Origin of the sequence: Sphingobium naphthae (assembly GCF_043589935.1) — a bacterium.
GTDB classification, from domain to species: domain Bacteria; phylum Pseudomonadota; class Alphaproteobacteria; order Sphingomonadales; family Sphingomonadaceae; genus Sphingobium; species Sphingobium naphthae_A.
This window is the reverse complement of the sequence record NZ_CP171454.1, coordinates 1,344,110-1,453,334: the sequence shown is the minus strand read 5'-3', so window position 1 is coordinate 1,453,334 and position 109,225 is coordinate 1,344,110. Positions and strand designations below refer to the sequence as shown.

Here is a 109,225-nt window from a genome sequence, read left to right as displayed (position 1 = left end):
CGCGCGCGGATCGCGGTTCTTGAGCAGCGGGCGGCTGTCGCGGCGGCCGACGCGATCGACCAATATGTCGATGTCGGCGTCGAGCCAGACCGCGATCCCCGCGTCCAGGATCAGGCGGCGCGTCTCTTCCTGCATGAAGGCGCCGCCGCCGGTGGCGATCACCTTGGGCGCGCCGTCCATCAGGCGAGCAATGACGCGCCGTTCGCCATCGCGAAAATAGGCTTCGCCATAACGGTCGAAAATTTCGGCCACGCTCATGCCGGCGGCCTTTTCAATCTCCTCATCGGCATCGACGAAGGCCAGGCCCAGGCGCGCGGCGAGGCGGCGGCCGACGGTCGACTTGCCCACGCCCATCATGCCCACCAGGACGATGGGGCCGCGCCGGCCGTTGCTCTCCGGGATTTTGCTGTTTCGTTGCATGGCAGGCGGGGCTATACAGCCAGCCGTCACAGAGGCAAATCGCATCTTTCCATGTCATCCGGCCTTGCAGGCCCGGACAGCCAAGCCAAGGACCTATGAAGAATAATCGCAACTTCAGCAGTTTCGAGGGCAGTTCGCGTCGCCGTGGCGGCCGGTTGCCGATCATCCCCATCATCATCGTCCTGCTGGTCGTCGCCCTGCTCGCCTTCTTCTGGTCGCGCGGTGGCGAAAAGCCGCAGCAGCGCGTCGAAAAGATCATCCCCGCCGAGAAGCTGGGTCAATAAGGCCGATGCGCTGGCCGCGGGCGAACGCCAAATGGGCGCTGGGCAGCTTCGCGCTCGCCCTGACCTTGCCCGTCGTGGCGCAGCAAGCGCCCGAATCGCTGCTGCCGCCCGGCTTTGGCGATGCGCCCGAGACGCCCGCGCCGCAGCCGGCGCGGCCTGTGCGGCCGACGACGCCGGGCGCGCCTGCGCCCGGGGCTCCCGCGGCGCCCGCACCGGTGCCGATGGTGCAGCCGCTCGATCCTGCGCTGACCGCCGCCTTGTCGCAGGAGGCCGACAATGCGGCCGAGGATGAACTGACGCCCGAGGAAATCGCGGCGGAAAAGGCGAAATATGACCTGCCCGACAGCGCGCGCCGGTCGCTGGACCGCATCGGCCCGTTGACGCCGCAGACGCGCGGGTTCGAGCCCGACGCCTTCGGCCATGAATCGGGCAAATATCTGGCGACGCTGATGCAGCGGACCCATGCGCCGATCATGTCGCGATGGGCATCCATCCTGCTGCGCCGCGCGCTGCTGAGCGCGACCGACACGCCGCGCGACATCGACGGCGCGGACTGGGCGGCCGAGCGCGCCTGGCTGCTGCTGCGCATGGGCGAGGCGGACAGCGCCCGGATGATGGTGCAGAGCGTCGATCCCGATCGCTACAGCCCGCGCCTCTATGCCGTGGCGATGGAAACCTATCTGGCGGCTGCCGACCCTGCCGGACTGTGCCCGTTGTCGGCCGGTGCGCTGCGCACCAGCAACGCGCCGGGATGGGACATGACGCGGGCGATCTGCCCGGCGCTGTCGGGCGACCAGGGCAGCGCGAGCGGTGCGCTCAACCAGGCGCAGCGCCGGGGCGTGGTGCGGGGCATCGATTATCGTCTGGCGGAAAAGGTCGTCGGCACCGGCTTCAACGCGCGGCGATCGGTCAATATCGAATGGGACGGCGTCGACCGGCTGACCGCCTGGCGCTTTGGCCTGGCGACGGCGCTCAATGTCGAGATACCCGACGACCTGTATGCGACGGTCGGGCCGCATGTGCGGGCATGGGAGGCGCGCGCGCCGGCGCTCAGCCCCTTGCGCCGGCGGCCGGGCGCGGAGATCGCCGCGCGGCTGGGTGTCTTTTCGAGCGCGGCGCTGGTCGGATTCTACAGCCAGCTGGACAGCGAAGGCGACATATCGGGCGACGTCGCCGATCGCGTCGAGGCGCTGCGCACCGCCTATGCCGGCGCGACCGTGGGCGACCGGATCGCCGCGATGCGCGACTGGTGGGGCGACGGCGCGCAGCCCGATTATGTCGGGTTGATCGCGACCGCGCGCGCGGCGGCGGCGCTGCCGGTGGCGCAGGCCGAGGGGCGCGACGCGGCCAATCTGGTCGCGTCGATGCTGACCGCAGGATATGATCGCAACGCCGCGCGCTGGGCGCGGGCGATCGGCCAGCTGGACGGCGAGGGGGCGAGCCAGGTGTGGGCGCTGCTGGCCGTGGGCGCGCCGAGCACCGTCATCGACATCGGCAGCGGGCGCGTGTCGTCCTATGTCGAGGAGGCGGGCGCGGCCAAGGGGCGGATGCTGATCGGGGCGCTGGCCGGCCTGTCGCGGCTGTCGCCGCAGGAAGCCGCGTCGCTGGCGCAGGATGCGGGCTTCACGCTGAACGCGAACAGCCGCTGGGCGCGGGCGATCGGCGCGGCGGCGCAGCGGGGCGAAAAGGCGACGGTCGCGCTGCTGGCGGCGGTCGGCATGCAGGGCAATGACTGGAGCCGCCTGCCCGCCGCGCATCTTTATCATGTGGTGGCGGCGCTGCACCGGGTGGGCCTGGACCCCGAGGCGCGGATGATCGCGGCCGAGGCGCTCAGCCGGGCCTGACCATGGGGCAGGAGGATGCCGCCCTGGTCGACCGCTTTCTGGAGATGATGGCGGCGGAGCGCGGCGCGTCGCGCAACACGCTGATCGCCTATCGCACCGACCTGAACGGCGCGGCGGACCTGCTGGGCGGGATCGCCGGCGCGACCAAGGAGGGGCTGGACGCGCTCGCGGCGCATTGGGCGACACTGGCGGCGTCTTCGGTGGCGCGCAAGGCGTCGGCCCTGCGGGCTTTCTACGCCTTTCTGGAGGAGGAGGGGCTGCGCGCCGACAATCCGTCCGCCGCGCTGCCGCGCCCGGTGACGCGTCGGCCGCTGCCCAAGATCCTGTCGACGGCGGAGGTCGACCGGCTGTTCGCGCTGATCGCCGAGCGGCTGGACGGCGCGCATCCCGCGCCGCTGGACCTGCGGCTGGCGGCGTTGATCGAGCTGCTCTACGGGTCGGGGCTGCGCGCGACCGAGCTGGTGTCGCTGCCGCGCCGGGCGCTGGCGGCCGATCGCCCGTTCCTGATCCTGAAGGGCAAGGGCGCGCGCGAGCGGCTGGTGCCGATTTCCGACCGGGCGCGCGTGGCGGTGGCCGCCTGGCTGGCGCATGTGCCGGCGGACAGCCCCTGGCTGTTCCCGTCGGGCAAGAGCCATTTGAGCCGCATCCGCCTGTATCAGCTGGTGAAGGCGCTGGCGGGCGCGGCGGGGATCGCGCCCGAGCGGGTCAGTCCCCATGTGCTGCGCCATGCCTTTGCCACCCATCTGCTCGAAGGGGGCGCGGACCTGCGCGCCTTGCAAGCGATGCTGGGCCATGCCGATATCGGCACCACGCAGATCTACACCCATGTCGACAGCCGACGACTGGTCGAGCTGGTGAACCAGCGCCATCCGCTGGCGACAATGACGATGCGGCAGCCGCAACGCCGCGTTGACGACGCGCCGCCATCGCCTTAACGCCATCCGCCATGGTAAGCTTTCTGGAATTCGAAAAGCCGATCGCGGAGCTGGAAGCGCGCATCGTGGAATTGCGCGCCACCGCGAGCGTGGGCGACATCAACATTGATGGCGAGATCGGCACGCTGGAGCAGCGCGCGGCCAAGCTGCTGGCCGACACCTATGCCAAGTTGACGCCCTGGCAGAAGACGCAGGTGGCGCGCCACCCCAACCGCCCGCATTTCAGGGATTATGTCGCGGGCATGTTCGACAATTTCATGCCGCTGGCCGGCGACCGCGCCTTTGCCGACGACCAGGCCATCCTGGGCGGCTTCGCGACGATCGGCGAGCGCAGGGTGATGGTGATCGGCCATGAAAAGGGCGACGACACCGCCAGCCGCGTGCGCCACAATTTCGGCATGGCCAAGCCCGAAGGCTATCGCAAGGCGATCCGCCTGATGGAGCTGGCCGACCGTTTCGGACTGCCGGTGGTGACTTTGGTCGACACATCGGGCGCTTTCCCGGGCGTGCAGGCCGAGGAACGCGGCCAGGCCGAGGCCATTGCGCGGTCGACCGAGGCCTGCCTGAAGCTGGGCGTGCCGATGGTCGCGGCGGTGGTGGGCGAAGGCGGGTCGGGCGGCGCGATCGCGCTGGCGGCCGCCAATCGCGTGCTGATGTTCGAACATGCCGTCTATTCGGTGATTTCGCCCGAAGGCTGCGCGTCGATCCTGTGGCGCACCGCCGACAAGGCGAGCGACGCGGCGACGGCGATGCAGGTGACGGCGCAGCATCTGAAAAGCCTGGGCGTGATCGACCGGATCGTGCCCGAGCCGGTGGGCGGCGCCCATCGCGAGCCGGTGCAGGCGATCGCCAGCCTGGGTGCAGCGATCGAGGCGGAGCTGGACTCGCTCGAGGCGATGGATGCCGATGCTCTGCGCACCGACCGGGCGGACAAGTTCCTGGCCATCGGCGCCTGATCGCCGGGCGGGCATAGCCCGTCGCGATAAGACTGGCATTTTTCGGGAACGTCCCGCCGCGGTCGCTCGTTACGTCCGGGTAACGGCGAAGGGTGAGGGTTTATGAACTGGAAGATGTCGCTGGGCTGCGCCGGCGCTGCTGTCGCGATCGCCTTGAGTGCGCCGGCGGTGATCGGGCAGCAACGGGCGATCCGCACCGTGTCTTCGATCAGCCAGCAGGATAAGGCGTCGGGCGCCAAGCAACATCCTGAATTGCTGAAGGAATTTGGCGGCGCCTATGCCGGGCCGCAGGCGCGCTATGTCGAGACGGTCGGGCGCCGGATCGCGGTGCAATCGGGGCTGTCCAACGCGCAGGGCGATTTCACCGTCACCCTGCTCAATTCCCCGGTCAACAACGCGTTCGCCATTCCGGGCGGCTATGTCTATGTGACGCGCCAGCTGATGGCGCTGATGAATGACGAGGCCGAACTGGCCGGCGTTCTGGGCCATGAAGTGGGCCATGTCGCGGCCGAGCACGGGCAAAGGCGACAGAAGGCGGCGCAGCGCAACGCGATCGGCGGCGCGCTGCTGCAGGTGCTGACCGGCGCGTTGCTGGGCGATTCGGGCTTTGCCGGGCTGATCCAGCAGGGGATCGGCACGGGCAGCCAGCTGCTGACGCTCAAATTTTCGCGCAGCCAGGAATATGAGGCGGATGACCTGGGCATCCGCTATCTGGCGTCGAGCGGCTATGATCCGCGCGCTCTGTCCGACATGCTGGCGTCGCTTGCCGCGCAGAGCAACCTGGACGCGCAGGTGGCGGGAAGCGCCCGGTCCATGCCGGAATGGGCGAGCACGCACCCCGATCCTGCATCGCGCGTGGACCGCGCGGCGCGCGAGGCGCAGGCGACCCGGTCGACCAGCAGGACGCGCAATCGCGATGCATTTCTGATGGCGCTGGACGGCGTGCTCTATGGCGACGATCCCAAGCAAGGGGTGATCGACGGCAGCCGGTTCCGCCATCCCGAGCTGCGGCTGAGCTTTTCCGCGCCGAGCGGGTTCGGGATGGAAAATGGCACGGATGCGGTGTCGATCACCGGATCGGGCGGGCAGGCGCAGTTCAGCGCCGCGGCCTATCGCGGCGACCTCAACGCCTATGTCGACAACGTGCTGTCGGCGCTGGGCGGGGGGAAGGGCGTGCCCGCGGGCGAGATCAGCCGCACCAGCGTCCATGGCATTCCGGCCGCCTGGCGCACGGTGCGCGCGACGAGCCGGTCGAGCCAGGTCGACGCCACCGTCTTTGCTTATGATTTCGGCGGCGGCAAAGCCTATCATTTCCTGCTGCTGACGCCGGCGGGGCGCGGCATTGGCCCGTTTACGTCGATGGTGCAATCGGTGCAGCGCCTGTCGGCAAAGGACGCGGCGGCGATCAAGCCGCGCCGCGTCGATGTGGTGACTGTCAAGGCCGGCGACACGGTGCAGTCGCTGAGCCGGCGCATGGCCTATAGCGACTATCCGCTGGAGCGGTTCCTGACGATCAACGGGCTGAGCGCCAATGCGACGTTGCGGCCGGGCGAGAAGGTGAAGATCGTCAGCTGGTGAGCGCTTAACGCAAAAGGGGCGGCGGACTGGATGTCCGCCGCCCCTTTCAGACGCCGTCAGGCGAGGCGATTAGTCTTCGCCGGCAGCCGTCGACATGTTGTCGCTGACGGTCTGGAATGTGCTGGTCAGGTTGCTGCCCAGGCTGGTCATGGCGCCGATGGCGGCGACGGCGATCAGAGCGGCGATCAGGCCATATTCGATCGCGGTGGCACCCTTTTCATTCTTCAGCATCTTACGGATGAACTGCATATTACGTCTCCTTGATGGACATAAGCTCGATGTAAACTACCCGGCCGCCCCGCTTGGTAATTGGTGGTCAGCTCAGGACGGAATTAGCGTCAGTCTATTGAGAAAGGCTTAATGCGAGACAGAGGATGTAAAAAACTGATGGTTAACTCTCGGTAACCTTCTGCTCGACATTGTCCCACATGTTGATGGTGCGTTCTGCGACGTTGGTCAGAGCGCCGATCAGCACGAGCACGATCAGCGCGAGGATCAGGCCATATTCGACCGCCGTCGCGCCCTTCTCGCATTGCAGAAGCCCCCGACGGGCGATGTGGCCGATAAGCCCGCGCATGCCATTCCCACTTCGATGCAGACAGTCCCCGCCGATGGTGTAAAGGCGTGACGGTTAACAAAATCCCTCTGGTCGGACCGGTATGACGTCTTTTTCTCCGTTGATGGTGGTTGCGGTTGCCCTGGTCGATGGCGATGGCAGGGTGCTGTTGCAGCAGCGCCCGCCCGGCAAGCCGATGGCGGGCTTATGGGAATTTCCCGGCGGCAAGGTGGAGCCGGGCGAGACGCCCGAGGCGGCGCTGGTGCGCGAGCTGGAAGAGGAGCTGGGCATCGAGACGCAGGAAAGCTGTCTGGCGCCGGCGAGTTTCGCCAGCGAACCGCTGGGGGACCGGCATCTGCTGCTGCTGCTCTATGTCTGTCGCAAGTGGCGCGGCGTCGCCGAGGCGCGCCACGCGACCGCGCTGACTTGGAAGCGGCCGGCGCAGATGTATGCGCTCGACATGCCGCCCGCCGACCTGCCGCTGATCGGGCTGCTCGACGCTTTGCTGTGACGAAAAAAAGGGCGTTCCTTTGCAGGAACGCCCCGTGAGCCGGTGCGTCGGCCCGGTGGCGGTCAGTTCTCCGCCGGCTTGCTTTGCAGCTGGATATAATTCTGGATGCCCATGCGTTCGATCATTTCGAACTGGGTTTCCAGCGTGTCGACATGCTCTTCCTCGCTCTTGAGGATATAGTCGAACAGGTCGCGGCTGACGAAGTCGCGGATTGATTCGCAATAGGCGATCGCATCCCGCAGCACCGGCAGCGCTTCATATTCCAGTTCGAGGTCGGCCTTGAGGATTTCCTCCACCGTCTCGCCGATCTTGAGGCGGCCGAGCAGCTGGAAATTGGGCAGGCCGTCGAGGAAGAGGATGCGCTCCGCCAGCTTGTCGGCGTGCTTCATCTCGTCGATCGACTCTTCATATTCGAACTTGGCGAGCTTCTTGATGCCCCAATGGTCGAGCATGCGATAATGGAGGAAATATTGATTGATCGCGGTCAGCTCGTTCTTGAGGACCTCGTTCAGATAATCAATGACCTTCGGGTCGCCCTTCATGGCGTTATACTCCGGGATAATGGGGAACGGGTGGAGTATAACGGCAAGGCAGCAGCCTGTTAAGCCGAAAAGCCTTGAAAATCAGCGCTTTTCCGGTGCGCTATTGCGTCGGGTTCGCGTCTGTTGCTTGCGGATGATTTGCAGTCTTGTCAGGCCGACGCGCGTTCGGCGGCGATGATGGTGCGCGCGAAGGACACGCACTGACCGCATTTGGGGCGGCGACCATATTGGGCATAGGCGCTGCACGGCGTGTCCGCGCCGTTGCGCGCGGCTTCCCGCACATCCTTTTCCCGAATCGCATTACAAACGCAGACGACCATAGAGATGCTCTCCCGATGCACAGGAGATAGCGAACATGATAATGGGTCGCAATAGTAATCAGCTGCTTCTGCGAATCTTTTGCGGTTGGACGCAGACCAAGCTGCGCCAGAGCCATTCGGCAGGGCCGACCGCGAATCGGCGGAGATAGGGCTGCGACCAGAGCAGCATGGCCGCCCAGCCGGCGATGACGAACAGGGGCAGGGCGGCGGGCCGGACATGCGCGAAATTGCCAAGACCCCAACCATAGAAGATGGCGGTCATCACCAGGCTGGTGCCCAGATAGTTGCTGAGCGCCAGGCGACCGGCGGCGGCAAGGCGCGCGACGAGGGCGTGACCGGGCGCGCGCGCGAGCAGCCAGAGGATGAGCGCCGCCCAGCCGACGCTCAAGGGGATGCGGAAGGGGAAGGACCAGGCGAGCGCCGTGCCGAGCGCAGTGAGCGGAGCAAAGCCGCTCCACCAGACCCACAGCGCCAGCGCGATCATCGGCGGCAGGCCGATGGCGAAGCAATGGCGCGCGGTGCGGCGATATTGGTCGGCGTCCCACCGGCCGGTGAGAAAGCCGCCCTTGAGCATCGCCATGCCGAGCAGCATGAAGCCCAGTGTTTCGAGCGCGGTCATGGTGAAGCTCCACAGCCAGTCGCCCGGCAGGCCGGCAAGCTTGTGTCGCAGGATCGGCAGGAAGTCGCCGCGATAGAGAGCGATTTCCTGGCGGATGGCGGGGCTGCCCGGGTCGGACAGGGCAGCCATGAAGCGCGTGAAGCCCTGCGCATCGCCAGGCGCGTGACTCCAGGCATAGAGGCTGGCGATGAAGCCGGCCACCAGCAGGAAATGCAGCAGGAAGAGCAGGAAGGCGGCCTTGACCAGCGCCAGCGGCTCGCGCTGGGCGAAGAGCAGGGCGACGAGGCCGACCAGCGCGTAGAGCATCAATATGTCGCCCCACCACAGCAGCAGATAATGAGCAACGCCGATCGCGAAGAGCCAGCCGGCGCGCACCATCTGGGTGCGGGCGCCATTGCGTCCCGCCATCTCCTCCCGGTCGATCAGCAGCAGCATCGAGGCGCCGAACAACATGGCGAACAGGCCCCGCATCTTGCCATCGACCAGGATCAGGCTGGCGGCCCAGAAGGCGATGTCCCCGCCCGACAGCGGACCGGCCGCCGCCGGATTGGAATAGGCGCTTTGCGGCAGGGCGAAGGCGGTGATGTTCATCCAGAGGATGCCCATGACCGCGCAACCGCGCAGAACGTCCATGGCGGGGATACGGGAGGAGGGCGACATGGGGCAGAGAGTCCTTAGCAATAGGCGCTGTTCGCCACTGGTCAGCGGCGCGCGCCTCTGCCAAGGGGCCTAGCCATGATCGAGGGCCGCAAGCAACGGATAAGCGACGCGTTCGGCGCGGCGGCGGCGCATTATGACGATCATGCCGGGCCGCAGCGCTTTGCCGCGCGGCTGGTGGCGGACCTGGCGCAACGGCAAAGGCCGCAGGGCGCGCGCCGGATATTGGAGATTGGCTGCGGAACCGGGCTGCTGACTCGCGACATCCAAGCGCGCTGGCCGGGTGCGGAGATCATCGTGACGGATCTGTCGCCGGGCATGCTGGACAAGGCGGCGGCGGGCGGGCTGGTCGCCGGCACCTTCCTGGCGATGGACGGGGAAGCGCCGGCCTTCGACGGGCCATGGTTCGACCTCATCCTGTCCAGCCTGGCGTTCCAGTGGTTCGACGACCTGTCGGCCGCGATCGCGCGGCTGGCGGCGCTGTTGCGACCGGGCGGAAGCCTGATCTTTTCCACCATGGGGCAAGGCAGCTTTGCCCGATGGCGCGCCGCCCATGCCGCCTGCGGGCTGGAGGCGGGCGTGCCCGACTATCCTTCGCTCGATGCCTTGCGCGCGATGCTGCGGGGCCACGCGGACAGTTTCGCCTTTGACGAGACGGTCGTACTGGACGGCGGGGCGCGCGGGCTGATTGCCCATCTCAAGGGCATCGGCGCGGTGGTGCCGAGCGCGGGGCGCAGGCCTCTGACGCCCGCGCAATTGCGCGCGGTGATGGCGGCCTATGAGGCGCAGGGCGAGTCGGATGCCTATCAGCTGCTGTTCGCGCGCGTGACGGAGCCGGCGTGACGCGCTTGCGGCGGTTGCGCGGGGTCCGCGCGCCTGCCTATGGTGGGGCATGTCCCTTGTTCCCCTGACCATCCGCCGCGCCGGACCGAGCGATGCCGCGGCGCTGTCCGCGCTCAAGCTGGCGGCGTTCCGCGAGACCTTCCTCGACGGCTTCGCCATCCCCTATCCACCCGCCGACCTCGCGCGGTTCGAGGCGGAGAGCTATGGCGTAGCCACCGTGGCGGGCGAGCTGGCCGATCCGCGCCATGCCAGCTGGGTCGCGCAAGCGGCGGACGGGCGGCTGGTCGCCTATGCTCATGCCGGTCCGTGCAAATTGCCGCACCCCGAAGCGTCGGCGCAGCAGGGCGAGCTGTACCAGCTTTATGCGCTGAACGCGGCGCAGGGGCAGGGCGTGGGCCGGGCGCTGATGGACGCGGCGCTGGAATGGCTGGCGCAGGCCTATCCGGGGCCGGTATGGCTTGGCGTCTGGTCCGGCAATGCGCGGGCGCAGGCCGTCTATGCCAGGCGCGGCTTCGCCAAGGTGGGCGAATATGGGTTCCAGGTGGGCGACTGGACGGATGCGGAGTTCATCCTGCGGCGGGAGTGATGCGGGCGCAGTCGCGCGGTTCCGCGAAGGGAGCGCCGGTCTCCCTGCCGCGAGACGGGTCCCCGCCTTCGCGGGGACGACGGGGTGGTGTTGCATAGCTGTCGATTCGGCACGATCGCAGCGCCGACGAGCGACAGGGTTGTTCGACAAGCGTCCGCGGCGCTTCCGCGGGACGCGCTCAGAGTTCGTTGTTCATGAGGGTCGGGAAGAAGCCTTCATGGGCGGTGCGCAGGGTGGTGAGCGCGACGCCGGCGACGCTGTCGCCGCCGACGGCGCCGATCTTCGTGGCGCCGGGGATGTCGACGCCAGCGGGCGCGGTGACGATGTAGCGGGCCTGGTCCTCGCCGAAGGCCGCGGCGGTGGTGAGCGGCGCATCGAGCGTCGCGCCCTTGCCGCCGGCGAGCGCCATTTCGGCGATGGTGACGAGCAGGCCGCCGTCGGAAATGTCGTGGACCGCATTGATCTTGCCCTCAGCGATAAGCGCGCGGACCATGTCGGCATGGGCACGTTCGGCGGCGAGATCGACCGGGGGCGCGTCGCCCGCTTCGCGGCCGGCGACTTCACGCAGCCAGATGGACTGGCCCAGATGCGCGCCTTCGCCGCCGATCAGCCAGATGGCGTCGCCTTCGTCCTTGAACGCGACGGTCGCCATGATGTCGATGTCGGCGAGGAGTCCGATGCCGCCGATCGCCGGGGTGGGGAGGATGGCGCTGCCGCCGCCCGTCGCCTTGGATTCATTATAGAGGCTGACATTGCCCGAGACGATCGGGAAGTCGAGCGCGCGGCAGGCGTCGCCCATGCCTTCCAGGCAGCCGGTCAGCTGCGCCATGATCTCGGGGCGCTGCGGGTTGGCGAAGTTGAGGCAGTTGGTGACGGCGAGCGGGGTCGAGCCCACCGCCGATAGGTTGCGATAGCATTCGGCGATCGCCTGCTTGCCGCCTTCATAAGGGTTGGCATAGCAATAACGCGGCGTGCAGTCGGTGCTGATCGCGATACCCTTGTTCGAGCCATGGACGCGGACCACCGCGGCGTCGCCGCCGGGGCGCTGCACCGTGTCGGCGCCGACCATATGGTCATATTGTTCCCAGATCCAGCGGCGGCTGGCGATGTCGGGCGAGCCCATCAGCGTGACGAGGTCCGCGCCGATGTCGGCGCTTTCGGGCATGTCGCCCAGCAACTCGACCCTGGCCCAGAGCTTGTATTCGTCCTTGGGCATGGACGGGCGATCATAGAGCGGCGCGTCGTCGGCGAGCGGTGCGAGCGGGATGTCGCAGACGATCTCGCCCTTATGCTCCAGCACCATGCGGCCGGTGTCGGTGACATGGCCGATGACGGCGAAATCCAGTTCCCACTTGCGGAAAATGGCTTCCGCAAAGGCTTCGCGGCCGGGCTTCAGGACCATGAGCATCCGCTCCTGGCTTTCCGACAGCATCATTTCATAGGCGGTCATGCCGGTTTCGCGCTGCGGCACGTCATCCATGTTGAGGTGGATGCCGACGCCGCCCTTGGACGCCATTTCGACCGAGGAGGAAGTGAGGCCGGCCGCGCCCATATCCTGGATCGCGACGATCGCGTCCGAGGCCATGAGTTCGAGGCAGGCTTCGATCAGCAGCTTTTCGGTGAAGGGATCGCCGACCTGGACGGTCGGACGCTTTTCCTCCGAATCCTCGCCGAAATCGGCCGAGGCCATGGTCGCGCCGTGAATGCCGTCGCGGCCGGTCTTGGAGCCCACATAGACGATCGGATTGCCGACGCCGCTGGCGGCCGAATAGAAGATCTTGTCGGTATCGGCGACGCCCACGGTCATGGCGTTGACCAGGATGTTGCCGTCATAGGCGGGGTGGAAGTTCACTTCGCCCCCCACGGTCGGCACGCCCACGCAATTGCCGTAGCCACCGATGCCATGGACCACGCCGGCGATGAGATGCTTCATCTTCGGGTGGTCGGGGCGGCCGAAGCGCAGCGCGTTCATGTTCGCGACCGGGCGCGCGCCCATGGTGAAGACGTCGCGCAGGATGCCGCCCACGCCCGTCGCCGCGCCCTGATAGGGTTCGATATAGCTGGGGTGATTGTGGCTTTCCATCTTGAAGATGGCGGCCTGGCCATCGCCGATGTCGACGACGCCGGCATTTTCGCCCGGGCCGCAAATGACCTGCGGCCCCTTGGTGGGCAGCTTCATCAGATGGATCTTGGAGGATTTATAGGAGCAATGTTCCGACCACATCACCGAGAAGATGCCGAGTTCGGTCAGGTTCGGCTCGCGGCCGATCGCCTTCAGGACGCGGTCATATTCTTCCGGGCTGAGGCCATGTTCGGCGACGACTTCCGGTGTGATCTGAGTGGCGGTGCTGGACATGCCCGCGCCTTTAGCGAGGGCGTCGGCAAATCACAATGAAAAGGGTGCAGGACGCGCGAGCGCGCCTTCAGACGATCCCGACGGCCGCCTGCGCCCACAGGATAGCGCAGACCGCCACCACGCCGCAGCCGGCGAACAGGCGGCCGAGAGGCGAGCGCGGCATGCGGGCAGCCGCTTCGATGCCGAGGCCGGTGCCGCCGAGCAACAGCGCAGCGGCCAGGAAATCCTCGCCGCCCCAGCGCACGGCCTCCGTCATCTGCATGGCAAAAGCGGGGGCGAGCAGAATCGCTGCCAGCGTCGTCCAGAGGATCACCCGCCCATGCGGGACGGACGCTTTGATGAAGGCGCGAGAAATGGTCATGCTGTCGTCGCTCCGATCAGGATCGAAGCTGCATAGCATAGACGCGGTTCGAGTGCAGCTGGCATGAAAAAGGCCGGCCTCTTGCGAGGACCGGCCCTGTGTTTTTTGCGAAGCGGTGCGCGGATCAGACGTGGCAGCTCTGCGCATTCTTGCCGGGGACGGCAATCTGCACTTCGTCGCCCTGGCCCGACACTTCGTAGCCGCCCTCGGCGGTGAAGGGCTGGCCAGCCTCGGCCGCCTTCAGCTGGGTCGGTTCGCCGCCCTTCTTCGTACGGAAGTTGGCGGTCTTGTCGTCGGTCATGAAGTCGACGAAATAGAGGCTGTTGTCCTTGCAGCGATACTGCTTGGTCGCCTTGACCGAAGGCGGCAGTTCGACGGGCGCGGCGTTGGCGAGCTGTTCGGCCATCGGGTCGGCGGGGCCGCCCACGACTTCGGGTTCGTCATTCTTGTTGCAGGCCGACAGCAGGGCGACGCCGACCATGGCGATCATGGGGAAATAAAGTTTCATAGCGATCCTTTTATGTGCATGTGCAACATGCTGCGTCAACGCAAAAGCATGGATTAACCGCCATGCCCCCTGAAATGACGTCATGACGCTTTCATGACAAAGGACGCAATTGCGCGGGCCGGGACTGGCTCAATGCCTGCGCACTTGACCGGGGGCGTGGGCGCGGCCAATGCAGGCGGATGGCTGAGGATATGTCCACCCCCGACCCGACGACCCTGTCCTTCGAGGACGCGCTGCGCGCGCTGGAACAGATTGTGCGCCGGCTGGAAAGCGGGGATGTGCCGCTCGACGAGTCGATCGCGCTCTATGCCCAGGGCGAGGAACTGCGCAAGCGGTGCGCCGACCGGCTGCAGGCGGCCGAGGCGCGCATCGCCAAGCTGACGGTCGACGCCAATGGCGCGGTGACCGGCGCCCAGCCCTTCGGCGCGGACTGACCTGCATGACCCGGAGCGGGGGCGCGGTCGCCGACATGCAGGCGCGGGCGCACGATGTTGCAGTGCAGATCGACATGGCGTTCGACCGGTTGCTCGCCATCCCCGACGATCCGCGACGGCGGCTGTACGAAGCGATGCGTCATGCCGCAATCGGCGGCGGCAAGCGGCTGCGCCCGCTGCTGGTGCAGGCGGCCTGCGACCTGTTCAACATTTCGCGCGAATCGGCGCTGCGCGTCGGGCTCGCGATCGAGTGCATCCATGTCTATTCGCTGATCCATGACGATCTGCCGGCGATGGACGATGACGACCTGCGCCGAGGCAAGCCGACGGTGCACAAGGCCTATGACGAGGCCACGGCGATCCTGGCGGGCGATTGCCTGCACGACCTCGCGTTCGAGGTGCTGGCCGACGAGGAGACGCATCCCGACCCGTTCGTGCGGGTGGAACTGGTCAAGGCGCTGGCGATGTGCAGCGGCCCGGCGGGCATGGCCGGGGGGCAGATGATGGACCTGGAGGCGGAGCAAACCCGCTTCGACCTGGCCACCGTCACGCGCCTGCAGAACCTCAAGACCGGGGCGCTGATCTGCTTCTGCGTCGAGGCGGCGGCGATCATGGCGCGGTTGCCGCAGGGCGCGCGCACCAAGCTGCACGGCTATGCCCGGGACATCGGCCTGGCCTTCCAGATTGCCGACGACCTGCTGGACGTGGAGGGCGATGCGGCGCTGGCGGGCAAGGCGCTGGGCAAGGATGCGGCCGCGGGCAAGGAGACGTTCGTGTCGCTGCTGGGCGTCGAGGCGGCGCGCGAGCGGGCGCATATGCTGGTCGCGCAGGCCAAGGAGCATCTGCGCGGCCATGGCGCGGAGGCCGACCTGCTGCGCGCGATCGCCGACTATATCGTGGAAAGGGACCGCTAGACTTATGAGCAGGCAGCGCATCGGCGTCTATCCCGGCACATTCGATCCCATTACCCTGGGCCATATGGACATCATCCGGCGCGGGGCGAAGCTGGTCGACCGGCTGGTGATCGGCGTCACCACCAACATCGCCAAGTCGCCGATGTTTTCCGACGAGGAGCGGCTGGAGATGGTACGGCGCGAATGCGCGGACATCGACAGCGACATCCTGGTCGTGGGGTTCAATTCGCTGCTGATGGACTTCGCCGAATCGCAGGGCGCCAGCGTCATCATTCGCGGGCTGCGCGCGGTCGCCGACTTCGAATATGAATATCAGATGGCGGGCATGAACCAGCAGATCAACGGCCGGGTCGAGACCGTCTTCCTGATGGCGGACGTGTCGTTGCAGCCGATCGCGTCGCGGCTGGTCAAGGAAATCGCGCTTTATGGCGGGCCGATCCGCAAGTTCGTCAGCCCCGCCATCTGCGCGCAGGTGGAGGCGCGGGTCGCCCAGATCGGGCGCAAGGGCGAGGGATGAAGACGGCCGCCCGGCGGTCGTTTCAGCCTGGGTTCAGTTGCCAATCGCGGTCAGCGCGCTATCAGGGCGGGAAATGACCGGCCCCTTTCGGCACCCAAGATCAAGGAAGTTCTGCCTCATGCGTTTGACTTGCGCGCTCAAGACCGTGGCGATCGGCTTCGCCCTGACCGCGTCCGGCATGGCCTACGCCCAGGGTGGCGGCGGCGGCGGTAATGGCGAGGATCTGAAAAAGGCGGAGACCGCCGCGCGGGCGCAGGAAAACGCCAAGTCGCTGGAAGGCTCCACCGCGCCCAAGCTGCCGCCCGCGACCGTGCCGGTCGAGCCGGAGAATGTGTGGGACCTGGACCTGTCGAGCGGCGGGCGCGTGCGCATTCAGCTGCGCCCAGACATCGCCCCCAACCATGTCGAGCGGATCAAGACGCTGACGCGCCAGGGCTTCTACAACGGGCTGAAATTCCATCGCGTCATCCCCGGCTTCATGGCGCAGGGCGGCGACCCCAAGGGCGACGGCACCGGCGGGTCGCAACTGCCCGACCTGAAGGCCGAGTTCAATCCGATGCCCCATCTGCGCGGCACGGTATCGATGGCGCGCGCGCAGAGCGAGGACAGCGCCAACAGCCAGTTCTTCATCCTGTTCCTGCCGCGCATGCAGCTGGACAAGAAATATACCGTCTTCGGCCGCGTGATCGAAGGCATGCAATATGTCGACGCGATCGCCCAGGGCGAGCCGCCGGCGAACCCGACGGTGATATTGCAGGCGTCGATCGAGAGCGATGGCCGGCCGCCGGTGACCGCGCCGATCGCGCCCTCCGCGGCCGCAGCGCCGGAGGCGCTGCCGTCCGGCCCGCTGACCCCGCCGGCGCAGTAAGCGGCGCCCGCGCCGACGCACCGCCATGCGCGTAGACCTGTTCGATTTCGACCTGCCGCCGGAGAATATCGCGCTGCGGCCGGCATCGCCGCGCGATTCGGCGCGGCTGCTGCTGGCGCGCGGCGCGGCGGCGCTGGAGGATCGCGTCGTGCGCGACCTGCCGTCGCTGCTGCGCGCGGGCGACATGCTGGTGTTCAACGACACGCGTGTGATCCCGGCGCAGCTGGAAGGCCGGCGCGGCGAGGCGCGGATCGGCGCGACGCTGCACAAGCGGCTGGGGCTGCGGCAATGGCAGGCCTTCCTGCGCAACGCCAAGCGGGTGCGCGAAGGCGATCGGATCGATTTCGGCGCGGGCGTCACGGCGATCGCCGGCGCGCGCGATGCGGATGGCGGCGTGACGCTGGATTTCGAAGGCGAGGAGCCGGTGGAGATCCTGCTGGAGCGGGCCGGGACCATGCCGTTGCCGCCCTATATCGCCAGCAAGCGCCCGACCGACGCGCGCGACCGCAGCGATTATCAGACGATGTTCGCGCGCGAGGATGGCGCGGTCGCCGCGCCGACCGCCGCGCTGCACTTCACGCCCGAACTGATGGCGGCGATCGAGGCGGCGGGCGTGCTGACGCAGACGCTGACGCTGCATGTCGGGGCGGGCACTTTCCTGCCGGTCAAGGCCGAGGATACCGACGATCATCGCATGCATGCCGAATGGGGCCGGATCGACGCCGCGGCGGCCGATCGGCTGAACGCCGCGCGCGCGGCGGGTGGGCGCCTCATCGCGGTCGGCACCACGTCGCTGCGCCTGCTGGAAAGCGCGGCCGGCGAGGATGGGGTGATCCGCCCCTTTGCCGACGAAACCCGCATCTTCATCACGCCGGGCTACCGGTTCCGCGCGGTCGACGGGCTGATGACCAATTTCCACCTGCCGCGTTCGACCCTGTTCATGCTGGTCAGCGCGCTGATGGGGCGCGAGCGGATGCAGGCGATCTATGCCCATGCGATCGCGCAGGGCTATCGCTTTTACAGCTACGGCGATTCCAGCCTGCTGCTGCCGCAGGATTGAGGCGGCAACTCACCGCAGGGCAGACTCGGCTTCCCGCATCTTAATGCGGCTTTAACCCCATAGGCTTCACAAGGGCCGCGCGGGCGCATATGCGGTTGGCGGGCGTCGCGGCGGACAGATGCCCTTGGGGGTCGCGGGTTTGTTTCAGGATAGCCAGGTCGGTTTTCAGCAGGGCGGCGCGCCCATGTCGCTATGGATGGCGGAGTCGCTGCGGGCCGGCGCGCCTGCGCGGCCGCAGGACTGGCGCACGCGGCTGCGCGACTGGGCCGAGGATGTGGAGCTGGTCCCCGACCTTGGCCAGCGGATCGGCAGCCGCACCTGGTTTCGCGGGCTTGCCACCTGTTTCGGCCTGTGCGCCAGCGCCCTCTATTTGTCCCCAGGATTTCAGCCGGTGCCCGGCGCGCCCGGACCGACGTTGAGCGATGCGCAGTATGACGAAGTGCGCAGCCAGATGCTCACCCCTCTGGCGCTGGGCGGCGACAGCGGGCATCGCATGGGGGCGACCGATGCGGTGCAGCCGCTGCGCGAGACGCCCGAGCGGCCGCAGGTCGAGCTGAGCGCCCAGGTCGGAAGCAGCGACACGCTGGCCCGCGCCCTGTCGCGCGCCGGCGTCAGCAGCGCCGACGTCGCCGCCGTGGTCGGCATGGCGGGGGCGGACATCAGCGGCGGGATAAAGCCGGGCACCCGGCTCAACATCGTGCTGGGCCGCCGCGCCAGCCGCGACCGGCCCCGGCCGCTGGACCATCTTGCGTTTCGCGCGCGGCTGGACCTCGACATGCGGTTCGAGCGGCTGGGCGGGGCGTTGTCGGTGCAGCGCGTGCCGATCCGCGTCGACGACACGCCGCTGCGCATCCAGGGCGTGGTGGGCGAGAGCATCTATCGGTCCGCGCGCGCGGCCGGCACGCCGCCCAAGGCGGTGCAGGCGTTCCTGCGCGTGATCGCCAAGCAGGTCGACCTGGGCTCCATCGGCGCGGGCGACCGCTATGACATCGTCACCGAATATCGCCAGGCGGAAACCGGCGACGTGGAGGTGGGCGAACTTCTCTATGCCGGCCTGAACCGCGCGCGGGGCAAGTCGGTCGACATGCTGAAATGGACCAGCAACGGCCGCATTGAATGGTTCGAGGCGTCGGGCGTGGGCGAGCGGCGCGGCGTGCTGGCCGCGCCTGTCGCTGGGCGCATGTCGTCGGGCTATGGTCGGCGTCGCCACCCGATCCTGGGCTATACCCGCATGCACGCCGGCATCGATTTCGCCGCGCGCTACGGATCGCCCATCTATGCCGTGACCGACGGCGTCGTGACCTATGCCGGTCGGCATGGCGGCCATGGCAATTATGTCCGCATCCAGCATGGCGGCGGGTTGGCCACCGGCTATGCGCATATGAGCCGGATCGCGGCGGATCGCGGGCAGCGCGTGCGGCGCGGCCAGGTGATCGGCTATGTCGGGTCGACCGGCCTGTCGACCGGGCCGCATCTCCATTATGAACTGTATCGCAATGGCGCGACGGTCAATCCGCTGTCGGTGAAGTTCACCACCACGTCGCAACTGGCAGGCCGCGAACTGGCGGCGTTTCGGGCGAAGCTGGCCGCCTATAAGGGGCTGGCGGTGGGGCCGCATCAGCGCTTCGCCCAGGCTGCCGCTGCGACACCGTCGCAGGCCACGCCGACCCAGCGGGGCAAGTGACCGCCCGGATCGGTGGCCGCACGCGGCGGGTGCGAAACGATCTTTCCGCGGATGCGCGCTTCCGCTAACGGGCGGACATGACAGGCACCGTCACCGCCATCCTGCTTGCAGGCGCGCGTCCCATTCCCGATCCGCTGGCGCAGGCCGCGGGCGTCGCGGCCAAGCCGCTGGCGCCGGTGGCGGGCGAGCCGATGATCAACCGGCCGGCGCGCGCCTTGCTGGACCATCCCGCGATCGGCGAGGTCATCATCCTGACGCAGCGGGCGGACGCCTTCGCCGCCGATCCTGCCACCGCCTGGCTGGCGGCGCATCCGCGCGTGCGGTTCGAGAAGGGCGGGCAGGGGATCGCTTCGTCGCTGCTGGCGATGATGGACGCGCAGGCGCTGCCCTTCCCGCTGCTGCTGACGACGGCGGACCATGTGCTGCTGGACCGGGCGATGCTGGACCAGTTCGTCAGCGAGGCCCGGGGCGCGGACATCGCCGTCGCCATGGTCGAGCGCGAGACGCTGCTGGCGCGCTATCCCCAGTCGCGGCGGACCTGGCTCAAATTCCGCGACGGCTGGTGGTCGGGCGCCAATATCTTCTGGATCGGCAGCGAGAAGGCGCGGCGGCTGATCGCGCTGTGGCAGGAGGTGGAGCAGGACCGCAAGAAGGGGTGGAAGGTGCTGGCGGCCTTCGGGCCGATGGCGCTGATCGGCGCGCTGCTGCGGATTTCCACGCTGCGCGGCGGGATGGCGCGGATCGGGCGGCGCTTTGGCCTGACGGCGCGGCTGGTGGCGATGACGAGCGCGGAGGCGTGTATCGACGCGGACAAGGCCGAGGACGTGACGCTGATCGAGGCGATCCTGGCGGCGCGCTAATCCCCGCGACCGACCGCGCGGCGGCTGGCGAGGCCCATCATCGTGAAGGCGGCGAGCGAGGAGAGGATGTTCGCCATCGCCGCGCCCTTGGTGCCGTAGATCGGCAGCAGCGCCGATTGCAGGCCCAGCAGCAACAGGGTCGAGAGGAAGCTGATCCTCAGCGAAAGGCCGGCGCGGTCCGTGGCCATCAGCAGCGGGCGGTAGCTGACGCCGGCCAGGTCGATGCAGGCCGACATGCCCAGCATCAGCAGCAGTGGATAGGCGGGCAGGAATTCCGCGCCGGCGATGAGCCCGAGCAGCGGATGGCCGATCGTCAGGATGAGCGCGATGATGACCGCGCCCGCGACCAGCGCCAGCCGGTTGGTGCGGCGGAACAGCGCGCCCAGCGCCTCGGTCCCCTGCGCCGAGGTGCGCGAGAGTTCGACGAAGATGCTGCGCGAGAGCAGGCTGGAGATTTTGGTCAGCGAATTGGCGAGCTGGTTGGCGAGGCGGTATAGGCCGGCGCCCGCCGGGCCGACGAAGCCGCCGACGATCAGCACCGCGACCTGCTGACCGATGGAGCTGAGGCTGGTCTGAAGATTGGTGGCGGTGAGAAAGCCGATGATGCCGGGATTTTCGCGGCGCGCGTCGAGCGCGCGGCCGGCGCGCCAGTTGCCGATGCGGTCGCCGCCGACGCGCAGCGCCAGGAACCAGTAGCTGAGCGCGCAGAGCAGTTCGGCAAAGGCCCAGGCGAGCAGGAAGCCGGTGACGCCAGGCATCAGCAGCCAGGCCGCGACCGCGCCGATCATGCGGCCGACCGGGATCATGGTTTCGGCAAAGGCTGCGGAATCGAAGCGGTCGAACAGGCGCAGCACGCCGGTGGGGCTGGAGCGGATGGTGATCATCATCAGCAGCGAGAAGAGCCAGACTTCAAGGCCCATGCCCGGTTCAAGACCGAGCGCGGGGCCGAAGAGCAGGATGATGGCGCCCGCGACGGCGGCGCCCGCGAGCGCGGAGGCGAGATCGATGAGGATGCAGAAGCGCAGCACGCGGTTGAGCGCATCGCCATTGCCGGCGGTCAGATGCGGCTGGCCGTAACGCACGACGATCTGCCAGCTGTCGAAGCTGACCAGCGCCTTGACGACGTTGGCGGCGCTCAGCACCAGCGCGAACCGGCCGAAATCGGCGACGCCCAGCGTGCGCGTGACGATGGCGAGATAGGCCAGGCTCAGGACCGCGCCCACGCCCTTGCCGCCCAGCAGCCAGCCGGTATTGGCCAGGATGCGGGCGAAGGCGTCCGCCGCCGCGCCTGATCCGCGCTTGAACATCACTTGGTTGCCGGCCCTTCCTGTCCCCAGCCGGTCGTCCGGCCCGGCCTATCTAGGGCGTGAAGGGACAGGTTTGAAGCCGCCTTTTTTTCGGCCCAATTGCGCGCTAAAGCCCCGCGCCATGACGATCAGCAAAGCCATCATCCTTTCCGCCGGCCAGGGATCGCGCCTGTTGCCGCTGACCCGCGACGTGCCCAAATGCATGATCGACTTCAATGGCCGCAGCCTCATCAGCTGGCAGGTCGCCGCGCTGGTCGCCAATGGCGTAACCGACATCGTGGTGGTGACCGGGTTCCGCACCGAACGAGTCGAGGACCATGCGCTGCAGCTGTATCGCGATACCGGCGCGCGCATCCGCACGGTGTTCAATCCCTTTTTCCAGGTGGCGGACAATCTGGGCACATGCTGGATCGTGCGCGAGGAGATGGACCGGGACTTCATCATCCTGAACGGCGATACCATCGTGTCGGACGAGATCGTGGCGAAGCTGGTCGCGGGAGCGAAGGACGCGATCACCGTCACCGTCGACGTCAAGCCGCAGGGCGATTATGACGATGACGACATGAAGGTCAGCCGCGACGCCGACGGGCGGCTGCGCGCGATCGGCAAGCGGTTGCTGCCGCCCGACACCAACGCCGAATCGATCGGGATGCTGGCCTTCATCGGGGAAGGGCCGGCGATATTCCGCAACCAGATCGACCAGATGATGCGCACCCCCGAAGGGGTCGAGCGCTGGTATCTGCGTGCGATCGACATCATCGCGAAGGGCAATCGCGTCGGCACCGTGTCAATCGAGGGGCTGGAGTGGCAGGAGGTCGATTTCCCCCAGGATGTCGAGGCGGCGCAGGCGCTGACGGCGAAGTGGATCGAGGAAGGACGTTACGCGCGATAAGAGGCGCGCCGCGCCGGCTTGCCTGCATCGGGACGCTGCGCTAAGGCGCGCCCATTCGCATGGACCCGGTGCAATTCCGGGTGGCTATTCCGGCCGCCGATCCGCCGGACAACATCACACATGATTTTTTTGAAAAGCGCGGGCCATCCGCGTCATGTGCCTTGGTGTGGACTTTCCGACAAAATGACAGACTCTCTCATCCGCTACCGGCAGGAGTGGTTCAGCAGCGCCGCGGGCGCGCGCCATGACGTGCTGGCCGGCATCGTCGTCGCGCTGGCGCTGATCCCCGAAGCCATCGGCTTTTCCATCATCGCGGGCGTCGATCCGCGCGTGGGCCTCTATGCGTCGGTCGCGATCGCCATGACGATTGCGCTGATCGGCGGGCGGCCGGGGATGATTTCCGCCGCGACCGCCGCGGTCGCCGTGCTGGTGACGCCGCTGGTGCGCGACCATGGTGTCGACTATCTGTTCGCCGCGACGATCCTGATGGGCGTCATCCAGGCGATCGCCGGGCTGTTGCGGCTGGACCTGCTGATGCAGTTCGTGTCCCGATCCGTCATCACCGGCTTCGTCAATGCACTGGCCATCCTCATCTTCCTGGCGCAGCTGCCGCAACTGACCCATGTGGGCTGGCAGACCTATGCCATGGTGGCAGGCGGGCTGGCGATCATCTACGGCTTTCCGCGGCTGACCCGCGCGGTGCCCTCGCCGCTGGTCGCGATCCTGGTGCTGACGGCGATCAGCATCGGCCTGGGCCTGCCGGTCAACAGCGTGGGCGACATGGGGCAACTGCCAGAGGGGTTGCCGAGCCTGGCGCTGCCGCAGGTGCCGTTCAACTGGGAGACGCTGCGGATCATCGCGCCCTATGCGGTGACGATGGCGGCCGTCGGCCTGCTGGAATCGCTGCTGACCGCGCAGATCGTCGACGACATGACCGACAGCGAAAGCGACAAGCGGCGCGAATGCATGGGGCAGGGCGGCGCGAACATCGTGTCGGCCATGCTGGGCGGCATGGGCGGGTGCGCGATGATCGGCCAGTCGGTGATCAATGTGACGTCGGGCGGGCGCGGGCGATTGTCGACCTTCGTCGCCGGCGCGTTCCTGTTGTTCCTGCTGGCGGTGCTGGGCCCGTGGGTCGGGCGCGTGCCGATGCCGGCGCTGGTCGCGGTGATGATCATGGTGTCGATCGGCACGTTCAGCTGGAACTCGATCCCCAATTTGCGGCGGCATCCGCCGACATCGTCGGTGGTGATGCTGGTGACGGTGGCGGTCGTGGTGGCGACGCGCGACCTGTCGCTGGGCGTGCTGGCCGGCGTGCTGCTGTCGGGCATCTTCTTCGCCGGGAAGGTGCAAAGGCTGTTCGCGGTGGAGCGGACGCAGGACGCGGAGGGGCGGGCGACCTATCGGGTGCGCGGGCAGATCTTCTTCGCGTCGGTCGATCGCTTCACCCGCGCCTTTCGCGACGCCGCTGGGGCGCGTGCGGTGGTGATCGACGTCACGGCCGCGCATTTCTGGGACATTTCGGGCGTCGGCGCGCTCGACAAGATCGTCGCGCGGCTGCGGGCGCAGGGCGTGGCGGTGGAGGTGATCGGCTATAACCGGGCGAGCGCCGACCTGATCGACCGCTTTGCGCGGCACGACAAGACCGGGGTCGAGATGGGCGCGACGCCGCACTAAAATCGTTGCATCCTGCTACTGATGTGACATGGTCCGACCCCATCATCGTGAGAGGAGTCGGACCTATGATCATCCATGGCGCCAGACCATCGCCCTTCGTGCGCAAGGTCATTGTTTTCGCGGCGGAAAAGGGGATCGCGGCAGAGGTGCGATCCGCCGGTTTCGGGCGCGGGGAGCCAGGCTATCTGGAAGGATCGCCCTTCGGCAAGATACCGGCATTGGAGGATGGCGACTTCCTGCTGTGCGATTCGACCGCGATCATAACCTATATGGATGCGCTGCGCCCGGAGCCCAACCTGATCCCGACAGAGCCCAGGGCGCGGGCGCGGACGATCTGGTTCGAGGAATTTGGCGACACCATCGCCCAGCAGGCGGGGCAGAAGATCTTCTTCAACCGCGTCGTCGCCAAGCGGCTGAAGCGGCCGCAGGACCTGGAAGCGGCGGACCGTGCCGAGGCGGAGGAAATGCCGAAAATCTACGATTATCTGGAAAGCGTGTTGCCCGAGAGCGGCTGGCTGGTGGAGGATCGCTTCACCCTGGCGGACCTGGCGGCGGCGTGTCCGATCATCAATGTCGGCTATTGTTCGGAGGGGCTGGACGCGGCGCGCTGGCCCCGGACGGCGGCCTGGCTGGCGGCGGTGAAGGCGCGGCCGAGCGTGGCGGCGGCGCTGAAGGAGGAAGCGCCGATGGTTCAGGAAATGATCGAGAAATAACCTATCTGGTAATTTACGCTTGACATCGTCACGCTGTTGTGGCAAAGATATGGACAGTGGAAAAATGTGAGTCGCTAACGGCGGCGCGACGACAGGCCGGTTCCGGACGGGAGCCGGCCTTTTTCGTGTCTGCGCCGCGTGGCGGGTTCGGGAGCTGGCGGGCAAGCCGGCGGGGGCGGGGAGGCAAGGATGGCGAAGGCGGGAGAGGCGGCGCTGGTGCCGCAGCGGCAGGCGCGGGCAAGCGGCGCGCGAGTGCAGCAGCGGCGGGAGCGGCGCGACGCCTGGACGAAGGCGGAGGAGCGGGCGTTCCTCGCCACGCTGGCGGAAAGCAGCAATGTCAGTGAGGCGGCGCGCGCGATCGGCAAATGCCGACAGGGCGCCTATGACCGGCGCAAGCGGCGGGCGGCCTTTGCCCGCGCCTGGGACGCGGCGCTGGAGCAGGGCTATTGCGAGATCGAGATGGCGCTGATGCGCGCGGCCCTGTTCGGCAGCGAGAGCGAGGAGATCGTGCTGGACGGCGACGGCGCGGTGAAGAGCCGCAAGGTGAAGCGCGCGCCCGATCTGAGCATCGGGCTGCGCCTGTTGCAGCATCATCGCGCGCGGGTGGCGACGATCCGCGCGGCGGCGGGCGGGCGTGGCGGCGGGGGCCGGGGCGGGGGCGGTCCCGACACGGCCGACGCGAAGGCGCGGGTGCGCAAAATGCTGGACGAAATCCGGCGGCGGCGCGCGGCGGGGCAGTGAGGCGATCGGTGCGGGCGATCCGTGCGGGCGATCCGAAGCCATGATCGTAATGGGGGCGATGGATCGGGCGTGGTTCGCGACGGCCGGTCCGTTAACCATTTTTAAAGGGGAACGGACGGGACGGCTGCGGCATTCGAACCTGCATGACATTGGAAAGCAGGATTTTACAGCAGCTTGGGGCGGGGCCAGTGCGGAAATTGACGCTGGATGGGGTCGACCCCGACGAACTGGCGCTGACGCTGAAGTTCATGGCCGCGCGGCGGCAGATCTGCATGCGTCCCGACCAGATTTCGCTCTATTGGCATCGCCACATGATCCTTTCGCCCATGGCGGCGCTGGTGCGCAAACTGGAAGCGCGGCCGGCGATGGGGGCTTGAGCGGCGGCGCGGGATGGGGCGGTTAGGGTCGGAAAGACCAGGGGCGCGCGCGGCTTCTTGGGGCTGTTGGCGCAGGTGATGTTCTGAGATGGGGCCTCGTTCGAGGCGAGAGGGGATCCCCGCCTTTGCGGGCATGACTGGGGGTGGAAACAAGACATTCTATATCCCTCCCTCTTGAGGGTCGGCCAGAGTCGCGCGCCTCTGGCCGAGGCTGCGCAGGCTTGGCGGCTTGCTGCCTAGTCTTAGCTGGGTTTGGGGGGCAGCAACCTCGCAGGAACAGGCTGATTTCGCGCCAATCCCCCTCATCCAACTCCGCCTAGCCGCTACGCGGCAAGGCTTCGTATCCTTCTCCCTAAAGGGAGAAGGAATGGCTTACTTTGGTCGACATCCGACGCTCAAATTCTGGCGCCGACCCGGTAGCGAGTTGGATTCCCGCTTTCGCGAGCATGACGAGAGTGGTGGTTTTCAGCCATCCTCCCCTGGCAGGGGAGGTGTCGCGCGCGGAGCGCGGGACGGAGGGGTGTCACCCTCACGATGGCGGGACACCCCTCCCTCTGGCCTTCGGTCAGCCACCTCCCCTGCCAGGGGAGGATGAGGGTTTTGCGGCCTCGGGCAGCAGTCGCGACCAAGAGCGGAGAGGCTGCTGACCGGAAAGCCTGGCGTGGATCGGCCCTGGGACTGCGATCGAGGGTGGGAAGCGGACTGTCGGATTTCTTCCGTCATCCCAACGGAAGCTGGGGTCTTTTGTTTCCGACGCTTCGTTAGCAGAAGTGAGATTCCAGCCTTCGCTGGGATGACGACGGTGGTTGGCAATATCTGGTCGAACGTTCTTGGATTTTGTGACGAATGCCAGGTGGAGAGTTGGATTCTCGCCTTCGTCGGAATGACGGAGATAGGGGGGGTCAGGCGTTCTGCCCTTGCAGGGGAGCTGTTGCTCGCGGGTGGGGACGGAGGGTGTCGCGTGGCGAGAGGGGGACACCCCTCCGTCAGCACTTCGTGCTGCCACCTCCCCTTACAGGGGAGGATGCGGGTTGGTCGGGGCGGCGGGTGGAAAGGCGATGGCCGCGTTGCCGGGAAAAGAACCCCCGGCGTGGCGCCGGGGGTCGAGGTTCAGGGGAGGAGTCAGCGGCGCAGAGGGGGACTGCATGGTGCCGCTGACAGGAACCGACTAGGCGGCGGATGCTTCCGGCAGATGTCCGGTTTGTAGCAATTGTGGCGCAGGGGCGGCTGCATCGGGCTGGGCGGCGGCCTGGGCGCTTTGGCGAAAGCCCCTGGCCAGCCATGTTCCCTGATGGGCGCGGTCTGTCGCGCAGCGCGTTCCGCGCGCTGGGGGGGGGGAGGCTTTGTCGTGCGGCGGCGGCTTTACAGATGGGCGGGAGCGGATAAGGTCCGGGTCCATGAAAAAGCTGATCTTCCTCGCCGCCGCGTCCGCCCTTTGCAGCCCCGCCATCGCCCAGACGCGCGCGCCCGATCCGGCGCGGCTGAAGGCGACGGTGGAGACGCTGGTGAGTTTCGGCACGCGCCATACGCTCTCGTCGCCGACCGACCCCAAGCGGGGGATCGGCGCAGCCCGCCGTTGGGGCGGGGCGGAGTTCGAGAGGATTTCGAAGGCCTGTGGCGGGTGCCTGACGGTGGAGACGATCGCGGACCGCTTCACCGGGCCGCGGGCGCCCGACGGGGTGGAGGTGGTCGACGTGCTGGCGATCCAGAAGGGGACGGGGGACCCGAACCAGGTGGTGATCGTCGCCGGGCATATAGACAGCCGGGTGAGCGACGTGATGGACGCGACCAGCGACGCGCCCGGCGCGAACGACAATGCGTCGGGCACGGCGCTGGTGATCGAGGCGGCGCGGGTGCTGGCGGGCGACAAATTCGATGGCACGATCGTCTATGCGCTGTTGTCGGGCGAGGAACAGGGATTGTGGGGCGGCAAGCTGCTGGCGGACACGGCCAAGGCGCGCGGCTGGCAGGTCCGCGCGATGCTGAACAACGATATTGTCGGCAACACGCTGGGCCAGAATGGACATATTGTGGCGGACCGGGTGCGGGTGTTTTCCGAAGGCATCCGCTTTTCCGAGGACGAGAAGGCGACGCGCACGCGCCGGGCGATCGGCGGCGAGGATGACGGGCCGTCGCGCGCGCTGGCGAAGAAGATCGACGGCATCGCGGAGGCCAACCCGCAGGTCGGGCTGGACGTGTTCGCGGTGCGGCGGCTGGACCGGTTCGGGCGCGGCGGCGATCATTCGCCCTTCCTGGAGCTGGGCTTTCCGGCGGTGCGCTTTTCCGTCGGCATCGAGAATTATGACCGGCAGCATCAGGATCTGCGGACCGAGAATGGCCGGGTCTATGGCGACACGGTCGAGGCGATGGACTTTCCCTATCTGGCCAAGGTGACGGCGCTCAACATCGCGGCGCTGCGCGAACTGGCCGATGCGCCGGCCGCGCCCGCGAGCGTGTCGCTGGACGGGGCGGTGTCGATGGACACGCGGGTCTTCTGGGACGCGGTGCCGGGCGCTGCGGCCTATAAAGTCTATTGGCGGCGGGCGGACGCGCAGGACTGGACCGACAGCCGGGTGGTCAAGGGCGCGACCGAGACGCTGCTCAAGGACATTGTGGTCGACGATCATTTCATCGGCGTGGCGGCCGTGGCGAAGGATGGGGCGGAGAGCCTGGTGACGTTCGGCGGGATGGCGCCACGCAAATAGCGCAAGAGGCGGGAGGCCGCCCGCGCGGGGCGGCCGATGCGATCAGTCCCTGGCGGGTTTTGCGCCCGCCAGCGCCATGGCGTGCGCCGTGCCGGTGGCGGGCTTGACCGTGGCCGGGCGATCGGTGAGCGCGCCGGCGGCGACCATGCCGCCGCCGACGATGGCGGCCATGCCGAGGATGGCGAGCAAGGTGCGGCGCTGGCCCGAGGGATCGCGGGACGGGAGCTGCATGGAAGTCCTTTCTGCTGGAGATACCGATGCAGGAAGCCTGGCGCGGTCGTCGCGTTCCGCCGCCGTCCTGTAAGATTTTGTTGCGGCGGAGAGGGCGATGCAATGTTCGGACAGGGAGTGGCTGGCGCGCGCCGACGCGGCCGAGCAGAACGCGATGCTGAAGCTGTTGACGCAGGGGGCGGCGGAACGGATCGCGGTGGACTGGAATTTCCTGGCGCGGCCGGGGCAGCTGGCGCCGGCGGGCGACTGGCGCATCTGGCTGATGATGGCGGGGCGCGGTTTCGGCAAGACGCGGGCCGGCGCGGAATGGGTGCGCGGCATTGCCGAGAGCGACCCGACGGCGCGGATCGCGCTGGTCGGCGCGAGCCTGGGCGAGGCGCGCGCCGTGATGGTGGAGGGCGAGAGCGGGCTGCTCAACATCGCGCCGCACTGGGCGCGGCCGGCCTATGCGCCTGCGCTGCGGCGGCTGAGCTGGCCCAATGGCGCGGTGGCGATGCTGTTCGGCGCGGCCGACCCCGAAGGATTGCGCGGGCCGCAGTTCAGCCATGGCTGGGCCGACGAAATCGCCAAATGGGCGAGCGGCGAGGCGGCCTGGCACAATCTGATGATGGGGATGCGGCTGGGCGCGGCGCCGCGCGTGTTGGCGACGACGACGCCAAGGCCAGTGCCGCTGGTGCGCAGCCTCGTGGCGCGGGATGGCGATGATGTGGTGGTGACGCGGGGACGGACGGGGGACAATGAAGCCAATCTGGCGCCCGGCTTCGTTGCGGCGATGACGGCGGGCTATGGGGGCACGCGGCTGGGGCGGCAGGAGCTGGACGGCGAGCTGATCGAGGAGGTCGAGGGCGCGCTGTGGACGCGCGCGCTGATCGAGCGGTGCCGGGTGGTGCATGTGCCGGGCGTGCTCAGCCGCGTGGTGGTGGCGGTCGACCCGCCCGCGAGCGTGGGCGGCGACGCCTGCGGCATCGTGGTGGCGGGCGTGGGCGGCGATGGACGGGCCTATGTGGTCGCCGATGCGAGCCTATCCGGCGCGCGGCCCGAAGGCTGGGCCCGCGCGGTCGCGGCGGCGGCGATGGTGCATGGCGCGGACCGGGTGGTGGCCGAGGCGAATAATGGCGGCGCGATGGTCGAAAGCGTGCTGCGCGCGGCGGAAAAGGCGCTGCCGGTCAAGCTGGTCCATGCAAGCCGGGGCAAGGCGGCGCGGGCGGAGCCGGTGGCGGCGCTGTACGAGGCGGGCCGGGTGGCGCATCGCGGCGCCTTTCCCGAGCTGGAGGACGAGATGTGCGGATTGCTGGCGGGCGGCGGCTATGTCGGGCCGGGGCGATCGCCGGACCGCGCGGACGCGCTGGTATGGGCGATGAGCGAGCTGATGCTGGGGAAGATGGGGGAGGCGCGGGTCAGGGGGATGTGATAGTGTGCCACGGCAGCGTTGGAGGCAATGAATGAGTGAACGACAGCGCTTCTGGCTTGCCTCCCTTGGCATCCCTCTTTGGCTCGGATACCCGTTTGCCTTCTGGCATGGTCCCATAGTAGCGAGAAATATACGCTGTGCAGGACGCCAGTTTACTGGCGAGTTTGATGATTGGGTCAACGATTATATTCCGGTCCTGGAAATGCTCGCCTTTCCAGTGACGCTATTGTTGCTGCTCCCTTTTCTCCGCTTTGCCTTCGCGCTGTATGGTTCCGCCGATGTGAAGGGGGTCTGGCGCTGGAAGATCGCCGGACGCATGAATGGCTATGCCTGTTTCCCCTTGCTTCAACTATTTGCTGGAATGCTTCTACTCTGGATCGCACTCCACGTCAGAATTTTGCCGGTCGCACCGGCGGCGGGGCTGCTGTGGGCTTACTGGTTGTGCTGGATCGTCTGGCTGTTGATCGGGATCGTGGTGAGTTGGCCCAGCAAATATCGTTTCGAGTGACAAAAGCGGATCGGCCTGCCGCTTTATTTCGGAAGGCTGGATGACGCAGCGGGACCCCGGCTCAAGGCCGGGGTGACGGGTGAATGATCGTTAGCAGGGTAAATGATAATCGTTTCCCTTGCGTCACCCCGGGCTTGATCTGGGGTCCCGCTTTTTCGAGGCTCATGCCATGCGCGAAGGAGCCAGGGGCGGCTGGGACTATATCATGGCCGATCGTCATCGCGGGACGATGTATGTTGGCGTCACCGCCGACATTGTTGCGCGCGTCGATCAACCTAAGCGGGGTAGCGGATCGGATTTCTGCGCGGGTCATGGATTGGGCCGGCTGGTCTGGACGGAATTTGGCGAAGATATTGGGGCGTGCATCGAGCAGGAAAACGCCTGAAGCGATGGCGGTGGGCCTGGAAATTCGACCTGATCGAGCGCGATAATCCGCTGTGGCGGGACCTGGCCGACATGATGGTCTGAAAGGATAGCGGGATCCCGGCTCAGGGCCGGGGTGACGATGTTGGGAGGAGAGTGCCGAGGGGCGTGGCGTTCCACTTTTCGGGAACCTCCGGCCGGGCGTCTCCGTTTTCCTGGCATCATCAGGAGTATGGACCATGAAGACGGTTAAGGTGCTGGCGGCGTTCGTTGGCGTTTCGGTGGCGGCGAGCCCGGTGATCGCGGCGAGCCTCAACAGCAAGGATCGCGCGCGGATCGCGCGGGCGGCGCCCAAGGATCGGGACGATGTGCGCTATTGCCTGCTCAAGGGCAAGGAAGGGCGCGACAAGGGCACGGTGATCGGCGCGGCCGGGGGCGCGGGCGTCGGCGCGCTGGCGGGCGGCAGCCTGGGCGAGAGCCTGCTGGCCGGCGCGGCCGGCGCCGTCGCGGGCCGGGTGATCGGCAAGAGCGAAGGCACCAATTCGGAATGTGACCGGGTGTTGGCGCGAAATCCGTGAAGCTGCGCGCCTGATGCGCCCACCCCGCTGCGACTAAGGCGCTGCGCGCTGAAGTCTCGCTGCCCCTCCCGTAAACGGGAGGGGTTTTTTGTTTGTGTCGGTATGTGGGAGCAATCCATGAAATGGTTCGGGACGAAGGCCGCGCAGGCGGATGCGCGGCCGGTGCTGGCGCGCGCCTGGGGTTCGGGGGCGGTGGCGCTGGGGGAATGGCCGGCAAGCTATGAGGCGCAGTTGCGCAGCGGCGTGATGGGCAATCCGGTGGCGCAACGCGCGATGCGGCTGGTGTCGGAGGGCGCGGGCGCCTGCGCGATCAAGCTGCGCGGGGTGGAGGGTGCGGAGGGGCGGCGCGTGCGGGCGCTGGTGCTGCGCGCGTCGGCGGGCCAGGGGCTGATCGAGACGCTCGCCTGCCACCTGCTGCTGCACGGCAATGGCTATGTGCAAGTGATCGCGGGCGCGGAGGGCAGGCCGGCGGAGCTGTTCGCGCTGCGGCCCGAGCGAGTCAGCGTCGAGGCGGATGCGCGCGGATGGCCGGCGGCCTATCTGTACCGCGTCGGCGAGAGCGTGACGCGGCTGAGCCCTGAGGATGCGGGCGGGCGGACCAGCGTGCTGCATGTCAAGGCGCTGCATCCGCTGGACGATCATTACGGGCTGGGCTGCGTCGGCGCGGCGGCGGGCGCGGTGGCGATCCACAATGCGGCGAGCGTCTGGAACAAGGCGCTGCTCGACAATGCGGCGCGGCCGAGCGGGGCGATGGTCTATGAACCGGGCGATGGTTCCGTGCTGAGCCCCGAACAGTTTGAGCGCGTGAAGCGCGAGATGGAGGCGGCCTTTGCCGGCGCGGCCAATGCCGGGCGGCCGATGCTGCTGGAAGGCGGGCTCAACTGGAAGGCGATGAGCCTGACGCCCGCGGAGATGGATTTCGTGGGGCTGAAGGCGGCGGCGGCGCGGGAGATTGCGCTGGCGTTCGGCGTGCCGCCGATGCTGATGGGCCTGCCGGGCGACAATGCTTACGCCAATTACCGCGAGGCCAACAAGGCGCTGTGGCGACAGGCGATCCTGCCGCTGGTGGCGAAGATCTGCGCGGGGCTGAGCCAGGGGCTGGGCGGCTGGTGGCCGGGCTTGGAGATCGAGCCGGACCTGGACGCGGTGCCGGCGCTGTCGGACGAGCGCGCGGCGCTGTGGGAGCGAGTGGCGGCGGCGGATTTCCTGTCGGCCGAGGAGAAGAAGGCGATGCTGGGGATCGCTTAGCGCTGGCAGGCGCCGAGCGAGGCGGCGGCGGAGGAGCCGTGCAGGCGGTCGTAGGGGCGACGCTGGGCTCCTGCCTTCGCAGGAGCACGGAGTGCCGGGACGGGCGAGCGATGCGGAGGGATCCGGGGCGGTAGGCAGGCGCGAGACTGGGCTTCTGCCTTCGCAGGAGCACGGAGTGTCATGACGGGCGGGCCAGGCGGTCCAGGCGGCAGAAGCCGCCGTCCCAGTTCCAGCGGCCGCCCTGGAGCAGGCAATCGCCCGCGCGATCGAGGCCGAAATGCCAGCCGACAAGGCCGAGCGCGGCGAGGATGAGGACGATCAGGATTTTTTGGGCGGGGCGCTTCATGGCGCGCAGATAGGCGCCTTGTGTGCCGATGAAAAGGAGCGGGCGATGAAGGAGGAGATGCTGGCGCGGCTGGTCGCGCAGGCGCAGGGGCAGGTGGCCGACATGGTGACGATCCGCGCGCTGATCGAGGAAGCGAGCGACCTGGGCGCGGGACGCGCGCTGGAGCGGCTGGGGCTGAGCGATCGGGGCGCGGAAAAGGACGTGCGCGAACTGCGCGAGCTGCTGTCCGCCTGGCGCGACGCGAAGAAGGCGGCGCGCGGCGCGGTGATCGGCTGGATCGTGCGGATCGGCATGGCGCTGCTGCTGCTGGGGGTGGCGATGAAGGTCGGGCTGATCGGGCTGGTGAAGGGATGAGCGCGGGCGATCTGCGCTTTGCGGGCTATGCCGCGATCTTCGACCGGGTGGACCGGGGCGGCGATGTGGTGCGGGCGGGGGCGTTTGGCCCGGATGCCGAGGGAAAGCTGGCGGCGACAGGCGTGCCATTGCTGTGGCAGCATGGGCCGGCGAGCGTGATCGGCGTGGTGGAAAGCGCGCGGGAAGATATGCGCGGGCTGCGCGTGATCGGTCGGATCTCGCGGCGGACGGCGGCCGGGCGCGAGGCGGCGGTGGCGATCGCGCAGGGCGCGGTCGACGGGTTGAGCTTTGGCTACCGGGTGAAGACGGCGCGCGGGAGCCGGCCACGCGAATTGCTGGCGCTGGAACTGGTGGAGGTGAGCCTGGTGACCCACCCGATGCAGCCGATGGCGCGGGTGGTGGCAGTGGAGGGTCCTGTTGAAGCTGTCAGATAACCCGCTTGTCGTTCATTGCCTGTTCCGATCACTTCACCTACCTTATGCAGACGTGTGCAGGGATATATGTTTCGTCTTGTCAATCGTTGACACCTAAGGATGGATATCGCATCTCTGCAAACCAACGTGGAAGGATTAAATATGTCGCTTCGTAAGCGTCGATCGTCGCTTTCACTGATGGCGTCGGGCGTTGCTAATATCACTCTCATGCCTCGGGTAAAGAAAGTGAAATATATTTCCACTGTAGCTGCATTGCGCGGTGATCAAAAAGCGATCATCGGAGATGCAAAAGCTGTATACGGGAAGCAGATACGTGACCTCGAATGCGCCTGAATCATCGGAACCGAAGGAAGCGAAATCAGGCAGCAAAAGCGTTCAGATTCAAAGCGAAAGTGTCGACGAACCTAATTTGACGCATATTCTTGAGGCCTTGCCTGAAGAGATGCGTGGTGAGTTAATAGAAGTTATTGAGCAGACTGTTAGTCATAGAGGTTGGCTTCCTCCTCCAGAAATGCTCAGCCAATATGAGAGCGTGCTTCCCGGACTGGCGGAACGTATCGTTCGCTTGCCGGAGAGGGAGCAGGAGCATCGTCACAACTATATCGAACGTGAGAGCGAGCGCGGCTTCAAGATAAAGCGCCGAGGGCAAGATTATGCTCTCGGCGCTATGGTTCTGTTGTTGGTCTTTAGCGGCTTTTTAGCTGCTATGGGGTCTATCGACGCAGCAGCCAGGGTAGCCATTTTTACTGTTGTTGGAGTTGTTGGTATTTTCGTTATGGGTAAGATCGTAGACGCGAAGAGCCAAGATTAGCGCATATTCACTAATAGATCGTTTTATTTCGAAGTTTTGCAGGCGGTCCCATCCGGGGCCGCTTTTTTCGTATGGGCGGTCCGTTGCGGGCCGCCTTTTTTGTGGAGACGAGCATGACGGATCAGGTGATGGACAGTCTGGAAGCGCGCCTGGACATGGTGGCGCAGGGGGACCGGATCGAGGGATTGGCGAGTGAGGTGGCGGCGCTGAAGGGGGCGTTGCTGGCGCAGCAGCGCGCGCCGCTCGACGGGGTGAAGGGCGGCGTCGAGGACCCGGCGCGAGCGGCGTTCGTCGAGCGTTACCTGCGCCACGGGCAGGAAGCGGGCGTCGAGCTCAAGAGCTTTTCGGGCGCGAGCGGCGCGGCCGGCGGCTATGCGGTGCCGCGCGAGATCGACCAGCTGATCGGATCGACGCTCAAGAGCATCTCGCCGATCCGCAGCATCGCCAATGTGGTGCGCACGGGGAGCGCGGGCTATCGCAAGCTGGTGAGCGCGGGCGGCATCGTGTCGGGCTGGGCCAGCGAGACGGGCGCGCGGGCCGAGACGGGCACGCCCGCCTTCAACGAGATCGTGCCGCCGGGCGGCGAGCTGTTCGCCAATCCGGCCGCGAGCCAGGCGATGCTGGACGATGCGCAGTTCGATGTCGAGGGCTGGCTGGCGAGCGAGATCGCGCGCGAGTTCGCGGCGGCGGAAGGCGCGGCCTTCGTCAGCGGCAACGGCGCCAACAAGCCCAAGGGGTTCCTGACCTATGCCGCCACGAACGAGGCGGACGGAACGCGCGCCTTCGGGTCGCTGCAATATGTGGCGTCGGGCGCAGCCGGGGCGTTCCCGGCGAGCAATCCGCAGGACAAGCTGATCGACCTGATCCAGAGCCTGCGCGCGCCCTATCGCCAGGGCGCCAGCTTCGTCATGAATTCGGCGACGCTGGCGGTGATCCGCAAGATGAAGACCAGCGACGGCGCGTTCATCTGGCAACCGGGCCTGGCCGCCGGCCAGCCCGCGACGCTGCTGGGCTATCCGGTGGTCGAGGCGGAGGACATGCCGGACATCGCGGCGAACAGCCTGTCCATTGCCTTCGGCAATTTCGAGGCGGGCTATGTCATCGCCGAGCGCAGCGAGACGAGCATCCTGCGCGATCCGTTCAGCAACAAGCCGTTCGTCCATTTCTATGCGGTCAAACGCATCGGCGGCGGCGTGGCGAACAGCGAGGCGATCAAGCTGATGAAGTTCGCGGCGTCCTGAACCGGCGGAGGGGGAGCCAGCGCGGCTTCCCCTTTTCGCAGGATGCTGGTGAGGCCCGTGGCGGGGCAGGCGGGGGGAGCAAGATCAGATGAGCCTGTTTGTGAAGGATCCGCAGGCGCGGATCGACCATGCGATCGACTGGTCGGCCTGTCTGGCCGGGCAGACGCTGGCGGCGAGCGAGTGGCGGGTGGAGCCGGACGAGGCGGATGGCGTGACGGTGGAAGCGGCGGCGTTCGAGGCGCAGCGCAGCAGCGCGCGGCTGACCGGCGGGCGGTTGGGCCGGGTCTATCGGCTGACCAATCGCGTCACGCTGACCGACGGGCAGGTGGCTGATCGGTCGGTGACGATCCGGGTGGAGGAACGCTGATGCTGGCGGAACAGGAGAGCGGGGCGCTGGCGGCGCCGCTGGCGGAGCTGAAGGCCTATCTGCGGATGGAGCAGGATGGCGAGGATGCGGTGCTTGCCGGCCTGCTGCGCGGGGCGGCGGCCCTGTGCGAGCAGTTCGTCGGCCAGTGGCTGATCGCCAGGGACGCGCGCGATACGGTGGCGGGCGGCGGGGGCTGGCAGCGGCTGGCGGCGCGGCCGGTGCTGGCGGTCACCCAGGTGAGCGCGGTGGATGCCGACGGGGCGAGCGCGCCACTGCCGATCGACGCCTATGCGATCGACATCGACGCGGCGGGTGATGGCTGGGTGCGCTCGACGCGCGCCGGGGACGATCGCGTGCTGACGGTCGCTTATCGCGCCGGCATGGCGGCGGAGATGAACGGACTGCCCGAGGCGTTGCGGCAGGGGATCATCCGGCTGGCGGCGGACCATTATCTGGCGCGCGGCAGCGAGGATGCGGCGCCGCCCGCGGTGGTGAGCGCCTTGTGGCGGCCATACCGCCGGATGCGACTGGCATGAGGGCGGCGCTGGCGCGGCGCGTGGAGGCGCGGGCCGCGGCGGTGCGGGCGCGGATCGCCGGCGCGCTGGAGGCGGAAGGCGTGACGACGCAGGTTGCGGGCGAGACGGTGCGGCTGACCGCGCCGGGACTGGGCGCGCGCTGGTGGCGCGAGCTGGCGCTGCGCGAGGCGGGGAGGAACGGGCGATGAGGAGCAGGCGATGAGCGCGGAAGTGGCGATACGGGCGGCGGTGATCGAGGCGCTGCGCGGCGACGCGGCGCTGATGGCGCTGGCGAATGCCGTGCATGACGGGGAGCCCGCGCGCGCCGCCGCGCCCCATGCGCATGTGGGGGAATGCCTGGGCGCGGACTGGGGCGGCAAGGATGTAGCGGGTCGCGAGTTGCGGCTGACGATCGGGCTGACCGTGGCGGACGAGACGCCTGCGCGGCTGGCGGCGATGATCGCGCGGGTGGACCCGGCGCTGGGCGCGGCGGGCGTGCGCGAGGGATGGCGGATCGTCAGCGCGCGGCTGCTGCGATCGCGCGTCGCGCGCGCCGGCGGAGGCGGGGGCGCGGGATGGCGCGCGGTGATGGACTATCGGTTGCGGGCGGTGCGGGAGGGGTGAGGGTGTGAAGGGATGGCCTGGTCTGGCGATGGCGGGAGAAGCGGAGGGTGTCTCGCCAGCGAGAGGAGGACACCCCTCCGTCAGCACTTCGTGCTGCCACCTCCCCTGCCAGGGGAGGATGATTGGGCTGACGGATGGGGCATGTCGGGCGGGGGTCAGCCGGGGCGGGTGGTGTCTTCATATTCGCTGGTGATCTTGTCGACATATTCGGCGATCTGATCGTCCGCGTCGGCATTGGCCTGGGTGTCGGACAGGCCGTCGGCTTTGCCCTGGGCGACGAGAGCGGCGCGGAAGGCGGCTTGCTTGTCCGCGCAGGCTTGTCTGAGGGCAGACTGGAAGTCGCCGAGCGACATTTTCCGGTCGAGCGCAGGCTGGACCTGGGCGCTGAGGCATTTGGCGAAATCCTTGCGGCCCATGCCGACGGCGTCCGCGGACGGCGTGGCGGCCAGCAACAGGATGAGCGAAGCGGCAAGCGGCATCATATCCTCTCCTTGGTCCTGACGGACTGTTTGTGACCGGCCGGGCAGAACCCGCCGGACTTTCTTGTTTTTCCGCGATTTTCGGGATCCGAGCAGCGGGCTTTGATCCCGATCGTCGCTAATGGGGAGAATGCGCCATGGGCGTCGAAAAGGGAAGTGCATTTCTGTTGAAGGTGGGCGACGGCGCGGCGCCGGCGACCTATGCCACGGTGGCGGGCATGCGGACCACGCAATTGTCGGTGAACGGCGAGGCGGTGAACATCACCAGCAAGGATTCGGGCGGCTGGCGCGAATTGCTGTCGGGCGCGGGCGTGCGGTCGGTCAGCGTGTCGGCGGCCGGGCTGTTCACCGGGTCCGAAGCCGAGGTGCGCATTCGCAACCATGCGCTGGCCGGCACGATCGAGGATTATGAGCTGAGCTTCGAGAGCGGCGAGCGAATGCGCGGACGGTTCCTGGTCACGCGGCTGGACTATGCCGGCGACTATAATGGCGAGCGCAATTACGCGCTGAGCCTGGAAAGCTCCGGCCCGGTGGTGAGCCTGTGAGCGCCGCGCAGGGTGCGAACCCGGAGCGGGGCGAGGCGGCGCTGATGATCGGGGGCGACCGGCTGGCGCTGCGGCCGAGCTTCGCCGCGCTGGTGGAGGCGGAGCAGGAACTGGGGCCGCTGTTCGACCTGGTCGAGCGGGCGGCGGACGGGAAGCTGTCGCTTGCCGATCTGGTGGTGCTGTTCTGGCATTGCCTGGTCGATCGCGAGGCGTTGAGCCGGGAGGCGCTGGGCGAGGCGGTGCTGGCGCTGGGCCTGGCCAAGGCGACGCCGGTGCTGCGCGCGGTGCTGCAGCAGATATTGGCGGGCAAATGAAGCGCTTTGCGGAAGCGGCCGGGCGGCTGGCCGGGATCGCCGGCTGGCTGCTGGGCTGGCGGCCGGACGAGTTCTGGCGCGCAACGCCGGCCGAACTGGCGAGCGTGCTGCGCGCCGCGCGTGGTCAGGAAGCGCTGGGCGGGGAGACGCTGGGCGGGGCCGGGGTGGATGGCGCGGAGCTGGCGCGGCTGATTGGGGCGATGCCGGATTAGCAAGCCGAGCGCCTGCGAGAGCAGGAACCCTGTCGAGAGGGCAGAACTGGGCTCCTGCTTTCGCAGGAGCACCTGTCCGCTGTGTGGGAGCGGGGGGATGATATGGACGAGGATGTCGAGACTTTGGTGGTGCGGGTGCGGGCCGATACGCAGGGGCTGAGCCGCGATGTCGAGGCGATGCGGGCGAGCCTGGAGGGGCCGCTGGCGAGCGGGGCGGAAAGGGCGGGACTGCGGATCGAGCAGGGGCTGCTGCGCGCGGTGCGGACGGGCAAGTTCGGCTTCGAGGATCTGAAGCGGCTGGCGCTGTCCGTGCTGGACGAGATCGCGGCGAGCGGCCTGCGATCGGCGCTGGGGAGCAGCGGCGGCGGGAGCGGCGGGCTGGCGGGGCTGGGCGCGACGTTGCTGACGTCGGTGCTGGGGCTGCCGGGGCGAGCGACCGGCGGGCCGGTAGCGCCCGGCCGCGCCTATATGGTCGGGGAGCGCGGGCCGGAGGTCTTCGTGCCGACGACGAGCGGGCAGGTGCTGGCCCATGGCGCGGGCGGCGGGCGCGATGTGCGCGTGAGCATCGCGGTGAACGGGCGCGGCGGTGAAAGCGAGCCGCGGCTGCTGGCGCGCAGCGCGCGGCAGGTGGCGCGGGCGGTGCGGGGAGCGTTGGAACGATGAGCATCGGCTATTGGCTGGCGGACGCGCGGCGCGGGCAGGAAACGCGCTGCATCAAGCGTTTCGCCGCGACGCATTGGACGGTGAATTTTCCCCGGCCGATGATGGCGAGCGTGGTGACGAGCGCGCCCGACGCGCTGCGGGTAGATACGGTCTTCTACGGGTCGGGCGACCTGGCGGGGCTGATCTGGGAGGCGGAGGACCGGTGGAGCCATCCCCTGCTGGCCTATGAGACCAACCGGGATTTTCGGGACTGCATCCTGTCCTTCCGCTGGCGCAGCGGCGGGCTGCGGCGGCTGGACGAGACGCATGGGCCGACGCTGACGATCGAGGGGCGGGACGCGGACGGGCAGGCGCGCGCCTGGTATGTGCGGCTATGGAACTATGCGCAAGGCGCGCCGGAAGATGCTGAGATCAAGCTGGATTTTTCAGCCCTGGTGGCGGGCTATGACTTGCCCGAGGATGCCGACCCGGTGTGGGCGGGCGATGTCGACCGCCTGTTCATTTCGCTGGTGCCGCCCGGCTATGACGCGGGCGAGACGCCCTTCGCCAGCGGGCAGGAAGGCTGGGCGGAGCTGAGCGCCATCCGCTGCGACGGGGCGGGATCGGTGCTGACGGTGGGCGATGTGATGCTGCCCGAACATGGGCTCGGCATGGCGACGGGCTATGACGATTGCTTCAACCAGACGCCCGAGCGCGTCGTCGCGGCGATCCATGCGCTGGGCTATCGCGGGGCGATCAACCATTATGTCGGCATGAGCCATTATTTCCGGCTCGAGCCGCTGGGAGGCGGCCTGTATGTGAGCCTGGCCGGCGGGGTGCTGAACGCGCCATGCGCTGCCTGGCACAGGGACTTCGCCGCGCGCGCCAAGGCGTTGGGCCTGGGCTTGATCTGGTCGCTGTCCTATGAATTGTTCGACGCCCATTGCTGGAACGACTGGAAGCAGCGGGCGGACAATGGCGAGCCGGCGCTGACCGGATGGGAGCCGCCATCGACATTGCTGTCGCCGGCCCATGGCGGGGCGATGGCCTATCTTCAGGCGGTGGCGGGCGCCTTTGTTTCCATGGGCCTGGAGGCGGGTCAGCCGATCCTGTTTCAGGTGGGCGAACCCTGGTGGTGGGTGATGCCGGGAGACGGGCGCATCTGCCTGTATGACGATGCGGCGCGCGCGGCATTGGGCGGCGCGCCGGTGTCGATCCCGAGCATCTGGGGCGAGCTGGACGCGGCGCAATGCGCCCTGCTGGATGCGGCGGGCGCGCTGCTGGCGGCTTCGACGGCGGCGCTGTGCGCGGCAGTGAAGGCGATGGCGCCGGGCGCGGTGACGCATCTGCTGGCCTATCTGCCCACGATCCTGGACTCGCGCGCGCCCGAAGCGAAGCGCGCGAACATGCCGATCGGGTGGGCGGCGCCGGCGTTCGACGTGCTGCAGCTGGAGGATTATGACTGGGTCACCGAGGGGCGGCCCAACCTGACTGCGCGCGGCGTCGCGCTGGCGACCGCGCGGCTGGGCTATCCGGTGGAGGAGCAGCATTATCTGGCCGGCTTCGTGCTGTTGCCGCAGCAGGCGGGGCAGTGGCGCGCCATCACCGCGGCGGCGCGGGCTTCGGTGGCGCGGGGCACAGCAGCGACCTTCGTCTGGGCGCTGCCGCAAGTGTGCCGCGACGCCTTCACCTGTTTCAGCATCAATGGGGAGGATGACATGCAAGCCTTTGACGATGTGCGCTTTCCGCTGGCGATCGGGCGTGAGGCCAGTGTGAGCCCGGCCTTTTCCACGCAGATCGTCGAAAGCCCGTCGGGCCATGAGCGGCGGTCGAGCGACTGGGCCGATGCGCGCCTGTCCTATGATGCGGGGCCGGGCATACGGTCCGAAGCGGACATCCGCGCGCTGGTCGACTTTTTCCGCGCCCGGCGCGGGGCGGCGCGCGGCTTTCGCTTCACCGATCCCTATGACGATCGCAGCGGACCGGCGGGGGCGGCGCCATCGCCGATCGACCAGCGGCTGGGCGTGGGCGATGGCGTGCGATCGCAATTCCCGCTGATGCGCCATTATGGCGCGGGCGAGGATGCGCAGGCGCGGCGGATCACCCGGCCGGTCGCCGGGAGCATCCGCGTCGCCGCCGACGGGATCGAGTTGGTCGAGGGGTGGAGCCATGCGGGGCTGGGCATGATCGCCTTCGACGTCGCGCCGGCCGCGGGCGTGGCGCTGACCGCCGGCTATCGGTTCGACGTGCCGGTGCGCTTCGCCGAGGATCGGCTGGAGATCAACCGCGCGACCTTCGCCGCCGGGGAAGCGGTGTCGGTGCCGCTGGTGGAGATACGCGAATGAGCGGGGGGCTGGACGAGACGCTGTGCACCCTGGCCTTTTGCTGGCGGATCGAGCGGCGCGATGGGGTGGCGATCGGGCTGACCAGCCATGATCGCGACCTGGAGATTGGCGGGCTGGTCTACCGGGCTGCGCCGGGCATGACGCCGTCCGCGGTGCGCAGCGGCATCACGCTGGAGGGCGAGGACAGCGACGTGGCGGGCGCGCTGTCGAGCGACGCGATCAGCGAGGCGGACCTGGCGGCGGGACGATGGGACGGCGCGGCGCTGGAGCTGCGGCTGACGCAATGGGAGGCGCCGGGCGAGACATGGCTGCTGCTGGCCCGCGGAGAGATTGGCGCGGTATCGCGCAAGGGACGGGAATTTTCGGCCGAGCTGATCGGCGCGGCGGCGGTGCTGGGCGCGCCGGTGGCGCCGAGCACGACGCCCGATTGCCGCGCGCGGCTGGGCGACAAGGCGTGCCGGGTCGATATGGCGGGGCGGCGGCGGATCGTCGCCGTGACCAGCGTCGCCGGCGTGCGCCTCGAAGTCGGAGGACTGGCGGCGGGCGCCTATGCCTTTGGCACGCTGCGTTGGATGACGGGCGCCAATGCCGGGCTGACGCAGGCGATCCTGGACAATGACGGCGCGGGGCTGACGCTGGCCGATCCGCCCGGCTTCGCCGTGGCGGCGGGCGCGCTGGCGCTGCTGACCGAGGGATGCGACCGGCAGGCGGCGACCTGTTCGGCGCGCTTTGGCAATATCGCCAATTTCCGGGGCGAGCCTTTCCTGCCGGGCATGGACCTGCTCACGCGCTATCCCGGCGCATGAGCGCGGCGGATCGAGCGGCGCAGGTCGTCGCGGCGGCGCGCGCGCTGGTGGGCGTGCCGTTCCGCCTGCATGGGCGCGACCGGGACGGGCTGGATTGCGTCGGTGTGGCGGCGCTGGCGCTGGGGCGGACGGGGCCGGGCGCCTATGGACTGCGCAGCGGCGATGTCGCGCGGGCGCAGGACTGGCTGGCGGCGGCGGGGCTGCGCCCGGTGGCGACGGGCGGGGCGGGCGACCTGGCGCTGGTGCGGCCGGGCCCGTTGCAGCTGCATCTGATGATCGGGACGGGCGCGGGCTTCGTCCACGCCCATGCCGGGCTGGGCCGCGTGGTCGAGACGCCGGGGCCTTCGCCCTGGCCGATCCTTGGCTGGTGGCGGGAATAGAAAAGGAACGAGCATGGCGACGATAGTGCTGAGCGCGGTGGGCACGGTGCTGGGCGGGCCGATCGGCGGCGCGATCGGCGGGCTGATCGGCAATGTCATCGACAATGAGGTGCTGTTCAAGCCCAAGGGCCGGGAAGGCGCGCGCCTGTCCGACCTGCAGTTGCAGACGTCCAGCTATGGCACGCAGATTCCGGCGCTGTTCGGCACGATGCGCGTGGCGGGCACGGTGATCTGGGCGACGGACCTCAAGGAAACATCGAGCCGAAGCGGCGGCGGCAAGGGGCGGCCGAGCGTCACCAGCTACAGCTATGCGGCCAGCATCGCGGTCGCGCTGTCGTCGCGGCCGATCCGGGCGATCAAGCGTATCTGGGCGGACGGCAATCTGCTGCGCGGGGCGGCGGGCGATTTCAAGACGGAGCTGGGCGCGTTCCGCGTTCATTCCGGCGACGAGGCGCAGGCCCCTGATCCGCTGATCGCGTCGGCGCAAGGGATAGGCGCGACGCCCGCGCATCGCGGCATCGCCTATGTCGTGTTCGAGGATCTGGCGCTGGCCGATTATGGCAATCGCATCCCGTCGCTGACCTTCGAAGTGGAGGCGGACGAGGGCGCGGTGGCGATCGGCGCGATCGCCGGGGCGCTGAGCGATCATCGTCTGGCGGGGCCGGCGACAGTCATGGTCCATGGCTATGCCGGCAGCGGGCAGGATGTGCGCGCGGCGATGACCCCGCTGGTCGAGGCGCATGGGCTGGCCCTGCAATCGGCGGCGGACGGGCTGGCGCTGCGGGCGGCGGGGGCGGAAAGCGCCATGGTGGCGACGGAGGGGCTGGCGCGGCGCGTCAATGGCCGGGCGATCGACCCGATCGAGCAGGCGGGCGGAGCGGCCGATGGCGTGCCGGTGGCGCTGAGCCTGCGCTACCATGATGCCGCGCGTGACTATCAGGCAGGGTTGCAGCGCGTGACGCGGCCGGGGCCGGGCCGCGTCGAGAGCGGCGTCGAACTGCCCGCGGTGCTGGACGCCGATGCGGCGCGAGCGCTGGCGAGCGCGCGGCTGGGCGCGGCCTGGGCCGGGCGGGCGCGCATGACGCTGCGTTGCGACTGGCGGGCGCTGGCGCTGGCGGCCGGGGATGTCGTGACGATCGAGGGCGCGGCGGGACTGTGGCGGATCGAGGAGCGGGAATGGGAGGCGATGGCGGTGCGGCTGGCGCTGCGGCGCGTGCCGGGCGGCGATGGCGCGCTGCCGGCGGGCGCAGGATCGGGCGCGATCGTGCGGCCGGTCGATGCGCCGCATGGGCCGACGCGCCTGATGCTGGCGGACCTGCCCTTCATCAAGGATGGCGTGGCGAGCGCGCCGATGATCGTGGCGGCGGCGAGCGGCGGGCCGGGCTGGCGCAGCGCCGCCCTGTTCGTGACGGCGGCCAGCGGGGAGGCGACGCCGATCGGCCGCAGCGCCGGACGCGCGGTGATGGGCGCGGCCGATACGGCCCTGCCGCCGGGCAGCGCACAGATGGTCGACCGGCGCCATGCGCTGTCCGTCACCCTGTTGGCGAGCGACATGGCGCTGGCGGGGGCGGACGAGGCGGCGCTGGCGCTGGGGCGCAACCTGGCGCTGATCGGCCGCGAACTGATCCAGTTCGAGACGGCGGAGCGGACCGGGCCGGTCAGCTATCGGCTGGGCGGGCTTCGCCGGGGGCTGCGCGGCACCGAATGGGCCATGGCGGACCATGTCGCGGGCGAGTCCTTCCTGCTGATCGAGGAGGGGCGGCTGGTCGAGCCGATCGGGCTGGCCGGCGCGGAAGGCGAGGCGGGCGGCCTGTTGCAGGTGGCGGCGGTCGGCATCGGCGATGTCGCGCCGGCCGAAGCGATGCTGACGATCCGCGGCGAGGCGCTGACGCCGCTGTCGCCGGTCCATCTGACGATGCGGGGCGATCGCGCGGGGGGATGGGCGATCGGCTGGACGCGCAGAAGCCGCAACGGGTGGCGCTGGCTCAATGGCAGCGACGCGCCGCTGGCGGAGGAAAGCGAGCTTTATGCGCTGCGGCTGCTGGACGGCGCGACGGTGGTGCGCAGCGTGGAGACGGGCGATCCGCGCTGGACCTATACGGCGGCGATGATCGCGGAGGACGGGACGACCGGCCGCATGCTGGAAATCGAGGTGCGGCAGCGCGGCACCTATGCGCTGGGTCGGCCGGGGCGAGCCATATTGGCGCTGTGACAAGGGACGGCGCGGGCTGCGCCATGGATTGGGAGGATCAGGAACGATGGACGCAACGCCGCGATGGGGCCTGCCGCTGCTGTTCGCCGGGCAGGCGCAGAAGGAACTCTTTCACAATGAAGCGCTGATGCTGGTGGATGCGCTGCTGCACGGGCGCGTGGAGAGCGCCGACCTGGGCGCGCCGCCGACGAATCCGGCGATCGGGCAGTGCTGGATCGTCGCGGCGCCAGCGCAGGACGCGTGGAGTGGAGAGGCCGGATCGATCGCCTGCTGGACCGAGGGCGGATGGCGCTTCGTCGCGCCGCGCGCCGGCCTCAGCATGGCGATCGGCAACCAGGGCCAGGCGCTTTTTCATGACGGGAGCGAATGGCGCGCCGGCGCGATCCGCGACGATGGGCTCTACCAGGCCGATGAAAAAGTGGTCGGCGCGAGACAGCCGGCTATTGCCGATCCGGCGGACGGCGGCGTGATTGACGCCCAGGCCCGTTCGACCATCGCCGCCATTCTTGCTGCACTGCGCGCACATGGGCTGATTGCTGCCTAATATTACAGTATTTGGGATTTCTTGTTGCAGGCGCGCGTCAATAGTCTAGGATTCTGTTGCATTAGCCTGACGGGGCGCTGTTAAGCGGGCTAGTGCGTTATTTTTGCAACGGTTTCACTAATTGTGGACTTGCCATGAAACCTTCTCGAAGTTACAGGGTTTCAGCAGTCCTTCGTGACACTTTTGAAAGGGGAATCCATATGCGGAAGCTTGCCCTCGCGGCTGCGCTTGCGACCAGTGCCCTGGCCACTCCGGCCCTGGCGCGTGATAACAGCTGGTATGTCGGCGTGGACGCCGGCGTGCTGCTCGTCGAAGATCAGAACCTGACCTTCGATGAAGTCCCTGTTGGTGGTTCGGCGGTTCCGTCGATCGACTACCACAAGGGTTATGACTTCGACGCCAACATCGGTTATGACTTCGGCGGTTTCCGTCTCGAAGCCGAAGCCGCTTACAAGCGTGCGAAGATCGACCTGGACAAGACCGGCTTTGGCGGCGCGGCTTCGGCCCTGTCGTTCATGCTGAACGGTTTGCTGGACTTCGGTCCCGATGATGGCCTGCAGGGCTTCGTCGGCGGCGGTGTCGGCGTATCGCGCGGCAAGCTGGCTTCGGATCTGGTGAATGACAGCGACACCGGCTTCGCCTGGCAGGCGATCGCGGGCGTTCGCTACCCGGTCACCAACAATGTCGACGTCTCGCTGAAGTATCGTTTCTTCAACCAGGACGATATCAAGCTGATCCCGGCTTACACGACCGCTTATGGCGTCGCTGGTTCGAACGCCGAAACCAAGCTGCGCACGCACAGCGTCCTGCTGGGCCTGACGTACAACTTCGGTGCGCCGGAAGAAGCGGCTCCTCCGCCGCCGCCCCCGCCGCCCCCGCCGCCCCCGCCGCCGCCCCCGCCGCCCCCGCCGCCTCCGCCGGTTGCCGAGTGCCAGCCTGGGCCGTACATCGTCTTCTTCGAATGGGACAAGTCGGACATCACGCCTGACGCCGCCACCATTCTGGACAATGCGGTTTCGGCCTACAGCAGCTGCGGCAGCGCGCAGGTCATGCTCGCCGGTCACGCGGACAAGTCGGGTTCGGCTTCGTACAACGTCGGCCTGTCGCAGCGTCGTGCTGACGCCACCAAGGCCTACCTTGCTTCCAAGGGTATCCCTGACGGCGTGATGACGACCCAGGCCTTCGGTGAATCGAAGCCCCGCGTCGAAACCGCCGACGGCGTTCGCGAAGTCCAGAACCGTCGCGTGGAAATCACCTACGGTCCGGGCGCGGGCATGTAATCGGATTGTCCCTCCTTCGGGATGGACGACAGAAGAGGGGCCGGTCGCAGGACCGGCCCCTTTTTCGTGCGTGTTCCTTCATGACTGATGACGCGCAAGCGTTAGCGCGCGCGTGGGGCGACCATGGTCCACGGGCGTGACGACGATCTGCGGGCGCGACGACCTATGCAACCGGCAGGCCGCGACCATCGGCGGTGCGCCTGTTCCTTACAGGTGTTTCACTGGCCGGTATGGCGCGCGAATTAGTGCGGAGGGGCGCTGAATCGCGCAATCATGTCGGCGATGGTGAGGCGCGCATCAATCGTGGTGTAGACGCGCATGGCGCGACCGCCAGGATTAGGCCGGTAGCGCCCATCAGCGAGCAGATGCGGCTTCGGGAGGATGCGATAGGTGCTGGAGGAGGTGTCCGGCTGAACAGGCGAGAGCAAGGCCGACAAAGTGACGAGAGGGCTGTCCCCGAGAATCATGGCTTCGGTCTGCGGCATGGCGGCAAAGGCGGGGATGGACGCGAGCTTGTCCTCCATCAATGCGACCTGCTGCGCGAGATGATGGCCCAGCGGGCTTTTACGCGCAAGGTCGGCCAGTTCGGCCTTCGAAAGCAGCATCTGTCGATAGACATTGCGTGGAACCTGCCAGATTTCAATGTCGCTTTCGTTGAAGATCACCTGTGCCGCAATGGGATCCGTCGCGAGGTTGAATTCCGCTGCCTGAGGACCGGGCGGCGGCATGGCCAGCCCGTCATGTTCCGGCCCGCCGATCCACAGCAGCCTGACGCGCGGGCCGATGGCAGGGTCGGCCAGCCAGGCAAGCGCAAGCTCTGTGAGGCTGGCGCCGGCTGCATAGAGAAGCGGCTGTCCCGGGACGGCGCGGCGCGCCTCTCGCACGATCGGCGCAGTGGCCGGCGCTCGGTCGGGATCGCGCGCGAGACCCGATCGGCAAGGATGCCCCCTCCACCAGAGGATGAAGGCCGGTCTGGTTCGTGACGGCGAGAAGGGCCCGCGAACCTTGGCGACGGCATCCGCTGCCGAGGTTTCGCCACCCCAAGGCGGGGGGCAGGTGCGAGCCGACAACGAGGGCGACATCTACCGACGGACATAATATATGATGCGCCAGTTGGAACAATCCGTCCGGGTCGCCGGCGAAATCATTGTCGATAATGACGCGGGTTGATGGGCGAGCCTCCACGCGGGCCGGACGCGCAGTCGCCGTCATCAGCATCGCCATTGCGCCCAGGCAGCGCCGACGGCTTAACATCATCGCCATGCTCCCTTCCCATCCTGAAAGATGGCACAGCATGGTCTTGCATCATGGGGGTGTAAAATAACGATCATGCGGTGGGCCGTAGGGAATGCCTATGGAGGACCCAAAGGTCAGCCGAGGACTGGCACGCCTTCGCCCCGATAGGCGGTCTCGTCCAGCAGTCCTTCGCGCTTGGCGACCAGGGTGGCGACCAGCACCTGGCCCGCGACATTGACGGCCGTGCGGCCCATGTCGAGGATCGGGTCGATGGCGAGCAGCAGGCCGGCGCCCTCCAGCGGCAGGCCGAGGGTCGAGAGGGTGAGCGTCAGCATCACGATCGCGCCGGTGAGGCCCGCCGTCGCCGCCGATCCCAGCACCGACACGAAGACGATCAGCACATAATCAACGAAATGCAGCGGGATGCCGTAGAAGCCCGCGACGAAGATGGCGGCGAGCGCAGGGTAGATGGATGCGCAGCCGTCCATCTTGGTGGTGGAGGCGAGCGGGATGGCAAAGGCGGCATAGCCCTTGTCCACGCCCATGCGTTCGGTGACGGTTTCGGTGACGGGCAGGGTGCCGACCGAGGAGCGCGACACGAAGCCGAGCTGGATCGCGGGCCATGCCTTGGCGAAAAACGGCCCGGGCCGCAGCCCGTTGGCGAGCAGCAGCGTCGGATAGACGACCAGCAGCACCAGCGCGAGGCCGAGATAGATGGCGGCGGTGAAGACGCCAAGCTGCGCCAGCGCGCTCCAACCATAGGTGGCGATGGCGGTGCCGATGAGCGCGGCCGAGCCGATCGGCGTCAGGCGGATGATCCAGCCCAGGATCGCGCGGACCACCGCCAGCAGCGACCGGACGAAGGCGAGAAACGGTTCGGCCTTGTCCCCGACCTTCAGCGTCGCGAGCCCGACCGCGATCGAGATCACCAGCAATTGCAGGATGTTGAAGGACAGGCTGGTGGTCGCGGCGCCATTTTCCAGCTTTGTGCTGCCCGACAGGGCCAGGCTGTTGCCGGGAACCAGCCCCTTGAGGAAATCGAGCCAGCCGCCATAGCTGTCGGGCTTGCCGACGGCGAGCGCGGTGCCGCGCAGGCCTGCGCCCGGTTCCAGCAGCAGGCCGATCGCGATGCCGATGCTGACCGCGATCAGGCTGGTGATGGCGAACCAGAGGAGGGTCTGGCCGGCAAGGCGCGCGGCATTGTCGAGCGCACGCAGATTGGCGATCGACGCGACGATGGCGGCGAAGACCAGCGGCGGCACCACGGCCTTGAGCAACGACACGAAGATCGCGCCCAGCGTCTTGAGCGCGGTGGCGAGCCAGTTGAGGTCGCCGTCCGGCCCCGCGCCCATCTGTCGCGCGACTAGGCCGAGCAGCAGGCCAGCCACCATGCCGACCAGAACCTGGAACCCGAAACTGCGATAATTCAACGCCATGACGCTTTTCCCCTGGGGCGGACGGGCGCCTATATCGGATGACAGCAGCCTGATTGCGCGCAAGCAATTCTTTCAAGGGGGTGCAGCGCGGATAAGGGCGCGGCAAAGCGATTGGCCGCGCCCGGCGGCTGTGCCAGAGAAAGGCGAATCCATCATCGGGGGAGCAGAATATATGCAATTGCGGGGCGCATGTCTGGGACTGGCGCTGCTGGCGGCGCCGCAGGGCGCGCAGGCGGCGGCGGACGCCGGGACGGCCAAGGCCATATTGATGCGGTCGGTGGCGTTCCGCACCGTCCAGGGCGCGGGGCAGGTGCCCAAGCTGGCGGCCTATTATGCCGACGTGCTGCGCCAGGCGGGCTTTGCCGAGGAGGACATCGTGATCACGCCGATGGGCGAGACCGCGACCTTCGCCGCGACCATCAAGGGGCGTGACGCGGCGCTCAAGCCGCTGCTGATGATCGGCCATATGGACGTGGTCGAGGCCGATCCCAAGGACTGGACCCGCGACCCGTTCGTGCCGGTCGAGGAAAATGGCTATATTTTCGGGCGCGGGGCGGAGGATGATAAATATGACGTTGCGATGATGGTCGCGACGCTGGCGCAGCTGAAGAAGGAAGGCTGGACGCCGCGCCGCACGGTCACGCTCTTATTGTCGGGCGACGAGGAAACCGACATGGCGACCACGCGCGCGCTGGCCGCCCGGTACAAGGATGCCGAAATGCTGCTGAACGGCGATGGCGGCGGCGGGTTGCTGAACGAGGCGGGCGAGCCTGTCCTCTACCAGCTGCAGGCGGGCGAGAAGACCTATGCCGATTTCGAGATCGGCTTCACCGACGCGGGCGGCCATTCGAGCGCGCCGACGGCGGGCAATCCCATCTACAGGCTGGCGAAGGCGATCGACCGGATCGCGGCCTATGAATTTCCCGCGATGCGCAACGAACTGACCCAGGCGTCGCTGGCGCTGTCGGCCGACCGGATCGGCGGTGACGTGGGGCAGGCGATGCGGCGCTTTGCCGAAACCGGCGATCCGGCGGCGGCGAAGATCCTGTCGAGCCGGCCGGAATTTGTGGGGCAGGTGCGCACCACCTGCGTCGCGACCATGGCGCTGGCGGGCCATGCGCTCAACGCCCTGCCGCAAAGCGCCAAGGTCAGCATCAATTGCCGCATCTTCCCCGGCGTGCCGATCGAGGATGTGAAGGCGCAGCTGGTGAAGGTCGTCAACGACCCGAGCGCCACGGTGACGACGCTGAACGATCCCACCGGCAGCGACGCATCCCCGTTGCGCGCGGATGTGATGGACGCGGTGCGCGACGCCGTGTCGGCCCGCGCGCCCGGCATCGCGATCATGCCCGGCATGTCCGCCGGCGCGACCGACAGCGTCCATTTCCGCGCGCTCGGCGTGCCGAGCTATGGCGTCTCCAGCCTGTTCATGCGGGCCGAGGACGGCTTTGCCCACGGGCTGAACGAACGCGTGCCGGTGGCGGGCATCCGCGAATCGCTGGAGCAGTGGGACCGGGTGCTGCGCGCGCTGGCGCGATAAGGGCGCGCGCCCAGGACAGGCATCGAGAGTGGCGAAGTCAGCAGGTGGACCATCTTCCGGACGGTACACCTGCTTCACCTGTCGAAGGGTGCTTCGATACGGGACTGCGACAAGCCCGGTCCCTACTCGGCACGAACGAATGAGGCTGCCGGGGGGCGCTTACCCCCGCACCGCAATTCCGTTGGCGGCCGACAGCACGGCCTTGACCGAAGCGGTCGCCACATCGCTGTCGGTGCCGATACCGAAGACGGTGCGGCCGTCGGGCGTGCGGCATTCGACATAGGCGGCGGCGTTGACGTCGCTGCCCGCGCCGATCGCATGTTCGCTATAGTCGGCGATCTCCAGCTGGACGCCGAATTCGTCGCGCAGCGCGGCGAGCACCGAGGAGAGCAGGCCGTTGCCGCGGCCGGAAATCGACCGCTCGCTGCCCTGATGCGCGATCTTGCCGGTGAAGATGCGGTCGCCCGCCTGGCCGCCTTCCTGATAGTCGATCAGCGCATAGGGCTGCTCGCCCGTCAGGCAATAATGGGCGTCGAACGCCTCGCTGATGTCGGCGGCGTTGAGTTCGCGGCTGGAGCTGTCGGCCAGCGCCTGCACCACCTTCGAAAAGTCCGCCTGCATCCGCTTGGGCAGCTTGTAGCCCTTGTCCTGTTGCAGCACCCAGGCGACGCCGCCCTTGCCCGATTGCGAATTGACGCGGATCACCGCTTCATAGTCGCGGCCCAGATCCTTGGGGTCGATCGGCAGATAGGGCACGTTCCAGATGAGGTCGTTGCGCGCTTCCTGCGCGGCGAAGCCCTTCTTGATCGCGTCCTGATGGCTTCCGGAAAAGGCGGTGAAGACCAGTTCGCCGGCATAGGGATGGCGCGGGTGGACCGGCAGCTGGTTGCAATATTCGACCGTCTGGATGACGTCGTCGATGTCGCTGAAGTCGAGGCCGGGATTGATCCCCTGGGTGTACATGTTGAGCGCAACGGTCACCAGGTCGCAATTGCCGGTGCGTTCGCCATTGCCGAACAGGCAGCCTTCGACGCGGTCGGCGCCGGCCATGATGCCCAGTTCCGCCGCGGCGACGCCGGTGCCGCGATCATTATGGGTGTGCAGCGAAATGACGACGCTGTCGCGGCGCGAGATATTGCGGCAGATCCATTCGATCTGGTCGGCATAGATGTTGGGCGTGGCGCATTCGACCGTGGCGGGCAGGTTCAGGATCAGCGGCCGTTCGGGCGTGGGGCGCAGGATGTCCATCACCGCCTCGCAGCATTCCAGGCTGAAATCCAGTTCCGCCGTCGAAAAGGTTTCGGGCGAATATTCGAAATGCCAGTCGGTGTCGGGCTGGGCGGCGGCATGGTCGCGCAGCAGCTTGGCGGCGTTGACGGCGATCTCGCGCACCTGGCTGCGCTCCATCTGGAAGACGATGTCGCGCCAGGCCGGCGAAATGGCGTTGTAGACATGGACGATCGCCTGTTTCGCGCCGCGCAGGGAATCGAACGTGGTCGCGATCAGGTCGGCGCGGGCCTGGGTCAGCACCTGCGGCATGACATCGTCGGGGATGGCGCCGCTCTGCACCAGGCCGGAAATGAAATCGAATTCGGTGGCGCCCGCAGAGGGGAAGCCGATCTCGATCTCCTTGACGCCGACCTTGACCAGCAGGTCGAAGAAGCGGCGCTTCTTTTCCGCGTTCATCGGGTCGATCAGCGACTGGTTGCCGTCGCGCATGTCGGTCGACAGCCAGCGCGGCGGCGCGGTGATGACGCGGCTGGGCCATTGGCGGTCGGGCAGGTCGACCTGCGGGAAGGAACGATATTTCTGGGAAGGGTCGGTCAGCATCATGGGATCGGATATTTCCTGCGACAGGCGCGGCGGCGCGCCCGTGGAGCGACTTGACTGTGATGGATGCCCTTAGGCGGATCGACGCTGCCCTTAGCCGGAAGGCAGCACAAAAGCCACGCCTAAGGGCGCGTAAGTCGTAGCAGGGGAAGAAGCGCGACGCTCTGCATGATGCGCGCCTCATACGCAAAACGGGGCCGACGCGCAAGCCGGCCCCGTCCGTCGGGCAATATAATGTCCTGGCAGGCTGCCGAGCTTATTGTTTTTCGAAGCCGGCGATGATCTTCAGTTCGATCGCGTCGCTGACCATCGGCACGGCATAGCCCATGCCGAATTCGCTGCGCTTGATCGTCGTCGTCGCGATGAAGCCGACATTTTCCTTCTTGCTCATCGGCTGGACGCCCGCGCCGTAGAATTCGGCGTCCAGCGTCACCGGCTTGGTCACGCCCTTGATGGTCAGATTGCCGGTGATGTCGGCGCCGGTCGCGCCGTCAGGCTTGACGCTGGTCGACACGAAGGTCGCGGTCGGGAATTTGGCGGCGTCGAAGAAATCCGCCTTCATCAGATGCTCGTCCAGCTTGGCGACGCCGGTGCGGATGTTGGAGACGGGGAATTCGACCGACACCTTGGACGCGGCCGGATTGGCCTTGTCCAGCGTCAGCGTGCCGGTGGGCTCGGCGATCGTGCCCATATTGTTGGTGAAGCCCATATGATCCCAGGCGAACACGACCTGGGTATGGCCGCCATCGACCTTGTAGGTACCGCCGGTCACCTTGGCGGCGTCCTTCGTGCCGGGGGCGGCGGTCGGCATCTGCGCGACCAGCGCTGTGCCGCCGGCGACAAGCATGAGGGCGGCGGCGGGGATCAGGATTTTCTTCATGAGAGGTCTCTCCGAAATGCTCAAGGGCGCGACAATAGTATGCCGCGCCCTTGCCAAGTTCCAGAGGCATGAAGCGGAACGGATCGTTTCGCTTATGACCGCATCCCATCCCTTACCCTGCCGGGGAGGGGGAGGATGGCCGGATCAGTTCTTGTCCTGATCGACCAGCTTGTTGGCGCTGATCCACGGCATCATCGCGCGCAGCTTGGCGCCGGTCTCCTCGATCGGGTGACGCTGGGCGGCGATGCGGCTGGCCTTCAGTTCCGGCTGGCCGGCGCGGTTGTCGAGGACGAAGTCCTTGACGAAGCGGCCCGACTGGATGTCGGCCAGAACGCGCTTCATTTCCTTCTTGGTTTCTTCGGTGATGATGCGCGGGCCGGTCTTGATGTCGCCATATTCGGCGGTGTTGCTGATCGAATAGCGCATCGTCGCGATGCCGCCTTCATACATCAGGTCGACGATCAGCTTCAGCTCGTGCAGGCACTCGAAATAGGCCATTTCGGGCGAATAGCCAGCTTCCACCAGCGTTTCGAAACCCGCCTGCACCAGCGCCGTGGTGCCGCCGCACAGCACCGCCTGCTCGCCGAACAGGTCGGTTTCGCATTCCTCGCGGAAATTGGTTTCGATGATGCCGCTGCGGCCGCCGCCCACGCCGCTGGCGTAGGACAAGGCGATGTCATGGGCGTTGCCGGTCGCATCCTGGTGCACCGCGATCAGGCAGGGGACGCCGCCGCCGCGGACATATTCGCCGCGCACGGTATGGCCCGGCCCCTTGGGCGCGATCATGATGACGTCGACATCCTTGCGCGGCTCGATCAGGCCGAAATGGACGTTGAGGCCGTGCGCGAAGGCGAGCGCCGCGCCGGGGCGCAGATTGTCGTGCACGTCGGCGGCGTAGATCGCGGCCTGATGCTCGTCGGGCGCGAGGATCATGAACACGTCGGCCCAGGCGGCGGCTTCCGCATTGGGCATCACCTTGAAGCCGGCGCCTTCCGCCTTCTTGGCGCTGGGCGACCCGGCGCGCAGGGCGATGGCGACTTCGGCGACGCCGGAATCGCGCAGATTCTGCGCATGGGCGTGACCCTGCGAACCATAACCCAGAATGGCGACCTTCTTGCCCTTGATCAGGCCGATGTCGGCGTCGCGATCGTAATAAACCTTCATTGTCCGTCTTCCCTTTTCATATCCTGGCCCTCTCCCTTGAGGGAGAGGGGTCAAATCCTTCAGTTAGCCTCTTTCCCGCGCATCAGGCCGACCACGCCGGTGCGGCCGACCTCGACCAGGCCGATCTGGCGCATGAGCGCCACGAAATTGTCGACCTTCTCGGTCGTGCCGGTCAGTTCGAAGATGAAGCTGCCGATGGTGGTGTCGACCACCTTGGCGCGGAATACGTCGGCCAGGCGCAGCGCCTCGATCCGGTCCTCGCCCACGCCAGCGACCTTGACCAGCGCCAGTTCGCGCTCGACGAAGGGCCCCGCTTCGGTCAGGTCGGTCACCTTGTGCACCGGCACCAGCCGGTCGAGCTGGGCGATGATCTGGTCGATCACCTTGGGCGGGCCGCTGGTGACGATGGTGATGCGGCTGATCGCATGATCGTCGGTGATGTCGGCCACGGTCAGGCTGTCGATATTATAGCCGCGCGCGGTGAACAGGCCTGCGATGCGCGCCAATATGCCCGCCTCGTTGGAAACGGTCAGCGACAGGACGTGGCGCTGGCTGAGTTCTTCCTGGATATGCATCAGATGGTTCCGTGATCCTGATGGTCTGCGACGGGCTTGTCATGTCGCTGCGAAATCATGGCGACGAAGGCATAATGCCATTCGCCCTCCTGCCGGTGGGCAAGCCGCACCGGGAAGCCCGATACCGCATCGAACATCCGGTCCAGCCGTTCGCCGACATAGCGGGGCCCGGCCAGCAGGGTGCCGATATGCCGCTTGTTGAAATCGAACCCCTGATCGAGATGCACTTCCCATTCCTCATTTTCGGGATCGGCATGATCGATGGTCCAGCCGGTCAGCTCGGCCGATCCCGTCAGCCGCTCGAAATCCCAGGGCTCCGTCACATGGATGCGGAGCTTCAGATGCTGCGTCACATGCCTGTCCTTACACCAGCGCCTTGGCTTCGTCGGACATGATGCCCGCGATCTGGTTGGGATCAAGCAGCATGTCGGTATGCGCCGCGCCCGACGGGATCATCGGGAAACAGTTGGACAGCTTGGCCACGCGGCAGTCGACGATCACCGGCCCCGGCGTCTCCAGCATCTGGCGGATGCCCGATTCCAGATCCTGCGGTCCTTCGATGCGGATGCCGGTCCAGCCATAGGCTTCGCCCAGCTTCACGAAGTCGGGCAGGCTGTCGGAATAGCTGTTGGAATAGCGGCTTTCATAGGTCAGTTCCTGCCACTGGCGGACCATGCCCATATATTCATTGTTGAGGATGAAGATCTTGACCGGCAGGCGATATTGAGTCGCCGTGCCCAGTTCCTGGATGTTCATCTGAATGGATGCGTCGCCCGCGATGCAGATGGTGATGCTGTCGGGATTGCCCATCTGCGCGCCGATCGCCGCCGGAAAGCCATAGCCCATCGTGCCCAGGCCCCCGGACGTCAGCCATTTGTTGGGCGCTTCGAACCCGAAATGCTGGGCCGCCCACATCTGGTGCTGGCCGACTTCGGTGGTGATGATGACATCCTTGCCGGTCGCGACGCAGGCCTGATACAGATCGGCGATCGCGCGCTGCGGCATGATCTCCTCGCCCGTTTCGGGATAGGAGAGGCTGCGCTTGGCGCGCCAGTCGGCAATCCGCGCCCACCAGCCGGACAGGTCCTGCCGCTGATGCCCCCGCTGCTTCCACAGGGCGATCATGTCGTCCAGCGCGCTGGCGACATCGGCGACGACGGGCAGGTCGACATCGACGGTCTTGTTGATCGAGCTGCGGTCGATGTCGATGTGGATCTTGCGGCTGTTGGGGGCGAAGGCGTCGAGCCGGCCGGTCACCCGGTCGTCGAAGCGCGCGCCGATGCACAAGATGAGGTCGGCCTGGTTCATCGCCCAATTGGCTTCGTAGGTGCCGTGCATCCCCAGCATCCCCAGCCACTGGTCGGAGGACGCGGGAAAGGCACCCAGACCCATCAGCGTCGACGTGACGGGCGCGCCGGTCAGCGCCGCCAGCTCGCGCAGCAGCGCGCTCGCCTGCGGGCCTGAGTTGATGACGCCGCCGCCGGTGTAGAGGATCGGCCGCTCGGCCGCGGCCAGCATCTCGACCGCCGCATCGATCGCGGCGGCGTCCGCCTTGGTCTGGGGGCGATAGCTGGCGTGCACCTTCAGTTCCGGCCGGGCATAGGGCGCGGTCGCGATCTGCACATTCTTGGGAATGTCGACGACGACGGGGCCGGGGCGCCCGGTGGTCGCGATGTGGAAGGCTTCGTGCACGACCTCGGCCAGGCGGCCGGGCGTCTTCACCAGATAATTATGCTTGCTGCAGTGGCGGGTGATGCCGACCGTGTCCGCTTCCTGGAACGCGTCGGTGCCGATCAGTTGCGTCGGAACCTGCCCGGTGATGACGACCATCGGGATGGAATCGAGCAGCGCGTCGGTGATGCCGGTGACGGCGTTGGTCGCGCCGGGGCCCGACGTGACGAGCACGACGCCCGGCTTGCCGGTGGAGCGGGCATAGCCCTCCGCCATGTGTGTCGCCCCTTGTTCGTGGCGGACGAGCACATGGCGGATCGTGGGATGATTATAGAGCGCGTCATAGATGGGCAGCACCGCGCCGCCCGGATAGCCGAACACGACTTCGACGCCCAGATCGACCAGGCATTCGACCAAAATGTCCGCGCCGCTCTTTTCGGCCACGATGAAACTCCTCTTGTTGGTGCAAGCCGCGTGTTTGCGCCGGGGCACCCGCGATGGCAAGGCGCCTGCCTCTAGTGGACATAAAATGGCCGGTCAAGCACTATTGCTGTAATATAATTGCTAATTCGTCCGCGATATTATCATCTATGTGCCGGCTTTCGCGCGGCCAGTCGGCCGGCGGCTGGTGCGCGAACCAGGTATATTGGCGCTTGGCATATTGGCGCGTGGCGCGTTGGCCGCGTTCGATCATGCTGTCGCGTTCGCTGTCGCCATTCAGCCAGGCGGCGATCTCCGGCACCCCGATGGCGCGCATCACCGGCAGGTCGGGATCGAGCCCGCGAGCGAGCAGCGCCTCGACCTCCGCCACTGCCCCCTGATCCAGCATCTGGACGAACCGCCCGTCGCAGCGCTCCATCAGCCACGGGCGGGGGGGCAGCAGGATGAGCGGGGAAAGGGCGATGCGATCGGCAATGCCGCCGCTCTTGTGCGCCTGCCATTCGCCGATCGTCCGCCCGGTCGATCGGATCACTTCCAGCGCGCGCGCGACCCGGGTGGTGTCGGCGGGCGCCAGCCGAGCGGCCGCCTGCGGATCCTCCTGCCGCAAGGCCGCATGCGCCTGCGCCACGGGCAGCGCGCGGACGGCGGCGCGGATCGCCGGGTCGATCTCCGGCACCGGGGCGATCCCGTCGAGCAGGGTGCGGATATAGAGGCCGGTGCCGCCGACCAGCACGGGCAGCTTGCCCGCGGCATGGGCGGCGTTGATCTCCGCCCGCGCCTCGGCCGCCCAGCGCGCGGCGGTGCAGGCCTGCGCCCCGTCGATATGGCCGAACAGCCGATGAGGCACGTCGCCCATCTCCTCCGCCGATGGGCGGGCGGACAGGATCGACAGGTCGGCATAGACCTGGCTGGCGTCGGCGTTGATGACGACACCACCGGCCATGCGGGCGAGGCGGATGGCGAGCGCGCTCTTGCCGCTGGCGGTAGGCCCGGCAATAAGCGCGACCCGTGGGCGGGATTCGCCTGTTATGATGTTGGAGTGTGGCATGTTCGTCGCGACCTTAGTGGCAAGTAGCTCCATGGGGCAGGGGGATATTGCCGAAGCGGCCGACCGGCTGCGCGATGCGGGATGCGCGCCCGGCGATTGCCGCTGGCTGGACGCGGACAAGGCGGCCGACCTGTTCTTCGGCGCCGATCCGGTGGCTGCCCGTGCGGCGCTCGCGGGGGTGGGCACGGGTATAGACATCATCGTGCAGGCGATCGAGACGCGCGAGAAGAAATTGCTGATCGCCGACATGGATTCGACCATGATCACCGTCGAGTGCATCGACGAGCTGGCCGACTATGCGGGGATCAAGCCACAGATTGCGGAGATCACCGAGCGGGCGATGCGCGGCGAACTGGACTTCGCCGGCGCGCTGCATGAACGCGTGGCGCTGCTCAAGGGTCTGGAGGATGCCGCGATCGACCTCTGCCGAGCGGAGCGAGTCGTCATCATGGGCGGGGCCAGAGCGCTGGTGCGCACGATGAAGGCGCGGGGCGCGCGGACCTTGCTGGTGTCGGGCGGCTTCACCCGGTTTACCGGCCCCGTCGCCGAAGAGATCGGCTTCGACGCGGCGGTCGCCAATGTGCTGGAAATCGCCGACGGCGCGCTGCTGGGCACGGTGACCACGCCGATCGTCGATGCCGCGCGCAAGCGGGCGGAACTGGAAGCGGCGATCGCAAGCGGCATCGACCGCGCGCTGACGCTGGCGGTGGGCGACGGCGCCAATGACATACCGATGATCCAGGGCGCGGGCCTGGGCGTTGCCTATCACGCCAAGCCCCGGACGCGTGAAGCCGCCGCGGCCGAAATCATCCATGGCGACCTGTCGGTGCTGCTCTACGCGCAGGGCATCGCGTCGGCGGCGTGGGTGGAGGGCTGAACGGGCTGGCGCTGATATGCCACCGTTCGCCGTCATTGCGATCCGGTAATGGATTGTTTCGTTCGCTTGGACGTTGGGATCGAGCCGCGGGTCGCGGCAAGAGGTCTAACGGCGCATGCGGCTTGGCCGCGCCGCGTCCAGGGAGATGTTATGCAACTCAAATATGTGGCTTTGGCCGCTGGCGGGCTGATGGCGCTGAGCGCCTGTTCCAAGAATGAAGCCCCGGTGACCACCGCGCCGCCAATCGGCCCTGGCGCCATCGCCGGCACCGTCGCCGCCGATCGCGACGGCGACGGCTATGTCGATGGCTATTACACGGCCGATGGCATTTATCACGCGATCCAGGGTCCGCCCTGTCCGCCGCCGCCGCCGCCGCCGCCCCCGCGCGCGGGAGAACGCGGCTGATCCACTCGTCTGTTCGGGCGCGGCGACCTCGCCGCGCCCCTTCGCTTCGCGCTTCCCTGATCCCCTGCCTGCTGATCGCTGCAGCGCTGCCGTCCATCGCGGCCGCGCAGCCCGATGCCGCGCAGGCCACCAGGTCGAGCGTCGCGGCCGAAATCCGCGCGCAGGTCGGGGGCAAATACAAGAATTTCTATGGCCGGCGCGGCTATTGGCCGATCTGGGTCGATCAGGACCGGATCGGGCCGCAGGCCGATCCGTTGCTGGCGCTGATCGCGGATAGCGAGGCCGATGGCCTTGATCCCGACGATTATGATTCGCAGGCGCTGAAGCAGCGGATCGCGGCCGCCGGCAATGGCGATCCCAAGGCGCTGGCGCGCGCGGAGCTGGCGCTGTCGCGCGCCTTCACCGACATCGTCGCCGACATGCGCCGCCCAGCGCGCGACGTGCGGATGCGCTATCTGGACAAGGAGGTGGAGCCGCAGGAGGCCGAGCCGTCCGAGATATTGCGAATCGCCGCACTCGCCCCCTCGCTGAGCGACTATGTGCGCGATGCCGGCTGGATGAGCCCGCTCTACATGCGACTGCGCAACGCCCGCGCGCGCTATGACGCGCAATGGGCGCAATTGCCCGACCTGCCCGTGCCCGAAGGCGTGCGGATGCGGCCCGGTGGCCGCAGCGAGGCGATCGCCATGCTGCGCGAGCGGCTGGGGATGGCGGGCGGCGACGCCTATGACAAGGCGCTGGTTGCCCGCGTGAAGGCCTTTCAGGGCGATCATGGGCTGAAGCCCGATGGCGTGGCGGGCGCGATGACGATCGCTGCGCTCAACAAGGGGCCGGGCCATTATCGCCGGACGCTGGCGCTCAATCTGGAGCGGGCGCGGCTGCTGCCGGGGCCCTGGACGCGGCATGTGGTGGTCGACGCCGCCTCGGCGCAGCTCTGGTATTACAGCAAGGGCGCGCTCGACGGGTCGATGAAGGTGGTTGCCGGCACGAAGGAAACGCAGACCCCCTTCATGGCGGGGATGATCCGCTACGCGACGCTGAACCCCTATTGGAACATCCCGCCCGATCTGGTCGCGAACAAGGTCGCGCCCAAGATATTGGAGGGCGGCTCGCTCAAGGCAATGCGCTATGAGGCGCTGGCCGACTGGAGCGCCAATCCCGCCCCGCTGGCGCAAAGCGCGGTCGACTGGGATGCCGTGGCGGCGGGTCGGCAGGAAGTGCGCGTGCGCCAGCTGCCGGGCGGCAGCAACGCCATGGGGAAGGTCAAGTTCATGTTCCCCAACGACCTTGGCATCTATCTGCACGACACGCCGCAGCGAAACTTGCTGGCCAAGGACGACCGTCATTTCAGCAATGGCTGCGTGCGGCTGGAGGATGCGCAGCGGCTCGGACGATGGTTCTTCGGCGAAATGCCCAAGGCCAAGAGCGACGCGCCCGAACAGCATGTGCCGCTGCCCCAGCCGGTGCCGGTCTATCTCACCTATCTGACCGCAGTGCCAACCAAGGATGGCGTGACCTTCCTGCCCGACGTCTACGGGCGCGACGGGGATTAGCGCGGCGCGCGCCGGTCGACTTCAGTGGATGCCGGCCAGCATCCACAGGGCCATGGCGATCATCATCAGATTTTCGGTGAGCGAGACAAAGCCCAGCGGCACGTTGCTGCCGCCCCCGACACAGGCGCATTTGAGTTCGCGCTTGTCGAGATAGACCGCCTTGAACACGGACACAGCGCCGACGCCGCCGATGAACAGCGAGACCGGAATGGACAGCCAGTCGAGCAACCGCGTCAGCATCAGCATGCCCGCGCCCAGTTCCAGAAAGGGATAGGCCAGGCCATAGGGTGGCAGGCGGCGGGCGAGCAGGTCATAGTTCAGGAACATGGTGGCGAAGCGATCAACATCCTGCAGCTTCAGCATGGCGAGCAACATCATCGCGACGGCGACGACGCGCTCGATCGTCACCAGCGACAGCAGCGGCAGGAAGGTCAGCCAGTTGATCGCCAGCGCCAGCAGCGCGGCGACCGCGAAGACGGCGAGCACGGGCACATAGCTGGTGGCGTTTGGGTCCCGCACCTTGAGGCCCAGATAACGGCGCAGATCGTCATGGCCGCCGATCCGTTGCCCGTCGATGAAGGTCTGCGGCGTGGTCTTCACGTCATGCTGCGCCTTGAAGGCGTCCGTTTCCGCGCGGCTCTTGAGCCAATGATCGTCCACCTCGTAGCCATGGCGGCGGAGCAGCCAGCGCGACTTGATGCCATAGGGGCAGATGTGGCTGGGCATCACCATGCGGTACAGGCTGGCGGTCTTGCGGGGCGTATCGGCCATGGGCGCATCCTTGGGGCTTGAGGGGCGGGGATGCAGGCCCATATAGGGTCCGTACCATGGTACGGAGTCAAGACATGGGCATGACGATTTCCGGCCTCGCGCGGTCGGGCGGCGTGAATGTGGAAACAGTGCGCTATTATCAGCGGCGCGGGTTGATCGAAACGCCGCCGCGGGGCGCGGGCGTGCGCCGCTATGGCGCGCAGGATGTGCGGCGGCTGGGCTTCATCCGCTCGGCGCAGGCGGCCGGCTTCACGCTGGATCAGATCGGCGAGCTGCTGGCGCTCGACGCCGGGCAGGACCGGGCGCGGGCGCGCGAACTGGCGGCGGAGCGGATCGCCGCGCTGGACGGCAAGATCGCGGAACTGCAGGGCGCGCGCCGCGCGCTGGAGCGGCTGGCGCGGCAATGCCATGCCAGCGAGGAAGGACCATGTCCCATCATCACGGCATTCGACCGGGAGGGGCTTGCGGCGGCAGGTGACGCGCGGCAGCCGCTCGGCTAGTCTGACAGAGGCCCGAGGGAGACGCAGCCATGCCCCATTTTCTCGCCGTCTACACGATGACGCCCGAAAGCCTCGCCCGCTTCCGCGCGCTGCCCAAGGATGAACAGGATGCGGTGGACGCCGCCGGCCTGCCCGCATGGAAGGCGTGGGAAGCCGCGCACCCGCAGGCCTTGCCCGACCGCGGCGGCATGGTGGGCAAGACGATGCGCGTCACGCGCGACGGCGTGGCGCCGGCGTCGAATGACTGTTGCGGCTATGTCGTGGTCGAGGCGGACAGCATCGAAGCGGCGGCGCGCCTGTTTGAAAGCCATCCGCACTTCACCATCTTTCCGGGCGATGGCGTGGACATCATGCCCTTTCTGGCCGGTCCCGCACCCTGCTCCCCGGCGGGCTGAGCGGCTATTCCAGCCCCGCGACCAGCCCGTCGATCGCGCCCTGAAGGATATAGCTGGCGGCGAGCTTGTCGACCAGTTCGTCGCGGCGCGCGCGGCTGGCGTCGGCCTCCAGCAGGGTGCGCGTGACCGCCTGCGTCGACCAGCGCTCGTCCCACAGCAGGATCGGCAGGTTCAGGTCCGCGATATTATGCGCGAAGGCGCGGCTGGCCTGCGCGCGGGGCGATGAACTGCCGTCGAGGTTCAGCGGCAGGCCGATGACCACGCCCTTCACCTGCTGCTGCGCGATGAAGGCGGCCAGGCCGATCTTGTCCTTGCTGAACTTGCCACGCGTCACGGTGTAGGCGGGGCTGGCGATCGTCCAGCCGGCGTCGCACAGCGCCAGGCCGATCGTCTTCGTCCCCACGTCCATGCCGATCAGCCGCCCGCCAGCGGGCAGCGCCTGGCGGAAGGCCGCCCGATCCGTCGTCACCAAGGTCATGGGGCGATCCCCTGTCACGACTGGCCGGCGAAGTCACGGCTTTAGGAAAGCGGCGAGCCTTTTCTGCGCATCCTCGCGCACATTGCCCCAGAAGAGGCTATAGTCATAGACATGGTAATTGTTGCCGGGGAGGGTGAAGGGGCCCATGTCCACCGGCTCCCCGATCATCAGCACGCCGCTGGTGTCGCAGCGCGCGGGGACGATGCCGGGAACGAGCTTGGGCGGCTGGCCCTGTTCGCGCGCGTCGAGCGTACCCTTGTTGGCGCTGGCGGGCGCCTTGCCGTTGAACGCGCCGGTGATGGGGTTGGTGCAGAGCATGTGCGTGCCCTTGCGCGGGCGTCCGGTATAGCCGGTCTTGCGCTCGAAACTTTCGACCACGGCGGACGGGTCGGCGGGTTCGGCATAGCTTTGCCAGCTGACGATGCAATGCGCCTGGTCGCGGCGGGCGCAGGCGGGCAGGCCGAGCGCGGGCAGGTCGGCCTCCACCGACACCGGCCAGCCCACGACATAGGCGGCGACGATGCGGTCGGCGATCGGCTTGCCCGCAATCTCCTGTCGCAGCAATTCCAGCAGATGGCGCGACCCCTGGCTGTGCGCGGCGAGGATCAGCGGGGCTTTGGGATTGGCCCGCAGGAAGGCGGCGAAGGCCTGCCGCACATCGCCATAGGCGGCCGCCAGCGCCTTGTCCGCTTCGGGCTTCTGCGTCAGGAATGCGCCATAATTGGCCTGGCGATAACGGGGCGCCCACACCGCGCCCGCGCCGTTGAAGGCGCTGGCCTGGCTGGCGACGAAGCGGCGGGCGGTGGCGTCGGTTTCGCTGTCGTCCAGCCGCGCATTCCAGTGCGCCCCGCCAAAGGTGGTGATGTAGCTGGTGGGGTGGATGAAGAAGACGGCCGCCTGCGGGCTGGCCTGCGGATTGGCGACGCCCGCGGGCGTCCAGAGCGCCGGATTGTCCTTCACGATGTCCGGCCGGGCGATCCACATCTTCGCATCGGCATAGGCGCCCGGCGGCAGGGGCTTTAAAGGCTCGAACGGTTCGCGGGGCACCATCACCGCGCGGATCAGCGCATTGCCCCACAGGGCGTAGACTGCGCTTGCGCCGATCGTGAGGACGACCAGCGCCGCGATGACATAGAGGAATTTGCGCGCCACCCTTGTCTCTCCGCCCCGCGGGGCATGTCGCCCCTCTTCACCATCCTGTCTGGCGCAAGGACCGTGCCCGCGCAAGAGGCGCGAAAGCCGCTTGAAGCAGGGCGGTGCCGATGGTAGCGGCAGCCCATGTCGATAGACCTTCAGACCGTGAAAAAGATCGCCAGCCTGTCGCGCATTTCCGTGACGGATGCCGAGGCGGAGGCGATGGTGCCCGAACTCAACAACATCCTGGGCTGGGTGGAGCAACTGGGCGAGGTGGACGTGACCGGCGTGCAGCCGATGACCGCCGTCATCCCCAACCAGCAACGGCTGCGCGACGATGTGGTCACCGACGGCAATGTGCGCGACAAGGTGCTGGCCAATGCGCCGCAGGCCGAACATGGCTTTTTCGCGGTGCCCAAGGTGATCGAGTGACCTTTCCTGTCGCCGTTCGCCCTGCGCTGGACGAAGGGCTGCACTTCTCTTCAAGAAGGACTGGGCTTTGACAGGCTCAGCCCGAACGGGGTTAGAGTTTTGACTGATCTGACTGATCTCACCGTAGCCGACATCCGCGACGGCTTTCGCGGCGGCGACTTTTCGGCGCGCGAGGTGGCGGAGGCGTTCAACGCCAATGTCGCCGCGGCCAAGGCGCTCAACGCCTTCATCGTCGAGACGCCGGAAAAGGCGCTGGACGCGGCCGATGCCGCTGACAAGGCGAAGGCCGCGGGCGAAACGCTGGGGGCGCTTGCGGGCGTGCCCATCGGCATGAAGGACCTGTTCTGTACCCAGGGCGTGCAGACGACCGCGGCCAGCCACATGCTGGAGGGCTTCACGCCCACTTATGAATCGACCGTGTCGGGCAAGCTGTGGGCGGCGGGCGCGGGCATGCTGGGCAAGCTCAACCTCGACCAGTTCGCCATGGGATCGTCGAACGAGACCAGCTATTATGGCAATGTGATCTCGCCCTGGCGGCGCAAGGATGGCGGCAACGCCGCGCTGGCGCCGGGTGGCTCCTCGGGCGGGTCGTCCTCGGCCATTGCCGCGCGGCTCTGCCCGGCGGCGACCGGCACCGATACCGGCGGGTCGATCCGCCAGCCCGCCGCCTTCACCGGCATTTCGGGCATCAAGCCGACCTATGGCCGCTGCTCGCGCTGGGGCATCGTGGCCTTCGCCTCGTCGCTCGACCAAGCCGGGCCGATGGCGCGCACAGTGCGCGACAATGCGATCCTGCTGGAAGTCATGTCGGGCTTCGACCCCAAGGATTCGACCTCGCTCGACCTGGCCGTGCCCCAGTGGGAAGCCAATCTGTCGAGCGACCTCAAGGGCAAGACGGTCGGCATTCCCAGGGAGTATCGCCCCGATGGGCTGAACGCCGAAATCTCCGCCATGTGGGATCGCGGCATCGAATGGCTGAAGGACGCTGGCGCCGAAGTGGTGGAGGTGTCTCTGCCGCATACAAAGTACGCGCTGCCGACCTATTATATCATCGCGCCGGCCGAAGCCTCGTCCAACCTCGCTCGCTATGACGGCGTGCGTTACGGCCAGCGCGATCTGCCCGATGGGGCGGGGTTGCAGGATATGTATGCCGCCACCCGCGCTGCCGGCTTCGGGCCGGAAGTGAAGCGTCGCATCATGATCGGCACCTATGTGCTGTCGGCCGGCTTCTACGACGCCTATTATACCCAGGCGCAGAAGGTGCGGGCACTGATCGCGCGTGATTTCGAGCTGGCGTTCGAAAAGTGCGACCTGCTGCTGACGCCGACCGCACCGAGCGCCGCCTTTGCCTTGGGCGAGAAGCAAGCCGATCCGCTGGCCATGTATCTGAACGACGTCTTCACCGTGCCCGCCTCGCTGGCCGGGCTGCCGGCGATGGCGGTGCCGGGCGGGCTGGACTCGGCGGGGTTGCCGATCGGCCTCCAGGTGATCGGCAAGGCGCTGGACGAGCAGACCGTGCTCAACGCTTCGCTGGCGATCGAGGAGCGGGCTGGCTTCACCGCGCGGCCGGAGAAGTGGTGGTAAGATGATCTACACTTGGGATCAGGTCATTGCGTGGCTAGGACTGGTTTTGCCACTGACAGCTATAGCTTGGTCAGCAACGCAACACGTTCGGAATGAGCGTCGGAAGCAAGCGCATGAGCAGTTCGAAAAATTCCGGGCTTTGACTATTAGGTTAGGCGAACCAAACAAATATGGGTTCGAAACTGGTGCGATCATCAACGAATTGAGAAAATTTCCAGAGCGGAGAGACTACATCAAGCGGATGTTTCAGCACTTCCCAGTGAGCGGCCCAGATGCAAATTTTCTCGCTGCGGAAATACACGACACGTTGAGGCACTTGGAGCGATAATATGACTGAATCAACCTATCGCATCCAGGGCGCAACCGGCGAGTGGGAGGTCGTGATCGGCCTGGAGGTCCATGCGCAGGTGACGTCGAATGCCAAGCTCTTTTCTGGCGCGGCGACGGCCTTCGGCGCGGAGCCCAATACGCAGGTCTCGCTGGTCGACGCGGCGATGCCCGGCATGCTGCCCGTGCCCAACCGCGAGTGCATTCGTCAGGCGGTGCGCACCGGCATGGCGATCGACGCGCAGATCAACAAATGGTCGCGCTTCGACCGCAAGAATTATTTCTATGCCGATCTGCCGCAGGGCTATCAGATCAGCCAGCTCTACCACCCGATCGTGGGCGAGGGGCAGATCGAGATCGTGCTGGACGAGAAGAACCCCGAGGCCAGCACCAAGGTGATCGGCGTCGAGCGCATCCATGTCGAGCAGGATGCGGGCAAGCTGATGCATGACCAGCATCCCACCAGCTCTTATGTCGATCTCAACCGGTCGGGCGTGGCGCTGATGGAGATCGTGTCGAAGCCGGACATGCGCTCGCCCGCCGAGGCCGGCGCCTATCTGTCGAAGCTGCGGACTATCCTGCGATATGTCGGGTCGTGCGATGGCAATATGGACCAGGGCTCGATGCGCGCCGACGTGAACGTGTCGGTCCGCCGGCCCGGCGAGCCGTTCGGTACGCGCACCGAGACGAAGAATGTCAATTCGGTCCGCTTCGTCATGGCCGTGGTCGAGCATGAGGCGAGCCGCCAGGTCGACGTGCTGGAATCCGGCGGCACGGTGGTGCAGGAAACGCGCCTCTACGACCCCGATCGCAACGAGACACGCTCGATGCGGTCGAAGGAAGATGCGCATGACTATCGCTACTTCCCCGACCCCGACCTGCTGCCGCTGGAGCTGGACGACGCCTTTCTGGAGGAATGCCGCCAGTCGCTGCCCGAACTGCCCGACGTCAAGCGCAAGCGCTACGAGCAGGGGCTGGGCCTGTCCGCCTATAATGCCGCGACGCTGACGGCCGACGCCGACACGGCGCGCTGGTTCGAGGCGCTGCTGGCCGAAGGCGCGCGCATCCAGAAGAAGAGCGAGGGCGAAGTCGCCAAGGCGTCGGCCAACTGGCTGCTGTCGGAACTCTATGGCGCGCTGAACCGGCTCGGCAAGAGCCTGGAGGAAAGCCCCGTCAGCCCCGAGGAAGGCGCGGAGCTGCTGGCGCTGGTGGCCGATGGCACGATCAGCGGCACGATCGCCAAGCAGGTGTTCGAGATCATGCTCGAAACCGGCGAGCGGCCTGCGGCCATCGTTGAGGAAAAGGGCCTGAAGCAGACGTCCGACACCGGCGCGATCGAGGCGGTGGTGGCCGATGTGCTGGCCCGAAACGCCGACAAGGTCGCGCAATATAAGGGCGGCAAGGAAGCCTTGTTCGGCTTCTTCGTCGGCCAGACGATGAAGGCGATGCAGGGCAAGGCCAATCCCCAGATCGTCAACGAACTGGTGAAGAAGGGGCTGGCCTGAGCCGGCCCCGCCTGCTTGGCATGTGCGTGCTTTTGCGCGAGCCTGTGCAAGGCAACGGCGGACCTCGCCTCTATGCGGTCTCATGGATCAAGATCCATGCGCTGCGCGGTGCGGCTCCCAACGTGGCGATTCCCGGTTCTGCCGCCGCGAGTCGATGGCAAGATGATAATCGGCAGCTGGGTGCGCATCCGCATTGATTACAATCGCCGCGTCGCGCCTGCCGGCGGCTAACGGGGCCAATGGTTCGCAGCCGGCCCGCGCGCCCGTTTCGTCACGCGCCTAGGCTTGCCTAGGATGAACGGGAGGCGAAGCGATGCAGATAGCGATCCTGACCTTTGACGGCTTCAACGAACAGGACAGTTTCGTCGCGCTGTCGCTGCTCAATCGCGTGAAGGGCTGGCGTGCGATGATCTGCGCGCCGGGTGAGACCGTCACGTCGATGAACGGGGTCATCGTGACGCCCGGTATCGGGCTGGATGTCCTTCCGGAGATGGACATCATTCTGGTCGGCAGCGGCGTGCGGACTCGTGCGGTCGCGGCGGACGCAGCGCTGATGGCGCGGCTTGCGTTCGACCCTGCGCGGCAACTGATCGGCGCGCAATGTTCCGGCGCGCTGGTGCTGGCCGCGATGGGGCTGCTGCAGGACGTGCCGGTCTGCACCGATAGCACCAGCCGGCCCTGGGCGGAGGAGGCGGGCGTCCGCGTGATCGAAGCGCCATTTCACGCGTCCGCCAATGTCGCCACGGCGGGTGGATGCATGGCAGCCTATTATCTGGCCGCCTGGGCGATCGCGCGCGGGGCAGGAGAAGAGGAGGCGCGGGCGGTGATCGACTATGTCGCGCCGGTCGGCGAAAAGGCGGAGACGGTCGCGCGCGTCATGGGCATTGTGACGCCTTTCCTGCCGGTCATGGCCTAATCGTTGGTGGCTTGTGGGGAACAGCGCATGTTGAGCGCCAAGGCAGGCTAAGGGATCGCGCCTCTTCCCGTTCCAACACGCCCCAGGGCCATGCAGCCAAAAAAGAAGGGCGCCCGGCGGACCGGACGCCCTTTCGCTTGGGAGGCGCAATCGGCTCAGGCCTTGTAAACCTTTTCCACGGCGGCGCGGAACTTGGCCATATCCTCGGCCGATCCCACCGTAACGCGCGAAACGGTGGGCCAGATCGCCCAGTTGCGGCCGATCTGCACCTTTTCCGGTGTGTTCAGCATCGCCGTCTGCATCTCCTTGGCGGGCTTTTTCCAATCCATCATGAACATGTTGGCCTCGCTGCCCGTCTGGACGTCGATCCCCTTCTTCGTGAGCCAGGCGATTGTCTCTTCGCGGTTGGCGATCATTTCCTCGCGGCGCGCCTTGATCAGCGACGCTTCGGGATAGACCGCGTTGCCGCAGGCCATGGCGGTGATGGACAGGCCACCGGCGGTCGGGCCGAAAAGCATGATCCGCTTCTGCAGCTCGGGATCGGCGAAGGTGAGGCCCAGGCGCACGCCCGCCATGCCGAACAGCTTGGAGAAGGTGCGCATGACGATCAGATCCTTGCGACCTGCGACCAGCTTTGCCGCGCTCGGCGCTTCGGAGAAGTGGATATAGGCTTCATCGACCAGCAGCATCGAATCCTTGGGCTTGTTGGCGAGCAGCCATTCGATGTCGGCGAGCGGCGTGATCGTGCCGGTCGGATTGTTGGGCGTGCAGATATAATAAAGGCCCGCATTGGGATTGGCTGCCAGCATCGCCTTGACGTCATGGCCCGCGCCCGGCGCCTGCGGCGCCTTTGCGATCGGCGCCTTGAGATAGTCGGCCGTCCGCCAGGCCGATTCGAAGGTCGGATCGGCGGTCACCAGTCCCTTGGTGGGCGAGCAGAAGGCGGCGACGGTGCTGACCAGCGGGCCGCCCGAACCCGGCCAGAGCATGACATGGCTTTCGGGGATGCCTTCCACCGAGGCCACGGTCTTGACCAATTCGCCGCGATAATTGTCGGGATCATACCAGTTGCCGAGCGATGCGGCCTTGGCAGCGGCGTCGACGCCCGACTGGAAGGGGCCGGTCCAGCATTCGTTCGACCCGATGCGCACCGCGCCCGCGACGCCGCGGGCGGCCTGCTGCTGCGCCTGGGCCGCCCCGCCCAGCAACGAACTGGCGGCGACGCCCGCGCCGACCAGCGCGGCGACTTCGGCCAGTTGGCGGCGCGAATAGCCGCGGTCCATCAGGTCTTCCCTGGCATCCTTGTTCAGCATCATGGTCATGTCGTCCGTCCCCGTTCTGCAAGAAACACACACAGGAGAAAGACGAAGCGGCGACACATTTCCGCAATGTGCCGCCGCCCGATACCGATTTTATTTTGCATTGTTGAAGCGAGCTTGCGTCAGGCCTTCCAGACCTTGTCCACCGCTGCGTTGAACGCCTCCATTTCCGCCATCGATCCGACCGAGACGCGCGAGACATTGGGCCAGATCGGCCAGTTGCGGCCGATCTGCACATTTTCGACGAGGATGGCAGCCTGCATATCCTTGGCGGGCTTGCCCCAATCGACCATGAACATGTTCGCCTCGCTGCCGGGGATCACCTTCAGCCCCTTGGCCTTGAGGTGATCTACAGCCTTGGCGCGGGCGGCGACCATCTCGGCCCGGCGCGCCTTGATGAGGTCCGCCTGCGCGACCGACACCGTGCCGCAGGCGACCGCGGTCATGGGCAGCATCGCGGTGACCTGGCCGCCATCATAGCGCATCATCTTTTCCATCAGCGTCGGGCTGGCGAAGGTAAGGCCCAGGCGCATGCCCGCCATGCCGAACAATTTGGAGAAGGTGCGCAGGATCAACACGTCATCGCGCGAAGCGGCCAGTTTGGCGGCGTTGGGGCCGTCATACCAATGAATATAGGCTTCATCGACGACCAGGATCGAACCCTTGGGCTTGTTGTTGGCCAGCCATTCGATGTCTGCCAGTGGCGTCACCGTGCCGGTCGGGTTGTTGGGCGAGCAGATATAATAGACGCCCGCATTGGGATCGGCGGCCAGCATCGCCTTCACATCATGGCGATAATCGCTGGTGAGCGGCACCTTGGTGACCTTCGCGCCCAGCCAGTCGCCAGTGCGCCAGATCGCCTCATAGGTCGGGTTCGCGGTGACGATGCCGCGCGTGGGCGAGGCATAGGCGACCGCGACGCGGCTCAGCGGGTCGGACGATCCCGGCCATGCGGTGACATGGTCGGCCGGAATGCCCTCCACGGCGGACACGGCGGCGAACAATTTCTGATGCTCATCGTCCGGCTCGTAGCGATTGCCCTCGTTCACCAGCTTGTAGGCGGCTTCTGCCGCCACCGGGAAGGGACCGGTCCAGCATTCGTTGGCGCCGATGCGCACGGCGCCTTCGACCGGCTTGGCCGCCTGCTGCGCCGCAGCCCCCGTCACACGCAGCGTCGCCGTCGCCGCGCCCAGCAGCGCGGCCGCCTTCGCCAGTTGGCGGCGCGAATAGCCGCGGTCGATGAGATCCTGTTCGAAATGCGTCATGTCGGGTTGCGTCGCCATGGTCCTGTCTCCCTGCCGGCCCGTGCGTGAAAGGCCGCTCATCCCGTTGGACGAATGTACAGAATGTTTCCGCCATGCAAATGGCCTGGCTTGCAGGCGGCGCAGCTTTTTTTGCCGCCTCTGCCACGCATGAATCTTGGAAGTCGCAAGAGCAATCTGTTAGCGCTTGTCCATGCCCACGACGCCCGCCGCCGCCGCCCGCCAGATCCTTGTCCTGCTGCAGGAGGTGATGGCGTCGCGCAACAGCGCGCAGGCGAAACTGAACAAGGTGGTGGAGATCATCGGGCAGTCGCTCTCGAGCGAGGTCTGCTCCATCTATCTGGTGCGCGAAGGCGTGCTGGAACTCTTTGCGACGCGCGGCCTGAAGCAGGAGGCGGTGCATGTCACGCGCATGGCGATGGGCGAGGGGCTGGTGGGCCTGATCGCCACCAACGTCGAGACGCTGAACCTGGACGAAGCGGCGGCGCATCCCGATTTCTCCTATCGCCCCGAAACCGGCGAGGACCGGTTCCACAGCTTCGCCGGCGTGCCGATCGTACGGCGCGAGCGCGCGATCGGCGTCCTGTGCGTGCAGCATGTGGAGCCGCGCCGGTATGAAGAGGTCGAGATCGAGGCGTTGCAGACGGTCGCCATGGTGTTGTCCGAATTGATCGCCAATGCGGAACTGGCCGACGACGGTCCGGCGGACGCGCGGGTCGCGGAGACCGGCACGACCATGTTGCACGGGTTGCAGCTGGTCATGGGGATGGCGCGCGGCCACGCCGTCTTCCATCAGCCGCGCATCCATGTCGAACATACGGTGGCGGAAGATACCGAGGCCGAGCGGCAGCGCGTCATTTCCGCCTTCGCCAAGATGCGCGAGCAGATCGACCGCATGACCGGCGCGGCCGAATTCGGGACCGAAGGCGAGCATCAGGAGGTGCTCGAAACCTACAAGATGTTCGCCTATGACGAAGGCTGGATCCGGCGCATCAATGAGGCGATCGACAGCGGGCTGACCGCCGAGGCCGCGATCGAGCGCGTGCAGCAGCGTACGCGGATGCGGATGCGGCAGATCGACGATCCGCTGCTGCAGGACCGGATGCACGATCTGGAGGACATGGCCAATCGCTTGCTGCGCATCGTGTCGGGGCAGCTGGGCACCGCGGCGCAGTTGGGGCTGCGGCAGGACGCCATCCTGATCGCGCGCAACCTGGGGCCGGCCGAGTTGCTGGAATATGACCGGCGGCGGTTGAAGGGCGTGATCCTGGAGGAAGGATCGCTGACCGCTCATGTCACCATCGTCGCGCGCGCCATGGGCGTGCCGGTGCTGGGGCGGGTCAGGGACGTGCGCCACCAGCTGAACGAAGGCGACCTCATCCTGATGGACGTGGCCGAGAATACGCTGTTGATCCGCCCGAGCGCCGACATGGACGAGGCGTTTGAGAACAAGCTGCATGTGACGCAGAAGCGCCGGGCCGAATTCGCTGCGATGCGCGACTTGCCGTCCGTCACCACCGACGGGCAGCGGATCGAGTTGATGGTCAATGCCGGCCTGCGCGAGGACGCGCAGGCGCTGGACCTTGTCGGCGCGGACGGCATCGGCCTGTTCCGCACCGAATTTCAGTTTCTGGTGTCCGCAACCCTGCCGCAGCGGGAAAAGCAGCAGCGGCTTTACAAGGATGTGCTGGATGCGGCGGGCGATCGTCCGGTCATCTTTCGCACGGTCGACATCGGCGGCGACAAGGCATTGCCCTATATGCAGCGCGATGGCGAGGAGCTGGAGGATAATCCGGCGATGGGCTGGCGCGCGCTGCGGCTGGCTCTGGAGCGTGATGCACTGATGAAGGCACAGGCGCGCGCGCTGCTGGAGGCGAGCGCGGGCAAGGTGCTGAACATCATGTTCCCGATGGTGTCCGAACCCTGGGAATATGAGCAAGCGCGCGCCCTGGTCGAGCATCAGCGCGACTGGCTGCAGGGGCAGAAGAAGAAGCTGCCGATCGCCGTCAAATATGGCGCGATGCTGGAAGTGCCGGCGCTTGCCGAGGTGCTGGACCTGCTGCTGCCGCGCATCGACTTCCTGTCGATCGGCACCAATGATCTGACTCAGTTCCTGTTCGCGGCGGATCGTGCGCATCCAAAGCTCGCCGAACGCTATGACTGGCTGAGCATCGCCATTCTGCGCTTCCTGGATCGGGTGGTGCGGGCCTGCGCGACGCACCAAGTGCCGGTCGGCGTCTGCGGCGAAATGGGCGGGCGGACGCTGGAGGCGATGGCGCTGATCGGCCTCGGCATCCGGCGCCTGTCGATCACACCTGCATCGGTCGGCCCGGTCAAGGCGATGATCCGCGCGATCGACGCCAGCGCATTGCAGATGATGATGCGCGAATGGCTGAATGACGGGGTGCTGGACATCCGTGCGCGGCTGACGCAATGGGCGGTCGAGCGGGGTGTCGAACTGAGTTGAAACGGCGGCAGCGGCGTTGACAATGCCCGTCCCGCAATGAGACAAGGCCGACCACCAAAGGTCGCGGAGCAGCATGGCAGAAGAACCAGAAGTCGAACCCGGCGCGACGCCGGTGGAAGAAACGCAACCCAGCACCCCCGGGGCGAAGCTGCGCGCCGCCCGCGAGGCGCAAGGCCTGTCCCTGCAGGATGTCGCCACCCGCACACGCATCGCGCAGCGCCAGCTGGAAGCGGTCGAGCGCGACGATTATGGCGCGCTGCCCGGCATCCCCTATGCGGTCGGCTTTGCGCGCGCCTACGCCCGGGCCGTCGATCTGGATGAGGTCGTGATCGCGGCGGAAGTGCGCGAAGCGGTGCATGGATCCGACCTTGGCGCCAATCGCTATGAGGCGTTCGAACCCGCCGATCCCGCGCGTGTGCCGTCGCGCACGCTGGCCTGGACGCTGGCGGCCATCGTGCTGCTGCTGATCGGGGGCTACATCATCTGGCGGACGCAATTGTTCACCCCGCCGACCAGCGAGGAAATCGCTGCGCAGGCGCCCGCCCGACCCGCCGCGCGTCCGGCCGGCGTCACGGCGCCCGCCGCGCCGGTGCCGCAGACGGTCGTCTTCACCGCCGTCGACGACGTGTGGCTGCGCATCGTCGATGAAGCCGGCGAGCGGCTGAAGGACGGCATGATGAAAAAGGGCGAGCAGTTCACGCTGCCGGCGGGCGCACGCAATCCGACCATATTGACCGGCCGCCCGCAGGCATTGAGCGTGACCGTCGGTGGCAAGCCGGTCGCGCCGCTGGACGAGGCCGATCGCACCATCGCCGATGTTCCGGTCAGCGCCGAAGCGCTGGTGGCGCGTGGCGCTGCTGCGGCCGGAGCGCAGGCAGCGCCTGCAGCGGGTCAGGCTATGCCGGCATCGGCTCCGGCAAACTGACCGCAGCGCAGGTCCCGCTTTACCGCAGGAAATAAGGCTATATGGTTAAGGCGGGCAGCGGCCGTTTCGAGCGGGGCGGCGCTGCCACTTGGATTTAATGCGTTTTCCGGCAGGGCAGGCTTATGGCCCATGCCGGGCGGCGCCGCAGTCGGGGAACATCATGCGTCACGCCTTTTACGCGACCTCAGCACTGATCGGGGGCGCGCTGATCGCGCTTGCGCCGCCAGCCGTTGCGCAGAGCAGCGTCGAAGGGCGGGTCGACCGGCTGGAAAAGGAAATGCGCGCGGTGCAGCGCAAGGTCTTTCCCGCAGGCACGCCGATCGAGGCCGAGATTACACGGCCGGCGACGCCGCTTCCGTCCCCTGGCACGCCGGCTTCCACGCCCATCGCCGACCTGACCGCGCGCGTGAACGCGCTGGAATCGCAGCTTGCCTCCATCACCGGCCAAGTGGAGGAGAACAGCTACAAGCTGCGTCAGCTGGAAGAATCCTTCACCAAATATAAGGCGGAGGCGGATTCGCGCATGGCGCCGGCGGTCGCTCCGCCCGCCATGGCGCCGACCGCGCCGGCTGCGCCCCGGCCTGCTGCGCCCGCGCCCAAGCCGGCCGCGCCGGCCGGCGCCAGCGATGCGCGCAAGACAGCGGTCGCCGCCATCGAACGGCCCGACACGGGCGACGCCGCCAATGACGCCTATACCTATGGCTTCCGCCTGTGGGACGCAAAATTCTATCCGGAGGCGCAGGCGCAGCTGAAGGCCACGGTCGACAAATATGGCGACAGTTCGGTCGGCAGTCGGGCGCAGAATCTGCTGGGCCGCGCCTATCTGGACGATGGCAAGCCGGCGCTCGCCTCGGTCGCCTTCTACGAAAATTACCAGAAGCGCCCGCGCGGCGAGCGTGCGGCCGACAGCCTCGCCTATCTGGGCGAGGCGCTGATCCAGCTCAAGAAGCCGGCCGACGCCTGCAAGGTCTATCAGGAACTGGATCAGGTCTATGGCGGCAGCCTGTCGTCCAGCCTGCGCGGCATGATGGACAAGGGCCGCGCTCAGGCGAAGTGCAGCTGACAGGCGACGACGCGGCGCTGGAGTCGCGACTGATCGTCGCAACCCAGGCGCTGGTGGGTGATGATCATGCGGCGCGATTCGGCGTCGCCGTGTCGGGTGGGCCGGACAGCATGGCGCTGCTGTATCTGGCGGCACGCGCCTTTCCCGGTCGCGTGGCGGCGGTGACCGTCGATCATGGATTGCGCGCGGAGTCGGCGGGCGAGGCGGCCATGGTGGCGCGCTGGTGCGCGGGGCAGGGCATTGCGCATGCGACGCTTGCGCCTGACGCTCCTGTCACCGGCAATGTGCAGGCCTGGGCGCGCGCCATGCGCTATCGGCTGATCGAGCAGTGGCGAGTCCGGCAGGGACTGGACTGGATCATGACCGCGCATCATGCCGACGACCAGTTGGAAACGCTGTTGATGCGCCTCAATCGCGGGTCTGGCGTAGGCGGCCTTGCCGGGGTGCGCGCGCGATCGGGCCGGGTCATCCGGCCGCTGCTGGGCGAGCGGAGGGCCGTGCTTCAGGCTCTGGCCGACGCGCAAGGCTTGCCGCATGCACAGGATCCCTCCAACATCGACCTGCGCTTCGATCGCGCGTTCCTTCGGCGCGCTCTGGCGGATGCGCCGTGGCTGGATGCTGAAGCGGCTTCGCGCAGTGCGGCGGCGCTGGCGGAGGCGGAAGCGGCGATCGCGTGGAGCGTGGCGCAGCTTGCCGAGGCGCATGTCCAGGCCGAAGGCGACGGGTGGCGACTGGATCGGACCGACCTGCCGCGCGAATATCTGCGGCGTCTGGTGCTGCACATGCTGATGTTGGCAGGGGCGCCTTCGCCGCGCGGCGACAGCCTGGACCATGCCATGGCGCAAGCAGCGGCAGGGAGGCAGGGCAGTCTGGGCGACTGGCTGCTGCGTGGTGGGCATAGCTGGACCCTTTATTCCGCCCCCGAGCGACGATAGTCACTCAACGGTCGTTACGGAAAGGTTCCGCAGATCGGCGCGCCCTGCTCACAACTCGCCGCATTGTGAGGCGCAGTGACGCTTGGTTAACGCCCGCTATGCTATGGGCCCGGCTTTCTAGCGGGAATGTTCATGCATGTTTGAATTCGCGGCTTTGTCCTACGGCCTGTTGGCGAGCATCATCCTGTCGGCGGCGCAGCGCAATCGGAAGCTCGCTCGTCCGCATCCGCCGCTTCTCCTCTATATGGGCTATGTGCTGTGTGGTCTATCGGGGGGCTTGGCGCTTGCGCTCGGCTATCTGGCGCTGACGATCGCGGGATTCGCTTGAAGCCCCGTCAGCCCTGGTAAATCGCGGCTGTGGCAGGGTGCGCGCTCCGCTTGCGCTTTTGCCGGCGTGCCCTATCTTGGCGGGTGAAAGAGAGTGATGATGAACGACGAGAAAGACCCGCAGGGTAATCCCTGGATCAAGAGCGCGATGATTTGGGCCGGCGTGATTGTCGCCCTGTTATTGTTCGTGTCGCTGTTCGACAGCCGCACCGCGACGACGGCCGGCACCGGCATCGCCTATTCCGAATTCCGGTCGAAGGTGCAGGAAGGCGAGGTCAAGGAAGTCGCGATCGCGCCCGATCGGATCACCGGCACGCTGGCGGGCGGACAGAAGTTCAGCACCGTGCCGGTCAATGATCCCGGCCTCCCCAAGATGCTGGACGACTTCAACGTCAAATATTCGGGCCAGGCGGAAGAACAGCCGAGCTTCTGGATGATCCTCATCTATCAGTCGCTGCCGTTCCTGCTGATCCTGGGCATCGCCTTCTTCGTGCTGCGCCAGATGCAGAAGGGCGGCGGCGCGGGCGGCGCCATGGGCTTCGGCAAGTCCAAGGCCAAGCTGCTGACCGAAAAGCATGGCAAGGTGACGTTCGATGACGTCGCCGGCATCGACGAAGCGCGTGAGGAATTGCAGGAGATCGTCGAGTTCCTGAAGGATCCAAGCAAGTTCGCGCGGCTGGGCGGCAAGATTCCCAAGGGTGCGCTGCTGGTCGGGTCGCCCGGCACCGGCAAGACGCTGCTGGCCCGCGCCATTGCGGGTGAGGCGGGCGTGCCCTTCTTCACCATTTCGGGTTCGGACTTTGTCGAGATGTTCGTCGGCGTCGGCGCCAGCCGCGTGCGCGACATGTTCGAGCAGGCCAAGAAGAATGCGCCGTGCATCGTCTTTATCGACGAAATCGACGCGGTCGGCCGCCATCGCGGGGCGGGCCTGGGCAACGGCAATGACGAGCGCGAGCAGACGCTGAACCAGCTGCTGGTCGAAATGGACGGCTTTGAAGCCAATGAGGGCATCATCATCGTCGCGGCGACCAATCGCCCCGATGTGCTGGACCCCGCGCTGCTGCGTCCGGGGCGCTTCGACCGTCAGGTCGTGGTGCCGCGTCCGGACATTGAGGGGCGCGAGAAGATCCTGGCCGTGCATATGAAGAAGGTGCCGCTGGCGCCCGATGTCAATCCGCGCACCATCGCGCGTGGCACGCCGGGCTTCTCGGGCGCGGACCTCGCTAATCTCGTCAACGAAGCAGCGCTCATGGCAGCCCGTCGCGGCAAGCGCCTGGTCGCGATGGACGAGTTTGAGGCGGCCAAGGACAAGGTCATGATGGGCAGCGAACGCCGCTCCATGGTCATGACCGACGACGAAAAGAAGATGACGGCCTATCATGAGGCCGGCCATGCCATCGTCGCGGTCCATGAGCCGGCGTCGGATCCGATCCACAAGGCCACCATCATCCCGCGCGGCCGTGCGCTGGGTATGGTGATGCGCCTGCCGGAGCGTGACAGCTACAGCTATCATCGCGACAAGATGCACGCGAACATGGCCGTCGCCATGGGCGGGCGCGTCGCCGAGGAAATCATCTTCGGCTATGACAAGGTGTCGAGCGGCGCGTCGGGCGACATCCAATATGCGACCAAGCTCGCGCGCGACATGGTCACTCAGTGGGGCATGTCGGACAAGCTGGGTCCGCTGCAATATGAGGAGCAGCAGGGCGAGACCTTCCTTGGCTATTCGCAGAGCCAGCGCGTCCATATGTCGGACGAGACGGCGAAGCTGATCGACAAGGAAATCCGCGGTCTGGTGGAGCAGGGCTATGCTCGCGCCCAGGAAATTCTGAAGGGCCATGAGGACCAACTGCACCTGCTCGCCAACGCCATGCTGGAATATGAGACGCTGACGGGCGAGGAGATCAAGACGCTGCTGGAGCAGGGCGAAATCACCCGCGACGACGGCACGACGATCAAGCCTTCGGTCATCCCGGCGGCCGGTTCTTCCATCCCGAAGATCCGCAAGCGCAAGGGACCATTCGGCGATCCCACGCCCGCCGGCGCGTGAGGCTGGGAAGCGATTGACGCAAAAGGCGCTGCCGCAAGGTGGCGCCTTTTTCGTTGGGTCAGTGCGCCGGCCTTCTGTGACTGACCAATATCACCTGATCCCGACGCGCTACGTGGTCGTCTTGTCAGCAGAGGCGAGAAGGGTGGGCGATGGGTCCCTGGCCGGCTGACAGGTACAGGACATTCCGAGCGGCACATCGCCTATACCCTCGTCATCCCCGCGAAGGCGGGGACCCCCATCGCCACTTTGACCGCGCTGCCGACGGTGAGTTGGATCGCCGCTTTCGCGGAGACGCCGGGAGAGGAGGTGCGGGCCGCTCAACTCCCCGGCCGAAAAAAACAAGTCGGCACATGAAGCGCCGATCAATCTCACCGCCCAACTGTGACGATGCGCTGAAGGCCCGCGAACAACAAAAAAGGCGGCCCGCCATACGGACCGCCTTTTCGCTATCGCTTCGTCGCTGCTCAGTTGGCCGGCGCGACGCCCTGATCGGTCATGAGCTGCTGCAGCTCGCCCGCCTCGTACATTTCCATCATGATGTCGCTGCCGCCGACAAATTCGCCCTTCACATAGAGCTGCGGGATGGTAGGCCAGTCGGAATAGGCCTTGATGCCCTGGCGGATCGCCTGATCCTGCAGCACGTCTACCGTATCATAGCCCACGCCCAGATGCTCCAGGATCGCAATGGCGCGGCTGGAAAAGCCGCACTGGGGAAAAAGCGGCGTGCCCTTCATGAAGAGCACTACATCGTGGCCGCCCACAATTTCTGCGATCCGCTGCTGCACGGCGTCGGTCATTTTAGTTTCCATTCCTGTCTGTCGTCGCTGCCTGGGAGCGAGCGAAAAATCATGTGAACCGTTAGTTGGGAACAGCGGTGGTGAGTTGCAAGGCGTGGAGCACGCCCCCCATGCGCCCGCCCAGCGCGGCGTAGACGGCGCGCTGCTGCGCGACGCGGCTCAAGCCCCGGAAGCTTTCCGAGACTACGCGCGCCGCATAATGATCGCCATCGCCCGCCAGATCGGTAATTTCGACCTGCGCGTCGGGAATGGCGGCGCGGATCATGTCCGCAATGTCGTCGGCGGCCATCGGCATGGTCGTCGCGTCCTTATTGCGCTTCCATGAACATGCGGCGCGCGATCACCGCCTGTTCGTCCAGCGCGGCGCGCACGCCCGCTTCATCGATGTCGATGCCCGCCAGGGTCATGTCGCCGACCAGCTTGCGGATGACATCCTCATCGCCCGCTTCCTCGAAATCGGCCTGCACCACCGCCTTGGCATAGGCGTCGGTTTCTTCAGGCGTCAGGCCCATCTTCGCCGCGGCCCATTCGCCCAGCAGCCGGTTGCGCCGCGCCTGGATGCGGAATTGCATTTCCTGGTCATGAGCGAACATATTTTCGAACGCCTTTTCGCGATCGTCGAAGGTGGTCATGCGATTATGCCCCGTTGGATGGCTTGTTGCCGACAGGTGATAGGAAGAAGCGCGCGGTTACGCAACGGCCGCAGCGGAAGCGGGCACGATCCAGGGGCGTTCCTGCGCCTGCGTCGCCTCATAGCGGTCGATCACATCGGCGTCGCCCAGCGTCAGGCCGATTTCGTCCAGCCCACCGAGTAGGCAATGTTTGCGGAACGGGTCGATCTCGAACGAGAAGCGATCCTGAAACGGGGTGGTGACGCTTTGCGCGTCCAGATCGACATGGATGCGGTCGGTCCGGGCGACCTCCATCAGCCGGTCCACCGCCGCCTGCGGCAGGACGACCGTCAATATGCCGTTCTTGAAGGCGTTGCCCGAAAAAATGTCGGAAAAGCTGGGTGCGATCACGACCTTGATCCCCAGATCCGCCAATGCCCAGGCGGCATGTTCGCGGCTGGAGCCGCAACCGAAATTGTCCCCCGCGATCAGGATCGGACTGCCCGCATAGGCGGGGTCGTCGAAGACATTGCCCGGTTCCTTGCGCAGCACTTCGAACGCGCCCTTGCCAAGGCCGGTGCGGGAAATCGTCTTGAGCCAGTGCGCGGGGATGACGATGTCGGTATCGACATTCTTCATCCCGAACGGATAGGCGCGGCCTTCGACCGTGGTGAGGTTGTCCATCAGTTCGCCTTCTGCACCTCGGGCGCCGGCGTGTCTTCGGCGCGGCCCAGCGTCGCGGCCACCGCCGCACTCGCCAAGGCGCCCAGCGTCAGCAGCCAGAAAATCTTCTTCACGCGACCGTCCCCTCTTTGGTGGCAAGCAGTTCCCGAACATCGGTCAGCCGCCCGGTAATGGCGGCGGCGGCGGCCATGGCGGGCGACACCAGATGCGTGCGCGATCCCGGCCCCTGGCGGCCCATGAAATTGCGATTGCTGGTCGATGCGCAGCGTTCGCCAGCCGGCACCTTGTCCGGGTTCATCCCCAGGCAGGCCGAACAGCCCGGTTCGCGCCATTCGAAACCCGCGTCCAGGAAGATGCGATCCAGCCCCTCTTGCTCGGCCTGCGCCTTGACCAGGCCGGAGCCCGGCACAACCATCGCATGCTTGATGCCGGGCGCAACATGCCGGCCCTGCAGCAGCGCGGCGGCGGCGCGCAGGTCCTCGATCCGGCTGTTGGTGCAGCTGCCGATGAAGATATGTTCGATCGCGACATCCTGCATCCGCTGGCCCGCGGTCAGCCCCATATAGTCGAGCGACTTGCGAGCGGCCGCCTGCTTGGATGGATCGGCGAAGCTCATCGGGTCGGGCACGGCGCCGGTGATCGGCACGACATCCTCGGGACTGGTGCCCCAGGTGACGGTGGGCACGATATCCGCCGCATCGATCACGACGCTCTTGTCGAAGACGGCGCCCTCATCGCTATGCAGGGTGCGCCAATAGGCCACCGCCGCATCCCAGTCTGCCCCCTTGGGCGCCATCGGTCGGCCCTTGAGATAGGCGAACGTATTTTCGTCGGGTGCGAACAGGCCCGATCGCGCGCCCGCCTCGATCGACATGTTGGCGACCGTCAGCCGGCCCTCGATCGACATGTCGCGGAAGACCGACCCGCGATATTCCATGACATGACCCGTGCCGCCCGCCGTGCCGATCGCGCCGCAAATGGCGAGCGCCACATCCTTGGGCGTGACGCCGGGAGCGAGTTCGCCCTCGACGACGACTTCCATTGTCTTCGACTGCTTGAGCAGCAATGTCTGGGTGGCAAGCACATGCTCCACCTCGCTGGTGCCGATGCCGAAGGCCAGGGCGCCCAGCGCGCCATGCGAGCTGGTGTGGCTGTCGCCGCAGACCAGCGTGGTGCCGGGCAGGGTAAAGCCCTGTTCGGGCCCCACAACATGGACGATCCCCTGTTCGCGATCGGCGTCGCCGATCAGGCGCACGCCGAATTCGGGCGCGTTGCGCTCCAGCGCGGCGAGTTGCTCGGCGCTTTGCGGATCGGCGATCGGGATGCGGTTGCCCGCCGCGTCGCGGCGCGGGGTAGTGGGCAGATTATGGTCGGGCACCGCCAGGGTAAGGTCGGGCCGGCGCACCTTGCGCCCGGCAAGGCGAAGACCCTCGAACGCCTGCGGGCTCGTCACCTCATGCACGAGATGACGATCGATATAGATGAGGCAGGTGCCGTCCGGACGCCGTTCGACGACATGCGCGTCCCAGATTTTTTCGTAGAGAGTGCGGGCATTGACCATGATGCTCACCCCCTAGACCCGTCCGGCGAATCGGGAAAGGGGGTGTGCGACCGAAATCGGCTGTTTTTCACCGCAAGCTGGCAAGAAAGTTACGCTGTGGTTACGCCGCCCGATAATCAGCGATGATCTTCCCAGCCGCGCCGATCTCCGCCTCATGGCTTTCCTCGCGCCAGCGTTCCGCCAGCGCCTCGTCTTCCCACTGCTTCATGGCCGGATGGGCGAGCATATGATCGACCCAGTTCTGCCCCGCCGGGCCGACATCCAGTCCATAGGTGCGCACGCGAAAAGCGACAGGCGCATAGAAAGCGTCGATCGCGGTAAAGACCGAGCCCGCCAGGAAGGGGCCGCCGAAGCGATCGAGCCCCTGTTCCCACAATTCGCGCAACCGGGCGATATCACGGCCAAGCGCGGGCGAATGGATATTGGGTTCCACCCGCACGCCTACATTCATGATGCAGTCGCTGCGCAGCGTGGCGAAGCCGCTGTGCATTTCCGCCACGGCGCATTGTGCGAAGGCGCGGGCGGCCTCGTCCGCGGGCCAGACGCCGGCGTGGCGATCAGCCAGGTAGAGAGTGATGCCCAGCGAGTCCCAAACGGTGCGGTCGCCGTCGATCAGCGCAGGCACTTGTCCCGTGGGAGAGAAGCTGCGGAACGCGGCATAGTTGCTCGCTGCGGCGAAGGGCTCGATCCGGTCCTCAAAGGGCAGGTTCAGCGCCTTCATCAACACCCAGGGACGCAGCGACCAGCTGCTGTAATTGCGGTTGGCGGTAATGAGCGTGTAGGTCATGGCGCGAAATGCTCCCTTCAACTGGTGGGCGCGGCTTAGCGGATCGGCGCGGCGCGATATAGCCGCTACGATCGCGCCTTACAGAAGGGCAGCTTATGCGAGCGGGGGCTTAGGCCCTAGCCAAAGCTCTGATCTGGCGGCACAAGGGCGGTCATCCTGCGCGGTGCATTCGTATCGCCTCCTCCCGATCATGGAGCTATCCAGCCGTGAACCGACGCCAATTTCTTGCCACCAGCGGCGCGACTGCGATCGCCGCCGCGACTCCCTGCCTCTTTGCCCAGACCGCGACTGCCGATGCCCAGTTCCGGGCGATGCTGGACCAGTTTTTCTACGAACGGCTGGAATCATCACCCGAAAGCGCGACCCGGCTCGGCCTTGACACCGGGGCGCGGGCGGCGCTGCGCGGCCAGTTGAGCGACACCAGCGCCGCAGGCGTCGCCGAAGATGTTTCGCGGGTGAAGGCGCAAGCCCGCCGCCTCGCCAGCGTCGATCGCGCAACGCTCAGCGAAGCGAGTCAACTCGACTATGATGTCATCTCCTATCAGTTCGACCGGTCGCTGGGTGGCGAGCAGTTCGGCTATGGCGAGACCATGGGCCGCTATGCGCCCTATATTTTGTCCCAGCTAACCGGCAGCTATCGCGAAATCCCCGACTTCCTCGATTCGCAGCATCGCGTGAAGGATGCGGCGGACGCCGACGCCTATCTCTCGCGCCTCGAAGCCTTCCCCGCGGCCATGGACGGCGAGCTGGAGCGGCAGAAGGCCGACGCCGCCCGGGGCGTGTTCGCGCCCGACTATATCCTGGACACGACGATGAAGATGCAGGCGGCGCTGCGCGACCAGCCGGCGGCGCAGACGGTGCTGGTCACCTCCTTTGTCAAGAAGCTGAGCGAGGCCGGCTTGCCGCCCGAACGCGCAGCGCAGGCGGAAAGGATCGTGGCGGACAAGATCTTCCCCGCCGTCGATCGCCAGCGCGCGCTGGTGCAGGCGCTGCGGGCGAAGGCGGTGCATGACGCGGGCTGCTGGCGTCTGCCCGATGGCGAGGCCTTCTACGCCAATGCGGCCGAAGCGGCGACCACGACCAAGCTCAGCGGCGAGGAAATCCACCGCATCGGCCTGGATCAGGTGGCGCAGATCAGCGGCCGCATCGACGCGATCCTCAAGGGCGAGGGCATGAGCCAGGGCAGCGTGGGCGAACGGCTGGTGGCGCTCAACAAGCGGCCCGACCAGCTGTATCCCAACACCGATCCGGGGCGCGAGGCGCTGCTGGCGCAGCTCAACCGCCAGATCATCGCGATGAGCAAGCGATTGCCCGAGGCATTCTCCCCCAGCACCCTGCCCAAGGCGCCGGTGGAAGTGCGGCGCGTTCCCGTGACGATCCAGGCTGGCGCGCCGGGCGGCTATTATCAGAACGCCTCGTTGGATGGATCGCGGCCCGCCATCTATTATATCAACCTGCGCGACACGTTCGACCGGCCGAAATTCGGCCTTGCGACGCTCACTCATCATGAAGCCGTGCCGGGTCACCATCTCCAGGTGTCGGTGGCGCTGGAATCCGATGCCATCCCGATGATCCGCCGGCGCGGTGGCTATAGCGGCTATTCGGAAGGCTGGGCGCTCTATTCCGAACAGCTGGCGGACGAAATGGGCCTGTATGAAGGCGATCCGCTGGGGCAGGTCGGCTATCTGCAATCGCTGCTGTTCCGCGCGACGCGTCTGGTTGTCGATTCGGGCATGCATGCCAAGCGCTGGAGTCGGGAGAAGGCGACCGACTTCCTGATCGCCACCACCGGCATCGCGCGCGGCCGCAGCCAGGGCGAGATTGACCGCTATACCGTCTGGCCGGGCCAAGCGTGCAGCTACAAGATCGGTCACACCGTCTGGAACGACCTGCGCGAGGAAGTGAAGAAGAAGCAGGGCGCGGCCTTCGACATCAAGCAGTTCCATGAAGTGCTGACGCTGGGCGCGATGCCGCTCGATATTCTGAAGCAGACGGTACGCAGGCGCTCGGGCATCGCGTCCTGAGCGATCCGCTCGCGTCGGCCGAAGAATAGTCGGCATCCTTCGGCCGACGCGACATGGCCTCAGCGGCGGAACGTTTCCGCCGCTGCGCAGGCCAGCTGGTCGGCGCGTTCATTTTCCGGGTGGCCGGCATGGCCCTTGACCCATTTCCACGTCACCTGATGCCGCGCCGCCGCCTTCACCAGCGCCTGCCAGATCTCCACATTCTTGACCGGCTTGTTGTCGGCGGTCCTCCAGCCCTTCTTCTGCCAGCCGAACACCCATTTGGTGATGCCGTCCATCACATATTTGCTGTCGGTATGGACCGTCACCGCGCACGGCTTCTTCAGCAGGTTGAGCGCCTCAACCGCCGCCATCATTTCCATGCGGTTGTTCGTAGTCTGTGGCTCGCCGCCCGAAATCTCCTTCTCCGTGTCGCCGAAGCGCAGCACCGCGCCCCAGCCGCCGGGGCCCGGATTGCCCTTGCACGCGCCGTCGGTGAAGATGTCGACATGGGGAAGATCGCTCATGCGCCCAGCAGCTCCGCCGGATCAGCCTTGGCGTAGAAATCCAGCCGGCGCAGATAGGCAAGCGGGTCCTTGCGCGTCACCAGCGCGTCGGCCGGCGTGTTGATCCAGTCATAGGCGCGCGTCAGCAGGAAGCGCAGCGCCGCGCCCCGGCACAATGCGGGGAAAGCGGCGCGCTCGGCGTCGGTCAGGCCGTGCGCTTCGGCATAGCCGGCGCCCAGCGCCGCCGCGCGCTCGCCAAACCAGGTCGCGCCATCATTGCTGAAGCACCAGGCGCTGTGCGTTACCGCCAGGTCATAGGCGCGGACATCGGTGCAGCTGAAATAAAAGTCGATCAGGCCCGTCACTTCGTCCCCCAGCATCAGCACATTGTCGGGGAAGAGATCGGCATGGATCACTGAATGCGGCAGGTCGCCGGGCCAGTGCGCGTCGAGCCAAACTAGTTCGTCGGCGACGCGTTGGGAAAGGCCGGGCTGAATCTGGTCCAGGTCCGCGCCGCACCGAGCGGCGAGGGCGTGCCAGCCAGCCTTGTCCAGCGCATTGCGCCTTTCGCCGGCAAAACCCTGCGCCGCCTTGTGCAGGATTCCCAGCGCCGCGCCCGCCGCCCGCGCCTGCGCGGGCGTGGGTTCGGTAACGCTGATCCCGGTCAGAAATTCGATCAGGCAGGCGGGGCGCCCGGCCAGTTGCTGCAGCCGCCGGCCATCGCGATCGGCGATGAAGCGCGGCACGCGGCACCCGCGCGCGCCCAGATGATCGAGCAGGTCCATGAAGAAGGGCAGGTCGGCCTCATCCACCCGCTTTTCATAGAGCGTCAATATATAGCGCTGCCCGCCGCCGGCCTGACTGTCCGGCCCGGTGGTTTCCAGCAGATAATTGCTGTTCTCCACCCCTTCGGCGATGCCCTTGGCCGACACCAGCCGCCCGGCATCATAGCGGGCGAGGAAGGCGTCAATGTCTTCGGCGGGAACATGGGTATAAACGGCCATCAGCGATCAGCCCTGATCTTGATTTGGTGCGAACGTCGCCAAGGGGGTGCGGTCACGCGCTCTCCAGCCCACGCGGCAGCTTGAAGGAAATGGTTTCCCGGGCGGTTTCCACCTGTTCCTCGGTGACATCGAAGCGGCTGGCGATACGATCCACCACTTCGCGCACCAATATCTCGGGGGCGGAGGCCCCCGCGGTGAGGCCCAGCGTGCGCACATCGTCCAGCCAGGCGAAATCGACATCATCCGCACGCTGGATCAGCCGGGCCGGCGTGCCTTCGCGCTCGGCGACTTCGACCAGGCGCAGCGAATTGGAGCTGTTGGGCGCGCCGATCACATAAAGCGCATCGCACTGCCCGGCGATCGCCTTGACCGCGGTCTGCCGGTTGGAGGTCGCGTAGCAGATATCCTCGCCCCTGGGCGCGGCGATCGTCGGGAAGCGCCGGTGCAGGGCAGCCACGATCGCTGCCGTGTCATCCACCGACAGCGTGGTTTGCGTCAGAAAGGCCAGATTGTCGGGGTCGACAGCGACGAAACGCTCCGCATCCTCGACCGACTCGATCAGCGTCATGGATCCTGCGGGCACCTGGCCAAAGGTGCCGATCACTTCAGGATGCCCCTTATGTCCGATGAAGAGGATATGGCGGCCGCTGTCCACCTGCCGTTCGGCCTGGCGATGCACCTTGCTGACCAGCGGGCAGGTGGCGTCCAGATAGTCGAGCCCGCGTTCCTGCGCCTTTTCGGGCACCGCCTTGGGCACGCCATGGGCGGAAAAGACGACCGGCACGCCATCGGGCACCTGGTCCAGTTCCTCGACGAAAATCGCGCCCTTCGCCTTCAGATTGTCCACGACATATTTATTGTGGACGATTTCGTGACGGACATAGACGGGCGCGCCATATTTCTCGATCGCCCGCTCCACGATGATGATCGCGCGATCGACGCCGGCGCAGAAGCCGCGCGGCGCAGCGATCAACAGGGTCATGGGGCGAAGGGGATCGGGCGCGTGCGTCATGCGCAGCGGCTTAGGCCAATGACGCCGCGGAAGAAAGAGGCGCAATGAAAGCGGTCGGCTGGCAGTTGCGTGGCGCGCGGGGGATGGATAAGGAAGCCCAAAGCGTCCGGCCCCGCCAAGGAATATCTGCCTGTGAAAAAATCCTCTATCGCCCTGACCGCCATGCTGGCTCTCGCTCTGGCAGGCTGCTCGCGGCGCGGTGAGATCGATCCGACGGGCGGCATCGTGTCGGTGCGGTCTGCCTGCCCGACGGCGGCAATCCCTGCCCAGACCGGCGACATCACGCTGTTCAACCCGGCGAACAGCACGGATGCCTCGGCGATCGACGTGGTCGCGAACATCACCGACCTGCGCTCCACCTGCGCCGATGGCGAGCAATTCTATACCGAGGCGACCTTCGTGGTGAACGCCCGCCGCACGGACGCCAGCGCTGCGCGGCAGGTGGTGCTGCCCTATTTCTCCGCCGTCGTGCAGGGGGGCAGCGCCGTGGTCGCCAAGCGGATCGGCCAGGTGACGCTCAACTTTGCGGCCGGCGAATATCGCGCCAGCGCGCAGGCCAAGGCCGGGTCCTATGTCAACAAGAGCGCGGCGACCCTGCCGGCCGAAATCCAGCAGAAGATCACGCAGAAGCGCAAGGCCGGTGATGCCGACGCGGCGATCGACCCCTTCGCACAGCCCGACGTCAAGGCGGCCCTGCAGCGCACCAGTTTCGAGCTGCTCGTGGGCTTCAACCTGACCCAGGACCAGCTGCGATATAACGCGACCCGCTAAGCGCAAGTTCGACCCACTCACATTGCCGTTCGTGCTGAGTAGGGGCTGAGCTTGTCGAGGCCCGTATCGAAGCATGGGATTGGAACAGACCCTTCGATACGCCACTTCGATAAGCCCGGTGGCTACTCAGGGCGAACGGGACAGACAGGAATCTCCGCGTGTCCCTTTACACCCGTTTCACCGCTCATCTCGACGCCGTACTGGATGCGCTGGAAGCCGAAGGCGTGCTGCCCGCCGGCCTCAACCGCAAGCCGGTGACGGTCGAGCCGCCGCGCGACCCCAGCCATGGCGATCTCGCCACCAATGCCTCCATGGTGCTGGCCAAGCCCGCCGGCACCAATCCGCGCGCGCTGGCCGAAGCGATCGTCGGCAAGCTGCAGGCGCTGGACGAGGTGACGAGCGCCACGATCGCCGGACCGGGCTTCATCAACATGACGCTGACTGACGCCACCTGGCGCGCGGAACTGGCCGCCATCCATGGCGACGCCGCCGATTATGGGCGTTCGCAGCTGGGGCAGGGCGTCACGGTCAATGTCGAGTATGTGTCGGCCAATCCGACCGGTCCCATGCATATGGGCCATTGTCGCGGCGCGGTGGTGGGCGACGCGCTGGCGACGCTGCTGGAATATGCGGGTCACAAGGTGATCCGCGAATATTATATCAATGACGCCGGCGGCCAGGTGGACGTGCTCGCTCGCTCGGCGCATCTGCGCTACCGCGAGGCGCTGGGCGAGGATGTGGGCGCCATTCCCGAAGGCCTCTACCCCGGCGACTATCTGGTGCCGGTGGGACAGGCGCTGGCGGCGGAATATGGCGACCGCTTCGTCAATGCGCCGGAGGCGGAATGGCTCGTCCCCTTCCGCACCTTTGCCGTTGCCCGGATGATGGACATGATCCGCAGCGATCTCGCGCTGCTTGGCATCCATCACGATATTTTCGCCTCCGAGGCCGAGCTGCAGGCCGCCGGCAAGCCGGCCGAGGCCGAAGCCTGGCTGCGTGCCCATGATCTGGTCTATGACGGCGTGCTGGAAGCGCCCAAGGGCGAATTGCCCGACGATTGGGAGCCGGTGGAGCTGCCGCTGTTCCGCTCAACCAAATTCGGCGACGATCAGGATCGGCCGATCAAGAAATCGAACGGCAGCTGGACCTATTTCGGCGCCGACATGGCCTATCATTTCCAGAAGGCGCAGAGCGCGGATCAGCTGATCGACATTTGGGGCGCCGACCATGCCGGCACGGTCAAGCGCATTCAGGCGGCGGTCGCCGCCCTGACCGAAGGCCGCGCGCGCTTCGACGTGAAGCTCATCCAGATGGTCCGCCTGCTGCGCGATGGCGAACCGGTGAAGATGTCCAAGCGCGCGGGCAACTTCGTCACGCTGGCCGATGTCGTGCGCGAAGTAGGCAAGGACGTGGTCCGCTTCACCATGTTGACACGCAAGGCCGACGCCCAGATGGACTTCGATTTCGCCAAGGTGGTGGAGGCGTCGAAGGACAATCCGGTCTTCTATGTGCAATATGCCCATGCCCGCATTTCCTCGCTCGGCCGCCGGGCTGAGGAAGCGGGGATCGACCTGCCTGCGCCCGACCTGTCCCTTCTTGGGACGGCGGAATTGGGGCTGGTGAAGCTCGCCGCGCAATTTCCGCGCGTCGTCGAGGGCGCGGCCCAAGCGCGCGAGCCGCACCGCATCGCCTTTTATCTCAACGACTTGGCCTCTGCCTTCCACGGCTGGTGGAATATGGGCAATGATGATCCGCGCGCCCGCGTCATTCTGGCCGATGATCCGGCGCTCACTGCCACGCGACTTTTCCTGGCGCAGGGAATAGGGCAGATTATCCGCAACGGGCTGGCGCTGATGGGTGTGGTCGCGCTGACCGAGATGCAGTGACGAGCGAGGTGTTTTGACGATGGGCGATTATGCGCGGGGCCGACTCGATCTGGATGATGAGGATCGGCTGCCTTGGCTCGAGCCGGCGATCGACGAGGAGGAGGAGCGGATTTCGCCGCTCCGGATGCTCGGTCTGATCCTGCTCGGCCTGCTGCTGATCGGCGCCGTCGTCGCCGGCATCTGGTGGGTGAATGATCGCCATGGCGCGGGCGGCGCCGGCGAGCTGATCGCCGCGCCCGAGGGCAATTACAAGATTCCCGCCAATGAAGCCGACGCTCGCAAGTTCGAAGGCGAAGGCGATGCCAGCTTCGCCGCGAGCGAAGGCGTGGCCCGCGACGGCCGCATTGATCCCAGCCGCGTGCCCGAAGCGCCGATCACCGGAACGGCGCCCGCGCCCGGCGATGCCAGGCCTTCGGTCGCGCCCAAGGCGGGGCAGAGCGTGTCGGCGCCGGTCACCGACGGCACGGCGGAAAAGGCGGCGCCCGCGAGCCAGGCCAAGGCGGCGGGAGGCACCATCCAGCTCGGCGCCTATGGCAGCGCGTCCGGCGCGAAGGATGCCTGGGGGCGCCTGTCCAAGCGCTTCGCCTATCTGGCGCCGCTCGCCATGACGGTCGAAGAGGCGCAGGTCGGCGGCGGCACCGTCTACCGGTTGCGCGCCAGTGCGGGCGCCCAGGCGGCAACCATCTGCGGCCGGCTCAAGGTCGCTGGCGAAAGCTGCCTGCTGGTGAACTGAGCGGCGACGCTGCCGGCGGCACCGCATGTTATGCTCTGGCCATCATTTGCGCTTCGACAGCGTGCCCTGCCGCCGCTAGGGTTTGAGACATGAAGCCTGTCATTTTCGGCCTTGCCGGCGAAACCCTCTCTCCCTACGAACGCGCTTTCTTTGCCGAGGTTGAGCCCGCCGGCTATATCCTCTTCAAGCGCAACATCGTCGATCGCGCGCAGTTGCGCGCGCTCACCGATGCGCTGCGGTCCCTCCATGGCCGCGAAGACCTGCTCATCATGATTGATCAGGAAGGCGGGCGCGTCGCGCGGATGCAGGCGCCGGTCTGGCCCAGCTTTCCGCCCGCCGCGCTATTCGATCGGCTATATGATATCGCGCCCGCCAGCGCGATTGCGGCGGCCCACGCCAATGCGCAGGCGATTGCGCTGACGCTGGCGGAGGTCGGCATCACGGTCGATGCGCTGCCGCTGCTCGACGTGCGGCAGGACGGAGCGAGCGACATCATGGGTGACCGCACGCTGGGCGCGGAGCCAATGCGGGTGGCCGCCCTGGGACGTGCTGTGCTGGAAGGGCTTGCGGCGGGCGGTGTCGTCGGCATCGTCAAGCATATGCCCGGCCACGGCCGCGCGCTGGTGGACAGCCATCTGGACCTGCCGGTGGTCACCGCCGATGGCGATGCGCTGGAGAGCGACCTTGCCCCCTTCCGCACGCTGCGCAGCGCACCGATGGGGATGACGGCGCATGTCGTCTATACGCAGTGGGACACCGACCGCCCCGCCAGCCTGTCGCCCACCGTGATCGGCGAGGTCATCCGCGAGCGGATCGGATTTGACGGTCTGTTGATGTCCGATGATCTGGACATGAAGGCGCTCAAGGGCAGCATTCCGGATCTGGCGGCAGGCGTGGTCGCCGCCGGCTGCGACCTCGCGCTCAACTGTTTCGGCCGCATGGACGACATGATCGGCATCGCCAATGTGCTGCCCGACATCAGCGAACGGGCCCGCGCGCGCCTCGACCGCGCCATGGCGAGCGTGACGCGCGGCGGCGATCAACCGCCGCTGGAGCAGCTGCTGGCGACGCGCGATCAACTGCTGGAGCCGGTGGCGGCTTGATTGGCCTGAGGGCGGAGAGGGCCGCCGGTACCTTTTCAAATTCAGCCATCATTCCAGCACATGCTGAAAGCTCGGGCAATGACGCGCCAAACCTCCTGAGATACCAGCCTCCGCTGGCATGACGCATTATGTTGCCGAAGTGTCGGCCTCCCATCATCCTCCCTGGCAGGGGAGGTGTCGCGCGCGACGCGCGTGACGGAGGGGTGTCACCCCCACAACGGCAGGCTATCCTTCCGTCCGGCCTGCTCCCCTACGATCAAGAGCGATAAGCCGGCAGCTCCAATCATGCCGGCTCCCGCTTCTCACCCAATGCAATGCCGAAGCGCGACAGTCACGCCGGCAGCCCGCCTCAACCGCCCCCCGGCGAATTATGCCCGCCGGCCGGCACGGGGCCGCCGCTCGGTGCATGGCTGTGGTCGGGCGTGCTGTCCCAGTCGATATGATAAAGGTCGAACCGGCGGTCGCGCAGGTTGCGCACCGTGCCTTCGGCGCGGGCCCAGCTGAGGTCGGCGAGGTTCACGTCCGCCATGGTCAGCGTCTCGACATTCTCGGTCGATTCCGCCGCGATACCGTCGCGCGCGAAGGGGAGATCGCACGGCGTCAGGATCGCGCTCTGCGCATATTGGATGTCCATATTGTCGACGTTGGGCAGGTTGCCGACGTTGCCAGACATGACGACATAGCATTGATTCTCGATCGCGCGCGCCTGCGCGCAATAGCGCACGCGCATATAGCCCAGGCGCGAATCGGTGCAGAAGGGCACGAAGATGATGCGCGCGCCCTGGTCGACCAGCCGCCGGGCGAGTTCGGGAAATTCGCTGTCATAGCAGATCAGCACGCCGATCGGCCCGCAGTCGGTCTGGATCACGTCGAGCGAGTCGCCGCCCTTGATATTCCACCAGAAGGCTTCGTTGGGCGTGGGATGAATCTTCTCCTGCGTGTGGATCGAACCATCGCGCAGCGCGACATAGGCGATATTCTGGATGTCGCCATCCTCGGCGCGCGTGGGATGCGACCCGCCGATGATGTTGATATTATATTCGAGCGCCATGCGGCCCAGCTCGCGCGTCAGGCGCGGCGTGTAGTTGGTGAGCTTGTCGATCGCTTCCATCGGCGACAGCTTCTTAGTCTCGAAGGAGAGAAGCGGCAGGGTGAAGAGCTCGGGAAAAATGATGAAGTCCGACCGGTAGTCAGCCGCTACGTCGACGAAATATTCGATGTTGCGGACGAACTCGTCGAAATCCTGAACCGCGCGCGCCTGCAACTGGCAGGTGGCGAGGCGCACGCTTTCCACGCCGCGCGGCACGCGCATTTCAGGGGCCTCGTCGGGATCGACATAGGGGTTGCGCCAGACCAGATGCGCGGCATGGCCGTCCGATTGCTTGTCTTCGGGCAGGTAATTTTCCAGCACGCCCAGCGGCTCGAACTGGTTCTTGAGCTGAAAGCTGATCACCTGGTCGCGCAGCTTGCCGCTGACCACTTTTTCCAGATAGTCGCGCGGGCTGCCGGCCCGGCGCTTGGCGCGGGCATAGCCGGGCATGCGGCCGGCGATGACAATGCCGTGCAGGTCCAGCTCCTCGGCCAGTTCCTTGCGCTCGTCATAGAGCCGCTGGCCTATTCGCAGCCCGCGCAGCTTGGGATCGACGGCCATCTCATAGCCGTAAAGCCACTCGCCCGCCGCGCTGTGCCGCGTGCCAAAGCCGTTGGCGGTGATCTCCTCCCAGTCATGCTTGGCGAAGGCCATCGCCTTGCTGACGCGCATCGTGGCGCAATAGCCCACCACCTTGCTGTCATAGAGCGCAACGAAGCAGCCATTGGGGAAATTGTTGATCTGGCCGCGGATCGTGGCCAGCGAATAATTGGGCATGCCGGGATAAGCGCGGGCGATCAGTCGCTGGATGCCCCGTACATCCGATGGCACCGCGGCGCGCACCTCCAAACGCTTCTTGCCCGTCGTCGTCACTTGCCGCCTCCATATGTCACACGCAAAGAAAAAGGCGGCGTCGGATGCCCGGCGCCGCCTCGTTCCGTTATCGTATTGAAACCGTGGGGGTGGAGATCAGTTCCAATTGCCCATTTCGGTTTCCAGGTTGACGCGGATCGCCTCAAAGAACTGCTCGGTGGTCATCCACGACTGTTCCGGACCGATCAGCAGCGCCAGATCCTTGGTCATCTTGCCGCTTTCGACGGTCTTGATGCAGACCTGCTCCAGCGTTTCGGCGAAGCGCACGACATCGGGCGTGTCGTCGAACTTGCCGCGGAACTTGAGACCGCCGGTCCAGGCGAAGATCGACGCGATCGGGTTGGTCGACGTCGCCTTGCCCTGCTGGTGCTGGCGGTAGTGGCGGGTGACGGTGCCGTGCGCGGCTTCGGCCTCGACGGTCTTGCCGTCGGGCGAGAGCAGCACGGAGGTCATGAGGCCGAGGCTGCCGAAGCCCTGCGCCACCTGGTCCGACTGGACGTCGCCGTCATAATTCTTGCACGCCCACACGAATTCGCCGCTCCACTTCAGCGCGGAGGCGACCATGTCGTCGATCAGGCGATGTTCGTAGACGATGCCGGCATCCTTGAACTTCTGCGCGAAGCCTTCGGTCTCGAACACTTCCTGGAACAGGTCCTTGAAGCGGCCGTCATAGGCCTTGAGGATGGTGTTCTTGGTCGACAGATAGACCGGCCATTTGAGGTTCAGGCCATAGTTGAACGAAGCGCGGGCGAAATCGCGGATCGAATCGTCCAGGTTGTACATCGCCATGGCGACGCCCGAACCGGGAAAGTCGAACACTTCGCGGTCGATGGTCTCGCCATTCTCGCCTTCGAAGACGAGGCGCAGCTTGCCCGGGCCGGGCACCTTGATGTCGGTGGCGCGATACTGGTCGCCAAAGGCGTGACGGCCGACCACGATCGGCTTGGTCCAACCTGGGATCAAGCGCGGCACGTTGGAAATGACGATTGGTTCGCGGAAGACGACGCCGCCCAGGATGTTGCGGATCGTGCCGTTGGGCGACTTCCACATGGACTTGAGGTTGAACTCCTCGACGCGCGCTTCATCGGGGGTGATGGTGGCGCACTTCACGCCCACGCCATATTCCTTGATCGCGTTCGCGGAATCGATGGTGATCTGGTCGTTCGTCTCGTCGCGCTTCTGGACGGACAGGTCATAATATTTCAAGTCGATATCGAGATAGGGGAGGATCAGGCGCTCGCGGATCCATTCCCAGATGATCCGGGTCATTTCGTCGCCGTCGATCTCCACGACGGGGTTTTTCACCTTGATCTTCGCCATAGCGCCTATTCGCCTTCTACTCTTGGGTGGAATATGCCGACGCCCTAGGCAAAGCGGCGGCAATGTTCAACTGTTGAAGCCGCGGGCCTGCGGCCCATGGACGGAGCCGGAACACGGCATCGGTCGTTGTCAGGGCAACAGTCTCTGCCTAAGACGGTGGCCATGGAAAATAATGAAATCACGATCGCCGCGGGCGGTAATGTCAAATGGCGCTGGCCCTCCGTCCATCCCGAGGGGATGAAGTTCGGCCTCATCGCTGCCGCGATCACTGCGGTCCTGTTCCTGGTGGGTTGGGACATTGTCGGCTGGCTGATGCTGATGGTGACGATCTGGGTATTCGCCTTCTTCCGCGATCCCGTGCGCGCGGTGCCCCAGGATGAAGGCGCGATCATCGCGCCGGCCGATGGCTTGGTGACGTTGATCCAGCGCGTGCCGCCGCCGCGCGAAATGGCGGGGCCGGACGGGCTGGGCGACCAGCCGCTGATCCGCGTATCGATTTTCATGAGCGTGTTCGACGTCCACATCAATCGCACGCCGATCGGCGGGACGATCAAGTCGGTCGTCTATATTTCGGGCAAGTTCCTCAACGCCGATCTCGACAAGGCGAGTGAGGATAATGAGCGCCAGCACATATTGGTCGAGCGGCATGACGGGCTGCGCATCGGCTTCACCCAGATTGCGGGGTTGGTCGCCCGGCGCATCGTGCCGTTCGTCAAGCCCGGCGACATGGTCGCGGCAGGCCAGCGCATCGGCCTGATCCGCTTCGGCAGCCGCGTCGACGTCTACCTGCCCGCTGGCACCGCACCGCGCGTGATCCTGGGCCAGCGCACAGTCGCGGGCGAGACGATCCTGGGCCAGATCGGCGATGCGCGCGTCGTGCCGGGCATCCAGCAATGATGGCGGCTTTGCTTTCCCTCCGCGCCAGCCATGGTGCGATGTCAGCGGGCATCTGGTCCTGCCTTGGTTCACGCGCAAGCCCCGCGCCCGCGTGCATTCGATCGGCGGTGCGGCCATGAGCCGCCAGCGTCGCGCCATTCCGCGCGGATTGCGCCGTGGCATCACCTTGCGCATGGTCGCGCCCAACGCCGTGACCGCCATGGCGCTATGCTTTGGCCTGACGGGCGTGCGCTATGGCATTTCGGGGGAGTGGGAGCGGGCGGTGCTGTCCATCCTCTTCGCCGGCGTGCTGGACGGGCTCGACGGCCGCATCGCGCGCCTGCTGCGCGGGGAAAGCCGCTTTGGCGCGGAACTGGATTCGCTGTCCGATTCGATCGCCTTCGGTGTCGCGCCGGCGCTGATCCTGTACCTCTGGTCGCTGCACGCCATGCCGAAATTCGGCTGGATTTTTGCGCTGGCCCATGCGCTGTCCTGCGCGCTGCGGCTCGCCCGCTTCAACGCCAATATCGATGCGGACGAACAGCCCCACAAGTCGGCCGGCTTTCTGACCGGCGTTCCCGCGCCGGCCGGGGCAGGGCTTGCCTTCGTGCCGCTCTATCTCTGGCTCGTGACCGGCGCCGACATTTTCCGCGCCTGGTATGTGGTCGCCCCCTGGACGGCCTTCACCGCTTTCCTGATGATTTCCAGCGTCGCCACCTACAGCTGGTCGGCGCTCCGTTTGCGCAAGCGCATCCGATTGGAGGCGATCGCGGTGGCGGGGCTGCTGGCGGCGCTGCTGGTGACCGACCCCTGGCTAACCCTGCTGATCCTGTGCGCGGGCTATATCGCGCTTATTCCCTTCGGTATCCTGTCCTATGCGCGCGTGAAGCGGCAACGGGAAGCGACCTCTGCCGTCTGATCCTCAGGCGGCAAACAGCGAAGATGAGGCGGGTGCGGCGGCATCCGCCTTGCGCAGCCGATGCGTGACGCGCGGTCGGCTCACCCGGATATGATAGACTTGCGGCGTCTGGGGAATGGGCTGGAACAGAAGGGCTGCCACCATCTTGTCATGATAGGCTGCAAACATCCAGGCGATGGTCCCAGCCGCCAGCAGAAAAGCGGCGGAAAACAAGGTTGCGGCAACAAGCGTGAACATCGTCGTCACTTTCCGTCTTGCCATTTGCACGGCATGGCTCACTATGACGGTTCGAACGGGCGTTAACCGTTTTTGTTCCGTCTGTTCCCCTTATGTTCCTGTTTCAGGCGGGCGTCAACCCTTGCCACGCGCTTTTTTCAGCGCTAAAGGCGCGCCCATTCCACATGGGAATCACCATATCCGGTGCCGGACCGGCCTTTCAGGTCGCGCGACGGTTCCCGATTCCCAGAGGTAGCAACCGGAAGGAGAAAAGATTATGGCGACCCCTGTCGTCACCATGCACCAATTGATCGAGGCTGGCGCCCATTTCGGCCACCAGACCCATCGCTGGAACCCGCGCATGAAGCCGTATATCTTCGGCGAGCGCAACGGCATCCACATTCTTGACCTGTCGCAGACCGTGCCGCTCTTCGGCCGCGCGCTCGACTTCGTGTCGGCCACCGTCGCCGCCGGCGGCAAGGTGCTGTTCGTCGGCACCAAGCGCCAGGCGCAGGACCCCATCGCCGAAGCCGCTCGCAAGTCGGGCCAGCATTTCGTCAACCATCGCTGGCTGGGCGGCATGCTCACCAACTGGAAGACCATTTCGGGCTCGATTAAGCGCCTGAAGACCCTCGAGGAAAAGCTGTCGGGCGACACCCACGGCTTCACCAAGAAGGAAGTGCTCCAGATGACTCGCGAGCGCGAGAAGCTGGAACTGTCGCTGGGCGGCATCCGCGACATGAACGGCATCCCCGATGTCATGTTCGTGATCGACGCCAACAAGGAAGAGCTGGCGATCAAGGAAGCCAACACGCTGGGTATTCCGGTCGTCGCGATCCTCGATTCGAACGTCTCGCCCGACGGCATCGCTTTCCCGGTTCCGGCCAATGACGACGCCAGCCGCGCGATTCGCCTCTATTGCGAAGCCGTCGCCGCTGCCGCCACCAAGGGCAACCGTGGTGCGCAGCAGGCCTCGGGCGTCGATCTGGGTGCTCTGGACGAGCCCGAAGTCGAGCAGGTTGTCGCCGAAGCCTAAGAGCGTCGCGCAACTGCAAACATGACAGGCTAGGGCGCGCTCCACCGGAACGCGCCCAGTGTGTATCTAGATTACCTGTGCATCTAAATTACCTGTGCATCAAAATTACCGCCTGTTTGAAACATCGAAACTTAGGAGCCGAAACATGGCCGAGATTACCGCTGCCGCCGTCAAGGAACTGCGCGACCGTTCGGGCGCGGGCATGATGGATTGCAAGAAGGCGCTCACCGAAGCCAATGGCGACCTGGAAGCCGCGACCGACTGGCTGCGCGCCAAGGGCCTGGCCGCCGCGCAGAAGAAGTCGAGCCGCACCGCCGCGGAAGGCCTTGTCGGTGTCGCCGTCGCCGGCACCAAGGGCGTGGCCGTCGAAGTGAACAGCGAAACCGATTTCGTCGCCAAGAACGACCAGTTCCAGGATTTCGTCCGCACCGTGTCGGCCGTCGCGCTGGAAACCGGTGCTGCGGACGCTGAAGCGCTGTCGAACGCTGCCTATCCGGGCGGCGGCACCGTCGCTGAAAAGCTGGTGTCGAACATCGCCACCATCGGCGAGAACCAGACTGTCCGCCGCGTCGGCCATGTCGAAGTCAGCCAGGGCGTGGTCGTCCCCTATGTCCACAACGCCGCTGCGCCGGGCCTGGGCAAGATCGGCGTGCTCGTCGCGCTGGAAGGCGATGCGCCCGCCGACGTGCTGGAGCCGCTGGGCAAGCAGCTGGCCATGCACATCGCCGCTGCCTTCCCGCTGGCGCTGTCGGCCGATGACATCGATCCCGCGCTGCTGGAGCGTGAACGCGCCATCGCCGCGGAAAAGGCCGCCGAATCGGGCAAGCCCGCCGAGATCGTCGCCAAGATGGTCGACGGCGCGGTCGCCAAGTTCGCCAAGGAGCAGGCGCTGCTCAGCCAGCTGTTCGTGATGGACAACAAGACCCCGGTCGCCGACGTTGTCGCCAAGGCGGCGAAGGATGCGGGCGCGTCGATCACGCTGAAGAACTATGTCCGCTTCCAGCTGGGCGAAGGTATCGAGAAGGAAGTCAGCGACTTCGCCGCCGAAGTGGCTGCCGCCGCCGGCGTCTGATCCTTCGATCGGATCGAAAAATGAGAAAGGGCGCTCGCAGGAGCGCCCTTTTTTTGTGGCGCTGTTGGCTAGGCGACGACGCCCAGCTTGCGCCAGCGCTCCAGCGTCTGGTTGAGGAAGACAGCGGCGCGTTCCGGCGTGATGCCAGTGTCTCCCGCTGCCAGCGCGCCATCTTCCCCGCATGCCGCAGCCAAGGATATGGCGTCGGTCCGTTCCTCGGCGGCCAGCCAGGCGTCGAACAGCCGCAGATCGTCCGACGTTACGGCCACCGCCGATCCCAGCGCAGCGGCCGCGAGATGATCATAGCGGCGTCCTCGCGCCGCTTCGTTTGCGATACATTGATTGAGACCCTGCACCGCCTGGATCGGCGCGGGTGCGCTTCGCCCGATGCCTGCGATCCGCGCGTGCAGCAGCAGGGCGATGATCTGCAGCGCGTTCGATCGTCCCTGTTTGCGCATCGCCGGCAGCGCCAGCACGTCGCCCATCGACCGCGCGCCGGAGCCCAGTGCGGCGACGATCTCCGCATAGGCGGGCGCCTGCAAGGTGATTTCGCTGAAGCTGGTGGCGATGGTCAGGCTGTCGGCGTCCACCGGCTTCAGCAGGTGCAGCATCATCGCGTCGAGCACAGCGTCGCTTGCCACGTTGGCCGATGAAGTGGCGGGACGAAAGACGTCGCGGCGGAACGACTGGTTGATGACCAGGTCCTGCACATCCATGCGCAAGACGTTGCTCGCCTGCTCGGCGATCGTGGCGCGCAAGGGCGGCGGCAGTGCGCCGGGCAGCAGCGTTTCGGCCAGCGACGCGGTGCCGACAAACGCCAGACCCCCGTCGGCCACTTCCTTCGCGACTTCCGAATGCCAGAGCGGATGCCATCCCTCATGCAGATATTCGTGGATCAGGTAATTGCTGGCCTGCTGCTTGACCGCGGCAAGCCGGCTTTTGAGGCCGGGCAGGATGCGGAAGCTGTTGGCGCCGCCCGCCGCCAGCTGGTCGAACAGGGCGATCGACGCCTGCATGACGGCTTCGCTCGGCTGATCGCTTTCCTCCTTCAACAGGCGGCTGATATGGCGGAACGGGATCGATCCGAGCCAGCCGGGCTGCGCATTATAGCCGATATAGACAAGGCCACAGGGCGCGGTGGCGTGACCGAGGCAGCGGACGAGCGCCGCGCGCACCGGCGGCGTGATCCAGCTATAGACGCCGTGCAGCGTCACATAGTCGAACTGGCCAAACGCGGCGGGCCATTGCTGCGCCAGCGCGACGAAGTCGCCGTCGCTGAACTGGATGTTGGTGAGGCCAGCGGCCTGCGCTACGGCGCGGCCATGGTCGACATGTTCGGGCAGGAAATCGACGCCGACGAACTGGCCCTGGGGATTGGCGGCGGCCAGCAGGCATAAGCCCATGCCCTGGCCGCATCCCAGCTCAAGATAGCGGAACGGCGCGTCGCCGCTGGCCCTGGCGGGCGCGGACCCCGCCAATGTCGCTGCCAGGTCGAGCCAGTCGGGCGCCATTTCCGCGCAGAAGCCATAGGTGTAGCCGGCGGAGGCATCATAGCCGTGAAAATCCACCGCTGGCATGATCGCTTACCCCGTGCCGCTGATCTGCCGCTGGTTAGACAGGGCTTGCAGCCAGGGCGCAATATCGAAACATCGCCGGCAATATTTTGCTACATTGAGCGCTGCGGCTGGGTCTATTTCAGCGTGGCGAGATAATCGATCACGCGCTTGCGCTTGGCGGGATCGGAAAAGCCGGCGAACGGCATCTTGGTGCCCTTGACCATGGCCTGGGGATTGGTGAGCCAGGTGTCGAGCGTCTTGGCGTTCCAGCTGATGCCGGATTGCCTGAGCGCCGCGCTATAGGCATAGCCCGGCAGGCTTGCCGCCTTGCGGCCGACGACCCTCCGCAGATTGGGGCCGAAGCTGGTCTTGCCGGGCGCGGTGGCGTGGCAGGCGGCGCAGACGGCGAAGTCCGCAGGCGGCTGGGCGGCCGCAAGCGCCGGCCAGCTCAGCGCCGCCAGCGCGGCGGCAAAGGTCAAGCGATGGGGCATGAATCTCGTCGTCCAGAAAGGAAAGGGCGGCCCGACCTCCAAAAAGCCAGGCCACCCCACAGGCGGATCAGAAGCGATCCGCGTTCATCACCTTGGTCCAGGCGGCGGCGAAGTCGTCGACGAACTTCTGCTTGGCATCGTCCGACGCATAGACTTCCGCCACGGCGCGCAGCTCGGAATTGGAGCCGAAGACCAGGTCGACCGGCGTGGCCGTCCACTTGGCGGCGCCGGTCTTGCGATCCTTGCCGTCATAAAGGCCCGGCGTTGCCGCCTTGCTCCACACCGTGTCCATCGTCAGCAGGTTGACGAAGAAGTCGTTGCTGAGCGTGCCGGGACGCGTGGTGAGCACGCCCGCCTTGGTCGCGCCGGTGGTCGCGCCCAGCGCCCGCATGCCACCGACCAGAACGGTCATTTCGGGCACGGTGAGGTCCAGCGCATCGGCCTTGCCCACCAGCGCCTCGGCCGGCCCGACTTCCGCCTTTGCCGTATAATAGTTGCGGAAGCCGTCCGCCTTGGGCTCGAGATAGGCGAAGGAGGCGACATCGGTCTGGGCCTGCGCCGCATCGACCCGGCCCGGCGTGAAGGGCAGGCTGATGCGATGGCCGCCGCGCTGCGCCGCCTGTTCGATGGCGGCGTTGCCGGCCAGGACGATCAGGTCCGCCATCGACACCTGCTTGCCCGATTTGGCGAAGTCGGCCTGGATCGCGGTCAGCCTGGTCAGCACCTTGGCGAGTTCGGCCGGATCATTGACCGCCCAGCCACGCTGCGGGTCGAGCCGCAGGCGCGCGCCATTGGCCCCGCCGCGCATGTCGGTGCTGCGGAAGGTCGATGCCGAAGCCCAGGCTGCGCGGACCAGTTCGGGCGTGGTGAGGCCCGAGGACAGGACCGCAGCCTTCAGCTTGGCCTGATCGGCTTCACCAATGGCGGCGAAGCTGGGTTCGGGCAGCGGATCCTGCCAGCTATAGGTTTCGGACGGAATGTCCTTGCCCAGATAGCGGGCCTGCGGGCCCAGGTCGCGATGAGTCAGCTTGAACCAGGCGCGCGCGAAGGCCTTGCTGAACAGCTCGGGATTCTTCTGCCAGCTTTCCAGGACCTTGCGGAAACCCGGATCTTCCTTCAGCGCGATGTCGGTGGTGAACATGATCGGCGCGTGCCGCTTGTCCTTCAGATGCGCATCGGGCACCAGCTGCGCGGCGTTGGGATCGGTTGGGATCCACTGGGTCGCGCCGGCCGGGCTCTTTGTCTTGACCCAGTCGAAGTTCAGCAGATTGTCGATATACTGCGTCGTGAACTGGGTCGGCGATGCGGACCAGGCGCCTTCCAGGCCGGACGTCAGCGTATCTTCGGCCATGCCCTTGCCGCACTTATTGTGCCAGCCAAGCCCCTGTTCCTCCAGGGTCGCAGCGGTGGGTTCCGCGCCCAGGCATACGTCGGGCTTCTTGGCGCCATGCGCCTTGCCGAATGTATGGCCGCCCGCGATCAGCGCCAGCGTTTCCTCGTCGTCCATCGCCATGTTGCCAAAGGCCCGGCGGATGTCGGCGGCGGCGCCGATCGGATCATGATTGCCGCCCGGGCCTTCCGGGTTCACATAGATGAGGCCCATGGTCGTCGCCGCGAGCGAGCGCTTGAGCGTACCGTCCGGGTTGGAGCGGTCGGTGCCCATCATCTTGGTTTCCGGACCCCAGAAGACGACGTCGGGCTGCCAGGCGTCGATACGGCCGCCGGCAAAGCCCACGGTCTTGAAGCCCATATCCTCCAGCGCGACATTGCCCGAAAGGACCATCAGGTCGCCCCAGCTCAGCTTGCGGCCATATTTCTGCTTGATCGGCCAGACCAGGCGGCGCGCCTTGTCCAGGCTGACATTGTCCGGCCAGCTGTTGAGCGGGTCGAAGCGCTGTTCGCCGCCGTCCGAACCGCCACGCCCATCGCCCACGCGGTAGGTGCCGGCGCTGTGCCACGCCATGCGGATGAAGAAGGGGCCATAATGGCCATAGTCGGCCGGCCACCAGGGCTGCGAGGTGGTCAGCACCTTGCGGATGTCGGCCTTGACCGCTTCCAGGTCCAGGCTGTTGAATTCCTTCACATAGTCATAGTCGGCGCCATAGGGGTTCGACATGGATTCATGCTGGCGCAGAGCGGTGAGGTCCAGCCGGCTCGGCCACCAGTCCTTGTTGGTCATGCCGCCGGGCTTTTCCTTGACCGGGGGCTGCGGATTTTCGCTGACGGTCTCGGCTTCGGTCGCCTGGGTCTTCTTGGGCGCATGCTCCTGCGCGAATGCCGGCGTCATGGCCGCGGCGACGAGCAGCGCCAGGATAGAGGTGGATGTCCTTCGCATATCATTCTCCCTGTTTGGTGCAGGCGGGTGCCTTGGCTTTTGCGGATAGGGGCCGGCGGGAAAGAGGGAAAATTGATTGATCTGCTCACAATCATCGGCCTTGGCGATCAATCGGTACGCTATGGCAACAAGCAGGCGGGCAGGAGCGGGCGGATCTTCTTTTGTGCGCGAAGCGCTTTTCGGGCCGCAAACGCCGCTTGGCTTTGCCGCCGCGCCCGACTAAGGTCCGCGCCGCTTCCGCCCAATCGCCAAGGATGATCGACCGCCCATGACCCGGCCTGCTTTCAAGCGCATATTGTTGAAATTGTCGGGCGAAGTGCTGATGGGCCAGGGTCAGTTCGGCATCGAGCCCGAGACGGTCGCGCGCGTCGCGGGCGAAATCGCGGCGGCCAAGGATGCCGGCTTTGAACTGTGCGTCGTGGTCGGCGGCGGCAACATCTTCCGCGGCTTGGCTGGCGCGGCGGCGGGCTTCGACCGGGCGAGCGCCGACTATATGGGCATGCTCGCCACCGTCATGAACGCGCTGGCGGTGCAGAATGCGCTGGAAAAGCTGGGCTATGACACTCGCGTTCAGTCGGCGATCCCGATGGCGTCGGTGTGCGAACCCTATATCCGGCGCAAGGCGGTGCGGCACATGGAAAAGGGCCGGATCGTCATCTTCGCGGCGGGCACCGGCAGCCCCTTCTTCACCACCGACACGACGGCGGCTCTGCGCGCGGCGGAAATGAGCTGCGACGCGCTGTTCAAGGGCACCAGCGTGGATGGCATCTACAATGCCGATCCCAAGAAGGTGCCCGATGCCGCGCGCTATGACGAAATCGGCTTCGACCAGGTGCTGAACGACAATCTCAAGGTGATGGACGCCAGCGCCATTGCCCTGTGCCGCGAGAATAATATCCCCATCGTCGTCTTCAACATCCGCGAGACGGGCAATCTGGCCAAAGTGCTCGCGGGCGAAGGCGTGGCGACGATCGTGCAAAATCAGGAGCGTTGAAAGACCATGCCGCAATATAACAAAGCCGATCTGGAGCGCCGCATGGCCGGCGCGCTCGAATCGCTGAAGGGCGACCTTTCCGGTCTGCGCACCGGCCGCGCCAATGTGCAGCTGCTCGATCCGGTCACCGTCGAAGTCTATGGCGCGCACATGCCGCTCAACCAGGTCGCGACCGTGTCCGCGCCCGAGCCGCGGATGTTGTCGGTGCAGGTGTGGGACAAGAGCAATGTCGGGCCCTGCGACAAGGCGATCCGTTCGGCCGGCCTGGGCCTCAACCCGATCGTCGACGGGCAGACGCTGCGCCTGCCAATCCCTGACCTCACCGAGGAGCGCCGCAAGGAACTGGCCAAGCTCGCCAGCAAATATGCCGAAGGCGCGCGCGTCGCCGTGCGCAACGTGCGCCGCGACGGCATGGACAGTTTGAAGGCCGACGAGAAGAAGGGCGAAATCAGCGAGGACGAGCGCAAACGCCTGGAGACCGAGGTGCAGAAGCTGACCGACAGCACCATCGCGGACATCGACGCGGCGTCGAGCGCGAAGGAGAAGGAAATTCTCGGCCAGTAAGCCGGGGCTTTCCTTTCGCGGCCAACGCACGCATTGTCTTTCTGATGGCCACTCAAGCCCAGCCCGATCTGCCCAGCGTCGCGCCCCTGCACGGGGCGCGTCATGTCGCCATCATCATGGACGGCAATGGCCGCTGGGCCAAGAAGCGGCTGCTGCCCCGCATCGCCGGCCATCGCGCCGGGGTGGAGGCGGTGCGGCGCGTCGCGCGCGCGGCGCAGGACATGGGGCTGGAATGCCTGACGCTCTACGCCTTCTCCTCGGAAAACTGGAAGCGGCCCGCGAGCGAAGTCGCGGACCTGATGGGCTTGCTGCGCCACTTCATCCAGAGCGACATCGACGAATTCCACGCCAATGGCGTGCGGCTGAAGGTGATCGGCAATTATCGCGCGCTTGAACCGTCGCTGGTCGACCTGATCGACGGCGCAATGGCGCGCACCGCGGGCAATGGCGGCCCGGTCATCGCCATCGCGCTCAACTATGGCGCGCAGGACGAAATGGTCCGCGCGGCCCAGCGCATCGCGCAGAAGGTCGCGCGCGGCGAACTGGCCGCGCAGGACATCGCGATCGAGAATATCGACAGCGAACTGGACACGTGCGAGCTGCCGCCGCTCGATCTGCTGATCCGCACGTCGGGCGAATTGCGCCTGAGCAATTTCATGCTGTGGCAGGCGGCCTATGCCGAACTCTATTTCACCGACATGCTCTGGCCCGATTTCGACGGCCGCGCGCTGGCGGCGGCGCTCGACGCTTTCCGCATGAGGGACCGCCGCTTTGGCGGCTTGTGATCCATGGCCAGTGAACTTCGTACCCGCAGCATCGTCGGTGTCGCGCTCATCGCGCTGGCGCTGGGGGCGCTGCTGGCCGGCGGCCTGCTTTTCTGGCTGCTGCTGGTGGTGGCGGGCGTGCTGATGCAGGGCGAATGGGGCGACCTGACCGGCGCGACGCCCGAACAGCGAAAGGCGGCGATGTTCGCCGTCTCCATCCCGCTCGCCTTGCTGTGCCCGCTGGCGGCCGGCCTCGACTGGCCGGTGCTGGTCGCGGGCGCGGCGGCCTTCTTCTTAGTCGCCTTCACCAGCCGCAAGCCAGCTCTGGCGCTGGGCATCCCCTATGTCTGCCTGCCGGTCACCGCCTTGCTGTTCCTGCGCGGGGAGCAGCCCTATGCCTATGGGCTGCTGCTCGCCTTCTGGGCGCTGGGGCTGGTCTGGGCGACCGACATTGGCGCCTATTTTGCCGGACGCGCCATTGGCGGGCCCAAGCTGGCGCCGCGCGTGAGCCCGTCCAAGACCTGGGCGGGGCTGGCCGGCGGCGTGCTGGCGGCGCTGGTGCTGGGCTTCCTGCTCCATCGCTTCGCCGGCCTGCCGATCCAGCTGGCGGCGGCGAGCGGCCTGCTCGCCGTGGCGGCGCAGCTGGGCGATCTACTGGAAAGCGCGATGAAGCGGCGCGCAGGCGTCAAGGACAGCGGCGCGTTGCTGCCCGGCCATGGCGGGGTGATGGATAGGCTGGATGGCGTGGTCGCCGCCGCGCCGCTCGCCGCGCTGGTCTATCTGGTGCTGGCGCAGGCGGCATGAAGAGCGTCTCCATCTTCGGCGCGACCGGGTCGGTCGGCCTGTCGACGCTGGATCTGGTGCGGCGTGACCCCGACGCCTATCGCGTCGTCGCGCTGACCGCCAACAGCGATGTCGATGGCCTCGCCGCTCAGGCAAAGGCGGTCGGCGCGCAGATCGCGGTCATCGCCCAGGACAGCCTCTATGGCGCGCTTCGGGACGCGCTCGCCGGTTCGGGCGTCGAGGCGGCGGCGGGCGAGGCGGCGCTGGTCGACGCGGCGGGGCAGGGCGCGGACTGGACCATGGCCGCGATCGTCGGTTGCGCGGGCCTCCCGCCCACCATGGCGGCGCTCAAGGCCGGCGGCACGGTGGCGCTCGCCAACAAGGAATCGCTGGTGTCGGCGGGCGGACTGATGATGG

Annotated in this window: 116 protein-coding genes and 1 other annotated feature (2 of these 117 cut by a window edge); of the genes, 74 read left to right on the top strand and 42 right to left on the bottom strand. The window is 66.7% G+C overall.

Annotation, left to right across the window (positions count from 1 at the left end):
• Positions 1–420, bottom strand: partial view of a shikimate kinase gene (locus ACGGKE_RS07145; protein ID WP_394441456.1) — the 5' portion only. The gene continues 129 nt to the left of window position 1, outside the view; 420 of the gene's 549 nt are visible here — the first part of the coding sequence; its start codon is at positions 418–420; its stop codon lies off the left edge, out of view.
• Between the two features lie 95 nt (positions 421–515).
• Here ACGGKE_RS07145 and ACGGKE_RS07140 point away from each other — a divergent pair, with 95 nt between their 5' ends.
• The 5 genes from ACGGKE_RS07140 (at position 516) to ACGGKE_RS07120 (ending at position 6,017) form a co-directional block, all read left to right on the top strand.
• Positions 516–704: a hypothetical protein gene (locus tag ACGGKE_RS07140; RefSeq protein ID WP_228167347.1), complete on the top strand. Its 189-nt coding sequence runs from the start codon at positions 516–518 to the stop codon at positions 702–704.
• A gap of 5 nt (positions 705–709) precedes the next feature.
• Positions 710–2,548 carry a hypothetical protein gene (locus ACGGKE_RS07135; RefSeq protein WP_394441452.1) on the top strand — a complete coding sequence of 613 codons (1,839 nt, stop codon included), beginning with the start codon at positions 710–712 and terminating at the stop codon, positions 2,546–2,548.
• Between the two features lie 2 nt (positions 2,549–2,550).
• On the top strand, positions 2,551–3,483 hold the full coding sequence (locus ACGGKE_RS07130; RefSeq protein WP_394441449.1) for a tyrosine recombinase: 933 nt from the start codon (positions 2,551–2,553) through the stop codon (positions 3,481–3,483).
• A gap of 11 nt (positions 3,484–3,494) precedes the next feature.
• Entirely contained in the window at positions 3,495–4,439 is a 945-nt protein-coding gene (locus ACGGKE_RS07125; RefSeq protein WP_394441446.1) for an acetyl-CoA carboxylase carboxyltransferase subunit alpha, read from the top strand.
• Between the two features lie 102 nt (positions 4,440–4,541).
• Positions 4,542–6,017, top strand: coding sequence for a M48 family metalloprotease (locus ACGGKE_RS07120; RefSeq protein ID WP_394441443.1), 1,476 nt, complete (start codon positions 4,542–4,544; stop codon positions 6,015–6,017).
• A 69-nt stretch (positions 6,018–6,086) separates the two neighbouring features.
• Here ACGGKE_RS07120 and ACGGKE_RS07115 read toward each other — a convergent pair whose 3' ends face one another.
• Positions 6,087–6,266: a Flp family type IVb pilin gene (locus tag ACGGKE_RS07115; RefSeq protein WP_394441440.1), complete on the bottom strand. Its 180-nt coding sequence runs from the start codon at positions 6,264–6,266 to the stop codon at positions 6,087–6,089.
• A gap of 142 nt (positions 6,267–6,408) precedes the next feature.
• Entirely contained in the window at positions 6,409–6,594 is a 186-nt protein-coding gene (locus tag ACGGKE_RS07110) for a Flp family type IVb pilin (RefSeq protein WP_394441437.1), read from the bottom strand.
• Between the two features lie 82 nt (positions 6,595–6,676).
• Between ACGGKE_RS07110 and ACGGKE_RS07105 the strand changes: the two genes are divergently transcribed.
• Positions 6,677–7,084 (top strand): (deoxy)nucleoside triphosphate pyrophosphohydrolase, encoded by a 408-nt coding sequence (locus tag ACGGKE_RS07105; RefSeq protein WP_394441434.1) that lies wholly within the window; start codon positions 6,677–6,679, stop codon positions 7,082–7,084.
• 62 nt (positions 7,085–7,146) lie between these two features.
• On the opposite strand, the gene bfr is transcribed toward ACGGKE_RS07105, so the two are convergent.
• The 3 genes from bfr to ACGGKE_RS07090 form a co-directional block, all read right to left on the bottom strand.
• Positions 7,147–7,626 carry a bacterioferritin gene (gene bfr / locus ACGGKE_RS07100; protein WP_394441431.1) on the bottom strand — a complete coding sequence of 160 codons (480 nt, stop codon included), beginning with the start codon at positions 7,624–7,626 and terminating at the stop codon, positions 7,147–7,149.
• Positions 7,627–7,775: 149 nt separating this feature from the next.
• The gene (locus ACGGKE_RS07095; RefSeq protein ID WP_021225428.1) at positions 7,776–7,946 is read right to left on the bottom strand and encodes a bacterioferritin-associated ferredoxin; all 171 of its coding nucleotides are present in this window, start codon (positions 7,944–7,946) and stop codon (positions 7,776–7,778) included.
• A gap of 58 nt (positions 7,947–8,004) precedes the next feature.
• Complete coding sequence (locus ACGGKE_RS07090; RefSeq protein WP_394441427.1) at positions 8,005–9,225, bottom strand: DUF418 domain-containing protein; 1,221 nt, start codon at positions 9,223–9,225, stop codon at positions 8,005–8,007.
• A gap of 75 nt (positions 9,226–9,300) precedes the next feature.
• On the opposite strand from ACGGKE_RS07090, the gene ACGGKE_RS07085 reads away from it, so the two are divergent.
• Positions 9,301–10,065 (top strand): methyltransferase domain-containing protein, encoded by a 765-nt coding sequence (locus ACGGKE_RS07085; RefSeq protein ID WP_394441425.1) that lies wholly within the window; start codon positions 9,301–9,303, stop codon positions 10,063–10,065.
• Between the two features lie 49 nt (positions 10,066–10,114).
• Positions 10,115–10,651 carry a GNAT family N-acetyltransferase gene (locus ACGGKE_RS07080; protein WP_394441422.1) on the top strand — a complete coding sequence of 179 codons (537 nt, stop codon included), beginning with the start codon at positions 10,115–10,117 and terminating at the stop codon, positions 10,649–10,651.
• A 178-nt stretch (positions 10,652–10,829) separates the two neighbouring features.
• On the opposite strand, the gene purL is transcribed toward ACGGKE_RS07080, so the two are convergent.
• The 3 genes from purL to ACGGKE_RS07065 form a co-directional block, all read right to left on the bottom strand.
• Positions 10,830–13,007, bottom strand: a complete 2,178-nt coding sequence (purL, locus tag ACGGKE_RS07075; protein WP_394441420.1) for a phosphoribosylformylglycinamidine synthase subunit PurL — start codon at positions 13,005–13,007, stop codon at positions 10,830–10,832.
• A 67-nt stretch (positions 13,008–13,074) separates the two neighbouring features.
• Positions 13,075–13,368: a hypothetical protein gene (locus ACGGKE_RS07070; RefSeq protein WP_394441418.1), complete on the bottom strand. Its 294-nt coding sequence runs from the start codon at positions 13,366–13,368 to the stop codon at positions 13,075–13,077.
• Between the two features lie 124 nt (positions 13,369–13,492).
• Positions 13,493–13,876: a hypothetical protein gene (locus tag ACGGKE_RS07065; protein WP_394441416.1), complete on the bottom strand. Its 384-nt coding sequence runs from the start codon at positions 13,874–13,876 to the stop codon at positions 13,493–13,495.
• Positions 13,877–14,055: 179 nt separating this feature from the next.
• Between ACGGKE_RS07065 and ACGGKE_RS07060 the strand changes: the two genes are divergently transcribed.
• From ACGGKE_RS07060 to ACGGKE_RS07030, 7 genes are all read left to right on the top strand, one after another.
• Positions 14,056–14,310, top strand: a complete 255-nt coding sequence (locus tag ACGGKE_RS07060; RefSeq protein WP_394441413.1) for an exodeoxyribonuclease VII small subunit — start codon at positions 14,056–14,058, stop codon at positions 14,308–14,310.
• A 5-nt stretch (positions 14,311–14,315) separates the two neighbouring features.
• Positions 14,316–15,224 (top strand): polyprenyl synthetase family protein, encoded by a 909-nt coding sequence (locus ACGGKE_RS07055; RefSeq protein WP_394441410.1) that lies wholly within the window; start codon positions 14,316–14,318, stop codon positions 15,222–15,224.
• A 4-nt stretch (positions 15,225–15,228) separates the two neighbouring features.
• Positions 15,229–15,741, top strand: coding sequence for a pantetheine-phosphate adenylyltransferase (gene coaD, locus ACGGKE_RS07050; protein ID WP_394441407.1), 513 nt, complete (start codon positions 15,229–15,231; stop codon positions 15,739–15,741).
• Positions 15,742–15,859: 118 nt separating this feature from the next.
• Positions 15,860–16,609 carry a peptidylprolyl isomerase gene (locus tag ACGGKE_RS07045; RefSeq protein ID WP_394441405.1) on the top strand — a complete coding sequence of 250 codons (750 nt, stop codon included), beginning with the start codon at positions 15,860–15,862 and terminating at the stop codon, positions 16,607–16,609.
• Between the two features lie 25 nt (positions 16,610–16,634).
• Positions 16,635–17,669 carry a tRNA preQ1(34) S-adenosylmethionine ribosyltransferase-isomerase QueA gene (gene queA / locus ACGGKE_RS07040; protein ID WP_394441402.1) on the top strand — a complete coding sequence of 345 codons (1,035 nt, stop codon included), beginning with the start codon at positions 16,635–16,637 and terminating at the stop codon, positions 17,667–17,669.
• 118 nt (positions 17,670–17,787) lie between these two features.
• Positions 17,788–19,353, top strand: coding sequence for a M23 family metallopeptidase (locus ACGGKE_RS07035; RefSeq protein ID WP_394441399.1), 1,566 nt, complete (start codon positions 17,788–17,790; stop codon positions 19,351–19,353).
• Positions 19,354–19,430: 77 nt separating this feature from the next.
• Positions 19,431–20,213, top strand: coding sequence for a nucleotidyltransferase family protein (locus tag ACGGKE_RS07030; RefSeq protein ID WP_394441397.1), 783 nt, complete (start codon positions 19,431–19,433; stop codon positions 20,211–20,213).
• Here ACGGKE_RS07030 and ACGGKE_RS07025 read toward each other — a convergent pair.
• A complete protein-coding gene (locus tag ACGGKE_RS07025; RefSeq protein ID WP_394441790.1) occupies positions 20,210–21,520 on the bottom strand; it encodes a lipopolysaccharide biosynthesis protein in 1,311 nt (436 codons plus the stop codon). The two genes, ACGGKE_RS07030 and ACGGKE_RS07025, sit on opposite strands and share 4 nt — an antisense overlap.
• 121 nt (positions 21,521–21,641) lie before the next feature.
• On the opposite strand from ACGGKE_RS07025, the gene ACGGKE_RS07020 reads away from it, so the two are divergent.
• The 6 genes from ACGGKE_RS07020 to ACGGKE_RS06995 all read left to right on the top strand — a co-directional run bounded on the left by ACGGKE_RS07020 (position 21,642) and on the right by ACGGKE_RS06995 (position 28,625).
• On the top strand, positions 21,642–22,412 hold the full coding sequence (locus ACGGKE_RS07020) for a sugar phosphate nucleotidyltransferase (RefSeq protein WP_394441394.1): 771 nt from the start codon (positions 21,642–21,644) through the stop codon (positions 22,410–22,412).
• Between the two features lie 58 nt (positions 22,413–22,470).
• Positions 22,471–22,526, top strand: a sequence feature (sul1 is cis-regulatory element that is thought to sense ions involved in sulfur or methionine metabolism; They are found in Alphaproteobacteria).
• 69 nt (positions 22,527–22,595) lie between these two features.
• Positions 22,596–24,089 carry a SulP family inorganic anion transporter gene (locus ACGGKE_RS07015; protein WP_394441392.1) on the top strand — a complete coding sequence of 498 codons (1,494 nt, stop codon included), beginning with the start codon at positions 22,596–22,598 and terminating at the stop codon, positions 24,087–24,089.
• A gap of 65 nt (positions 24,090–24,154) precedes the next feature.
• Positions 24,155–24,802 carry a glutathione S-transferase family protein gene (locus tag ACGGKE_RS07010; RefSeq protein WP_394441389.1) on the top strand — a complete coding sequence of 216 codons (648 nt, stop codon included), beginning with the start codon at positions 24,155–24,157 and terminating at the stop codon, positions 24,800–24,802.
• A 189-nt stretch (positions 24,803–24,991) separates the two neighbouring features.
• Entirely contained in the window at positions 24,992–25,543 is a 552-nt protein-coding gene (locus ACGGKE_RS07005) for a hypothetical protein (RefSeq protein WP_394441386.1), read from the top strand.
• 188 nt (positions 25,544–25,731) lie between these two features.
• Positions 25,732–25,920 carry a hypothetical protein gene (locus tag ACGGKE_RS07000; protein WP_394441383.1) on the top strand — a complete coding sequence of 63 codons (189 nt, stop codon included), beginning with the start codon at positions 25,732–25,734 and terminating at the stop codon, positions 25,918–25,920.
• Positions 25,921–27,317: 1,397 nt separating this feature from the next.
• Complete coding sequence (locus tag ACGGKE_RS06995) at positions 27,318–28,625, top strand: M28 family peptidase (protein WP_394441380.1); 1,308 nt, start codon at positions 27,318–27,320, stop codon at positions 28,623–28,625.
• 42 nt (positions 28,626–28,667) lie between these two features.
• On the opposite strand, the gene ACGGKE_RS06990 is transcribed toward ACGGKE_RS06995, so the two are convergent.
• Complete coding sequence (locus ACGGKE_RS06990; RefSeq protein ID WP_394441377.1) at positions 28,668–28,856, bottom strand: hypothetical protein; 189 nt, start codon at positions 28,854–28,856, stop codon at positions 28,668–28,670.
• Between the two features lie 97 nt (positions 28,857–28,953).
• Here ACGGKE_RS06990 and ACGGKE_RS06985 point away from each other — a divergent pair, with 97 nt between their 5' ends.
• The 5 genes from ACGGKE_RS06985 to ACGGKE_RS06965 all read left to right on the top strand — a co-directional run bounded on the left by ACGGKE_RS06985 (position 28,954) and on the right by ACGGKE_RS06965 (position 32,964).
• Entirely contained in the window at positions 28,954–30,267 is a 1,314-nt protein-coding gene (locus ACGGKE_RS06985; RefSeq protein ID WP_394441374.1) for a DNA-packaging protein, read from the top strand.
• 31 nt (positions 30,268–30,298) lie between these two features.
• Entirely contained in the window at positions 30,299–30,775 is a 477-nt protein-coding gene (locus tag ACGGKE_RS06980; protein ID WP_394441371.1) for a hypothetical protein, read from the top strand.
• Between the two features lie 205 nt (positions 30,776–30,980).
• Positions 30,981–31,160, top strand: a complete 180-nt coding sequence (locus ACGGKE_RS06975; protein ID WP_394441368.1) for a hypothetical protein — start codon at positions 30,981–30,983, stop codon at positions 31,158–31,160.
• A gap of 217 nt (positions 31,161–31,377) precedes the next feature.
• Positions 31,378–31,716 (top strand): hypothetical protein, encoded by a 339-nt coding sequence (locus tag ACGGKE_RS06970; protein WP_394441365.1) that lies wholly within the window; start codon positions 31,378–31,380, stop codon positions 31,714–31,716.
• 117 nt (positions 31,717–31,833) lie between these two features.
• Entirely contained in the window at positions 31,834–32,964 is a 1,131-nt protein-coding gene (locus tag ACGGKE_RS06965) for a phage portal protein (RefSeq protein WP_394441362.1), read from the top strand.
• Between the two features lie 178 nt (positions 32,965–33,142).
• Here the strand turns inward: ACGGKE_RS06965 and ACGGKE_RS06960 are convergent, their stop codons facing one another.
• Positions 33,143–33,310 carry a hypothetical protein gene (locus tag ACGGKE_RS06960; protein WP_394441359.1) on the bottom strand — a complete coding sequence of 56 codons (168 nt, stop codon included), beginning with the start codon at positions 33,308–33,310 and terminating at the stop codon, positions 33,143–33,145.
• 45 nt (positions 33,311–33,355) lie between these two features.
• Here ACGGKE_RS06960 and ACGGKE_RS06955 point away from each other — a divergent pair, with 45 nt between their 5' ends.
• From ACGGKE_RS06955 to ACGGKE_RS06920, 8 genes are all read left to right on the top strand, one after another.
• Positions 33,356–33,664: a DUF6127 family protein gene (locus ACGGKE_RS06955; protein WP_394441356.1), complete on the top strand. Its 309-nt coding sequence runs from the start codon at positions 33,356–33,358 to the stop codon at positions 33,662–33,664.
• Entirely contained in the window at positions 33,661–34,098 is a 438-nt protein-coding gene (locus tag ACGGKE_RS06950) for an HK97 family phage prohead protease (RefSeq protein ID WP_394441353.1), read from the top strand. Before ACGGKE_RS06955 ends, ACGGKE_RS06950 begins: the two co-directional genes overlap by 4 nt.
• Positions 34,099–34,381: 283 nt before the next feature.
• Positions 34,382–34,909, top strand: a complete 528-nt coding sequence (locus tag ACGGKE_RS06945; RefSeq protein WP_394441350.1) for a DUF2335 domain-containing protein — start codon at positions 34,382–34,384, stop codon at positions 34,907–34,909.
• A gap of 113 nt (positions 34,910–35,022) precedes the next feature.
• The gene (locus ACGGKE_RS06940) at positions 35,023–36,150 is read left to right on the top strand and encodes a phage major capsid protein (protein ID WP_394441347.1); all 1,128 of its coding nucleotides are present in this window, start codon (positions 35,023–35,025) and stop codon (positions 36,148–36,150) included.
• Between the two features lie 88 nt (positions 36,151–36,238).
• The gene (locus ACGGKE_RS06935) at positions 36,239–36,517 is read left to right on the top strand and encodes a hypothetical protein (RefSeq protein ID WP_394441345.1); all 279 of its coding nucleotides are present in this window, start codon (positions 36,239–36,241) and stop codon (positions 36,515–36,517) included.
• Positions 36,517–37,053, top strand: coding sequence for a hypothetical protein (locus ACGGKE_RS06930; protein WP_394441343.1), 537 nt, complete (start codon positions 36,517–36,519; stop codon positions 37,051–37,053). Before ACGGKE_RS06935 ends, ACGGKE_RS06930 begins: the two co-directional genes overlap by 1 nt.
• The gene (locus ACGGKE_RS06925; RefSeq protein ID WP_394441341.1) at positions 37,050–37,241 is read left to right on the top strand and encodes a hypothetical protein; all 192 of its coding nucleotides are present in this window, start codon (positions 37,050–37,052) and stop codon (positions 37,239–37,241) included. Before ACGGKE_RS06930 ends, ACGGKE_RS06925 begins: the two co-directional genes overlap by 4 nt.
• A 10-nt stretch (positions 37,242–37,251) precedes the next feature.
• Positions 37,252–37,656, top strand: a complete 405-nt coding sequence (locus tag ACGGKE_RS06920; RefSeq protein ID WP_394441339.1) for a DUF3168 domain-containing protein — start codon at positions 37,252–37,254, stop codon at positions 37,654–37,656.
• Between the two features lie 155 nt (positions 37,657–37,811).
• On the opposite strand, the gene ACGGKE_RS06915 is transcribed toward ACGGKE_RS06920, so the two are convergent.
• Complete coding sequence (locus ACGGKE_RS06915; protein ID WP_394441337.1) at positions 37,812–38,138, bottom strand: hypothetical protein; 327 nt, start codon at positions 38,136–38,138, stop codon at positions 37,812–37,814.
• A gap of 134 nt (positions 38,139–38,272) precedes the next feature.
• On the opposite strand from ACGGKE_RS06915, the gene ACGGKE_RS06910 reads away from it, so the two are divergent.
• The 10 genes from ACGGKE_RS06910 (at position 38,273) to ACGGKE_RS06865 (ending at position 47,415) form a co-directional block, all read left to right on the top strand.
• Entirely contained in the window at positions 38,273–38,680 is a 408-nt protein-coding gene (locus tag ACGGKE_RS06910; protein ID WP_228167403.1) for a phage tail tube protein, read from the top strand.
• 44 nt (positions 38,681–38,724) lie between these two features.
• Positions 38,725–38,994 carry a gene transfer agent family protein gene (locus ACGGKE_RS06905; RefSeq protein WP_394441787.1) on the top strand — a complete coding sequence of 90 codons (270 nt, stop codon included), beginning with the start codon at positions 38,725–38,727 and terminating at the stop codon, positions 38,992–38,994.
• On the top strand, positions 38,991–39,206 hold the full coding sequence (locus ACGGKE_RS06900) for a phage tail assembly chaperone (RefSeq protein WP_394441334.1): 216 nt from the start codon (positions 38,991–38,993) through the stop codon (positions 39,204–39,206). The genes ACGGKE_RS06905 and ACGGKE_RS06900 overlap by 4 nt, the downstream gene beginning before the upstream one ends.
• Positions 39,207–39,308: 102 nt before the next feature.
• Positions 39,309–39,869: a tail tape measure protein gene (locus tag ACGGKE_RS06895; RefSeq protein ID WP_394441331.1), complete on the top strand. Its 561-nt coding sequence runs from the start codon at positions 39,309–39,311 to the stop codon at positions 39,867–39,869.
• Positions 39,866–42,193 (top strand): TIGR02217 family protein, encoded by a 2,328-nt coding sequence (locus ACGGKE_RS06890; protein WP_394441328.1) that lies wholly within the window; start codon positions 39,866–39,868, stop codon positions 42,191–42,193. Before ACGGKE_RS06895 ends, ACGGKE_RS06890 begins: the two co-directional genes overlap by 4 nt.
• On the top strand, positions 42,190–42,999 hold the full coding sequence (locus tag ACGGKE_RS06885; RefSeq protein ID WP_394441325.1) for a DUF2163 domain-containing protein: 810 nt from the start codon (positions 42,190–42,192) through the stop codon (positions 42,997–42,999). The genes ACGGKE_RS06890 and ACGGKE_RS06885 overlap by 4 nt, the downstream gene beginning before the upstream one ends.
• Positions 42,996–43,379 carry a peptidoglycan endopeptidase gene (locus ACGGKE_RS06880; protein ID WP_394441323.1) on the top strand — a complete coding sequence of 128 codons (384 nt, stop codon included), beginning with the start codon at positions 42,996–42,998 and terminating at the stop codon, positions 43,377–43,379. The genes ACGGKE_RS06885 and ACGGKE_RS06880 overlap by 4 nt, the downstream gene beginning before the upstream one ends.
• A 13-nt stretch (positions 43,380–43,392) precedes the next feature.
• Positions 43,393–45,591, top strand: coding sequence for a phage tail protein (locus ACGGKE_RS06875; protein ID WP_394441320.1), 2,199 nt, complete (start codon positions 43,393–43,395; stop codon positions 45,589–45,591).
• 46 nt (positions 45,592–45,637) lie between these two features.
• Positions 45,638–46,135, top strand: a complete 498-nt coding sequence (locus ACGGKE_RS06870) for a DUF2793 domain-containing protein (protein ID WP_394441318.1) — start codon at positions 45,638–45,640, stop codon at positions 46,133–46,135.
• Positions 46,136–46,335: 200 nt separating this feature from the next.
• Complete coding sequence (locus tag ACGGKE_RS06865) at positions 46,336–47,415, top strand: OmpA family protein (RefSeq protein WP_394441315.1); 1,080 nt, start codon at positions 46,336–46,338, stop codon at positions 47,413–47,415.
• 242 nt (positions 47,416–47,657) lie between these two features.
• Here the strand turns inward: ACGGKE_RS06865 and ACGGKE_RS06860 are convergent, their stop codons facing one another.
• Both ACGGKE_RS06860 and ACGGKE_RS06855 read right to left on the bottom strand, forming a co-directional pair.
• Positions 47,658–48,497, bottom strand: coding sequence for a nucleoside hydrolase (locus ACGGKE_RS06860; protein WP_394441312.1), 840 nt, complete (start codon positions 48,495–48,497; stop codon positions 47,658–47,660).
• A 288-nt stretch (positions 48,498–48,785) separates the two neighbouring features.
• Positions 48,786–50,087, bottom strand: coding sequence for a dicarboxylate/amino acid:cation symporter (locus ACGGKE_RS06855; RefSeq protein WP_394441309.1), 1,302 nt, complete (start codon positions 50,085–50,087; stop codon positions 48,786–48,788).
• Between the two features lie 172 nt (positions 50,088–50,259).
• Between ACGGKE_RS06855 and ACGGKE_RS06850 the strand changes: the two genes are divergently transcribed.
• The gene (locus ACGGKE_RS06850) at positions 50,260–51,627 is read left to right on the top strand and encodes a M20/M25/M40 family metallo-hydrolase (protein WP_394441307.1); all 1,368 of its coding nucleotides are present in this window, start codon (positions 50,260–50,262) and stop codon (positions 51,625–51,627) included.
• A 159-nt stretch (positions 51,628–51,786) separates the two neighbouring features.
• Here ACGGKE_RS06850 and leuA read toward each other — a convergent pair whose 3' ends face one another.
• From leuA to miaA, 7 genes are all read right to left on the bottom strand, one after another.
• Entirely contained in the window at positions 51,787–53,460 is a 1,674-nt protein-coding gene (leuA, locus tag ACGGKE_RS06845) for a 2-isopropylmalate synthase (RefSeq protein ID WP_394441304.1), read from the bottom strand.
• A gap of 253 nt (positions 53,461–53,713) precedes the next feature.
• Positions 53,714–54,337, bottom strand: coding sequence for a YceI family protein (locus ACGGKE_RS06840; protein ID WP_394441301.1), 624 nt, complete (start codon positions 54,335–54,337; stop codon positions 53,714–53,716).
• A gap of 144 nt (positions 54,338–54,481) precedes the next feature.
• Positions 54,482–55,501 (bottom strand): ketol-acid reductoisomerase, encoded by a 1,020-nt coding sequence (gene ilvC, locus ACGGKE_RS06835; protein ID WP_228167659.1) that lies wholly within the window; start codon positions 55,499–55,501, stop codon positions 54,482–54,484.
• Positions 55,502–55,560: 59 nt separating this feature from the next.
• Entirely contained in the window at positions 55,561–56,076 is a 516-nt protein-coding gene (ilvN, locus tag ACGGKE_RS06830; RefSeq protein WP_228167660.1) for an acetolactate synthase small subunit, read from the bottom strand.
• Complete coding sequence (locus ACGGKE_RS06825) at positions 56,076–56,429, bottom strand: hypothetical protein (protein WP_394441296.1); 354 nt, start codon at positions 56,427–56,429, stop codon at positions 56,076–56,078. The genes ilvN and ACGGKE_RS06825 overlap by 1 nt, the downstream gene beginning before the upstream one ends.
• 10 nt (positions 56,430–56,439) lie before the next feature.
• Positions 56,440–58,191, bottom strand: coding sequence for an acetolactate synthase 3 large subunit (locus ACGGKE_RS06820; protein ID WP_394441294.1), 1,752 nt, complete (start codon positions 58,189–58,191; stop codon positions 56,440–56,442).
• Positions 58,192–58,291: 100 nt separating this feature from the next.
• Complete coding sequence (gene miaA, locus ACGGKE_RS06815) at positions 58,292–59,236, bottom strand: tRNA (adenosine(37)-N6)-dimethylallyltransferase MiaA (protein ID WP_394441292.1); 945 nt, start codon at positions 59,234–59,236, stop codon at positions 58,292–58,294.
• On the opposite strand from miaA, the gene serB reads away from it, so the two are divergent.
• The 3 genes from serB (at position 59,235) to ACGGKE_RS06800 (ending at position 62,071) form a co-directional block, all read left to right on the top strand.
• Complete coding sequence (gene serB / locus ACGGKE_RS06810; RefSeq protein WP_394441290.1) at positions 59,235–60,113, top strand: phosphoserine phosphatase SerB; 879 nt, start codon at positions 59,235–59,237, stop codon at positions 60,111–60,113. The genes miaA and serB overlap by 2 nt on opposite strands.
• Positions 60,114–60,263: 150 nt before the next feature.
• Positions 60,264–60,518, top strand: coding sequence for a hypothetical protein (locus ACGGKE_RS06805; RefSeq protein ID WP_394441288.1), 255 nt, complete (start codon positions 60,264–60,266; stop codon positions 60,516–60,518).
• Positions 60,519–60,586: 68 nt separating this feature from the next.
• Positions 60,587–62,071, top strand: coding sequence for a murein L,D-transpeptidase (locus ACGGKE_RS06800; protein ID WP_394441784.1), 1,485 nt, complete (start codon positions 60,587–60,589; stop codon positions 62,069–62,071).
• Positions 62,072–62,092: 21 nt separating this feature from the next.
• Here ACGGKE_RS06800 and ACGGKE_RS06795 read toward each other — a convergent pair whose 3' ends face one another.
• A complete protein-coding gene (locus ACGGKE_RS06795) occupies positions 62,093–62,842 on the bottom strand; it encodes a MauE/DoxX family redox-associated membrane protein (protein ID WP_394441286.1) in 750 nt (249 codons plus the stop codon).
• A 74-nt stretch (positions 62,843–62,916) separates the two neighbouring features.
• Here ACGGKE_RS06795 and ACGGKE_RS06790 point away from each other — a divergent pair, with 74 nt between their 5' ends.
• Positions 62,917–63,342, top strand: a complete 426-nt coding sequence (locus tag ACGGKE_RS06790; protein WP_394441284.1) for a MerR family transcriptional regulator — start codon at positions 62,917–62,919, stop codon at positions 63,340–63,342.
• A gap of 29 nt (positions 63,343–63,371) precedes the next feature.
• Entirely contained in the window at positions 63,372–63,737 is a 366-nt protein-coding gene (locus ACGGKE_RS06785) for a hypothetical protein (protein WP_394441282.1), read from the top strand.
• Positions 63,738–63,741: 4 nt separating this feature from the next.
• Here the strand turns inward: ACGGKE_RS06785 and ruvX are convergent, their stop codons facing one another.
• Together ruvX and ACGGKE_RS06775 are read right to left on the bottom strand one after the other, a co-directional pair.
• On the bottom strand, positions 63,742–64,215 hold the full coding sequence (ruvX, locus tag ACGGKE_RS06780) for a Holliday junction resolvase RuvX (RefSeq protein ID WP_394441280.1): 474 nt from the start codon (positions 64,213–64,215) through the stop codon (positions 63,742–63,744).
• Positions 64,216–64,248: 33 nt separating this feature from the next.
• Positions 64,249–65,367: a DUF3089 domain-containing protein gene (locus ACGGKE_RS06775; RefSeq protein ID WP_394441277.1), complete on the bottom strand. Its 1,119-nt coding sequence runs from the start codon at positions 65,365–65,367 to the stop codon at positions 64,249–64,251.
• A gap of 126 nt (positions 65,368–65,493) precedes the next feature.
• Between ACGGKE_RS06775 and gatC the strand changes: the two genes are divergently transcribed.
• The 4 genes from gatC to ACGGKE_RS06755 all read left to right on the top strand — a co-directional run bounded on the left by gatC (position 65,494) and on the right by ACGGKE_RS06755 (position 70,113).
• Positions 65,494–65,781, top strand: a complete 288-nt coding sequence (gatC, locus tag ACGGKE_RS06770; RefSeq protein WP_228167671.1) for an Asp-tRNA(Asn)/Glu-tRNA(Gln) amidotransferase subunit GatC — start codon at positions 65,494–65,496, stop codon at positions 65,779–65,781.
• Between the two features lie 99 nt (positions 65,782–65,880).
• Positions 65,881–67,365 carry an Asp-tRNA(Asn)/Glu-tRNA(Gln) amidotransferase subunit GatA gene (gatA, locus tag ACGGKE_RS06765; protein WP_394441274.1) on the top strand — a complete coding sequence of 495 codons (1,485 nt, stop codon included), beginning with the start codon at positions 65,881–65,883 and terminating at the stop codon, positions 67,363–67,365.
• Between the two features lie 329 nt (positions 67,366–67,694).
• Positions 67,695–69,197: an Asp-tRNA(Asn)/Glu-tRNA(Gln) amidotransferase subunit GatB gene (gene gatB, locus ACGGKE_RS06760; protein WP_394441271.1), complete on the top strand. Its 1,503-nt coding sequence runs from the start codon at positions 67,695–67,697 to the stop codon at positions 69,195–69,197.
• A gap of 313 nt (positions 69,198–69,510) precedes the next feature.
• A complete protein-coding gene (locus ACGGKE_RS06755; protein WP_394441269.1) occupies positions 69,511–70,113 on the top strand; it encodes a DJ-1/PfpI family protein in 603 nt (200 codons plus the stop codon).
• Between the two features lie 155 nt (positions 70,114–70,268).
• Here the strand turns inward: ACGGKE_RS06755 and ACGGKE_RS06750 are convergent, their stop codons facing one another.
• Both ACGGKE_RS06750 and ACGGKE_RS06745 read right to left on the bottom strand, forming a co-directional pair.
• Positions 70,269–71,435: a pyridoxal phosphate-dependent aminotransferase gene (locus tag ACGGKE_RS06750; RefSeq protein WP_394441267.1), complete on the bottom strand. Its 1,167-nt coding sequence runs from the start codon at positions 71,433–71,435 to the stop codon at positions 70,269–70,271.
• 119 nt (positions 71,436–71,554) lie between these two features.
• Positions 71,555–72,715 carry a pyridoxal phosphate-dependent aminotransferase gene (locus ACGGKE_RS06745; RefSeq protein ID WP_394441264.1) on the bottom strand — a complete coding sequence of 387 codons (1,161 nt, stop codon included), beginning with the start codon at positions 72,713–72,715 and terminating at the stop codon, positions 71,555–71,557.
• 172 nt (positions 72,716–72,887) lie between these two features.
• On the opposite strand from ACGGKE_RS06745, the gene ptsP reads away from it, so the two are divergent.
• The 6 genes from ptsP (at position 72,888) to ftsH (ending at position 80,461) form a co-directional block, all read left to right on the top strand.
• Complete coding sequence (gene ptsP / locus ACGGKE_RS06740; RefSeq protein ID WP_394441261.1) at positions 72,888–75,161, top strand: phosphoenolpyruvate--protein phosphotransferase; 2,274 nt, start codon at positions 72,888–72,890, stop codon at positions 75,159–75,161.
• 73 nt (positions 75,162–75,234) lie between these two features.
• The gene (locus ACGGKE_RS06735) at positions 75,235–76,086 is read left to right on the top strand and encodes a helix-turn-helix domain-containing protein (RefSeq protein WP_394441257.1); all 852 of its coding nucleotides are present in this window, start codon (positions 75,235–75,237) and stop codon (positions 76,084–76,086) included.
• A 160-nt stretch (positions 76,087–76,246) separates the two neighbouring features.
• The gene (locus ACGGKE_RS06730; RefSeq protein WP_394441254.1) at positions 76,247–77,149 is read left to right on the top strand and encodes a hypothetical protein; all 903 of its coding nucleotides are present in this window, start codon (positions 76,247–76,249) and stop codon (positions 77,147–77,149) included.
• Positions 77,140–78,084, top strand: a complete 945-nt coding sequence (tilS, locus tag ACGGKE_RS06725) for a tRNA lysidine(34) synthetase TilS (RefSeq protein WP_394441250.1) — start codon at positions 77,140–77,142, stop codon at positions 78,082–78,084. Before ACGGKE_RS06730 ends, tilS begins: the two co-directional genes overlap by 10 nt.
• Before the next feature lie 136 nt (positions 78,085–78,220).
• Positions 78,221–78,412, top strand: a complete 192-nt coding sequence (locus tag ACGGKE_RS06720; protein ID WP_394441247.1) for a hypothetical protein — start codon at positions 78,221–78,223, stop codon at positions 78,410–78,412.
• A 99-nt stretch (positions 78,413–78,511) separates the two neighbouring features.
• Positions 78,512–80,461, top strand: a complete 1,950-nt coding sequence (gene ftsH, locus ACGGKE_RS06715) for an ATP-dependent zinc metalloprotease FtsH (RefSeq protein WP_394441244.1) — start codon at positions 78,512–78,514, stop codon at positions 80,459–80,461.
• A 464-nt stretch (positions 80,462–80,925) separates the two neighbouring features.
• On the opposite strand, the gene grxD is transcribed toward ftsH, so the two are convergent.
• The 6 genes from grxD to ACGGKE_RS06685 all read right to left on the bottom strand — a co-directional run bounded on the left by grxD (position 80,926) and on the right by ACGGKE_RS06685 (position 84,901).
• Positions 80,926–81,258, bottom strand: coding sequence for a Grx4 family monothiol glutaredoxin (gene grxD, locus ACGGKE_RS06710; protein WP_228165729.1), 333 nt, complete (start codon positions 81,256–81,258; stop codon positions 80,926–80,928).
• 61 nt (positions 81,259–81,319) lie between these two features.
• Positions 81,320–81,553, bottom strand: coding sequence for a BolA family protein (locus ACGGKE_RS06705; protein WP_317516079.1), 234 nt, complete (start codon positions 81,551–81,553; stop codon positions 81,320–81,322).
• Positions 81,554–81,566: 13 nt separating this feature from the next.
• Positions 81,567–81,890, bottom strand: a complete 324-nt coding sequence (locus tag ACGGKE_RS06700; RefSeq protein ID WP_394441240.1) for a DUF1476 domain-containing protein — start codon at positions 81,888–81,890, stop codon at positions 81,567–81,569.
• 57 nt (positions 81,891–81,947) lie between these two features.
• Positions 81,948–82,553, bottom strand: a complete 606-nt coding sequence (leuD, locus tag ACGGKE_RS06695) for a 3-isopropylmalate dehydratase small subunit (RefSeq protein ID WP_394441237.1) — start codon at positions 82,551–82,553, stop codon at positions 81,948–81,950.
• A gap of 109 nt (positions 82,554–82,662) precedes the next feature.
• Positions 82,663–84,114: a 3-isopropylmalate dehydratase large subunit gene (leuC, locus tag ACGGKE_RS06690; RefSeq protein ID WP_394441233.1), complete on the bottom strand. Its 1,452-nt coding sequence runs from the start codon at positions 84,112–84,114 to the stop codon at positions 82,663–82,665.
• A 100-nt stretch (positions 84,115–84,214) separates the two neighbouring features.
• Positions 84,215–84,901 (bottom strand): glutathione S-transferase family protein, encoded by a 687-nt coding sequence (locus ACGGKE_RS06685; protein ID WP_394441230.1) that lies wholly within the window; start codon positions 84,899–84,901, stop codon positions 84,215–84,217.
• A 206-nt stretch (positions 84,902–85,107) separates the two neighbouring features.
• On the opposite strand from ACGGKE_RS06685, the gene ACGGKE_RS06680 reads away from it, so the two are divergent.
• A complete protein-coding gene (locus ACGGKE_RS06680) occupies positions 85,108–86,925 on the top strand; it encodes a DUF885 domain-containing protein (RefSeq protein ID WP_394441227.1) in 1,818 nt (605 codons plus the stop codon).
• A gap of 59 nt (positions 86,926–86,984) precedes the next feature.
• Here the strand turns inward: ACGGKE_RS06680 and rnhA are convergent, their stop codons facing one another.
• Genes rnhA through ispH form a run of 3 tightly spaced genes read right to left on the bottom strand, consistent with a single transcriptional unit; the run spans position 86,985 to position 89,426 of the window.
• Positions 86,985–87,431 carry a ribonuclease HI gene (gene rnhA, locus ACGGKE_RS06675; RefSeq protein ID WP_394441223.1) on the bottom strand — a complete coding sequence of 149 codons (447 nt, stop codon included), beginning with the start codon at positions 87,429–87,431 and terminating at the stop codon, positions 86,985–86,987.
• Complete coding sequence (gene thrB, locus ACGGKE_RS06670) at positions 87,428–88,414, bottom strand: homoserine kinase (protein ID WP_394441220.1); 987 nt, start codon at positions 88,412–88,414, stop codon at positions 87,428–87,430. The genes rnhA and thrB overlap by 4 nt, the downstream gene beginning before the upstream one ends.
• Positions 88,415–88,466: 52 nt before the next feature.
• Positions 88,467–89,426, bottom strand: a complete 960-nt coding sequence (gene ispH, locus ACGGKE_RS06665; protein WP_394441217.1) for a 4-hydroxy-3-methylbut-2-enyl diphosphate reductase — start codon at positions 89,424–89,426, stop codon at positions 88,467–88,469.
• A 162-nt stretch (positions 89,427–89,588) separates the two neighbouring features.
• On the opposite strand from ispH, the gene ACGGKE_RS06660 reads away from it, so the two are divergent.
• The 4 genes from ACGGKE_RS06660 to nagZ all read left to right on the top strand — a co-directional run bounded on the left by ACGGKE_RS06660 (position 89,589) and on the right by nagZ (position 93,919).
• Positions 89,589–90,197 (top strand): hypothetical protein, encoded by a 609-nt coding sequence (locus tag ACGGKE_RS06660; RefSeq protein ID WP_394441781.1) that lies wholly within the window; start codon positions 89,589–89,591, stop codon positions 90,195–90,197.
• Positions 90,198–90,355: 158 nt separating this feature from the next.
• Complete coding sequence (gene argS / locus ACGGKE_RS06655; RefSeq protein WP_394441215.1) at positions 90,356–92,083, top strand: arginine--tRNA ligase; 1,728 nt, start codon at positions 90,356–90,358, stop codon at positions 92,081–92,083.
• A 19-nt stretch (positions 92,084–92,102) separates the two neighbouring features.
• Positions 92,103–92,816, top strand: a complete 714-nt coding sequence (locus ACGGKE_RS06650; protein WP_394441213.1) for an SPOR domain-containing protein — start codon at positions 92,103–92,105, stop codon at positions 92,814–92,816.
• Between the two features lie 89 nt (positions 92,817–92,905).
• On the top strand, positions 92,906–93,919 hold the full coding sequence (gene nagZ / locus ACGGKE_RS06645; protein ID WP_394441211.1) for a beta-N-acetylhexosaminidase: 1,014 nt from the start codon (positions 92,906–92,908) through the stop codon (positions 93,917–93,919).
• A gap of 349 nt (positions 93,920–94,268) precedes the next feature.
• Here nagZ and ACGGKE_RS06640 read toward each other — a convergent pair whose 3' ends face one another.
• Both ACGGKE_RS06640 and ACGGKE_RS06635 read right to left on the bottom strand, forming a co-directional pair.
• The gene (locus ACGGKE_RS06640; RefSeq protein WP_228165742.1) at positions 94,269–95,882 is read right to left on the bottom strand and encodes a bifunctional GNAT family N-acetyltransferase/carbon-nitrogen hydrolase family protein; all 1,614 of its coding nucleotides are present in this window, start codon (positions 95,880–95,882) and stop codon (positions 94,269–94,271) included.
• Positions 95,883–95,978: 96 nt separating this feature from the next.
• Complete coding sequence (locus ACGGKE_RS06635) at positions 95,979–97,202, bottom strand: NADP-dependent isocitrate dehydrogenase (protein ID WP_394441208.1); 1,224 nt, start codon at positions 97,200–97,202, stop codon at positions 95,979–95,981.
• A gap of 162 nt (positions 97,203–97,364) precedes the next feature.
• On the opposite strand from ACGGKE_RS06635, the gene ACGGKE_RS06630 reads away from it, so the two are divergent.
• Together ACGGKE_RS06630 and ACGGKE_RS06625 are read left to right on the top strand one after the other, a co-directional pair.
• Positions 97,365–98,099 carry a phosphatidylserine decarboxylase gene (locus ACGGKE_RS06630; protein ID WP_394441206.1) on the top strand — a complete coding sequence of 245 codons (735 nt, stop codon included), beginning with the start codon at positions 97,365–97,367 and terminating at the stop codon, positions 98,097–98,099.
• 172 nt (positions 98,100–98,271) lie between these two features.
• A complete protein-coding gene (locus tag ACGGKE_RS06625; RefSeq protein WP_394441778.1) occupies positions 98,272–98,997 on the top strand; it encodes a CDP-alcohol phosphatidyltransferase family protein in 726 nt (241 codons plus the stop codon).
• Between the two features lie 3 nt (positions 98,998–99,000).
• Here the strand turns inward: ACGGKE_RS06625 and ACGGKE_RS06620 are convergent, their stop codons facing one another.
• Positions 99,001–99,234 (bottom strand): hypothetical protein, encoded by a 234-nt coding sequence (locus ACGGKE_RS06620; protein ID WP_394441204.1) that lies wholly within the window; start codon positions 99,232–99,234, stop codon positions 99,001–99,003.
• Between the two features lie 256 nt (positions 99,235–99,490).
• Between ACGGKE_RS06620 and rpsB the strand changes: the two genes are divergently transcribed.
• On the top strand, positions 99,491–100,249 hold the full coding sequence (gene rpsB, locus ACGGKE_RS06615; protein ID WP_228165745.1) for a 30S ribosomal protein S2: 759 nt from the start codon (positions 99,491–99,493) through the stop codon (positions 100,247–100,249).
• 145 nt (positions 100,250–100,394) lie between these two features.
• Positions 100,395–101,321, top strand: a complete 927-nt coding sequence (gene tsf, locus ACGGKE_RS06610) for a translation elongation factor Ts (RefSeq protein ID WP_394441202.1) — start codon at positions 100,395–100,397, stop codon at positions 101,319–101,321.
• Positions 101,322–101,389: 68 nt separating this feature from the next.
• Here tsf and ACGGKE_RS06605 read toward each other — a convergent pair whose 3' ends face one another.
• The 3 genes from ACGGKE_RS06605 to katG all read right to left on the bottom strand — a co-directional run bounded on the left by ACGGKE_RS06605 (position 101,390) and on the right by katG (position 105,703).
• Entirely contained in the window at positions 101,390–102,898 is a 1,509-nt protein-coding gene (locus ACGGKE_RS06605; RefSeq protein ID WP_394441200.1) for a methyltransferase regulatory domain-containing protein, read from the bottom strand.
• 113 nt (positions 102,899–103,011) lie between these two features.
• Positions 103,012–103,368 carry a c-type cytochrome gene (locus tag ACGGKE_RS06600; RefSeq protein ID WP_394441198.1) on the bottom strand — a complete coding sequence of 119 codons (357 nt, stop codon included), beginning with the start codon at positions 103,366–103,368 and terminating at the stop codon, positions 103,012–103,014.
• Positions 103,369–103,435: 67 nt separating this feature from the next.
• Entirely contained in the window at positions 103,436–105,703 is a 2,268-nt protein-coding gene (gene katG / locus ACGGKE_RS06595) for a catalase/peroxidase HPI (RefSeq protein WP_394441196.1), read from the bottom strand.
• Between the two features lie 268 nt (positions 105,704–105,971).
• On the opposite strand from katG, the gene pyrH reads away from it, so the two are divergent.
• The 5 genes in view from pyrH to ACGGKE_RS06570 are tightly spaced (at most 44 nt apart) and all read left to right on the top strand, a layout consistent with a single transcriptional unit that may run on beyond the window.
• A complete protein-coding gene (gene pyrH / locus ACGGKE_RS06590) occupies positions 105,972–106,697 on the top strand; it encodes a UMP kinase (protein ID WP_228165750.1) in 726 nt (241 codons plus the stop codon).
• A 6-nt stretch (positions 106,698–106,703) separates the two neighbouring features.
• Positions 106,704–107,261 carry a ribosome recycling factor gene (gene frr, locus ACGGKE_RS06585; protein WP_394441193.1) on the top strand — a complete coding sequence of 186 codons (558 nt, stop codon included), beginning with the start codon at positions 106,704–106,706 and terminating at the stop codon, positions 107,259–107,261.
• 44 nt (positions 107,262–107,305) lie between these two features.
• Positions 107,306–108,046, top strand: a complete 741-nt coding sequence (locus tag ACGGKE_RS06580) for an isoprenyl transferase (RefSeq protein WP_228165752.1) — start codon at positions 107,306–107,308, stop codon at positions 108,044–108,046.
• Positions 108,047–108,049: 3 nt separating this feature from the next.
• Positions 108,050–108,829 (top strand): phosphatidate cytidylyltransferase, encoded by a 780-nt coding sequence (locus ACGGKE_RS06575; protein WP_394441190.1) that lies wholly within the window; start codon positions 108,050–108,052, stop codon positions 108,827–108,829.
• Positions 108,826–109,225, top strand: partial view of a 1-deoxy-D-xylulose-5-phosphate reductoisomerase gene (locus ACGGKE_RS06570; protein ID WP_394441188.1) — the 5' end (the start) only. The gene runs 755 nt beyond the window's last position; the window shows 400 of its 1,155 coding nt (coding positions 1–400); its start codon is at positions 108,826–108,828; its stop codon lies beyond the right edge, outside the window. The genes ACGGKE_RS06575 and ACGGKE_RS06570 overlap by 4 nt, the downstream gene beginning before the upstream one ends.

Coding starts and splice junctions, on each gene's coding strand:
- ACGGKE_RS07140 (WP_228167347.1), top strand. CDS start 516: ATGAAGAATAATCGCAACTTCAGCAGTTTCGAGGGCAGTTCGCGTCGC.
- ACGGKE_RS07135 (WP_394441452.1), top strand. CDS start 710: ATGCGCTGGCCGCGGGCGAACGCCAAATGGGCGCTGGGCAGCTTCGCG.
- ACGGKE_RS07130 (WP_394441449.1), top strand. CDS start 2,551: ATGGGGCAGGAGGATGCCGCCCTGGTCGACCGCTTTCTGGAGATGATG.
- ACGGKE_RS07125 (WP_394441446.1), top strand. CDS start 3,495: ATGGTAAGCTTTCTGGAATTCGAAAAGCCGATCGCGGAGCTGGAAGCG.
- ACGGKE_RS07120 (WP_394441443.1), top strand. CDS start 4,542: ATGAACTGGAAGATGTCGCTGGGCTGCGCCGGCGCTGCTGTCGCGATC.
- ACGGKE_RS07115 (WP_394441440.1), bottom strand. CDS start 6,266: ATGCAGTTCATCCGTAAGATGCTGAAGAATGAAAAGGGTGCCACCGCG.
- ACGGKE_RS07110 (WP_394441437.1), bottom strand. CDS start 6,594: ATGCGCGGGCTTATCGGCCACATCGCCCGTCGGGGGCTTCTGCAATGC.
- ACGGKE_RS07105 (WP_394441434.1), top strand. CDS start 6,677: ATGACGTCTTTTTCTCCGTTGATGGTGGTTGCGGTTGCCCTGGTCGAT.
- bfr (WP_394441431.1), bottom strand. CDS start 7,626: ATGAAGGGCGACCCGAAGGTCATTGATTATCTGAACGAGGTCCTCAAG.
- ACGGKE_RS07095 (WP_021225428.1), bottom strand. CDS start 7,946: ATGGTCGTCTGCGTTTGTAATGCGATTCGGGAAAAGGATGTGCGGGAA.
- ACGGKE_RS07090 (WP_394441427.1), bottom strand. CDS start 9,225: ATGTCGCCCTCCTCCCGTATCCCCGCCATGGACGTTCTGCGCGGTTGC.
- ACGGKE_RS07085 (WP_394441425.1), top strand. CDS start 9,301: ATGATCGAGGGCCGCAAGCAACGGATAAGCGACGCGTTCGGCGCGGCG.
- ACGGKE_RS07080 (WP_394441422.1), top strand. CDS start 10,115: ATGTCCCTTGTTCCCCTGACCATCCGCCGCGCCGGACCGAGCGATGCC.
- purL (WP_394441420.1), bottom strand. CDS start 13,007: ATGTCCAGCACCGCCACTCAGATCACACCGGAAGTCGTCGCCGAACAT.
- ACGGKE_RS07070 (WP_394441418.1), bottom strand. CDS start 13,368: ATGACCATTTCTCGCGCCTTCATCAAAGCGTCCGTCCCGCATGGGCGG.
- ACGGKE_RS07065 (WP_394441416.1), bottom strand. CDS start 13,876: ATGAAACTTTATTTCCCCATGATCGCCATGGTCGGCGTCGCCCTGCTG.
- ACGGKE_RS07060 (WP_394441413.1), top strand. CDS start 14,056: ATGGCTGAGGATATGTCCACCCCCGACCCGACGACCCTGTCCTTCGAG.
- ACGGKE_RS07055 (WP_394441410.1), top strand. CDS start 14,316: ATGACCCGGAGCGGGGGCGCGGTCGCCGACATGCAGGCGCGGGCGCAC.
- coaD (WP_394441407.1), top strand. CDS start 15,229: ATGAGCAGGCAGCGCATCGGCGTCTATCCCGGCACATTCGATCCCATT.
- ACGGKE_RS07045 (WP_394441405.1), top strand. CDS start 15,860: ATGCGTTTGACTTGCGCGCTCAAGACCGTGGCGATCGGCTTCGCCCTG.
- queA (WP_394441402.1), top strand. CDS start 16,635: ATGCGCGTAGACCTGTTCGATTTCGACCTGCCGCCGGAGAATATCGCG.
- ACGGKE_RS07035 (WP_394441399.1), top strand. CDS start 17,788: ATGCCCTTGGGGGTCGCGGGTTTGTTTCAGGATAGCCAGGTCGGTTTT.
- ACGGKE_RS07030 (WP_394441397.1), top strand. CDS start 19,431: ATGACAGGCACCGTCACCGCCATCCTGCTTGCAGGCGCGCGTCCCATT.
- ACGGKE_RS07025 (WP_394441790.1), bottom strand. CDS start 21,520: ATGTTCAAGCGCGGATCAGGCGCGGCGGCGGACGCCTTCGCCCGCATC.
- ACGGKE_RS07020 (WP_394441394.1), top strand. CDS start 21,642: ATGACGATCAGCAAAGCCATCATCCTTTCCGCCGGCCAGGGATCGCGC.
- ACGGKE_RS07015 (WP_394441392.1), top strand. CDS start 22,596: ATGACAGACTCTCTCATCCGCTACCGGCAGGAGTGGTTCAGCAGCGCC.
- ACGGKE_RS07010 (WP_394441389.1), top strand. CDS start 24,155: ATGATCATCCATGGCGCCAGACCATCGCCCTTCGTGCGCAAGGTCATT.
- ACGGKE_RS07005 (WP_394441386.1), top strand. CDS start 24,992: ATGGCGAAGGCGGGAGAGGCGGCGCTGGTGCCGCAGCGGCAGGCGCGG.
- ACGGKE_RS06995 (WP_394441380.1), top strand. CDS start 27,318: ATGAAAAAGCTGATCTTCCTCGCCGCCGCGTCCGCCCTTTGCAGCCCC.
- ACGGKE_RS06990 (WP_394441377.1), bottom strand. CDS start 28,856: ATGCAGCTCCCGTCCCGCGATCCCTCGGGCCAGCGCCGCACCTTGCTC.
- ACGGKE_RS06985 (WP_394441374.1), top strand. CDS start 28,954: ATGCAATGTTCGGACAGGGAGTGGCTGGCGCGCGCCGACGCGGCCGAG.
- ACGGKE_RS06980 (WP_394441371.1), top strand. CDS start 30,299: ATGAGTGAACGACAGCGCTTCTGGCTTGCCTCCCTTGGCATCCCTCTT.
- ACGGKE_RS06975 (WP_394441368.1), top strand. CDS start 30,981: ATGGCCGATCGTCATCGCGGGACGATGTATGTTGGCGTCACCGCCGAC.
- ACGGKE_RS06970 (WP_394441365.1), top strand. CDS start 31,378: ATGAAGACGGTTAAGGTGCTGGCGGCGTTCGTTGGCGTTTCGGTGGCG.
- ACGGKE_RS06965 (WP_394441362.1), top strand. CDS start 31,834: ATGAAATGGTTCGGGACGAAGGCCGCGCAGGCGGATGCGCGGCCGGTG.
- ACGGKE_RS06960 (WP_394441359.1), bottom strand. CDS start 33,310: ATGAAGCGCCCCGCCCAAAAAATCCTGATCGTCCTCATCCTCGCCGCG.
- ACGGKE_RS06955 (WP_394441356.1), top strand. CDS start 33,356: ATGAAGGAGGAGATGCTGGCGCGGCTGGTCGCGCAGGCGCAGGGGCAG.
- ACGGKE_RS06950 (WP_394441353.1), top strand. CDS start 33,661: ATGAGCGCGGGCGATCTGCGCTTTGCGGGCTATGCCGCGATCTTCGAC.
- ACGGKE_RS06945 (WP_394441350.1), top strand. CDS start 34,382: ATGCAAAAGCTGTATACGGGAAGCAGATACGTGACCTCGAATGCGCCT.
- ACGGKE_RS06940 (WP_394441347.1), top strand. CDS start 35,023: ATGACGGATCAGGTGATGGACAGTCTGGAAGCGCGCCTGGACATGGTG.
- ACGGKE_RS06935 (WP_394441345.1), top strand. CDS start 36,239: ATGAGCCTGTTTGTGAAGGATCCGCAGGCGCGGATCGACCATGCGATC.
- ACGGKE_RS06930 (WP_394441343.1), top strand. CDS start 36,517: ATGCTGGCGGAACAGGAGAGCGGGGCGCTGGCGGCGCCGCTGGCGGAG.
- ACGGKE_RS06925 (WP_394441341.1), top strand. CDS start 37,050: ATGAGGGCGGCGCTGGCGCGGCGCGTGGAGGCGCGGGCCGCGGCGGTG.
- ACGGKE_RS06920 (WP_394441339.1), top strand. CDS start 37,252: ATGAGCGCGGAAGTGGCGATACGGGCGGCGGTGATCGAGGCGCTGCGC.
- ACGGKE_RS06915 (WP_394441337.1), bottom strand. CDS start 38,138: ATGATGCCGCTTGCCGCTTCGCTCATCCTGTTGCTGGCCGCCACGCCG.
- ACGGKE_RS06910 (WP_228167403.1), top strand. CDS start 38,273: ATGGGCGTCGAAAAGGGAAGTGCATTTCTGTTGAAGGTGGGCGACGGC.
- ACGGKE_RS06905 (WP_394441787.1), top strand. CDS start 38,725: ATGATCGGGGGCGACCGGCTGGCGCTGCGGCCGAGCTTCGCCGCGCTG.
- ACGGKE_RS06900 (WP_394441334.1), top strand. CDS start 38,991: ATGAAGCGCTTTGCGGAAGCGGCCGGGCGGCTGGCCGGGATCGCCGGC.
- ACGGKE_RS06895 (WP_394441331.1), top strand. CDS start 39,309: ATGGACGAGGATGTCGAGACTTTGGTGGTGCGGGTGCGGGCCGATACG.
- ACGGKE_RS06890 (WP_394441328.1), top strand. CDS start 39,866: ATGAGCATCGGCTATTGGCTGGCGGACGCGCGGCGCGGGCAGGAAACG.
- ACGGKE_RS06885 (WP_394441325.1), top strand. CDS start 42,190: ATGAGCGGGGGGCTGGACGAGACGCTGTGCACCCTGGCCTTTTGCTGG.
- ACGGKE_RS06880 (WP_394441323.1), top strand. CDS start 42,996: ATGAGCGCGGCGGATCGAGCGGCGCAGGTCGTCGCGGCGGCGCGCGCG.
- ACGGKE_RS06875 (WP_394441320.1), top strand. CDS start 43,393: ATGGCGACGATAGTGCTGAGCGCGGTGGGCACGGTGCTGGGCGGGCCG.
- ACGGKE_RS06870 (WP_394441318.1), top strand. CDS start 45,638: ATGGACGCAACGCCGCGATGGGGCCTGCCGCTGCTGTTCGCCGGGCAG.
- ACGGKE_RS06865 (WP_394441315.1), top strand. CDS start 46,336: ATGCGGAAGCTTGCCCTCGCGGCTGCGCTTGCGACCAGTGCCCTGGCC.
- ACGGKE_RS06860 (WP_394441312.1), bottom strand. CDS start 48,497: ATGTCGCCCTCGTTGTCGGCTCGCACCTGCCCCCCGCCTTGGGGTGGC.
- ACGGKE_RS06855 (WP_394441309.1), bottom strand. CDS start 50,087: ATGGCGTTGAATTATCGCAGTTTCGGGTTCCAGGTTCTGGTCGGCATG.
- ACGGKE_RS06850 (WP_394441307.1), top strand. CDS start 50,260: ATGCAATTGCGGGGCGCATGTCTGGGACTGGCGCTGCTGGCGGCGCCG.
- leuA (WP_394441304.1), bottom strand. CDS start 53,460: ATGATGCTGACCGACCCTTCCCAGAAATATCGTTCCTTCCCGCAGGTC.
- ACGGKE_RS06840 (WP_394441301.1), bottom strand. CDS start 54,337: ATGAAGAAAATCCTGATCCCCGCCGCCGCCCTCATGCTTGTCGCCGGC.
- ilvC (WP_228167659.1), bottom strand. CDS start 55,501: ATGAAGGTTTATTACGATCGCGACGCCGACATCGGCCTGATCAAGGGC.
- ilvN (WP_228167660.1), bottom strand. CDS start 56,076: ATGCATATCCAGGAAGAACTCAGCCAGCGCCACGTCCTGTCGCTGACC.
- serB (WP_394441290.1), top strand. CDS start 59,235: ATGTTCGTCGCGACCTTAGTGGCAAGTAGCTCCATGGGGCAGGGGGAT.
- miaA (WP_394441292.1), bottom strand. CDS start 59,236: ATGCCACACTCCAACATCATAACAGGCGAATCCCGCCCACGGGTCGCG.
- ACGGKE_RS06805 (WP_394441288.1), top strand. CDS start 60,264: ATGCAACTCAAATATGTGGCTTTGGCCGCTGGCGGGCTGATGGCGCTG.
- ACGGKE_RS06795 (WP_394441286.1), bottom strand. CDS start 62,842: ATGGCCGATACGCCCCGCAAGACCGCCAGCCTGTACCGCATGGTGATG.
- ACGGKE_RS06790 (WP_394441284.1), top strand. CDS start 62,917: ATGGGCATGACGATTTCCGGCCTCGCGCGGTCGGGCGGCGTGAATGTG.
- ACGGKE_RS06785 (WP_394441282.1), top strand. CDS start 63,372: ATGCCCCATTTTCTCGCCGTCTACACGATGACGCCCGAAAGCCTCGCC.
- ruvX (WP_394441280.1), bottom strand. CDS start 64,215: ATGACCTTGGTGACGACGGATCGGGCGGCCTTCCGCCAGGCGCTGCCC.
- gatC (WP_228167671.1), top strand. CDS start 65,494: ATGTCGATAGACCTTCAGACCGTGAAAAAGATCGCCAGCCTGTCGCGC.
- gatB (WP_394441271.1), top strand. CDS start 67,695: ATGACTGAATCAACCTATCGCATCCAGGGCGCAACCGGCGAGTGGGAG.
- ACGGKE_RS06755 (WP_394441269.1), top strand. CDS start 69,511: ATGCAGATAGCGATCCTGACCTTTGACGGCTTCAACGAACAGGACAGT.
- ACGGKE_RS06750 (WP_394441267.1), bottom strand. CDS start 71,435: ATGACCATGATGCTGAACAAGGATGCCAGGGAAGACCTGATGGACCGC.
- ACGGKE_RS06745 (WP_394441264.1), bottom strand. CDS start 72,715: ATGGCGACGCAACCCGACATGACGCATTTCGAACAGGATCTCATCGAC.
- ptsP (WP_394441261.1), top strand. CDS start 72,888: ATGCCCACGACGCCCGCCGCCGCCGCCCGCCAGATCCTTGTCCTGCTG.
- ACGGKE_RS06735 (WP_394441257.1), top strand. CDS start 75,235: ATGGCAGAAGAACCAGAAGTCGAACCCGGCGCGACGCCGGTGGAAGAA.
- ACGGKE_RS06730 (WP_394441254.1), top strand. CDS start 76,247: ATGCGTCACGCCTTTTACGCGACCTCAGCACTGATCGGGGGCGCGCTG.
- ACGGKE_RS06720 (WP_394441247.1), top strand. CDS start 78,221: ATGTTTGAATTCGCGGCTTTGTCCTACGGCCTGTTGGCGAGCATCATC.
- ftsH (WP_394441244.1), top strand. CDS start 78,512: ATGAACGACGAGAAAGACCCGCAGGGTAATCCCTGGATCAAGAGCGCG.
- grxD (WP_228165729.1), bottom strand. CDS start 81,258: ATGACCGACGCCGTGCAGCAGCGGATCGCAGAAATTGTGGGCGGCCAC.
- ACGGKE_RS06705 (WP_317516079.1), bottom strand. CDS start 81,553: ATGCCGATGGCCGCCGACGACATTGCGGACATGATCCGCGCCGCCATT.
- ACGGKE_RS06700 (WP_394441240.1), bottom strand. CDS start 81,890: ATGACCACCTTCGACGATCGCGAAAAGGCGTTCGAAAATATGTTCGCT.
- leuD (WP_394441237.1), bottom strand. CDS start 82,553: ATGGACAACCTCACCACGGTCGAAGGCCGCGCCTATCCGTTCGGGATG.
- leuC (WP_394441233.1), bottom strand. CDS start 84,114: ATGGTCAATGCCCGCACTCTCTACGAAAAAATCTGGGACGCGCATGTC.
- ACGGKE_RS06685 (WP_394441230.1), bottom strand. CDS start 84,901: ATGACCTACACGCTCATTACCGCCAACCGCAATTACAGCAGCTGGTCG.
- rnhA (WP_394441223.1), bottom strand. CDS start 87,431: ATGAGCGATCTTCCCCATGTCGACATCTTCACCGACGGCGCGTGCAAG.
- thrB (WP_394441220.1), bottom strand. CDS start 88,414: ATGGCCGTTTATACCCATGTTCCCGCCGAAGACATTGACGCCTTCCTC.
- ispH (WP_394441217.1), bottom strand. CDS start 89,426: ATGACGCACGCGCCCGATCCCCTTCGCCCCATGACCCTGTTGATCGCT.
- ACGGKE_RS06660 (WP_394441781.1), top strand. CDS start 89,589: ATGCTGGCTCTCGCTCTGGCAGGCTGCTCGCGGCGCGGTGAGATCGAT.
- ACGGKE_RS06650 (WP_394441213.1), top strand. CDS start 92,103: ATGGGCGATTATGCGCGGGGCCGACTCGATCTGGATGATGAGGATCGG.
- nagZ (WP_394441211.1), top strand. CDS start 92,906: ATGAAGCCTGTCATTTTCGGCCTTGCCGGCGAAACCCTCTCTCCCTAC.
- ACGGKE_RS06635 (WP_394441208.1), bottom strand. CDS start 97,202: ATGGCGAAGATCAAGGTGAAAAACCCCGTCGTGGAGATCGACGGCGAC.
- ACGGKE_RS06630 (WP_394441206.1), top strand. CDS start 97,365: ATGGAAAATAATGAAATCACGATCGCCGCGGGCGGTAATGTCAAATGG.
- ACGGKE_RS06625 (WP_394441778.1), top strand. CDS start 98,272: ATGGTCGCGCCCAACGCCGTGACCGCCATGGCGCTATGCTTTGGCCTG.
- ACGGKE_RS06620 (WP_394441204.1), bottom strand. CDS start 99,234: ATGTTCACGCTTGTTGCCGCAACCTTGTTTTCCGCCGCTTTTCTGCTG.
- rpsB (WP_228165745.1), top strand. CDS start 99,491: ATGGCGACCCCTGTCGTCACCATGCACCAATTGATCGAGGCTGGCGCC.
- tsf (WP_394441202.1), top strand. CDS start 100,395: ATGGCCGAGATTACCGCTGCCGCCGTCAAGGAACTGCGCGACCGTTCG.
- ACGGKE_RS06605 (WP_394441200.1), bottom strand. CDS start 102,898: ATGCCAGCGGTGGATTTTCACGGCTATGATGCCTCCGCCGGCTACACC.
- ACGGKE_RS06600 (WP_394441198.1), bottom strand. CDS start 103,368: ATGCCCCATCGCTTGACCTTTGCCGCCGCGCTGGCGGCGCTGAGCTGG.
- katG (WP_394441196.1), bottom strand. CDS start 105,703: ATGCGAAGGACATCCACCTCTATCCTGGCGCTGCTCGTCGCCGCGGCC.
- pyrH (WP_228165750.1), top strand. CDS start 105,972: ATGACCCGGCCTGCTTTCAAGCGCATATTGTTGAAATTGTCGGGCGAA.
- frr (WP_394441193.1), top strand. CDS start 106,704: ATGCCGCAATATAACAAAGCCGATCTGGAGCGCCGCATGGCCGGCGCG.
- ACGGKE_RS06580 (WP_228165752.1), top strand. CDS start 107,306: ATGGCCACTCAAGCCCAGCCCGATCTGCCCAGCGTCGCGCCCCTGCAC.
- ACGGKE_RS06575 (WP_394441190.1), top strand. CDS start 108,050: ATGGCCAGTGAACTTCGTACCCGCAGCATCGTCGGTGTCGCGCTCATC.